107 protein-coding genes and 1 tRNA gene (1 of these 108 running past the window's edge) are annotated in these 113,822 nt (G+C 67.2%); 63 read left to right on the top strand and 45 right to left on the bottom strand.

Annotated elements, in window-relative coordinates:
- Positions 1-1,204, bottom strand: the 5' portion of a protein-coding gene (locus WT24_RS29755; RefSeq protein ID WP_060036798.1) for a glycoside hydrolase family 15 protein. Its footprint begins 626 nt before the window's first position; only the first 1,204 of its 1,830 coding nucleotides appear in the window; the start codon lies at positions 1,202-1,204; the stop codon falls past the left edge of the window.
- Between the two features lie 166 nt (positions 1,205-1,370).
- Here WT24_RS29755 and WT24_RS29750 point away from each other — a divergent pair, with 166 nt between their 5' ends.
- Complete coding sequence (locus tag WT24_RS29750; protein WP_156441883.1) at positions 1,371-2,615, top strand: lactonase family protein; 1,245 nt, start codon at positions 1,371-1,373, stop codon at positions 2,613-2,615.
- 96 nt (positions 2,616-2,711) lie between these two features.
- Here WT24_RS29750 and WT24_RS29745 read toward each other — a convergent pair whose 3' ends face one another.
- Both WT24_RS29745 and WT24_RS29740 read right to left on the bottom strand, forming a co-directional pair.
- Positions 2,712-7,211, bottom strand: coding sequence for a DNA translocase FtsK (locus WT24_RS29745; RefSeq protein WP_060036793.1), 4,500 nt, complete (start codon positions 7,209-7,211; stop codon positions 2,712-2,714).
- A 177-nt stretch (positions 7,212-7,388) separates the two neighbouring features.
- The gene (locus WT24_RS29740) at positions 7,389-7,934 is read right to left on the bottom strand and encodes an META domain-containing protein (protein ID WP_059781278.1); all 546 of its coding nucleotides are present in this window, start codon (positions 7,932-7,934) and stop codon (positions 7,389-7,391) included.
- Between the two features lie 216 nt (positions 7,935-8,150).
- Between WT24_RS29740 and purT the strand changes: the two genes are divergently transcribed.
- The 4 genes from purT to WT24_RS29720 all read left to right on the top strand — a co-directional run bounded on the left by purT (position 8,151) and on the right by WT24_RS29720 (position 11,969).
- A complete protein-coding gene (gene purT, locus WT24_RS29735) occupies positions 8,151-9,365 on the top strand; it encodes a formate-dependent phosphoribosylglycinamide formyltransferase (RefSeq protein ID WP_059791335.1) in 1,215 nt (404 codons plus the stop codon).
- 18 nt (positions 9,366-9,383) lie between these two features.
- Positions 9,384-9,569: a DUF6726 family protein gene (locus tag WT24_RS29730; RefSeq protein ID WP_034208025.1), complete on the top strand. Its 186-nt coding sequence runs from the start codon at positions 9,384-9,386 to the stop codon at positions 9,567-9,569.
- A gap of 93 nt (positions 9,570-9,662) precedes the next feature.
- Positions 9,663-10,043 carry an MliC family protein gene (locus WT24_RS29725; protein WP_059499192.1) on the top strand — a complete coding sequence of 127 codons (381 nt, stop codon included), beginning with the start codon at positions 9,663-9,665 and terminating at the stop codon, positions 10,041-10,043.
- 378 nt (positions 10,044-10,421) lie between these two features.
- Entirely contained in the window at positions 10,422-11,969 is a 1,548-nt protein-coding gene (locus tag WT24_RS29720) for a DEAD/DEAH box helicase (RefSeq protein WP_060036791.1), read from the top strand.
- Positions 11,970-12,230: 261 nt separating this feature from the next.
- Here the strand turns inward: WT24_RS29720 and gluQRS are convergent, their stop codons facing one another.
- Both gluQRS and WT24_RS29710 read right to left on the bottom strand, forming a co-directional pair.
- On the bottom strand, positions 12,231-13,127 hold the full coding sequence (gene gluQRS / locus WT24_RS29715; protein WP_060036789.1) for a tRNA glutamyl-Q(34) synthetase GluQRS: 897 nt from the start codon (positions 13,125-13,127) through the stop codon (positions 12,231-12,233).
- Positions 13,128-13,152: 25 nt separating this feature from the next.
- A complete protein-coding gene (locus WT24_RS29710; RefSeq protein ID WP_059499194.1) occupies positions 13,153-14,010 on the bottom strand; it encodes a sulfurtransferase in 858 nt (285 codons plus the stop codon).
- Between the two features lie 216 nt (positions 14,011-14,226).
- Between WT24_RS29710 and dnaE the strand changes: the two genes are divergently transcribed.
- The 3 genes from dnaE to WT24_RS29695 all read left to right on the top strand — a co-directional run bounded on the left by dnaE (position 14,227) and on the right by WT24_RS29695 (position 20,487).
- Positions 14,227-17,760 (top strand): DNA polymerase III subunit alpha, encoded by a 3,534-nt coding sequence (gene dnaE / locus WT24_RS29705; protein WP_060036787.1) that lies wholly within the window; start codon positions 14,227-14,229, stop codon positions 17,758-17,760.
- A gap of 309 nt (positions 17,761-18,069) precedes the next feature.
- Positions 18,070-19,158: a glycosyltransferase family 9 protein gene (locus WT24_RS29700; RefSeq protein ID WP_060036785.1), complete on the top strand. Its 1,089-nt coding sequence runs from the start codon at positions 18,070-18,072 to the stop codon at positions 19,156-19,158.
- 150 nt (positions 19,159-19,308) lie between these two features.
- The gene (locus WT24_RS29695; RefSeq protein ID WP_060036783.1) at positions 19,309-20,487 is read left to right on the top strand and encodes a glycosyltransferase family 9 protein; all 1,179 of its coding nucleotides are present in this window, start codon (positions 19,309-19,311) and stop codon (positions 20,485-20,487) included.
- Between the two features lie 139 nt (positions 20,488-20,626).
- Here WT24_RS29695 and WT24_RS29690 read toward each other — a convergent pair whose 3' ends face one another.
- The 3 genes from WT24_RS29690 to WT24_RS29680 all read right to left on the bottom strand — a co-directional run bounded on the left by WT24_RS29690 (position 20,627) and on the right by WT24_RS29680 (position 23,759).
- Complete coding sequence (locus tag WT24_RS29690; protein WP_060036781.1) at positions 20,627-21,907, bottom strand: O-antigen ligase; 1,281 nt, start codon at positions 21,905-21,907, stop codon at positions 20,627-20,629.
- A 137-nt stretch (positions 21,908-22,044) separates the two neighbouring features.
- Positions 22,045-22,887 (bottom strand): glycosyltransferase family 2 protein, encoded by an 843-nt coding sequence (locus WT24_RS29685; RefSeq protein WP_060036779.1) that lies wholly within the window; start codon positions 22,885-22,887, stop codon positions 22,045-22,047.
- A 119-nt stretch (positions 22,888-23,006) separates the two neighbouring features.
- Positions 23,007-23,759 (bottom strand): glycosyltransferase family 2 protein, encoded by a 753-nt coding sequence (locus tag WT24_RS29680; protein ID WP_059499200.1) that lies wholly within the window; start codon positions 23,757-23,759, stop codon positions 23,007-23,009.
- Positions 23,760-23,984: 225 nt separating this feature from the next.
- Here WT24_RS29680 and msbA point away from each other — a divergent pair, with 225 nt between their 5' ends.
- Both msbA and WT24_RS29670 read left to right on the top strand, forming a co-directional pair.
- Positions 23,985-25,736 (top strand): lipid A export permease/ATP-binding protein MsbA, encoded by a 1,752-nt coding sequence (msbA, locus tag WT24_RS29675; protein ID WP_059791322.1) that lies wholly within the window; start codon positions 23,985-23,987, stop codon positions 25,734-25,736.
- A gap of 93 nt (positions 25,737-25,829) precedes the next feature.
- Entirely contained in the window at positions 25,830-26,213 is a 384-nt protein-coding gene (locus WT24_RS29670; protein ID WP_059499202.1) for an RcnB family protein, read from the top strand.
- A gap of 108 nt (positions 26,214-26,321) precedes the next feature.
- Here WT24_RS29670 and WT24_RS29665 read toward each other — a convergent pair whose 3' ends face one another.
- The 13 genes from WT24_RS29665 to upp all read right to left on the bottom strand — a co-directional run bounded on the left by WT24_RS29665 (position 26,322) and on the right by upp (position 37,840).
- Positions 26,322-26,888, bottom strand: coding sequence for an aromatic acid exporter family protein (locus WT24_RS29665; protein ID WP_060036777.1), 567 nt, complete (start codon positions 26,886-26,888; stop codon positions 26,322-26,324).
- A 41-nt stretch (positions 26,889-26,929) separates the two neighbouring features.
- Positions 26,930-28,189, bottom strand: a complete 1,260-nt coding sequence (locus WT24_RS29660) for an MFS transporter (protein WP_059499204.1) — start codon at positions 28,187-28,189, stop codon at positions 26,930-26,932.
- Positions 28,186-29,151, bottom strand: coding sequence for a PRC-barrel domain-containing protein (locus WT24_RS29655; protein WP_059499205.1), 966 nt, complete (start codon positions 29,149-29,151; stop codon positions 28,186-28,188). Before WT24_RS29655 ends, WT24_RS29660 begins: the two co-directional genes overlap by 4 nt.
- Before the next feature lie 388 nt (positions 29,152-29,539).
- Positions 29,540-29,875 (bottom strand): YggL family protein, encoded by a 336-nt coding sequence (locus WT24_RS29650; protein WP_034208010.1) that lies wholly within the window; start codon positions 29,873-29,875, stop codon positions 29,540-29,542.
- 124 nt (positions 29,876-29,999) lie between these two features.
- Positions 30,000-31,469, bottom strand: coding sequence for a ribonuclease G (gene rng, locus WT24_RS29645; RefSeq protein ID WP_059499206.1), 1,470 nt, complete (start codon positions 31,467-31,469; stop codon positions 30,000-30,002).
- A gap of 8 nt (positions 31,470-31,477) precedes the next feature.
- Complete coding sequence (locus WT24_RS29640; RefSeq protein WP_060036775.1) at positions 31,478-32,110, bottom strand: nucleoside triphosphate pyrophosphatase; 633 nt, start codon at positions 32,108-32,110, stop codon at positions 31,478-31,480.
- Between the two features lie 51 nt (positions 32,111-32,161).
- Complete coding sequence (rlmH, locus tag WT24_RS29635) at positions 32,162-32,632, bottom strand: 23S rRNA (pseudouridine(1915)-N(3))-methyltransferase RlmH (protein WP_034208007.1); 471 nt, start codon at positions 32,630-32,632, stop codon at positions 32,162-32,164.
- Positions 32,633-32,650: 18 nt separating this feature from the next.
- On the bottom strand, positions 32,651-33,094 hold the full coding sequence (gene rsfS / locus WT24_RS29630; protein WP_059791316.1) for a ribosome silencing factor: 444 nt from the start codon (positions 33,092-33,094) through the stop codon (positions 32,651-32,653).
- Positions 33,095-33,098: 4 nt separating this feature from the next.
- On the bottom strand, positions 33,099-33,842 hold the full coding sequence (locus WT24_RS29625; protein WP_059499208.1) for a nicotinate-nucleotide adenylyltransferase: 744 nt from the start codon (positions 33,840-33,842) through the stop codon (positions 33,099-33,101).
- Entirely contained in the window at positions 33,839-34,762 is a 924-nt protein-coding gene (gene hemF, locus WT24_RS29620) for an oxygen-dependent coproporphyrinogen oxidase (protein WP_059499209.1), read from the bottom strand. Before hemF ends, WT24_RS29625 begins: the two co-directional genes overlap by 4 nt.
- Before the next feature lie 118 nt (positions 34,763-34,880).
- Positions 34,881-36,161: a phosphoribosylamine--glycine ligase gene (gene purD / locus WT24_RS29615; RefSeq protein ID WP_059781304.1), complete on the bottom strand. Its 1,281-nt coding sequence runs from the start codon at positions 36,159-36,161 to the stop codon at positions 34,881-34,883.
- 102 nt (positions 36,162-36,263) lie between these two features.
- Positions 36,264-36,992, bottom strand: a complete 729-nt coding sequence (locus WT24_RS29610; RefSeq protein ID WP_059499211.1) for a YebC/PmpR family DNA-binding transcriptional regulator — start codon at positions 36,990-36,992, stop codon at positions 36,264-36,266.
- A gap of 197 nt (positions 36,993-37,189) precedes the next feature.
- A complete protein-coding gene (gene upp, locus WT24_RS29605) occupies positions 37,190-37,840 on the bottom strand; it encodes a uracil phosphoribosyltransferase (RefSeq protein ID WP_006481871.1) in 651 nt (216 codons plus the stop codon).
- 209 nt (positions 37,841-38,049) lie between these two features.
- Here upp and WT24_RS29600 point away from each other — a divergent pair, with 209 nt between their 5' ends.
- Positions 38,050-38,829 (top strand): SDR family oxidoreductase, encoded by a 780-nt coding sequence (locus WT24_RS29600; protein ID WP_059499212.1) that lies wholly within the window; start codon positions 38,050-38,052, stop codon positions 38,827-38,829.
- A 65-nt stretch (positions 38,830-38,894) separates the two neighbouring features.
- On the top strand, positions 38,895-39,287 hold the full coding sequence (locus tag WT24_RS29595; protein ID WP_034208002.1) for a methylglyoxal synthase: 393 nt from the start codon (positions 38,895-38,897) through the stop codon (positions 39,285-39,287).
- 70 nt (positions 39,288-39,357) lie between these two features.
- On the opposite strand, the gene WT24_RS29590 is transcribed toward WT24_RS29595, so the two are convergent.
- Complete coding sequence (locus WT24_RS29590; protein WP_059791312.1) at positions 39,358-39,765, bottom strand: hypothetical protein; 408 nt, start codon at positions 39,763-39,765, stop codon at positions 39,358-39,360.
- Between the two features lie 273 nt (positions 39,766-40,038).
- Here WT24_RS29590 and WT24_RS29585 point away from each other — a divergent pair, with 273 nt between their 5' ends.
- The 14 genes from WT24_RS29585 to WT24_RS29515 all read left to right on the top strand — a co-directional run bounded on the left by WT24_RS29585 (position 40,039) and on the right by WT24_RS29515 (position 55,905).
- Positions 40,039-41,013, top strand: a complete 975-nt coding sequence (locus WT24_RS29585) for a quinone oxidoreductase (protein ID WP_060036773.1) — start codon at positions 40,039-40,041, stop codon at positions 41,011-41,013.
- Positions 41,014-41,313: 300 nt separating this feature from the next.
- Positions 41,314-41,406 carry a K(+)-transporting ATPase subunit F gene (kdpF, locus tag WT24_RS29575; protein ID WP_060036772.1) on the top strand — a complete coding sequence of 31 codons (93 nt, stop codon included), beginning with the start codon at positions 41,314-41,316 and terminating at the stop codon, positions 41,404-41,406.
- The gene (gene kdpA, locus WT24_RS29570; protein ID WP_060036770.1) at positions 41,403-43,208 is read left to right on the top strand and encodes a potassium-transporting ATPase subunit KdpA; all 1,806 of its coding nucleotides are present in this window, start codon (positions 41,403-41,405) and stop codon (positions 43,206-43,208) included. The genes kdpF and kdpA overlap by 4 nt, the downstream gene beginning before the upstream one ends.
- Positions 43,209-43,262: 54 nt before the next feature.
- Entirely contained in the window at positions 43,263-45,347 is a 2,085-nt protein-coding gene (kdpB, locus tag WT24_RS29565) for a potassium-transporting ATPase subunit KdpB (RefSeq protein WP_059791306.1), read from the top strand.
- 39 nt (positions 45,348-45,386) lie between these two features.
- Entirely contained in the window at positions 45,387-45,968 is a 582-nt protein-coding gene (gene kdpC, locus WT24_RS29560) for a potassium-transporting ATPase subunit KdpC (protein WP_060036768.1), read from the top strand.
- A gap of 151 nt (positions 45,969-46,119) precedes the next feature.
- Positions 46,120-48,975 (top strand): DUF4118 domain-containing protein, encoded by a 2,856-nt coding sequence (locus tag WT24_RS29555; protein ID WP_060036766.1) that lies wholly within the window; start codon positions 46,120-46,122, stop codon positions 48,973-48,975.
- Positions 48,968-49,666 (top strand): two-component system response regulator KdpE, encoded by a 699-nt coding sequence (gene kdpE / locus WT24_RS29550; protein ID WP_060036764.1) that lies wholly within the window; start codon positions 48,968-48,970, stop codon positions 49,664-49,666. The genes WT24_RS29555 and kdpE overlap by 8 nt, the downstream gene beginning before the upstream one ends.
- A gap of 152 nt (positions 49,667-49,818) precedes the next feature.
- A complete protein-coding gene (locus WT24_RS29545; RefSeq protein WP_059791299.1) occupies positions 49,819-50,100 on the top strand; it encodes a DUF333 domain-containing protein in 282 nt (93 codons plus the stop codon).
- Between the two features lie 153 nt (positions 50,101-50,253).
- Positions 50,254-50,574 carry a quaternary ammonium compound efflux SMR transporter SugE gene (gene sugE, locus WT24_RS29540; protein WP_034208737.1) on the top strand — a complete coding sequence of 107 codons (321 nt, stop codon included), beginning with the start codon at positions 50,254-50,256 and terminating at the stop codon, positions 50,572-50,574.
- A gap of 199 nt (positions 50,575-50,773) precedes the next feature.
- Entirely contained in the window at positions 50,774-51,391 is a 618-nt protein-coding gene (locus WT24_RS29535; protein WP_034207994.1) for a DUF4126 domain-containing protein, read from the top strand.
- Positions 51,388-54,003: an ABC transporter permease gene (locus tag WT24_RS29530; protein ID WP_060036762.1), complete on the top strand. Its 2,616-nt coding sequence runs from the start codon at positions 51,388-51,390 to the stop codon at positions 54,001-54,003. Before WT24_RS29535 ends, WT24_RS29530 begins: the two co-directional genes overlap by 4 nt.
- A 41-nt stretch (positions 54,004-54,044) precedes the next feature.
- Complete coding sequence (locus WT24_RS29525) at positions 54,045-54,455, top strand: group II truncated hemoglobin (protein WP_059499221.1); 411 nt, start codon at positions 54,045-54,047, stop codon at positions 54,453-54,455.
- A gap of 104 nt (positions 54,456-54,559) precedes the next feature.
- Positions 54,560-55,291, top strand: a complete 732-nt coding sequence (locus WT24_RS29520) for an alanyl-tRNA editing protein (protein WP_060036760.1) — start codon at positions 54,560-54,562, stop codon at positions 55,289-55,291.
- Entirely contained in the window at positions 55,288-55,905 is a 618-nt protein-coding gene (locus WT24_RS29515; RefSeq protein ID WP_059499223.1) for a DUF924 family protein, read from the top strand. The genes WT24_RS29520 and WT24_RS29515 overlap by 4 nt, the downstream gene beginning before the upstream one ends.
- 140 nt (positions 55,906-56,045) lie before the next feature.
- Here the strand turns inward: WT24_RS29515 and WT24_RS29510 are convergent, their stop codons facing one another.
- From WT24_RS29510 to WT24_RS29460, 11 genes are all read right to left on the bottom strand, one after another.
- Positions 56,046-57,938, bottom strand: a complete 1,893-nt coding sequence (locus WT24_RS29510; RefSeq protein ID WP_060036758.1) for a glycosyltransferase family 39 protein — start codon at positions 57,936-57,938, stop codon at positions 56,046-56,048.
- Between the two features lie 226 nt (positions 57,939-58,164).
- A complete protein-coding gene (locus tag WT24_RS29505; protein ID WP_059499225.1) occupies positions 58,165-58,926 on the bottom strand; it encodes an SDR family oxidoreductase in 762 nt (253 codons plus the stop codon).
- A gap of 20 nt (positions 58,927-58,946) precedes the next feature.
- Positions 58,947-59,528 carry a TIGR00730 family Rossman fold protein gene (locus tag WT24_RS29500; RefSeq protein WP_059499226.1) on the bottom strand — a complete coding sequence of 194 codons (582 nt, stop codon included), beginning with the start codon at positions 59,526-59,528 and terminating at the stop codon, positions 58,947-58,949.
- Positions 59,525-60,283: a TetR/AcrR family transcriptional regulator gene (locus WT24_RS29495; RefSeq protein WP_034207986.1), complete on the bottom strand. Its 759-nt coding sequence runs from the start codon at positions 60,281-60,283 to the stop codon at positions 59,525-59,527. Before WT24_RS29495 ends, WT24_RS29500 begins: the two co-directional genes overlap by 4 nt.
- 200 nt (positions 60,284-60,483) lie before the next feature.
- Positions 60,484-61,020 carry a diacylglycerol kinase gene (locus WT24_RS29490; protein ID WP_060036756.1) on the bottom strand — a complete coding sequence of 179 codons (537 nt, stop codon included), beginning with the start codon at positions 61,018-61,020 and terminating at the stop codon, positions 60,484-60,486.
- Positions 61,017-62,051 carry a glycosyltransferase family 1 protein gene (locus WT24_RS29485; RefSeq protein ID WP_059499228.1) on the bottom strand — a complete coding sequence of 345 codons (1,035 nt, stop codon included), beginning with the start codon at positions 62,049-62,051 and terminating at the stop codon, positions 61,017-61,019. Before WT24_RS29485 ends, WT24_RS29490 begins: the two co-directional genes overlap by 4 nt.
- A 30-nt stretch (positions 62,052-62,081) precedes the next feature.
- Entirely contained in the window at positions 62,082-63,020 is a 939-nt protein-coding gene (locus WT24_RS29480) for a UDP-2,3-diacylglucosamine diphosphatase (RefSeq protein ID WP_059499229.1), read from the bottom strand.
- Positions 63,021-63,243: 223 nt separating this feature from the next.
- Positions 63,244-63,750, bottom strand: a complete 507-nt coding sequence (locus WT24_RS29475; RefSeq protein WP_059499230.1) for an RDD family protein — start codon at positions 63,748-63,750, stop codon at positions 63,244-63,246.
- A 6-nt stretch (positions 63,751-63,756) separates the two neighbouring features.
- A complete protein-coding gene (locus WT24_RS29470) occupies positions 63,757-64,518 on the bottom strand; it encodes a DUF3106 domain-containing protein (protein WP_060036755.1) in 762 nt (253 codons plus the stop codon).
- A 26-nt stretch (positions 64,519-64,544) separates the two neighbouring features.
- Complete coding sequence (locus WT24_RS29465) at positions 64,545-64,979, bottom strand: DUF3619 family protein (RefSeq protein ID WP_059791287.1); 435 nt, start codon at positions 64,977-64,979, stop codon at positions 64,545-64,547.
- Complete coding sequence (locus WT24_RS29460) at positions 64,976-65,539, bottom strand: RNA polymerase sigma factor (protein WP_027784998.1); 564 nt, start codon at positions 65,537-65,539, stop codon at positions 64,976-64,978. The genes WT24_RS29465 and WT24_RS29460 overlap by 4 nt, the downstream gene beginning before the upstream one ends.
- 355 nt (positions 65,540-65,894) lie before the next feature.
- Here WT24_RS29460 and WT24_RS29455 point away from each other — a divergent pair, with 355 nt between their 5' ends.
- The 6 genes from WT24_RS29455 to WT24_RS29430 all read left to right on the top strand — a co-directional run bounded on the left by WT24_RS29455 (position 65,895) and on the right by WT24_RS29430 (position 72,908).
- Positions 65,895-67,658 carry an acetolactate synthase 3 catalytic subunit gene (locus WT24_RS29455; protein ID WP_059499233.1) on the top strand — a complete coding sequence of 588 codons (1,764 nt, stop codon included), beginning with the start codon at positions 65,895-65,897 and terminating at the stop codon, positions 67,656-67,658.
- Between the two features lie 111 nt (positions 67,659-67,769).
- A complete protein-coding gene (ilvN, locus tag WT24_RS29450) occupies positions 67,770-68,261 on the top strand; it encodes an acetolactate synthase small subunit (RefSeq protein ID WP_034207977.1) in 492 nt (163 codons plus the stop codon).
- Between the two features lie 103 nt (positions 68,262-68,364).
- Positions 68,365-69,381, top strand: a complete 1,017-nt coding sequence (gene ilvC / locus WT24_RS29445; protein WP_059791285.1) for a ketol-acid reductoisomerase — start codon at positions 68,365-68,367, stop codon at positions 69,379-69,381.
- A 127-nt stretch (positions 69,382-69,508) separates the two neighbouring features.
- Entirely contained in the window at positions 69,509-70,153 is a 645-nt protein-coding gene (locus tag WT24_RS29440; protein WP_006491035.1) for a phosphatidylserine decarboxylase, read from the top strand.
- A gap of 15 nt (positions 70,154-70,168) precedes the next feature.
- On the top strand, positions 70,169-71,041 hold the full coding sequence (gene pssA, locus WT24_RS29435) for a CDP-diacylglycerol--serine O-phosphatidyltransferase (protein ID WP_059499235.1): 873 nt from the start codon (positions 70,169-70,171) through the stop codon (positions 71,039-71,041).
- 322 nt (positions 71,042-71,363) lie between these two features.
- Positions 71,364-72,908: a 2-isopropylmalate synthase gene (locus WT24_RS29430; RefSeq protein ID WP_034207975.1), complete on the top strand. Its 1,545-nt coding sequence runs from the start codon at positions 71,364-71,366 to the stop codon at positions 72,906-72,908.
- A 71-nt stretch (positions 72,909-72,979) separates the two neighbouring features.
- On the opposite strand, the gene WT24_RS29425 is transcribed toward WT24_RS29430, so the two are convergent.
- The 3 genes from WT24_RS29425 to WT24_RS29415 form a co-directional block, all read right to left on the bottom strand.
- On the bottom strand, positions 72,980-74,530 hold the full coding sequence (locus WT24_RS29425) for a SulP family inorganic anion transporter (RefSeq protein ID WP_059499236.1): 1,551 nt from the start codon (positions 74,528-74,530) through the stop codon (positions 72,980-72,982).
- A 41-nt stretch (positions 74,531-74,571) separates the two neighbouring features.
- Positions 74,572-75,210, bottom strand: a complete 639-nt coding sequence (locus WT24_RS35870) for a carbonic anhydrase (protein ID WP_059499237.1) — start codon at positions 75,208-75,210, stop codon at positions 74,572-74,574.
- Positions 75,211-75,591: 381 nt separating this feature from the next.
- Positions 75,592-76,104 (bottom strand): hypothetical protein, encoded by a 513-nt coding sequence (locus WT24_RS29415; RefSeq protein ID WP_027784990.1) that lies wholly within the window; start codon positions 76,102-76,104, stop codon positions 75,592-75,594.
- A 168-nt stretch (positions 76,105-76,272) separates the two neighbouring features.
- Here WT24_RS29415 and WT24_RS29410 point away from each other — a divergent pair, with 168 nt between their 5' ends.
- From WT24_RS29410 to WT24_RS29275, 28 genes are all read left to right on the top strand, one after another.
- Positions 76,273-77,532 (top strand): branched-chain amino acid ABC transporter substrate-binding protein, encoded by a 1,260-nt coding sequence (locus WT24_RS29410; protein ID WP_060036753.1) that lies wholly within the window; start codon positions 76,273-76,275, stop codon positions 77,530-77,532.
- Between the two features lie 107 nt (positions 77,533-77,639).
- Entirely contained in the window at positions 77,640-77,909 is a 270-nt protein-coding gene (rpsO, locus tag WT24_RS29405) for a 30S ribosomal protein S15 (protein WP_006398792.1), read from the top strand.
- Positions 77,910-78,199: 290 nt separating this feature from the next.
- The gene (gene pnp, locus WT24_RS29400) at positions 78,200-80,347 is read left to right on the top strand and encodes a polyribonucleotide nucleotidyltransferase (protein ID WP_059499239.1); all 2,148 of its coding nucleotides are present in this window, start codon (positions 78,200-78,202) and stop codon (positions 80,345-80,347) included.
- A 148-nt stretch (positions 80,348-80,495) separates the two neighbouring features.
- Complete coding sequence (locus WT24_RS29395) at positions 80,496-81,515, top strand: NAD(P)H-quinone oxidoreductase (RefSeq protein WP_060036751.1); 1,020 nt, start codon at positions 80,496-80,498, stop codon at positions 81,513-81,515.
- A 140-nt stretch (positions 81,516-81,655) separates the two neighbouring features.
- A complete protein-coding gene (gene tpiA / locus WT24_RS29390; RefSeq protein WP_059499241.1) occupies positions 81,656-82,411 on the top strand; it encodes a triose-phosphate isomerase in 756 nt (251 codons plus the stop codon).
- Between the two features lie 72 nt (positions 82,412-82,483).
- Positions 82,484-82,861 (top strand): preprotein translocase subunit SecG, encoded by a 378-nt coding sequence (gene secG, locus WT24_RS29385; protein WP_059499242.1) that lies wholly within the window; start codon positions 82,484-82,486, stop codon positions 82,859-82,861.
- Positions 82,862-82,971: 110 nt separating this feature from the next.
- Positions 82,972-83,056: transfer RNA gene (locus tag WT24_RS29380), tRNA-Leu, on the top strand.
- 153 nt (positions 83,057-83,209) lie between these two features.
- Positions 83,210-83,569 carry an NADH-quinone oxidoreductase subunit A gene (locus WT24_RS29375; RefSeq protein ID WP_006398798.1) on the top strand — a complete coding sequence of 120 codons (360 nt, stop codon included), beginning with the start codon at positions 83,210-83,212 and terminating at the stop codon, positions 83,567-83,569.
- 62 nt (positions 83,570-83,631) lie between these two features.
- The gene (locus WT24_RS29370) at positions 83,632-84,111 is read left to right on the top strand and encodes an NADH-quinone oxidoreductase subunit B family protein (protein ID WP_006398799.1); all 480 of its coding nucleotides are present in this window, start codon (positions 83,632-83,634) and stop codon (positions 84,109-84,111) included.
- 21 nt (positions 84,112-84,132) lie between these two features.
- On the top strand, positions 84,133-84,735 hold the full coding sequence (locus WT24_RS29365) for an NADH-quinone oxidoreductase subunit C (RefSeq protein WP_034207966.1): 603 nt from the start codon (positions 84,133-84,135) through the stop codon (positions 84,733-84,735).
- Positions 84,736-84,744: 9 nt separating this feature from the next.
- Positions 84,745-85,998, top strand: coding sequence for an NADH-quinone oxidoreductase subunit D (locus WT24_RS29360; RefSeq protein ID WP_059499243.1), 1,254 nt, complete (start codon positions 84,745-84,747; stop codon positions 85,996-85,998).
- A 184-nt stretch (positions 85,999-86,182) separates the two neighbouring features.
- On the top strand, positions 86,183-86,668 hold the full coding sequence (gene nuoE, locus WT24_RS29355; protein WP_059499244.1) for an NADH-quinone oxidoreductase subunit NuoE: 486 nt from the start codon (positions 86,183-86,185) through the stop codon (positions 86,666-86,668).
- On the top strand, positions 86,665-87,975 hold the full coding sequence (nuoF, locus tag WT24_RS29350; RefSeq protein ID WP_006478267.1) for an NADH-quinone oxidoreductase subunit NuoF: 1,311 nt from the start codon (positions 86,665-86,667) through the stop codon (positions 87,973-87,975). Before nuoE ends, nuoF begins: the two co-directional genes overlap by 4 nt.
- 82 nt (positions 87,976-88,057) lie before the next feature.
- Positions 88,058-90,388, top strand: a complete 2,331-nt coding sequence (nuoG, locus tag WT24_RS29345; RefSeq protein ID WP_060036749.1) for an NADH-quinone oxidoreductase subunit NuoG — start codon at positions 88,058-88,060, stop codon at positions 90,386-90,388.
- The gene (gene nuoH, locus WT24_RS29340) at positions 90,389-91,456 is read left to right on the top strand and encodes an NADH-quinone oxidoreductase subunit NuoH (RefSeq protein WP_059499246.1); all 1,068 of its coding nucleotides are present in this window, start codon (positions 90,389-90,391) and stop codon (positions 91,454-91,456) included. It begins immediately after the preceding gene.
- Between the two features lie 15 nt (positions 91,457-91,471).
- Positions 91,472-91,960: an NADH-quinone oxidoreductase subunit NuoI gene (nuoI, locus tag WT24_RS29335; RefSeq protein WP_006478270.1), complete on the top strand. Its 489-nt coding sequence runs from the start codon at positions 91,472-91,474 to the stop codon at positions 91,958-91,960.
- 105 nt (positions 91,961-92,065) lie between these two features.
- The gene (locus WT24_RS29330; protein WP_059499247.1) at positions 92,066-92,716 is read left to right on the top strand and encodes an NADH-quinone oxidoreductase subunit J; all 651 of its coding nucleotides are present in this window, start codon (positions 92,066-92,068) and stop codon (positions 92,714-92,716) included.
- An 18-nt stretch (positions 92,717-92,734) separates the two neighbouring features.
- The gene (nuoK, locus tag WT24_RS29325; protein WP_006478272.1) at positions 92,735-93,040 is read left to right on the top strand and encodes an NADH-quinone oxidoreductase subunit NuoK; all 306 of its coding nucleotides are present in this window, start codon (positions 92,735-92,737) and stop codon (positions 93,038-93,040) included.
- 17 nt (positions 93,041-93,057) lie between these two features.
- Positions 93,058-95,112: an NADH-quinone oxidoreductase subunit L gene (nuoL, locus tag WT24_RS29320; protein WP_034207962.1), complete on the top strand. Its 2,055-nt coding sequence runs from the start codon at positions 93,058-93,060 to the stop codon at positions 95,110-95,112.
- Positions 95,113-95,130: 18 nt separating this feature from the next.
- Positions 95,131-96,621 (top strand): NADH-quinone oxidoreductase subunit M, encoded by a 1,491-nt coding sequence (locus WT24_RS29315; protein ID WP_006484881.1) that lies wholly within the window; start codon positions 95,131-95,133, stop codon positions 96,619-96,621.
- A 39-nt stretch (positions 96,622-96,660) separates the two neighbouring features.
- The gene (nuoN, locus tag WT24_RS29310) at positions 96,661-98,115 is read left to right on the top strand and encodes an NADH-quinone oxidoreductase subunit NuoN (RefSeq protein WP_059499249.1); all 1,455 of its coding nucleotides are present in this window, start codon (positions 96,661-96,663) and stop codon (positions 98,113-98,115) included.
- Complete coding sequence (locus WT24_RS29305; RefSeq protein ID WP_006478276.1) at positions 98,115-98,411, top strand: DUF2818 family protein; 297 nt, start codon at positions 98,115-98,117, stop codon at positions 98,409-98,411. Before nuoN ends, WT24_RS29305 begins: the two co-directional genes overlap by 1 nt.
- Before the next feature lie 39 nt (positions 98,412-98,450).
- Complete coding sequence (locus WT24_RS29300) at positions 98,451-99,041, top strand: NUDIX domain-containing protein (protein WP_059791272.1); 591 nt, start codon at positions 98,451-98,453, stop codon at positions 99,039-99,041.
- Between the two features lie 137 nt (positions 99,042-99,178).
- Entirely contained in the window at positions 99,179-99,601 is a 423-nt protein-coding gene (locus WT24_RS29295; protein WP_059499251.1) for a DUF1178 family protein, read from the top strand.
- Between the two features lie 152 nt (positions 99,602-99,753).
- Positions 99,754-100,950, top strand: coding sequence for an acyl-CoA dehydrogenase family protein (locus WT24_RS29290; protein WP_059499252.1), 1,197 nt, complete (start codon positions 99,754-99,756; stop codon positions 100,948-100,950).
- 19 nt (positions 100,951-100,969) lie between these two features.
- On the top strand, positions 100,970-102,103 hold the full coding sequence (locus WT24_RS29285; RefSeq protein ID WP_060036747.1) for an acyl-CoA dehydrogenase family protein: 1,134 nt from the start codon (positions 100,970-100,972) through the stop codon (positions 102,101-102,103).
- 38 nt (positions 102,104-102,141) lie between these two features.
- Entirely contained in the window at positions 102,142-102,603 is a 462-nt protein-coding gene (locus WT24_RS29280; protein WP_060036746.1) for a MaoC family dehydratase, read from the top strand.
- Entirely contained in the window at positions 102,600-103,076 is a 477-nt protein-coding gene (locus WT24_RS29275; RefSeq protein ID WP_059499255.1) for a MaoC family dehydratase, read from the top strand. The genes WT24_RS29280 and WT24_RS29275 overlap by 4 nt, the downstream gene beginning before the upstream one ends.
- A 47-nt stretch (positions 103,077-103,123) precedes the next feature.
- Here WT24_RS29275 and WT24_RS29270 read toward each other — a convergent pair whose 3' ends face one another.
- Both WT24_RS29270 and WT24_RS29265 read right to left on the bottom strand, forming a co-directional pair.
- Positions 103,124-103,816 carry a glutathione binding-like protein gene (locus tag WT24_RS29270; protein WP_060036845.1) on the bottom strand — a complete coding sequence of 231 codons (693 nt, stop codon included), beginning with the start codon at positions 103,814-103,816 and terminating at the stop codon, positions 103,124-103,126.
- Between the two features lie 220 nt (positions 103,817-104,036).
- Positions 104,037-104,828: an oxepin-CoA hydrolase, alternative type gene (locus WT24_RS29265; RefSeq protein ID WP_060036744.1), complete on the bottom strand. Its 792-nt coding sequence runs from the start codon at positions 104,826-104,828 to the stop codon at positions 104,037-104,039.
- A gap of 202 nt (positions 104,829-105,030) precedes the next feature.
- On the opposite strand from WT24_RS29265, the gene WT24_RS29260 reads away from it, so the two are divergent.
- Positions 105,031-105,687, top strand: coding sequence for a glutathione S-transferase (locus WT24_RS29260; RefSeq protein ID WP_060036742.1), 657 nt, complete (start codon positions 105,031-105,033; stop codon positions 105,685-105,687).
- 42 nt (positions 105,688-105,729) lie between these two features.
- Here WT24_RS29260 and WT24_RS29255 read toward each other — a convergent pair whose 3' ends face one another.
- Together WT24_RS29255 and WT24_RS29250 are read right to left on the bottom strand one after the other, a co-directional pair.
- Complete coding sequence (locus tag WT24_RS29255; RefSeq protein WP_059499258.1) at positions 105,730-106,902, bottom strand: pyridoxal phosphate-dependent aminotransferase; 1,173 nt, start codon at positions 106,900-106,902, stop codon at positions 105,730-105,732.
- Between the two features lie 28 nt (positions 106,903-106,930).
- Positions 106,931-107,428 (bottom strand): putative toxin-antitoxin system toxin component, PIN family, encoded by a 498-nt coding sequence (locus WT24_RS29250; RefSeq protein WP_059499259.1) that lies wholly within the window; start codon positions 107,426-107,428, stop codon positions 106,931-106,933.
- 57 nt (positions 107,429-107,485) lie between these two features.
- On the opposite strand from WT24_RS29250, the gene yaaA reads away from it, so the two are divergent.
- A complete protein-coding gene (yaaA, locus tag WT24_RS29245) occupies positions 107,486-108,268 on the top strand; it encodes a peroxide stress protein YaaA (protein ID WP_059499260.1) in 783 nt (260 codons plus the stop codon).
- A gap of 132 nt (positions 108,269-108,400) precedes the next feature.
- Positions 108,401-109,555: a M14-type cytosolic carboxypeptidase gene (locus tag WT24_RS29240; RefSeq protein WP_059499261.1), complete on the top strand. Its 1,155-nt coding sequence runs from the start codon at positions 108,401-108,403 to the stop codon at positions 109,553-109,555.
- An 82-nt stretch (positions 109,556-109,637) separates the two neighbouring features.
- Here WT24_RS29240 and WT24_RS29235 read toward each other — a convergent pair whose 3' ends face one another.
- From WT24_RS29235 to WT24_RS35130, 5 genes are all read right to left on the bottom strand, one after another.
- Positions 109,638-110,294, bottom strand: coding sequence for a BspC domain-containing protein (locus WT24_RS29235; protein ID WP_059825086.1), 657 nt, complete (start codon positions 110,292-110,294; stop codon positions 109,638-109,640).
- 138 nt (positions 110,295-110,432) lie between these two features.
- Positions 110,433-111,107: an energy-coupling factor ABC transporter permease gene (locus WT24_RS29230; protein ID WP_011545801.1), complete on the bottom strand. Its 675-nt coding sequence runs from the start codon at positions 111,105-111,107 to the stop codon at positions 110,433-110,435.
- A gap of 76 nt (positions 111,108-111,183) precedes the next feature.
- Positions 111,184-112,026 (bottom strand): response regulator transcription factor, encoded by an 843-nt coding sequence (locus WT24_RS29225; RefSeq protein ID WP_060036740.1) that lies wholly within the window; start codon positions 112,024-112,026, stop codon positions 111,184-111,186.
- 209 nt (positions 112,027-112,235) lie between these two features.
- On the bottom strand, positions 112,236-113,453 hold the full coding sequence (locus tag WT24_RS29220) for a DUF2863 family protein (RefSeq protein ID WP_060036738.1): 1,218 nt from the start codon (positions 113,451-113,453) through the stop codon (positions 112,236-112,238).
- A gap of 139 nt (positions 113,454-113,592) precedes the next feature.
- Positions 113,593-113,822 (bottom strand): hypothetical protein (locus tag WT24_RS35130; protein WP_218921582.1); only part of this gene is annotated, 230 nt, incomplete at its 5' end.

Genomic DNA, 113,822 nt, shown 5'->3' with positions numbered 1-113,822 from the left:
TGAAATGGCGGCGGCCGCCGCGCGTTTCCCAGATCCCTTCGTCGGGCTCCTGCCAGATCTTCTCGAGGTGGTCGAGCAGCGCGCACTGCACGGACCAGACCGTGTCGTCGGCCTGCAGGCCGCCCACGCGCGCGAGGTGCAGCGCGGCCATCACCTCGCCGAACACGTCGAGCTGGAGCTGGTTCGCGGCGCCGTTGCCGACGCGCACCGGCTTCGAATCCTGGTAGCCGGGCAGCCAGTCGAGCTCCATTTCCGGCAGCCGGCGCTCGCCGGCGATCCCGTACATGATCTGGATCTGCTCGGGCGAGCCGGCCATCACGCGGCCGAGCCACGTGCGCCATGCGCGCGCCTCGTCGTAGTAGCCGCCGCGCATCAGCGCGAGCAGCGTGATCGTCGCGTCGCGCAGCCAGCAGTAGCGGTAGTCCCAGTTGCGGTTGCCGCCGATCTTTTCGGGCAGCGACGTGGTCGGCGCGGCGACGATGCCGCCGGTCGGTTCGTACGCGAGCGCCTTCAGCGTGATCAGCGAGCGGCGCACGGCGGCCGCGTAGCGGCCCTGCACCTGGCAGCGGCCCGACCATTCGAGCCAGTAGTTCTCGGTGCGCGCGAGCATCGACAGCGGGTCGCGCGCCGGCGGCAGCCGCATGTGCGACGCCGCGTAGCCGAGCGAGAACGGCACGCGCTCGTCGGCGCTCACCGTGAATTCCGCGAGCGTATGGAGGTTCTTGCCGGTGAGCGATACCGGCGTGCGCAGCACGACGGTATCGGGGCCGGCGATGGCCTTCATGCCGTCCTCGCGGGTCAGTTGCGTGACCCACGGAATCGAGAAACCGTAGTCGAAGCGCAACACGAGCTCCATGCGCATCTTCATCGTGCCGTGGCGGCCGACGACGATCCGCACCAGTTCGGACCAGCCGTTGCCGGGCGGCATGAAGTCGATCACGGTGACGGCGCCGTCGGCGCTTTCGTAATCGGTTTCGAGAATCAGCGTGTCGCCGCGATAGCGGCGGGTCGTGTGCGTGATCGCGGCGTCGGCGGCCGGAGCAAGCAGCCAGCGGCCGTGCTCGGGCGTGCCGAGCAGCGCCGCGAAGCAGGCGCCCGAATCGAAGCGGGGCCAGCACAGCCAGTCGACGGAGCCGTCTTTTGCGATCAGCGCGGCCGTGTGGCCGTCGCCGACGAGGGCGTAGTCTTCGATCAGGGCGGGCATGGGCAGGCGATCCTTGGGTATTCGAGTTCACAATGCGGACGCCGGCGGCCCGGACTTCACGCCCGGGCGCCGCGCCCCGTATACTCGGCCGGGCGGCGGAGCGCATGAACGGCCGGCGTTTCGTCCTATCTCAACACTTGAAGCGACTCGATGCAAGGAGGATTCAATGCCCAACCGTTTACGCGAGCGTGACGCACGCGCTTCGACACGAGGGTTCCCGCTTAGGTTCGCTCACTGGATGAAAGGTTTCGCGATCGTGCTTTCCCTGTCCGCGACCCACGCATTCGCGCAGCAATCGTCCGCCCCGGCCGACGGCGTCTACAACCTGCTCGTCGGCACCTATACGAGCGGCGGCAGCGACGGGATCTACGTTTACCGCTTCGATACGAAAACGGGCAGCGTCGCGCCGGTGTCGTCGGCGAAGACCGAGAATCCGTCGTATCTGTTGCCGAGCCGCGACGGTCGCACCGTATACGCGGTCAACGAACTGCCCGGCGACAATGGACCGGCGACGCAGCGCGGCGGCATCAGCGCGTTCGGCTTCGACGCGAAGACGGGCGCGCTCACGTTCATCGACCGCGTATCGTCGGAAGGGAACGATCCTTGCTATCTCGCGCTGTCGCCGGACGGCAAGTACCTCGTCACCGCCAACTACTCGGTTGCGGCCGATCCGGGCGGCAGCTTCGCGGTGTTCCCGATCCGCGACAACGCCGCCGTCGGCCCGGCCGTGCTGACGGTCCATCACGAAGGCACGGGGCCCGTGAAGGGCCGCCAGGACGGCGCGCACGTGCATTCGACGGTATTTTCGCCGGACGGCCGCTACCTGTTCGTGCAGGATCTCGGCGCGGACAAGATCTACGGCTACCGCTACACGGTGGACGGCAGCCGCGGGCTGATCAGCCCGACCGACACGCGCTACACGCCGGTGAAGGCCGGCTCGGGCCCGCGTCACATGGTGTTCGGCGCCGACGGCCGGTTCGCGTACGTGACGAGCGAGCTCAACGCGTCGGTCGAGGTGTTCGGCTATCACGACGGCAAGCTGACGCCGGTCGAGACGGTGCCGATGACGGCGCCGGGCTTCAAGGGCAAGGTCGGCGGCGGCGCGATCCACCTGTCCCCGGACGGGCGCTTCCTGTACGTGAGCAACCGCGGCGACGCGAACGACCTCGTGATCTACGCGGTGAACAAGGCGGACGGCCGGCTGAAGTACGTCGGCCGCCAGTCGAGCCTCGGCAAGACGCCGCGCGAGTTCCTGATCGATCCGACCGGCAAGTGGCTGATCGTTGGCAACCAGGACAGCGACACGTTCTACGTGTTCAGTCGCGATGTCGAAACGGGGCAGCTCGGCGCGAATCCGCAGAAGGTCGCGGTCGGCAAGCCGGTCGATTTCAAGCTGGTGCCGGTGCAGTAAACGAGAAAGGCGCTGCTGATGCAGCGCCTTTTTTTGCGGACGGCCGGTTGCGCGGCGCGCCCGTCTCGATGAATCGCGGCCGGCGGGCCGCCGGCGTCAGTCGGCCGCGGCCGGCACGAGTACCTCGCGGCTGCCGTTGATGCCCATCGCCGACACGAGGCCGGCCGCTTCCATCTGCTCGACGAGGCGCGCCGCACGGTTGTAGCCGATGCGCAACTGACGCTGCACCGACGAGATCGACGCGCGCCGCGTGCGCACGACGAACGCGACGGCTTCGTCGTACAGCGGATCGGCTTCCGCGTCCGGCGCATCGCCGAACAGGTCCTGCGTCGCGCCGTCGGTGGCCGGGCCGTCGAGAATCCCTTCCTCGTATTGCGGCTCGCCGAACTGCTTCAGATACTCGACGATCCGGTGCACTTCCTCGTCGGCGACGAACGCGCCGTGCACGCGCTGCGGATAACCGGTGCCCGGCGGCAGGAACAGCATGTCGCCCATCCCGAGCAGCGACTCCGCGCCCATCTGGTCGAGGATCGTGCGCGAATCGATCTTCGACGACACCTGGAACGCGACGCGCGTCGGAATGTTCGCCTTGATGAGGCCGGTGATCACGTCGACCGACGGCCGCTGGGTCGCGAGGATCAGGTGGATGCCGGCTGCGCGCGCCTTCTGCGCGAGGCGGGCGATCAGCTCCTCGATCTTCTTGCCGGCGACCATCATCAGGTCGGCCAGCTCGTCGATCACGACGACGATCAGCGGCAGCTTCGACAGCGGCTCCGGGTCGTCGGGCGTCAGCGAGAACGGGTTGCCGATCTTCTTTTCCTTCGCTTCCGCGTCGCGGATCTTCTGGTTGAAGCCCGCGAGGTTGCGCACGCCGACGGCCGACATCAGCCGGTAACGCTTCTCCATTTCGCCGACGCACCAGTTGAGCGCGTTCGCCGCGAGCTTCATGTCGGTGACGACCGGCGCGAGCAGGTGAGGGATGCCTTCGTAGACCGACAGCTCCAGCATCTTCGGGTCGATCATGATGAGCCGCACGTCTTCCGGCGTCGCCTTGTACAGCAGCGACAGGATCATCGCGTTGATCGCGACCGACTTGCCCGAACCCGTCGTGCCCGCCACGAGCATGTGCGGGGCCTTCGCGAGATCGGTGACGACCGGGTGGCCGGTGATGTCCTTGCCCATCGCGATCGTCAGTTGCGACGGCGAATGCTGGTACGGGCGCGATTCGAGGATCTCCGACAGTCGGATCATCTGGCGCTTCGCGTTCGGCAGTTCGAGGCCCATGCAGGTCTTGCCGGGGATCGTCTCGACGACGCGGATCGACGTGAGGCCGAGGCCGCGCGACAGGTCCTTCATCAGGCCGACGATCTGGCTGCCGCGCACGCCGAGCGCGGGTTCGATCTCGAAGCGCGTGATCACGGGGCCGGCCGATGCGCCGACCACCGTCACCGGCACCTTGAATTCCTGCAGCCGCTGTTCGATCACCTGCGCGGTTTGCGCGAGGTGTTCCTCGGTGATCGTTTCGACGTCGTCGGATGCGGGCTCGAGCAGGTCGAGCGTCGGCAGTTCGACGCTGAACGACGCGGGTGCGTGGAATTCGAACGCGTTCGGGTGCGGCGGGCGGGCGGGGGCGACCGGGGCCGGTTCGGCTGCGTCGATGGCTTCGGCGGCTTCGGTGGCCCGTGCGCCGATCGACGGGGTAGCGGGCAAGGTCGGCGCGCAAACCGCGGCTGCCGGCGTGGGCGAGAGGTTCGCAGCGGGGAGGGGCGCCGCTTGCGGTGTCGCGCTCGGCGTTGCGCCCGCGTCATGCGACATCGACCAGCTCGCCGACGACGCGGCCGGGCCGGGCTGTGTCGTCAACGTCTGGGCTGCGACTGCGGCGGGGACGAACGCGATCGACGGAGCCTGCGTCGCAGCGGTCGCACCTATCGACGTCGGCGATCCGGCGGCCGCGGCAGGCGAGCCCGCGATCGAGTGGATCGGCGTGGCGGCGGCCGTGGTCGTCGACGCGATCGTGCTGAAGGACGGCGACGCCGGTGCGGACGCGGTGGGCGACGCGGGCAGGCCGCTTGCCGGCTGCGGAGCGACTGCGCTCGATGAGCCCGATGTCGCGAAAGTCGTGGTACCGGTCGACGGGGTTGCCGTGTCGACCGGAAGCGTCGATGCCGGCGCGGAAGACGGTGCGGCGACGGGCGCGGACGCGAAAGTCGCGGGTGTCGCGGTGACGGGCGCCGGCGTTGTTGGCGCCTGCGCAGTCGAACCGAACGGCGAACCCGATGCGCCGGTCGCCGATGGCGTCACGGCGGGCGCATCGGTCGATGCGGGCGTCGAAGCGCGGGAAAGCGAACCGTAGGGCAGGTCCGTCACACCGGCCGGCGACGCCGACGCGGCGGAAGTAGCGGGTGGTGCCGACGCGGCCGATTGCGACGGCGACGCGGACGCCGTACCGGTTACGCCGACCGACGAAACTGCGGCGTCGACGGGCGCGATGCTCGACGTGGAGGCGAGTGCGGACGCGTGTGCAGTCAAACCGTCAGCCGTGCCGGTCAGCGGCGACGCAGCGGCGGTCGAAGCCGTCGATGTCGCGGCGAACGGCTGAGCCGCCGGTGATTTCGGCAATTGGGCGGAGACGGTCGACGGGGCCGCGGCGGGCTGCACCGTCGAAGGTGTCCAATACGTGGCGGCGGGCGTCGCGCGTGGAGCGACAGCCGGCAACGACGCGGCAGGTTCCGCCTCGACCGGCTTGGCAGCGTCCGGTGCGGGATGCGATACGGCCGGTGCGGACGTTGCCGCAATCGACGAAGCGGGCAGGGCAGCGAACGAAACGATGCTGTCGGCCGGCGGCTTCACGTCGGCGTGCGCATCGGTAGCCCCTCGATGCAAGTGGACCGGTGCCGCGCGATCGATTGCAGGCGCCGGTCGTGCGTCGTCCTCGTCGTCGACATCGACGGACGCGGTCGGCTTGCCGGCACCGAGGTCGCGAACCGCTGCATTGCCTGCTTGCGCGAACGCCGAATGAGCGGACTCCGATCCCGTGGCGTGCACGGGCGCATCGGCCATCGGGTTTTCGGCCGACACGTCGAGCGCGGAAATCGGCGGGCTGACGACGTCGTCCCAAGGTGCGACGTCGGACGACGGCGCAGCGGCCGCATCGTCCACGCGACGGATTTCGTCGTCGGCGCGATGCGCGAACGCGCGATCGTCGATGCCGGTATCCGGCCGCGTGGACGGTGCGGCGTCGTCGAGCGCCCGGGTGGGCGAATCGACACGCGGGGCCTGCGCGATACCGGATTGCGCAGGCATGAAGGCGTCGAGCACGATCGGCGCGCCGTCGTCGCGAGCAGGCGCGGCATCGCGTGCGGCCGGGACATCGGCGTCCTGGGCTGCGATGTCCTGCGCCGCGGGGACGAACGCGTTCGACGCGGCCGCGGATGCCGGCGCGGCCACGCTGCCTGCCGTCGCGGCGACGCCGGCTACGGCGGCGGCAGCGGTCGCCGCGCGCGTTGCATCGGCCGATTGCGCGCCGCCCAGCGATGCCCATTGCGCGGTGCTGGCCTCGATCGAGCGCAGCGTGTCGTGAACGCTCGGCGCCGGCGTGATCGGCGCGGCCGGCTTCTCGTTCCATGCATAGAGCGGTGCGCGCGCCGGCGCGGGCGGTGCTGGGCGGCGTCGTGCCGCGTCCGACGGGCCGGCTGCCGCCGTGCCCGCGCCCGGCCGCACCGGCGGACGCTGCGGCGGCGTACCGGCCGGGCGCGGCGTGACCGTCGCGCGCGGCGCCGTCTGCGTCAGCGCGGCTGTGGCCGGTCGCGCGGCGGTCGGACGCGGCCGGACGGGTTCGAATCCGACCGGAAGCGGGGCGGGCGCGGGGCGCGGCACTTGCGCGTTCGCCGCGGCGCGCGCGAGGCTGGCGGTGCTGCCGGTAGTCGGCGGCGGCATCGCACTGGCCGGGATCGGCGCGGGCGGCACCGGCGTGCGCGGCGGGGCGGTCGGCTTCAGCCAGCCCGACGGCGCGACGGGCTCCGCGAGCGGGAGGGGCGGCGTCTTGCTGCGCGGCTTCGGGCGCGCCTGCGGATCGGGTTTCCACACCGTCGGGCGCGAATACCGGCCGTTCTGGCGCGGCGCCATCGAGTTGACGGTGTGCGCGGTGGTCGGCTGCACGACGTCGTCGTCGCGATGCAGCGCGCTGCGCGGCAGGTCGGCGATCCCGCGCGCGTCGTCGTCGCCGCCGTCGCGCGACAGCTTGACGCCGAACGACGTGTCGACCCACGCGGCGAACTGCCGCCAGCCGATGCCGGTCAGCCACGGCAAGCCGGCGAAGAACAGCACGACCATCGCGATCGGCGTGCCGATCGGGCCGAGCACGTGGGCGAAGCCTGCCGAGCACGCATGGCCGAGCGCGTTCGTGTCGGGGCCCGATAGCGGGCTCGTCAACGTGCAGCTTGCGACGAACACCGCCGCGAAGCCGAGCCACAGGCGGATCGAGCCGCGGCCGGCGAGCCCGCCGCCGCCGGGCAGCATCGCCTGCACGAGACGCCAGAAGAGAAGGAGAAACCAGACGGCGGAGATGCCGAACCAGCCGAAGACAACCGTGTGCATGCTTTGAAACAGGAGTGGGGAGGGGCGCGCGGGGCGCGACCCGCCGAGTTTAACCGGCCGGCGAACAAGACTCTAACGCGGCGTGATTCCGGTTCACGCCGCGCGACGCACGTGGATGGCACGTGCGCGTGGCGCGCCACACGAAGGCGGTCGGTCGGCCTTCGCGCGCGCCGGACATCAGGGGCTCCGCTGCGTGAACGTCAGCGTTGCGCCGGCTTGGGTCACGATCTGCAATTGCTGTGGCGCGCGCATCTGCACGCCGGTTTTCTCGATGTGGGCGAGCGCGTCGAGGTACGCGGATTCGAGCTGGCCGCCGAGCGTGTTCGGGCAGGCCATTCGCGTGCCGGCGAGCGGGCCGAAGCTCAGCAGGCCGTTCTTGATCGCGTAGGTGCCCATGTAGCGGTTGCAGCCCGAGAACCCGCTCGCGCGGCGGATGCCCGAGTCGGTCGACAGCGCGAGCTTGATCGGCTCGCCGTTGTCGCCGTGCGGGATCGCGCGTGGCGTGCCGTCGGCGTTCACCCAACTGGTGAGCTCCCAGCTCGTGTCGTCGAGCAGCTGGACGGCGGCCGGATTGTACGGATCGGGCGCGGGGGCGGCGGAATCGGGATGGGTCGGCATCGCACAGGCGGCGAGAAGCGTGGCAAGCGTCAGCGCGCAGAGCGGCGCGCGCAACGGGCGAAGCAGGCCGGTGCGTGCGCGTGCGGCCGCGGACAGGTGGGACATGAGCCTCGTTCCTCTTCGGATTCTGATCAAGGCGTAAGAGTAACGCACCCGCCCCGCGGCAGGCGAGCCGACACTTCGCGCGCGAAAACGTTCGCGGCCCGCCCGCGGGCCTCGCGCGACCGGGCGCCGGCGCGGCCAACCCGCCCGAACCGGCCCGGATGCCCGTGTTAACATCGAAGCCGTTTTCGTCCTCCAACAGAACCAGCGGGAAATCACATGCAGATCGGTCAGCGGCTCGGTACGCCGCTTTCACCCTCGGCCACGCGCGTCATGCTGCTCGGCGCCGGCGAACTCGGCAAGGAAGTCATCATCGCGTTGCAGCGTCTCGGCGTCGAAGTCGTCGCGGTCGACCGCTATCGGGACGCGCCGGGCCACCAGGTCGCGCATCGCGCGCACGTGATCGACATGACGGACCCGGCCGCGCTGCGGGCCATCGTCGAAGCCGAACGGCCGCACCTGATCGTCCCCGAGATCGAGGCGATCGCCACCGACGCGCTCGCGGCGATCGAGGCGGCCGGCCTCGCCGAGGTGATCCCGACCGCGCGCGCGACGCAGCTCACGATGAATCGCGAAGGGATCCGCCGGCTCGCGGCCGAGGCGCTCGGCCTGCCGACTTCCCCGTACGCGTTCGCGGATTCGTTCGAGGCCTTCAGCGCGGCCGTCGCGAAGATCGGCATGCCGTGCGTCGTGAAGCCCGTGATGTCGTCGTCGGGCAAGGGGCAGTCGGTCGTGAAGACCGATGCCGACGTGAAGCCCGCGTGGGACTACGCGATGGCGGGCGGGCGCGTGAACCACGGCCGCGTGATCGTCGAGGGCTTCGTCGATTTCGACTACGAGATCACGCAGCTGACCGTGCGCGCGATCGACCCGGCGACGCTCGACACGCGCACCTATTTCTGCGAACCGGTCGGCCATGTGCAGGTTGCGGGCGACTATGTCGAATCGTGGCAGCCGCAGCCGATGAGCGCGGCGGCGCTCGAGAAGTCGCGCGAGATCGCGCACAAGGTGACCGAGGCGCTCGGCGGGCGCGGGCTGTTCGGCGTCGAGCTGTTCGTGCGCGGCGACGACGTATGGTTCTCCGAGGTGAGCCCGCGGCCGCACGATACGGGCCTCGTCACGCTCGCCTCGCAGCGCCAGTCGGAATTCGAGCTGCACGCGCGGGCGATTCTCGGCCTGCCGGTCGATCCGGCGCTCGGCACGCCGGCCGCGTCGGCGGTGATCTACGGCGGGCTCGACGAGCGCGGGATCGCGTTCGAAGGCGTGCGCGACGCGCTCGCAGTGCCGGGCGCGGACCTGCGCCTGTTCGGCAAGCCGGAAAGTTTCGCGAAGCGGCGCATGGGCGTCGCGCTGGCGACCGGCGCGACCGTCGACGAAGCCCGCGAACGCGCGAAGCGCGCTGCCGCGGCCGTCCGGCCCGTGTCGGCGCGCTGACGGAACGAGGAGAGGACGATGGCGTCGCGATGGTTGCGTATCGGAAAGCTGGGCGCCGCGCTGGCGCTCGTCGCGAGTCTCGCCGGCTGCGGCGTCGCGGCCGCGCCGTGCCGGGTGGCGTCGGCAGGACTCAAGATCGTGCCGCTCGTCGGCCATCTCGCCGCGGCGCCGACCGATGCGTGCGCGGACGTGATCGATCCCTGATTCTGGCGATCGGCGCAATTTCCCGCCGATCCTGCAAACAATAACCGCGCGTCCCGCACGGGCGCGTTTCCATCGTCTCGTGAGAGGACCTGCATGATTCGCCCAACCCTCGCCGCGCTTGCGCTCGCCGGCACCGCCGTTTCGGTCGCGCATGCCGCGCAACTGACCGTCGAGGAGATCGACGCCGACGCGCGCCAGCAAACCATCTATCAGTGCGCGAACCACAAGCAGCCGGTGCGCGTGTCGTATTGGCTCGCGGGCAATGGCCAGAGCTTCGCGCTCGTGCCGGTGGACGGCAAGCAGATGCTGTTCGTCGATACGGTGTCGGCGTCGGGCGCACGCTACCAGGCCGGCCGCTATACCTGGTGGACGAAGGGCAAGGAAGCGACGCTGCGCGACGAGATCGCCGACCCGCAGTCGCCGCCGCTGCTGGGCGACTGCGTGCAGGTCGAGAAGAAAAAGAAGAAGGGCTGAGCGGTGGACGCGCGCGCAGCGCATATTCGCCTGCGTGACCTGCCGTCGGATTGACGGCAGGGCGCACGGGCGGGCATGCCCGTGTGGGATTTCAGGATCGAGCCCCTAATATGGTTCACTGGCCGATACGGATAGCCCGATCGGCCAATCGCCCGGTCGCGCGGGGCGGACAGGCACGCCGCGCGAACCGCGGTCGCGGCCGTTCGCGGCGTTGTCACGGACAGACGCCCGCACGGTGCTACAATACGGCCCTTTCCGCCGGCATTCGCGCCGAACGGAGTCCGCACGGCCTGGCGTCCGGCGTTCGCATCGAACCGGTCCCAAGCACCAGAGCGGCGCCGCGCGGCGCGCCGCGGCTCCGTCTATTTCCGAATTGTGATGAGCGCAGGCCCGGCCGGCCTGACGCACGATGTCCCCGCCGCGCCTTTTGAGCGAAACGCCACCATGTCCGATTCTGTCGCCAAGCCCGTCGACGCAACCTTCGACCAATTCGGCCTTGCCGCCGATATCCTGAAAGCCATTGCGGAGCAGGGCTATACGACGCCGACGCCGATTCAGGCTCAGGCCATTCCGGTCGTGCTCGCCGGCCGCGACGTCATGGGCGCCGCGCAAACGGGCACCGGCAAGACCGCGAGCTTCTCGCTGCCGATCATCCAGCGTCTGCTGCCGCAAGCCAATACGAGTGCGTCCCCGGCGCGCCACCCCGTGCGGGCGCTGATCCTCACGCCGACGCGTGAACTCGCCGACCAGGTTGCCGCGAACGTGCACGCGTATGCGAAGCACACGCCGCTGCGCAGCGCGGTGGTGTTCGGCGGCGTCGACATGAACCCGCAATCGGCCGAACTGCGCCGCGGCGTCGAGATCCTGATCGCGACGCCGGGCCGCCTGCTCGACCACGTGCAGCAAAAGACGGCGAACCTCGGCCAGGTGCAAATCCTCGTGCTCGACGAAGCCGACCGGATGCTCGACATGGGCTTCCTGCCCGATCTGCAGCGCATCCTGAACCTGCTGCCGAAGGAGCGTCAGACGCTGCTGTTCTCGGCCACGTTCTCGGGCGAAATCAAGAAGCTCGCATCGACCTACCTGCGCAACCCGCAGACGATCGAAGTCGCGCGCAGCAATTCGACGAACGCGAACGTCACGCAGATCGTCTACGACGTCGCCGAAGGCGACAAGCAGGCGGCCGTCGTGCAATTGCTGCGCGATCGCGGCCTCAAGCAGGTGATCGTGTTCTGCAACAGCAAGATCGGCGCGAGCCGCCTCGCGCGCAACCTCGAGCGCGACGGCGTGGTCGCGTCGGCGATTCACGGCGACAAGACGCAGATCGAGCGGATGCAGGCGCTCGACGCGTTCAAGCGCGGCGAAATCGAGGCGCTGGTCGCGACCGACGTGGCCGCGCGCGGTCTCGACATTGCCGAGCTGCCGGCCGTGATCAATTTCGACCTGCCGTTCAGCGCCGAAGACTACGTGCACCGGATCGGCCGTACCGGTCGTGCGGGGGCGACGGGCGACGCGCTGTCGCTGTGCAGCCCGAACGAGCGCAAGCAACTCGCCGATATCGAGAAGCTGATCAAGCGTCCGCTCGAAGTGCAGACGCTCAAGCTCGACAAGCCCGCGCGCCAGCGTCACGACGAGCGCGGCGGCGAGCGCAGCAGCGAGCGCGGTGGCGAACGGGGCGGCCGGCGCGAGCGCGACGAGCATCGCGGTGCAGCAGGTCGCCGGCCGGGCAGTTCCGAGCGTGGTGGCCATCATCGCCGGCACGAAGCGCCGGTCGACGATTTCTTCCTGAAACCGTACGAGCCGTCGGCGTCGGCGAAGCAGCCGGACGACACGCAGGCCGCGCAGCAGCCCGAGAAGAAAGGGCCGAAGCGTCAGGTCGCCGCGCTGCTCGGCGGGTTCGGAATGCCGCGCAAGCCGTCGGCGTAAGCGGGGCGAAGCGGCAGGGCGGCGCGTGAGCGCTGCCGGACAGGCGGGCACATGCGACGGGCATGTGCCCGTTTTTCATTGGGCGAGGCGATCGGGACGGGGCGTGCGTACGCGGGCGATTGCGTGCCGCGCGGGGGCGGATATTTCGATGCGGTGCCGTAGCGGACGTGGCGCTCAAGCTTCCGTCACGCTTTCATGCGATCCGATTCGCCGCCGACGGATGCCGGAACTCGTCGGATGGGCCGATGTCCTGCCGGCGCTTCAACCGGCGCGCGGCCCGAAGCGACGCGCCCACGCATCGGTGGCGGCCGCGTAGAACGCGTCGATCGTATTGCCCGGCAGCTCGCCATCGTTCGACAGTCCGAGATGCGCGGCCGCGGCCCGCAGCGCCGGCAGCGGATCGTTGCGTTGGAGCGCCGTCGCGCCGGTCTGCTTGCTGAGCTTTTCGCCGTTGGCGTCGACGACGACCGGCACGTGCAGGTACGCGGGAGTCGGCACGCCGACGCAGCGCTGCAGATGGATCTGGCGCGCGGTCGAATCGAGCAGGTCGGCGCCGCGCACGACGTGCGTGATGCCGGCGTCGGCATCGTCGATGACGACCGCGAGCTGATACGCCCATTGGCCGTCCGCGCGTTTGAGCACGAAATCGCCGACTTCGGTCGCGAGGTTCTGCGATTGCGTGCGCTGCCAGCGATCGTCGAACGCGATGAGCGCGTCGTCGCCGTCCGGCACGCGCAGCCGCCATGCGCGAGCGGGTTTGCCGTGCAGGCCGGTGCGGCAGGTGCCCGGATACGCAAGCGTCGTGTGGCGTTCGTGGGTGGCGCGCAGCGAATCGGCGATTTCCTTGCGCGTGCAGCCGCATGGATACACGAGCCCGGCCGCGACGAGCCGCTCGAGCGCGGCCGCGTAGGCCGCGTCGCGCGTACTCTGCCAGACGGGCCGCTCGTCGGGCGTCATGCCGAAATGTGCGAGCGTCGCGAGGATGTCGTCGGCCGCGCCGGGCACCGTGCGCGGGCCGTCGAGATCCTCGATGCGCACGAGCCAGGTGCCGCCGTGCGCGCGTGCGTCGAGCCAGCTCGCGAGCGCGCCGACCAGCGAGCCGAAGTGCAGCGGGCCGGTGGGCGACGGCGCGAAGCGGCCGCGATAGCCGTGGTTCATCGGCGGGGCGCGGTGCGACGCGCGGTTACGCGGCGGCGCTGGCGGCCTGCGCGCAGGCCGGGCACGACTTGCCGGGCACGTAGCTCGGCGATTGTTGCGCTTGCGGTGTGACGACCGCGCGGCACGCGAAGCACGTGACATTCTCGGTGGGCTGGAGCTGCGGGTTCAGCGCGGTGCGGTAGTCGAACACGAAGCAGTCGCCGTGATAGTGCGCGCCGCCGACTTCCTCGAAGTACTTCAGGATCCCGCCTTCGAGCTGGTACACGTTCTCGATGCCGATTTCCTTCATGTGGATCGCGGCCTTCTCGCAGCGGATGCCGCCGGTGCAGAACGACACGACCGTCTTGCCCTCGAGGTCGGCGCGATGCGCGTCGATCACTTCCGGGAATTCGCTGAACTTGTCGATCCGGTAGTCGAGCGCGTTGTCGAACGTGCCGACGTCGACTTCGAACGCGTTGCGCGTGTCGAGCATCACGACCGGGCGGCCCGTATCGTCGTGACCGCGGTCGAGCCACGTCTTCAGCGTGCGGGCGTCGACGAACGGCGCACGGCCGAGTTCCGGCTTGATCGCCGGCTTCTTCATCGTGATGATCTCGCGCTTCAGGCGCACGAGCATGCGGCGGAACGGCTGCGAGTCGGACAGGCTTTCCTTGAACTGCAGCGTCGCGAACTTGCCTTCGAACAGCGGATCGTGGCGGATGTATGCGATGAACGCGTCGGTGGCTTCGCGCGTGCCGGCGATGAACAGGTTGATGCCTTCCGGCGCAAGCAGGATCGTGCCGCGCAGGCCGAGTTCGTTGCAGCGGGCGGTGACGAGCGGGCGCCATTGCTCGTTCGCGTCGAGCGAGACGAAGTGGTAGGCGGCGAGGTTGACGATGGTCATGATGGTCCGACGGGAAAACGGCCGCACGGCGGCCCGCAAAAAAGGGTGCGAAGCCGGGGCGTTGATTCGAAAAACCGTATTATCCCGCAAACGGCGCGGGCATCGGTACCCGGCCGACCGGCCAACCGCGCGACGCGTCGCCGCGTGCATCGGCCGAACGGCCAAAGCGGGCATTTTTTGGGCAGCCTGCGCGGCGAGGCGGCTACAATAGCGCCCATGTCAGATCCTCGCTTCGTCCATCTTCGCGTTCACTCCGAGTTCTCGATCGCCGACGGCATCGTGCGCATTGACGACATCGTCAAGGCAGCCGCCGCGGACGGTCAGGGTGCGCTCGCGCTCACCGATCTCGGCAACGCATTCGGTCTCGTCCGTTTCTACCAGGAAGCCCGCGGCAAGGGCATCAAGCCGATCGCCGGCTGCGACGTCTGGATTGCCAATCCCGACGACCGCGACAAGCCGTCGCGGTTGCTGCTGCTGGTCAAGGACAAGGTCGGTTACCTGAATCTCTGCGAGCTGCTGTCGAAGGCGTGGCTCACGAACCAGTACCGCGGCCGAGCGGAGCTCGACGCGAGCTGGCTCGACGGCGAGCGCGCGCAGGGGCTGCTCGCGCTGTCGGGCGCGCAACAGGGCGATATCGGGCTCGCGCTGGCCGCGGGCAACGAAGACGCCGCGCGCCGCCACGCCGAGCGCTGGGCGCGGGTGTTCCCGGGCGGCTTCTACATCGAACTGCAGCGTTACGGCCAGCCGGGCGCCGAGGCGTACATCCAGCAGGCCGCGACGCTCGCCGCGTCGCTGAAGCTGCCGGTCGTCGCGACGCACCCGACGCAGTTCATGACCGACGACGATTTCACCGCGCACGAGGCGCGCGTGTGCATCTCGGAAGGCGACATCCTCGCGAACCCGCGGCGCCAGAAGCGTTTCACGACCGACCAGTATTTCCGCACGCAGGACGACATGGTCGCGCTGTTCGCCGACCTGCCGTCGGCGATCGCGAACACGGTCGAGATCGCGAAGCGCTGCAACCTGAAGCTTGAACTCGGCAAGCCGAAACTGCCGCTGTTTCCGACGCCGGACGGCATGTCGCTCGACGACTACCTGGTCCAGTTGTCGAAGGAAGGGCTCGAGACCCGTCTCGCGCAGTTGTATCCGGTCGAAGCCGAGCGCGACGCGCAGCGCGACACGTACTACAAGCGCCTCGAATTCGAGTGCGGGACCATCACGAAGATGGGCTTCCCCGGCTACTTCCTGATCGTCGCGGACTTCATCAACTGGGCGAAGAACAACGGCGTGCCGGTCGGCCCGGGCCGTGGCTCGGGCGCCGGCTCGCTGGTCGCGTACGCGCTCGGCATTACCGACCTCGATCCGCTGCGCTACAACCTGCTGTTCGAGCGCTTCCTGAACCCGGAACGCGTGTCGATGCCCGACTTCGACATCGACTTCTGCCAGCACGGCCGCGATCGCGTGATCCAGTACGTGAAGGAGAAATACGGCGCGGACGCCGTGTCGCAGATCGCCACCTTCGGCACGATGGCCGCGAAGGCGGCCGTGCGCGACATCGGCCGCGTGCTCGACCTCGGCTACATGTTCACCGACGGCGTCGCGAAGCTGATCCCGTTCAAGCCCGGCAAGCACGTGACGATTGCCGACGCGATGAAGGAAGAGCCGCAACTGCAGGAGCGCTACGACAACGAGGACGAAGTCCATCAGCTGCTCGACCTCGCACAGCGCGTCGAGGGCCTCACGCGCAACGTCGGGATGCACGCGGGCGGCGTGCTGATCGCGCCCGGCAAGCTGACCGATTTCTGCCCGCTGTACACGCAGGGCGACGACGGCGGCGTGGTCAGCCAGTACGACAAGGACGACGTCGAAGCCGTCGGCCTCGTGAAGTTCGACTTTCTGGGTCTCACGACGTTGACGATCCTCGACTGGGCCGAGCGCTACATCCGCCGCCTCGATCCGTCGAAGGCCGACTGGTCACTCGCGCAGGTGCCGCTCGACGATCCGGCCTCGTTCCAGATCCTGAAGAAGGCCAACACGGTCGCGGTGTTCCAGCTGGAAAGCCGCGGGATGCAGGGCATGCTGAAGGATGCGCAGCCCGACCGCTTCGAGGACATCATCGCGCTCGTGTCGCTGTACCGTCCGGGCCCGATGGACCTGATCCCGAGCTTCTGCGCACGCAAGCACGGGCGCGAGAAGGTCGACTATCCGGATCCGCGCGTCGAACCCGTCCTGAAAGAGACCTACGGCATCATGGTCTATCAGGAGCAGGTGATGCAGATGGCGCAGATCATCGGCGGCTACTCGCTCGGCGGTGCGGACTTGCTGCGTCGCGCGATGGGCAAGAAGAAGCCCGAGGAGATGGCCAAGCACCGCGAGATCTTCGCCGAGGGTGCGGCGAAGAACGGCCTCACGCGCGAGAAGTCCGACGAGATCTTCGACTTGATGGAGAAGTTCGCGGGCTACGGCTTCAACAAGTCGCACGCGGCCGCGTATGCGCTGCTCGCGTATTACACCGCGTGGCTGAAGGCGCACCATCCGGCCGAATTCATGGCGGCCAACATGACGCTCGCGATGGACGACACCGACAAGGTGAAGATCCTGTTCGACGACTGCGTCCTGAACAACCTTACCGTGCTGCCGCCGGACATCAACCAGTCGCATTACCGGTTCGAGCCGGTCGCGGAAGCCGACGGCAAGCGCTCGCGCACGATCCGCTACGGTCTCGGCGCGGTAAAGGGCAGCGGCCAGAACGCGATCGAGGAAATCCTACGTGCGCGCGAGGAAAAGGCGTTCACCGACCTGTTCGACTTCTGCGAGCGGATCGACCGGCGCGTCGTCAACCGCCGCACGGTCGAGGCGCTGATTCGCGCCGGCGCGTTCGATTCGCTGAACCCGAACCGTGCGCAGTTGATCGCGTCGGTGCCGCTCGCGATGGAAGCGGCCGAGCAGGCCGAAGCGAATGCGATGCAGGCCGGCCTGTTCGACATGGGCGCCGAGTCGCCGCATGCGCATGCGCTCGTCGACGAACCCGCGTGGGACGACAAGCGTCGCCTGCAGGAAGAAAAGGCCGCGCTCGGTTTCTACCTGTCCGGCCACCTGTTCGACGCGTATCGCGACGAAGTGCGCCGCTTCGTGCGGCAGAAGGTCGGCGACCTGAAGGAAGGGCGCGACAAGCTCGTCGCCGGCATCATCGCGTCGCTTCGCACGCAGATGACCCAGCGCGGCAAGATGCTGATCGCGTTGCTCGACGACGGCACGGGCCAGTGCGAGATCACGATCTTCAACGAACAGTTCGAGGCGAACAAGGCGCTGTTCAAGGAGGACGAGCTGCTGATCGTGCAGGGGCAGGCGCGCAACGACGCGTTCACCGGCGGCATTCGCTTCACGGCCGATACCGTGATGGATCTCGAACGCGCGCGCAGCCGCTATGCGCAGGCCGTGCGGCTGACGATGAACGGCAACGCCGACGCGCTCGCGCTGCGCCGCGTGCTCGAGCCGCACGTGTCGAAGGACGATCCGGCCGCGGCGAACGGGCTCGAAGCGCCCGCGCCGCGCGGCGGCGGCCGCGATGGCGGTCGGCGTCCGCAGCCGCCGCTGCCGAACGGGCTCGCAGTCCAGATCCACTACAGCAACGCGCGCGCGCAAGGCGAGATGCGCCTGGGCGACGCGTGGCGCGTGAAGCCGAGCGACGTGCTGCTGGCGGAGCTGCGTGCGGCGTTCGACGGCAGCGTCGTCGAAATCACGTACTGACCGCGCCCGCTTCGGCTCGCGTATAGGCGGCCCGTCGCATCGCCATCGTGCGGTGCGGCGGGCCGTTTTTACGTGCGAGGTAATCGGAGTCTTGGGCTGGCCATCCGGACGCTATACAATCCCGCGCTGACCGTCCGAACGCCGCGCCTGCCGCGGGTTCGCACGGCGAGTGGCGCCGCGCCGGTGGCGCGCGAATAAACAGGGGCGGGTCCATACGGGGTGCGGCAACGCGCGGCAGTGTAGCCTCCGAACGGGATGCCGTGGAACGGCCCGTCGCGACGATAAAAAACGGATTGTCACCACATGACTATGGCCGATGGGAACCCGACGCAGCGGATCCTCGTGATCCGGATTGATTTTCTGGGCGACATGCTGTGCACGACGGCGTTTCTCCGCGCGCTGAAGGCGCGTTGGCCGAGCGCGGAGCTGCATGTGGTCGCGAACCGCTACAACGCGGCCGCGCTGGCCGGAAACCCGAACGTGCACACGGTCCATACCTACGTGTACAGCCGTCAGTGCGAGCGCAACGACCGTCCCGGGCGGATGCGCGCCTTCTTCGATCGGTTGCGACTCGTACGCCGTTTGCGCCGTTTGCGGTTCGACCTCGTGATCGTGCCGAACGGTGGCATGCATCGCAGCAGCATGCAGTTCGCGCGCCAGCTTCGCGCGAAGGATTGCCGCTGGCACGATGCCAGGACCGAATTCGACGATCGCAAGCCCGAGCATGTCGCGAAGCGGCCGATGTGCCATGAAGCGTTGTCGGGCTTCCGGCTCGTGCCCGAACTCGGCTGCGCCGATCTCGACCGTCTCGAGCTGTCGGTGCATCCCGATCGCACGCTGCAGGAGGCGTGGCATCGCCTGCTCGGCGCGCGGACGAAGCCGCGCGTCGGGCTGTTCGTGTCGAACAAGGCGGTCGAGCGCCGCTGGCCCGCCGACCGCTGGCGCGACCTCGGCGAGCGGCTCGCACCGGTCGCCGACGTGATCGTGTTTCGCGATCCGGCCATCGGCCCGGCTGTCGAAGACGAGGTATGGCGCGACGTGAATGCACGGCATGTCGCGCCTGCGTCGATCGCCGAACTGGTGGCGGCCGCGAGCCTGCTCGATATGATCGTCTCGGCCGACAGCGCACCTGTCCACCTTGCGTCGGCGCTCGGCGTACCGGTGGCCGCACTGTTCGAGGACCGTCCCGAGAAATACCTGCGCTGGCATCCGCTGGGCGTGCCGCACGTGATTCTGCGCGCGGGCCCGACCGTCGATGCGATCGGCGTCGATGCGGTCGAGCGCGCGGTGCACCACCTGCTGCCGCAGGCCGGCCATCGCGACGACGCTGCGGCCGACGCGGCGCTTGAGCAGCCGGCCGCCGCCACGGCGGCCGCGATCGTCACGACCGCTTCGTAGCGCCGGGGGCGCATCGCGGCCGCGTACCGCACGACGCCCCCGCTGGCGGGGCCGCATCGCGGCTGCCGGCGCGGCCGGTGCGCGATGCCGCGCCGGCTGCTGCAAAATCCTGTACATTGCCAGCCTTGTTCAGCCAGCCAGACGATCGCCGTGGCCCTGTTTTCTTCCGCCCGTCCGCCCAGAACCATCCTCGTTGCCGCGCCGCGCCGTATCGGCGACGTGCTGCTGACGACGCCGCTCGTCCGATCGCTGAAGGCTCGCTGGCCGGACGCGCAGATCGACATGCTGGTGTTTCGCGGCACCGAGGGCGTGCTCGAGCACAATCCGGACGTGCGGCGCGTGATCGTGGTCGCGCAGCGCGCGGGGTTTGGCGAGCGGCTGCGCGACGCGCTGTCGATGTGGCGCCGCTACGATCTCGCGTGCGCGGCGTTGAGTTCCGACCGGCCGCGTTTCTATAGCTGGTTCGCCGGCCGCAAGCGGGTCGGTCTCGTCGACCCGAACCGCGTCACGTGGCTCACGCGGATGATGCTGAACGGGATCGCGATCAATCACCACGAATCCGCGCATACGGTCGTCAGTACGCTCGCACTCGCGCCGGTGATCGGCATCGAGCCGGTGTCCGAGGTCGTCGCACCCGGCATCGGCGACGATCCCGCGCGGCGCGCGCGGTTCGACGCGTGGCTCGCCGAGTCGCCCGCGATCCGCGTCGGCAAGCCGCTGGTCGTGCTGCATCCGTATCCGATGTTCCGTTACAAGCAATGGCGGCTCGACGGCTGGGTCGAAATGATCGGCTGGCTGCGCGAGCAGGGCTTCGCGGTCGCGTTGTCGGGGGGGCCGGCCGACCGCGAGCGCGAGTATGCGGAGCAGATCGCGAACGAGGCGGGCGGCGACCTGCTGAACCTGGTCGGGCGCCTGACATTCGGCGAGAGCGCGGAGCTCGTGCGGCGCGCACGGCTCTTCATCGGGCCCGACACCGGCGCGACGCACGTCGCGGCCGCGACCGGCACCGACACGATTGCACTGTTCGGGCCGTCCGATCCCGTGCGCTGGGGGCCGTGGCCGCAGCACTGGCCCGCGACCGAGAATCCGTGGTCGCTGCGCGGCTCGGGTCGGCACGGGAACGTGTGGCTGCTGCAAGGGGACGGCGATTGCGTGCCGTGCCGGCACGAAGGCTGCGAGCGTCATGTCGACAGCCGCAGCGACTGCCTCGTCCATCTTGGGGCGCAGCGCGTGAAGGCCGCGGCTGCCGAGATGCTCGGGCTGAATCCGCCGGGCCCGGCCGACGTCGTCGTCGACACGTCGCGACTGCGCCGCGCCGGATCCGACTGACGCACGGCAAACGCGCGTTTTTCTTCGTTGGCAGGGGGCTTCGTTTCGCGGAGAACCACGCGGCTCGCCCGCATCGACCGGGGATGTCCGCTGCCGCCGAACCGGTCGGCGTGGGCAGCGGAACGTATGCAGGCGTGCGTTACACGCTGCGGCGGATCGCCGACGTTTCGCGCGGCAGCGCTTCGCTACGCTCGCCGCAACCGAGCAGGATGCCGGCCAGCAGCACGATCAGGTGCCCTTCGGCGAAATCCAGCAACAGCGAATTCGCGAGACTGCCGATCGCGAAGATCGTGAGCCACGCGAGCAGCAGGTGTCGCGAGCGCGGATCGAGCGCACGGCTGCCGCGCGCGATCTGCACGATCAGGTTGATGAACAGCAGCACGCCGAGCGAGCCGAGCTGCACGGCCATCAGCAGGTATTCGTTGTGCGGGTTCGACGTGAGCTGACCTTCGGCCGCCGTCTTGCCGGCCGTGAGCTTCTCGAATTCGGATTCGAGGCCGCCTGCGCCGTAGCCGAGCACCGGGCGCTGGCGATACAGCTCGAATCCCTTCTTGTACCACTCGAGGCGCAGCCCGGTCGACGTGGCCGCGTCGCTCTGTCGGTATTGCTGCACTTCCGTCACGACCTTCGTCAGCCGGCCGTTGTGAACCGTGCAGGCGGCGACCACGAGCGCGGCGCCCGCGAGGACGAGCATGCCGGCGGCGAGCCCTGCGCGCAACGCAGACTGCCGGCGCAGCAACAGCACGAAACGCACGGCGACGACGAGGATCAGCAACAGCGCGATAACCTGCCCCGTGCGTCCTTGCAGCATCACGAATACGTTGACGAGCGACCACGCAGCGATGCCCGCATACGCGGCGCGGGACAGCATCGTGCGGGCTGCCAGCGCGAGATCGGCTGCCTGGTAGAAGAGCAACGCTCCGAACATGCCGGCGGCGATATGGTTCTTGAACACCCACGCGCGCGACAGCGGCAACTGGGTCGCATGCGCCGGCCCGATCGCGGTCAGCCCGAGGTAGTTGGTCGTCGACAGCAGCAGGATCACGCACAGCGTGGCGAACCAGCAGCGCCGCACGATCGGCGCCCAGTTCGAATGACGGAACGCGAGCACGGCGAACGGCAGCAGCAGCAGCTTGTCGTACTTCGCGACCCAGTTCCACGCCTTGTTATGCGGCGCGACCGTATAAGCGACGCTCACGGCCAGCGCGGCCAGGATCAGCAGCGCTGCCAGCGAAGCCGGGTCGGCGACGAACGAGCGCAGGTTGCGCCAGAATTCGGGGGAGATCACGAGCGCGACCGCGAACAGCCCGCAGAACACGTTGGTCAGCGCGGTCGAGACGGGCACCATGCAGAGCGCGGCGACGGCGAATGCACGGGCGGCGGTCAGGCGCCGCGTGGCGGGAGTGGAAAACGAAAGCATCGGAACCTGGCGTATGGACGAATGCGGCGCGCGAACGGCGTGCACCGCGCCGCGTCGCGCCCCCGGCGAGAGACCCGGGACGAACGGCGCAGTATACGCGAAGCAGGACAGGTTTCCGTACGGTTTTTGGGGCTCGATCAGCTGAACGCGCGCTTGATCCGCGAGCGCAGCAGCGCACGCTTCAGGCGGCCTTCCACGGCCGGCGTATCGAGCGCGATTCGGGTGCCGACCGGCTCGCCGCGATGCAGGTAATAGCGATCGAACGTCGCCTGGGTCATGCCCCATTTGTTCAGGAACTGACGGCGGCCGTCGTTCTTGACGATCTTGCCGGTGCTCTTCTGCTGGAAGTGATACACGAGGCTGTCGCCGACGCCGATGAAGATCCGGCAGCCGGCGTCCCAGAATTTCATCGAGAAGTCGTTGTCGCTGCTCATGCCCGGCGACAGCTCGCTGCTGTAGCCGCCGATGCGGTTCCACCAGTCGCGGTGGACGAGCGTCGGCGGCCAGGTCGAGCCGAGCCAGTCCGCGCGCGCCAGCTTCGGCGTCGCGGCGACGAGGCCGGCCGCATCGAATTGCTCGGCGTCGCGGCCGAAATCGCTGACGACCACGCACGGGTTGCGCGTGTCGACCGGCTCGATCATCGTGCCGGACAGCATGAACAAGTCGGTCGGCATCCGTTCGATGCGGCGCACGAGCGCCGTGTCCCAGCCCGGGCAGCAGAACATGTCGTCGTTCATGTAGACGACGTAGTCGCGCACGGCGCGCGCGGCGGCCAGGTTGACCGCATGGCAGATGCCGATGTTGGTCGGCGACGCGGTGTGTTCGATCCCTTCGTTGCGCACCCAGTCGAGCGTGCCGTCCGAGCCGTCGTTCACGTGCACGACGATCTGGTGGTCGTACGCGGAATGCCGGCGCAGGCTATCGACGACGAGCTTGAGGTACGGCAGGTTGTTCCAGGTCGGGATGATGATGGAGAACATGGCGGTCGGATTCGGTGGTCGTCGTGGCGGGCGGCGCGCGGCGCAGCCGTTCGGGCGGGCACGCGCGGTGCGCGCAACCCGGCATTGTAACGCCGGGCCAGCCGCGCGCCGGCGCTCGCCTAGCGGGCCGGTTCGTGGCCGAGCTTCAGGAAGCGGTAATACACGGTTTCCGCGTTGAACACGGCGATCATGAAGCCCGCGCGGCCGTCGAGGAACCCGCGCCGCAGCACGTAGGTGCGCACGAACGCCCAGGCGCCGCGGCCGAGCGCCTTGCCGAAGCCGCCGCGCTGGCCGGCCGCGCGGCGCTGACGCGCGCCGGCCGTCGAATACGCGTCGAGCTTGCGCACGACCGTTTCGAAATCCTCGTACGAGTAGTGCATCAGCTTGCCGGGCAGGCGCTGCGCGGCGGTCTCGAACACGAGGCGTTCGTGCACGAGATCGTCCGAGAACCGCGCGGCGCCGCGCCTGAACAGCCGCGGCACCCAGTCCGGATACCAGCCGCTGTGATGGATCCACTGGCCGCAGAAGCTCGACAGCCGGTCGAGCGCATAGACCTGCGCGGCCGGCGCGCGGATCGCGTCGCGAATCGATTGCGCGAGTTCCGGCGTGACGACTTCGTCGGTATCGAGCGACAGGATCCAGTCGGTACCGAGCGCGTCGAGCGCGCGGTTCTTCTGCGGGCCGAAACCCGGCCAGTCGCGCTCGACGATCACGCGCGCGCCGTGCGCCTGCGCGATCGCGACGGTATCGTCGGTGCTGCCGCCGTCGACGACGACGATCTCGTCGGCGAACGACAGCGCATCGAGACACTGGGCGAGCCGCGCGGATGCGTTGAGGGCGATGAGGGCGACGCCGAGGGAGGGTTCAGCCATGAAATCGTCGGAAAGGCGGAGAAAACGGTGAGCGGCAGTATACCTTCGGGCCGGCCGCGGGCAGCATCGGCGACGGCCGTGCCGGCGAGGGCGGTGCAGCTATAATGTTGAGCCCTTTTCGGCACCCGCCCGACCAGGGCGCACACCCGGGCGGCCGCGCGCCGGGCGCCGCATCGCGGCTCAAGAAGGATTGCCTTGGAAACCCAGAATACTCTTCGCAAACCGATGGACGGCAGCGGCACTTCGCCGGTGACGGTCCTCAAGCGCCTGTGGCCGTACATCCGGCCGCTCATCGGCATCGTCGTGCTCGCCGTGGTGACGATGGGCGTCGTCGCAGCCACCGAAGCCGGTATCCCGGCGCTGCTCAAGCCGCTCCTCGACCACGGCTTCGGCTCGCACGGCAGCGACCGCGCGAAATGGTACGTGCCGATCGCGGTGATCGGCCTCGCGCTCGTGCGCGGCGTATCGCAGTACGCATCGAATTACCTGCTCAACTACGTATCGAACCGCATCCTGCTGCAGCTGCGGCTCGAGATGTTCCGGCGGATGATCCATACCGGCGCGTCGTTCTTCCAGCGCGAAACCGCGAGCACGGTGATCAACGCGATCGTGTTCGAGGTCAACCAGATCCTGTCGGTGCTGACGGGCGTGATGGTCACGCTCGTGCGCGACTCGCTGACGGTGATCTTCCTGCTCGGCTACCTGTTCTACCTGAACTGGCGGCTCACGCTGATCGTCGCGGTGATCCTGCCGGGCATCGGCTGGCTCGTCAGCAAGATCAACCGCCGGCTGCGCCGCCTGAACCGCGAGCACCAGACGCTGACCAACGAACTGTCGTACATCGTCGAGGAGACGGTCGGCGGCTACAAGGTCGTCAAGGTGCACAACGGCGAAGCGTACGAGATGGACCGCTTCACGACGATGAGCAAGCGCCTGCGCGGCTACGCGATGCGCATGACGATCTCGGGCGGCCTCGCGCAACCGCTCACGCAGTTCCTTGCGTCGATCGCGCTCGCGGTCGTGATCACGATCGCGGTCGTGCAGTCGTCGAACGACCAGACGACGGTCGGCGGTTTCGTCGCGTTCGTCACGTCGATGCTGCTGGTGATCTCGCCGCTCAAGCACCTGATCGACGTCAACCAGCCGCTGCAGCGCGGGATGACGGCCGCCGAGCTGATCTTCGGGCTGATCGACGAGCCGGCCGAGCCGCAGGGCGGCGGCCGGCCGCTGCCGCACGCGCGCGGCGAGATCGAATTCCGCGCGGTGTCGTTCGACTACGGCGCGGCCGAACGGCCGACGCTCGAGCGCATCTCGTTCAAGGTCGCGCCGGGCGAAATGATCGCGCTGGCCGGCCCGTCCGGAAGCGGCAAGACGACGCTCGTGAACCTGCTGCCGCGCTTCTTCGACCCGACGGACGGCACGATCCTGGTCGACGGCGTGCCGGTGTCCGACTACGATCTCCACGCGCTGCGCAGCCAGATGGCGATGGTCAGCCAGGACGTCGTGCTGTTCAACGACACGATCGCCGCGAACGTCGCATACGGGCAGACACCCGACCGCGCGCGCGTGCAGGCCGCGCTCGAGGCCGCGAACCTCGCCGATGCGGTCGCCGCGATGCCCGACGGGCTCGATACGCTGGTCGGCGGCAACGGGATGCGCTTGTCCGGCGGCCAGCGCCAGCGGCTCGCGATTGCGCGCGCGATCTACAAGGACGCGCCGATCCTGATTCTCGACGAAGCGACGTCGGCGCTCGATTCGGAGTCGGAGCGCCACGTGCAGGCCGCGCTCGAGCGGCTGATGGAAGGCCGCACGACGCTGGTGATCGCGCACCGGCTGTCGACGATCGAGCGCGCGGACCGCATCCTCGTGCTCGAGGGCGGCAAGATCGTCGAAGAGGGTAGCCACGACGAGCTGCTGCGCCACGGCGGCCTCTACGCGCACCTGCACCGGATCCAGTACCAGCAGCAGGCGGCGTAACGCGCGGTGAGGCGGCCGCGATGCCGTGTGCTAGTCTTCGTCGGGCAGTCCCGGTCGTTTCTTGTTCGACGTGACACCACGGAGGGAAGGACAATGAAGAGGATGCACGGCATGATGCTGGCCGCACTGATCGCGGCAGGTTGCGCTGCTACCGCGGCAATGGCGCAGGACCACGACAATCGCGATGACCGTGGCGGCCACGGGATGCAGCACGGCCGTGGCCCGAAACACGTACCGCCCGGCCACGCGATGCATCGCGAAGACGACGTGCCGCCGCGCTGGGCCGACGGGCCGCGCCGCGACTGGCACAAGGGCGACCGGCTGCCGGCCGAGTTCCGTGATCGCCAGTATGTGGTCGACGACTGGCGCGGCTACCATCTGAGTGCGCCGCCGCGCGGCTACCATTGGGTCGGCGTCGGCGGCGACTACCTGCTCGTGCAGATCGGGTCGGGCATCGTGCTGCGGGTCGGTCCGTAACCCGGTCCGTACCCCAGTACCCGTTACGCAGCGGTTCGATACGCAGAGGTCAGTTACGAAGCGGTCCGATCGCTCATCCGGCTGCCGGGCGCGTTGCCCGGCGCCGCGTCACTTTGCCGCCGCGCGGCGGAACCAGCGCCGCTCGATTCTCGACATCAGCCCGCACACGCCCAGCGCGCACACCGTGCCGAGCGTCACTTCGCCGAGCCGGATCAGCGGAACGTCCCACAGCGGGCCGTTGCCCGGAAACAGCAGCACGATCGTCGCGGTCACGCCGCCGAGCCGTGCGGCGCTGCCGACGTTCAGGCACCAGCAGCAGACGATCGCGACCGCGACCGTGATCGCATACGCGACGAGGCGATCGCCGCCCAACGCCGCACCGGCGAAGCCGAGGATGCCGCCGACCATCGCGCCGATGAACTGGTCGCGCGACAGCGACATCGTGTCCGAGTAGTTGTGTTGTGTGACGGCGATCGCGGTGATCGCCGCCCACACGGCCTGCTCGGTATGCATCGCGCGGCCGATCGCATACGCGAGGCACGCGCCGCAGACGGCCTGCAGCGCCATCAGCGCGCCTTGCGCGAGCCGCTCGCCGAATGACAGCCCCTTGAACAGATCGAAGATCGACTGCTGGATCTGCTGGCGGGCTTCGTTGAGTGTCCTGATCGTATCCATCGTGCGTCGGCCAAGAAGCGGGTAGCGGCGGCGCTCCGCCGTCAATGCGCCTGTTCGGGCGAGGCGGCCGCCGGTTCGGCGGCCGTCGCGTCGCCGTTCTCGACGCGGGTTTCGGGCATCACGAGCCAGACCAGCAGCACCGCGAGCGCGCCGGCGGCCGCGAGCCCGAAGAAGCTGACCGCGTTGCCGAAGTGATCGGCGACGTAGCCGGCCACGGCCGTGCTGAGCGTCGCGCCAATCCCGGCCGCGAGCCCGAACAGCCCGATACAGAGGTTGTAGCGGCCTTTGCCGCCCGCGACGTCGGCCGCGATCAGCGGCAGCATCACGCCGAACACGGCCGCGCTGATGCCGTCGAGCATCTGCACCGGCACGAGCAGGTACGGGCTGCTGACGCCGGCGAACAGCAGCGCGCGCACCGGCAGCGCGGAGAAGCCGAGCAGCAGGATCGGCCGGCGCCCCCAGCGCTGCGCGGAGCGGCCGACCCACGGCGACAGCATCGCGACGATCGCCTGCGGCACGATGATGCACGCGGCGATCACGAGCTGCACGTTCTCGCCCATCCCGGCCGTGACTTCGCCGGCCGCGAGGTTCAGCATCGCGGCGTTCGACAGGTGGAACAGCACGACGCAGGCCGCGAAGATCAGCATCCGGCGGTCGCGCAGCAGTTCGAGCAGCGTTTCGCGTTCCTCGCCTTCGTCGGCGTCGTCGTGCTTCGACGATTGCGGAATCACCTCGTGCGTCGGCTGGATCATCGCGAGCGCGAACAGCGCGGGCAGCGCCAGCACGGCGGTCAGCCAGAACACCGCGCGCGCGGAGAAATATTCGCCGGTCAGCCCCATCAGGCCCGCCGCGACCGCACTGCCGATCGACGCCCAGCGCGCGTTGCGGCCGAGCCGGTCGCCGAGATCGGCGCGGCCGACGAGCGAGAACGAGATCGCGGCCATTGCCGGCACCAGCATGCAGCTCGCGAAGCCGTGGAACACCTCGGCGGCGATCACCGGCACGATCGTCGGGCTCGACGCGAGCAGGACCGCGGACAGGATGATGGCCGCGATCGCCCACGCGGCCGCGCCTTTCTTGTTCTTCAGCGCGTCGACGGCCGCGCCGCCCGGTACCTGGCTGACCATCGCGCTGATCGTGCCGATCGACAGCACCATGCCGATTTCGCCCTGCGTCCACTTGTGCGACGCGAGATAGGACGCGATGAACGGACCGAACCCGGTTTGAACGTTTGCAACGAAAAAGTTGAGCCAGTCGAGGGAGCGCAGACTGCGAGCGCTGACGGAATGCTTGATCGTCATCGGGTGGCACTCGCAGACGAAGCCGGCGCGGCCGGGGCGACAGGCGGGAAGACGGCGACGATCGGCTTGTCGGCCGCGTACGGCGGCGATGCCTTGATCTGGGCGTCGTTCAGGTCGAGCTGCGGGTGCAGCGCCTTGTCGCGCGTGACGAAGCGCAGCGCGCCCCAGCTCGCGGCGATCGAACGGCGGTCGGTATTGACGAGCCCGCCGAGGTCGAGCACGACGGCCTGGGGCTGGGCGCCGCGGTCGATCAGCACGTCGACGATGCGGCCGATCTTCGTGCCGTTCGGGCGTTCGACATCGCTGTCGAGCATCGGCAGTCGCGTCGCCGGCGACGCCGCGGCCGAGCCCGACAGCGGCGCCGCCTTCGGCCGCGCGGCCGGCGGCAGATCGCCCGACGGCACGTCGAGCACGATCGGCTCCTGTTTGCCGCCCGGCGTGAAGCGGAACACGTTCCACGGGAAGATGACCTTGCGGTCGCCGATCCCCATGAAGCCCTGCAGGTTGACGATCATCTCGCGCGGCTTGCCGCTCGCGTCGACCACCATGTCGACCGCGCGGCCGACCACCTTGCCGTTGCGGCGCGCGACCTCGCTGTCGAGCAGCGCATGGATCTGGGTGCGGTCGAGCGCGCGCGTCGCGACGAGCGGCGCGGGCGGCGGCGGGGGCGGGGTCGGCGATTCGGGGCGCTGCACGGGCTTCGGCCGCGTCACCTCGCGGTGCGGCTTCTTCGGCGCTTCCGGTTCCTCCGGTTGCGTCGGCGCAGGCACGGGCGGCATCGTCAGCGGCTCGCCGGCGGTCTCCTCGACGGGCTCGACGAGCGCCTCGCTGATCGGCGCGGGCGGATTCTGGACCGGCAGCAGCCCGCAGCCGGACAGCAACGCGGCGACGGCGAGAATCAGGAAGACCGTCGAGGACGGCAACGACTTGCGGGATGCGGGAAACGGGAGTCCGCCGCTCATTGACACTCACTCCATGGGTCGGGGGCGGCACGAGGGCACGCGGCTGGCGATGGATGGCGGGTGCGGGCGGCGCACCACGCGAGGTGAGAGTTTAACGTGTCTTGCTTTCAGGACCGATTTCGATGGCCGGTTGCAAGCGGATCGTGCGGAAAAGGAAGGGATCGGAGGCGGGTGGCGGTCCGGCTGCGGCGCGCGGGCCACGACGACGTGGGGCTGGCGCCGCCGCCATTGCCCTGGCTCAACGAGCCTGAGCCGCCATACGCGGACGGCAACATCGGCCCGGCGACGCGGGGGCCGTCACGATCGTTCGGAAGAAGCGGCGCCGGCCTGGCTCGCCGTGATTGGGGGCAGGCTCGGGCGCCGTTTGAAGCAGCGTGAAACCGGGCAATCAGGCGTCCGGATACCACGCGTCGGTGAATTCGCTGACCTTGACGTCGGTCAGCTCCGGACGGGCGGCCAGCCATCCGCGCACGAGTTCGCGGTCGGCGTCGGTCGTCGTGCCGCGCGGCGCGCCGGAGATCACGTACGCGCCGATGCCTTCATCCGCGGACGCGACGGTCAGCAGCCCGTTCGCTTCGACGAAGTCGATGAACGCATCGATCAACTGGCCGCGCTCGAGGTCGGTCATGTCGTTGCGGTAATGCGCGGTGGCGTTGAACGCGAGTTCCTGGAATTCGCCGATGTGGAGTTTCTTGCGCTGGCGGCGGTTGTGGCGTTGGCTCATGGTGTGGGGTGAATGCGAAAAGGATCGATGAAAGGGCGGCGGCGGTGCTGGCGCGGCATGCGCGAACGGCCCGGCCGCCGCATCGGGACGCCGCGCGGCGCTGCCGGCGGCGGATGGCGCAACGTTACATCAGCACGATGTCGTACTGCTCCTGGCTCAGGTTCGACTCGACCTGCAGCGACACCGGCTTGCCGATGAAGTCGATCAGCATCGCGAGATGCTGCGACTCCTCGTCGAGGAACAGGTCGATCACCTGCTGCGCGGCGATCACGCGAAACTCGCGCGGGTTGAACTGCCGCGATTCGCGCAGGATCTCGCGCAGGATGTCGTAGCACACGGTGCGCGACGTCTTCACCTGGCCCTTGCCCTGGCAGGTCGGGCACGGTTCGCACAGCACGTGCGCGAGCGACTCGCGCGTGCGCTTGCGCGTCATCTCGACGAGCCCGAGCTGCGAGAAGCCGTTGACCGTCACGCGCGTGCGGTCGCGCGACAGCGCCTTCTTCAGCTCGGACAGCACCGCGTCGCGATGCTCGGCGTTCTCCATGTCGATGAAGTCGATGATGATGATCCCGCCGAGGTTGCGCAGCCGCAACTGCCGCGCGATCGTGTGCGCGGCCTCGAGGTTGGTCTTGAAGATCGTGTCGTCGAAGTTGCGCGCGCCGACGTAGCCGCCGGTGTTCACGTCGATCGTCGTCATCGCCTCGGTCTGGTCGATCATCAGATAGCCGCCCGACTTCAGGTCGACGCGGCGCGACAGCGCGCGCTGGATCTCCGTCTCGATGTTGTACAGGTCGAACAGCGGCCGCTCGCCCGTGTAGTGATGCAGCTTCGGGCTCACGGCCGGCGTGAACTCGCCCGCGAATTCCGCGAGGCGCTGGTACGTCTCGCGCGAATCGACCTGGATGCGCGTCGTGTCGTCGTTCGCGAAATCGCGCAGCACGCGCTGCGCGAGATCGAGATCCTGGTACAGCAGGCTCGTCGCCGGCAGCCGCTGCGCTTGCGCGACGATCGTCGCCCAGGTCTTGCGCAGGTAGGCGACGTCGCCGGCCAGCTCGTCGGAGGTGGCGTCCTCGGCGATCGTTCGCACGATGTAGCCGCCTTTCTCGTCCGGCGGGATCACGGCCGTCAGGCGCGCGCGCACGGCCTCGCGCTCGGCCTCGCTCTCGATCTTCTGCGAGATGCCGATATGCGGCTCCTGCGGCAGGTAGACGAGCGTGCGGCCCGCGATGCTGACCTGCGTCGACAGCCGCGCGCCTTTCGTGCCGATCGGATCCTTGATCACCTGCACCATCAGCGTCTGCCCCTCGAACACGATCTTCTCGATCGGCTGGTGCGGCGCGCCCGACTGCGGTTCGCCCGCGAGGCGCGGATGCCAGATGTCGGCGACGTGCAGGAACGCCGCGCGCTCGAGGCCGATGTCGATGAACGCCGACTGCATGCCGGGCAGCACGCGCACGACCTTGCCGAGATAGATGTTGCCGACCCGCCCGCGCGACAGCGTGCGCTCGACGTGAAGCTCCTGCACCGCACCTTGCTGAACGAGTGCGACGCGCGTTTCCTGCGGCGTGAGGTTGATCAGGATTTCTTCGTTCATGGTGCGGTTCAGAAGGCGACGCGTGCGGTACGCAGCAGCGCGGCAGTCTCAAAAAGGGGCAGACCCATGATACCTGAATGGGATCCGTCGATTCGCTCGATGAATTCGGCCGCGCGGCCCTGGATCGCGTACGCGCCGGCCTTGCCGAACGGCTCGCCGGTTTCGACGTAGCGCGCGTACGCGTCGCGCGACGCGGCCGCGAAGCGCACCGACGAGCGCGACAGCGCGGGCGGCAGCAGTTCGCCGCCGGCGTCGATCACGGCGACGGCGGTCAGCACCGCGTGTTCGCGGCCGGCGAGGCGGGTGAGCATCGCGAGCGCATCGTCGGCGTCGGCCGGCTTGCCGAGGATGGCGCCGTCGATCGTCACCGTGGTATCGGCCACCAGCACCGGCGCGGCCGGCTTGCCGCTCGCGACGAGGCGCGCATGCGCGGCCTCGGCCTTCGCGACGGTCACGCGCCGCACGTATGCGTCGGCGGCTTCGCCGGGCAGTTCGGCCTCGAGCGCCTCGGCGTCCTCGTCGGGACGCGGCAGCAGCAACTCGAAACGAACGCCGATCTGCTGCAGCAGCTCCTGGCGGCGCGGGCTTTGCGAAGCGAGGTAAAGGATCGGGAAAAGCGCGGGGGACGTGCTGGACGGCATGGTGTCGTTATCTCGTTGAGCGCGCGCGGCGCGCGTCTCGAGGACGACGCGTCATGCGCGGTGGTAGGGGTGATTCTGCGTGATGCTCCACGCCCGGTAAAGCTGTTCGGCGAGCAGCACGCGCACCATTCCGTGCGGCAGCGTCATGCTCGAGATGCGCAGCAGCACGTCGGCGCGCGCTTTCAGGTCCGGATCGAGCCCGTCGGCGCCGCCGATCACGAACGCGACGTCGCGGCCGTCCTGCTGCCAGCCGGGCAGCGCCTGCGCGAGCTGCATCGTGGTCCAGTCGCGGCCGCGCTCGTCGAGCGCGACGATGCGCGCGCCCTTCGGCAGCGCGGCCTCGATCTTCTGCCGCTCGGCCGCCATCACGCTTTCGGCGCTGCGGCCGCCCGAACGCAGTTCAGGCTTGATTTCGCGCAACTCGATGCGCAGCTCGGGCGGCATCCGCTTCGTGTATTCGTCGAAGCCGGATGCGATCCAGCCCGGCATCTTGTGGCCGACCGCGAGGATGAAAAGCTTCATCGGGAAACGCGTGACGGCTTAGCGGCGCCGGGCGGCCGTCTTGCGCGCCGGGCGTGCGGGCGCTTCTTCCTCTTCGTCGTCGTCTTCGCTCGCCGTGGCGAAGCCGTTGCCCTTGCCGCCGCCGAGCTTCATCCGCACGGGCTTGTCGCCCCAGATTTCCTCGAGGTTGTAGTACTGGCGCAGCGCCGGTTGCAGGATGTGCACGACCGCGTCGCCGCAGTCGACCAGCACCCATTCGCCGGTGTCCTCGCCTTCGGAGCTGACGACGTCGCCGCCGGCTTCCTTGACCTTGTCGCGCACGTTCGACGCGAGGGCCTTGGTCTGGCGGTTGGAGGTGCCCGAGGCGACGACCACGCGGTCGAACAGTTCGGTCAGGTGGCTGGTGTTGAACACCTTGATGTCTTGCGCCTTGACGTCTTCGAGGGCGTCGACGATCACGCGCTGCAGTTTGCGAATATCCATGGATTCAGGAATGGTAGAGGCGATGTTGAAGAATATAGGCCCATACGGCGGCCGGCACATGTTCGGCCGACGCGTCGGGCATTTGCGCATGGCGTGCAATGCATTCGCGCAGGTGCGCGCGGATGTCGGTCGCGGCGATGTCGAACGAAAGGGTCGTATCGATCAGCAGGCGGCCCGCCGGCGTGGCCTTGAGCACGTCGGCGCCGGCCTGCCGCGCGGCGATTTCGCGCGCGACGTCCGGCGGCGCCGCGTCGAGCTCGAAGCCCGGGCGCGTCGACACGCCGATGTGCGCGTAGTCGAACAGCGTGCGCCAGTCGCGCCACGTATCGAGGCGCACGAGTTGGTCGGCGCCGATCAGCAGCGCCAGCGACGCATCCGGGCCGATCCGCTCGCGCCAGCGCGCGAGCGTCTCGACCGTGTAGGTCGGGCCGGCGTGCTCGATCTCATCGGTGGCGACGGTCACGGTCACGCCCGGCATCGACAGCGTGCCGGCGGCCGCGCGTGTCATCGCGAGCCGGTGCTCGGCGGCCGATACGTCGCGCTTCTGATACGGCTGCCCGGCGGGCAGCAACACGAGTTCGGTCAGGTCGAGCAGCCCGGCGAACCGGCGCGCGAGCGCGAGATGGCCGTCGTGGATCGGGTCGAAAGTACCGCCCAGCAAGCCGATACGACGCGGCAGCGGGGCGGGGCGGGCGGTGGTGTCCAGAAACGCGTCCTCTCGTTGGGGCAGCGGGGCGCGCGGGCTCAAACCCAGTCGCGCGGCACGAGGAAGTCGCTATACAGGCGCGCTTCCGGCGAACCCGGCTCGGGCTGCCAGTTGTAGCGCCAGTTCGCGACCGGCGGCATCGACATCAGGATCGACTCGGTCCGGCCGCCGCTTTGCAGGCCGAACAGCGTGCCGCGGTCGAACACGAGGTTGAATTCGACGTAGCGGCCGCGGCGGTATGCCTGGAAGTCGCGCTCGCGCTCGCCGTACGGCAGCCCGGCGCGGCGCTCGACGATCGGCAGATAAGCGTGCAGGAACGCATCGCCGACGCTTTGCATCATGTCAAACGAGCGTTCGAAACCGGGTTCCGAGAAATCGTCGAAGAAGATCCCGCCGATGCCGCGCATCTCGTTGCGGTGCTTCAGGAAGAAATATTCGTCGCACCATTGCTTGAAGCGCGGGTAGAGCTCGACGCCGAACGGGTCGAGCGCGTCCTTGCAGGTCTGGTGGAAATGCCGCGCGTCGTCCTCGAAACCGTAAACCGGTGTCAGATCCATGCCGCCGCCGAACCAGAACACGGGCGCCTCGCCCGGTTTCGTCGCGATCAGCATCCGCACGTTCATGTGCACGGTCGGGCAGTACGGATTGCGCGGGTGCAGCACGAGCGACACGCCGAGCGCCTCGAAGCCGCGGCCCGCGAGCTGCGGGCGCGCCGCGCTCGCCGACGGCGGCAGCGCGTCGCCCGCGACGTCGGAAAAGCCGATTCCCGCGCGTTCGAACACGCGGCCGCCTTCGAGAATCCGCGTGCAACCGCCGCCGCGCAGGCGTTCGGCCGGCCCGCGCTGCCACGTGTCGGTCGCGAGCGGCGTGCCGTCGAGCGCGCCGAGCGCGTCGGCGATACGTGTCTGCAGGCCCTGGAGGTACGTGCGCACACGCGCCACGTCGTAGGTCGAATCGGTCATGTCTGGACTGGCTGCCCCCGCGCTGAGCGAGGGCCGTAAAAAAAGCGTCTGCCGGGCATTCTATCGAACCCCGGCAGACGGGCCGCCGCCGCGAGGGCGCGGGGCGGCGATGGCGACGTCACGCGCTCTTGCGGTTGAGCGCGCGAAAGCCGATGTCGCGGCGGTACTGCATGCCTTCGAAATTGATCTGGTTGATCGTGTCGTACGCATGCTGCTGCGCTTCGCGCACCGAATCGGCGAGGCCGACCACGCACAGCACGCGGCCGCCGGACGTCACGAGCTTGTCGCCGTCGGCGAGCGTCGTGCCTGCATGGAACGTCACCGCTTGTTCGGTCTCGGCCGGGATCCCGTTGATGCGGTCGCCCTTGCGCGGCGCGTCCGGGTAACCGTGCGCGGCCAACACGACGCCGAGCGCGGTGCGGCGATCCCAGTCGAGCTCGACCGTGTCGAGCGTGCCCGCGATCGCCTGTTCGACGACCTTCGAGAAATCGCTCTTCAGGCGCGCCATGATCGGCTGCGTTTCCGGATCGCCCATCCGGCAGTTGAACTCGAGGGTGCGCGGATTGCCGTCCTTGTCGATCATCAGGCCCGCGTACAGGAAGCCGGTGAAGCGGATGCCGTCCTTCTCCATCCCGCGCACGGTCGGCATGATGATTTCGCGCATCACGCGTGCGTGCATCTGCGGCGTGACGATCGGCGCGGGCGAATACGCGCCCATGCCGCCGGTGTTCGGGCCGCGATCCTCGTCGAGCAGGCGCTTGTGGTCCTGGCTGGATGCCAGCGCCAGCGCGTGCTTGCCGTCGACCATCACGATAAAGCTCGCTTCCTCGCCGTCGAGGAATTCCTCGATCACGACGCGCGCGCCGGCGTCTCCCAGCTTGTTGCCCGACAGCATCATGTCGACGGCGGCGTGCGCCTCTTCGAGCGTCATCGCGACGACGACGCCCTTGCCGGCCGCGAGGCCGTCGGCCTTCACGACGATCGGCGCACCCTTCGCGTCGATGTACGCGTGGGCAGCCGCCGCGTCGGCGAAGGTTTCGTAATCGGCGGTCGGGATGCCGTGGCGCTTCATGAACGCCTTCGCGAAATCCTTCGAGCTTTCGAGCTGCGCGGCTTCGCGGGTCGGGCCGAATACCTTCAGGCCGCGTGCGCGGAACAGGTTGACGATGCCGGCCGCGAGCGGGGCTTCCGGCCCGACGAGCGTGAATGCGACACCTTCGCGTTCCGCGAAATCGGCGAGTTCGTCGAGCGACGTGATATCGACGTTCTTCAGACGCTCGTCCTGCGCCGTGCCGCCATTGCCGGGCGCGACGTAGACCATCTGGACGCGCGGCGACTGCGCGAGCTTCCACGCCAGCGCATGTTCGCGGCCGCCGGAACCGACGACGAGTAGTTTCATGGGATTCCCCGCAGACTAGAAAACAGGGCGGCCGGCACGCTCAGGCGCGCCGGCCGCGGAATCGGTCGGGCCGCCGCCGCGACAGGTGCGGCGGCCGGCATTTCATTCCTCGACGATGACGGCGTTCGTATACACGTCCTGCACGTCGTCGAGGTTCTCGAGCGCGTCCAGGAGCTTTTGCATCTTTACCGCATCGTCGCCGGCGAATTCGACTTCGTTCTGCGGCTTCATCGTCACTTCGGCGAGTTCGGCCTTGAAGCCTGCGGCTTCGAGCGCATCCTTCACCGCCGAGAACGCCTGCCAGTCGCACAGCACTTCGATCGAGCCGTCGTCGTTCGTGTTCACGTCGTTCGCGCCGGCTTCGAGCGCGGCTTCCATCAGCGCGTCTTCCGACGTGCCGGGCGCGAACAGGAACTGGCCGACGTGATCGAACATGAACGCGACCGAGCCGTCGGTGCCCATGTTGCCGCCGAACTTCGAGAACGCGTGACGGACTTCCGCAACCGTGCGGGTGCGATTGTCGGTCAGCGTGTCGACGATGATCGCCGCGCCGCTGATGCCGTAGCCTTCGTAACGGATCTCTTCGTAGTTCGCGCCGTCCGCGCCGCCGACGCCGCGGTCGATCGCGCGCTTGACGTTGTCCTTCGGCATGTTCGCGTCGGCTGCCTTGTCGACCGCGAGACGCAGGCGCGGGTTCGAGTTGACGTCGCCGCCGCCGAGGCGCGCCGCGACCTGGATTTCCTTGATCAGGCGGGTCCAGATCTTGCCGCGCTTCGCGTCGGCCGCAGCTTTCTTATGCTTGATGTTGGCCCATTTCGAATGACCAGCCATACCTTTCTCCGTGCCCGGGCGCGCAGCGCGGGCGATTGTTGCAATGTGTCGTTGAATCGGCGGCCGTGTCGGCGGGCATGAAGCCGCGGGGCCGCGCGTGTCGAGTGGATCGTGATTTTATCACGCGGCGACCGCCGGTTCGGGGCCGCCGCGCATGGCCGAACGACCAGGGCGGCCGTTGCGGCCGCTCGTTTCGGTCAGTTCTTGGTGCCGAACAGGCGGTCGCCGGCGTCGCCCAGGCCCGGCACGATGTACGCGTGCTCGTTCAGGTGCGAATCGAGCGACGCGACGAACAGCTTCACGTCGGGGTGCGCGTCCTGGAACACCTGCACGCCCTCGGGCGCGGCGACCAGCGCGACGAACATGATGTTCGCGGCCGGCACGTTGCGGCGCTTGAGCACGTCGACCGCGTGCACGGCCGAATAGCCGGTCGCGACCATCGGGTCGCACAGGATGAAGATGCGGTCTTCCAGATCCGGCAGGCGCACCAGGTATTCGACCGGACGGTGGTCGTCGGCGCGGTACACGCCGATGTGGCCGACGCGTGCGGACGGCACCAGATCGAGCAGGCCGTCCGACATCCCGATGCCCGCGCGCAGTACGGGCACGATCGCGAGCTTCTTGCCCGCGATCACCGGCGCGTCGACCGCCACCAGCGGGGTTTCGACCCGCTTGGTCGTGATCGGCAGGTTGCGGGTGATCTCGTAGCCCATCAGCAGCGTGATCTCGCGCAGCAACTCGCGAAACGTGCGCGTGGACGTGTCCTTGTCGCGCATGTGCGTGAGCTTGTGCTGGATCAGCGGGTGATCGGTGATGAAGAGGTTCGGGAAACGGCTGTCCTGTTTCATGACGGGGTGCCTTGGCGGCGAAAGGGGATCGGGGGCGGCGGCGGGCACGGGCCGGCCGTCGCCGATGGCCGCAATTTTACCAAGGCGCGCCGCGCGATCCGGATATTATCGACGTCTCACGACAATCCGCGTGCCGCGCACGCCCGTTCGCCTGCCCGCCGGCGGCAACGCGGGGCCGCGCCGGCACGCGCACCACCAGGGAAGCGACGATGGATCTCGGCATCGAAGGAAAGACCGCGCTCGTGTGCGCGGCCAGCAAGGGCCTCGGGCGCGGCTGCGCGGAAGCGCTGGCCGCGGAGGGCGTGAACCTCGTGATCGTCGCGCGCACGCGCGACACGCTGGAGGAAACCGCGGAAGAGATCCGCGCCGGCGCGAACGTGTCGGTTACGGCGGTCGCCTGCGACATCACGACGCCGGACGGCCGCGCGGCCGCGCTCGCCGCGTGCCCGCAGCCGGACATTCTCGTGACGAATGCCGGCGGCCCGCCGCCCGGCGATTTCCGCGATTTCTCCCACGACGACTGGATCCGTGCGCTCGAGTCGAACATGCTGACGCCGATCGAGCTGATCCGGGCGACCGTCGACGGGATGATCGGCCGCGGTTTCGGCCGGATCGTCAACATCACGAGTTCGGCCGTGAAGGCGCCAATCGACGTGCTGGCGCTGTCGAACGGCGCGCGCTCGGGGCTGACCGGCTTCGTCGCGGGGCTGTCACGCAAGGTCGCGGGGCAGGGCGTGACGATCAACAACCTGCTGCCGGGGCTGTTCGACACCGACCGGATCGCGACGACGCTCGCCGCATCGGCGAAGGCGCAGGGCGTGACGGTCGACGAGATGCGTGCGCGGCGCACGAAGGACATCCCGGCCGGGCGCCTCGGCACGCGCGCCGAATTCGGCGCGGCCTGCGCGTTCCTGTGCAGCGTGCACGCCGGCTACATCACCGGGCAGAACTGGCTGCTCGACGGCGGCGCGTATCCGGGCACGTTCTGATCCGCGCTTTTCGATTCACGACGACGACACAACGAACGAACAACCGAACGACGAAGGAAACGGAGATGAGCAAACCCCGCATCGCATTGATTGCGCACGACGCGAAAAAAGACGAGATCGTCGCGCTCGCGGGCCAGTATCGCGAGACGCTCGCGCAATGCCGGCTGGTCGCGACGGGCACGACGGGCGGCCGTATCGCCGCCGCGCACGGGCTCGACGTCGAGCGCAAGCTGTCGGGGCCGCTCGGCGGCGACCTGCAGATCGGCGCGGAACTGGCCGACGGCCGCGTCGACATCGTCGTGTTCCTGCGCGACCCGATGACCGCGCAGCCGCACGACCCCGACATCACAGCGCTCGTGCGCGCCTGCGACGTGCACGACGTGCCGGTCGCGACCAACGTCGCGACCGCGCGGATGCTGCTCGACGATCTGGCGCGGAACATGCAGGACGTTTGCTAGGCGCGGACCGCGGCCGATTGCCAAGGTGAGTCCCTTTGCACGACTTTGGGGGCGATCTGCCGCTGGCGGATTAGTTGACCGTCTGGATCAGGAGGGTGGCCTGCCCGCTGTTGTCGGCGCAGGCGTCGTCGGTGATGAAGCTCCAGAGGGTGAGGGCCGTCGCGCTGCCGCCCACATCGACGACGGTCGGCTGCTTCGTCACCACCGTACCCCATCGCGCACTACCCATGCCGCCCACCACATGCACGGTATCGATCAGGCAACCGCTCCCGCCCGAGCAGCTCAAGGTATTCGCGGAAAGCGACATGACGTATCGGCCCGGGGCGAGTTGGAACGCGGCGGAATTGCCGTACGACGGGCCTGGCGTGATCGCATTTTGAATGCAGTTTTGCTTCGCATCGATCGTGATCGAGGTAGCGGCTTGCGCGGTGTAGGAGGCAAGGGCAAGCAAAATGGATGCGACGACGGGGATGCGCATGACTGGAATCCTTGGTTTGAGTAGAGGTTTGAGGGCGCGTCTGCATATCGGCACGGCCTGGCCGATCTCTAGCTTAACGGCATGCAGGAACCCGTCTTTAGGCTTTCATGTACGTTCGTAAGGCCGAACCGTTGAGTCGACCCCGGTGACGAATCGAAGCGAGCCGCCTTGTGTTTCCCTGATGTGAGCAGGGAATTTGCCAACGCGCGACAATCATGTGCTCCGTCGTCTGACGGCCGAATCTCCCTGAACTTTCAACCGAGGAGCAAAACGATGCCGAAAGCAATCCGATACGACCAGCCGGGCGGCCCGGACGTGATGAAGTGGGTCGATGTCGACGTCGACGCGCCGAAGTCCGGCGAGGTGCGCATCCGCCAGCACGCGGTCGGGCTCAACTACATCGACGTGTATTTCCGCACGGGCCTGTATCCGCAGCCGCTGCCGGCGGGCCTCGGGATGGAGGCGGCCGGCGAAGTGACGGCCGTCGGCGACGGCGTGAGCGCGCTGAAGGTCGGCGATCGTGTCGCCTACGTCGCGCAGCCGCCGGGCGCGTACGCGCAGGAGCGCGTGCTGCCGGCCGAGAAACTCGTGAAGCTGCCCGACGGTATCGGGTACGACGACGCGGCGTCCGTGATGCTGCAGGGCCTGACCGCGCACTATCTGCTGCGTCGCACGTACCCGGTGAAGGCCGGCGACACGATCCTGATCCATGCGGCGGCCGGCGGCGTCGGGCTGCTCGTGTGCCAATGGGCGAAGGCGCTCGGCGCGACCGTGATCGGCACGGTCGGCTCCGACGAAAAGGCCGAACTCGCGAAGGCGCACGGCTGCGATCACCCGATCGTCTACACGCGCGAAAACTTCACGCAGCGCGTGAAGGAGATCACCCACGGCGCGGGCGTGCCGGTCGTCTACGATTCGATCGGCAAGGACACCTATGTCGGCTCGCTCGACAGCCTCGCGCCGCTCGGCTACTTCGTCAGCTTCGGCAACGCGTCCGGCCCGCTGCCGCCGATCGACTCGAAGGAATTTTCGTCGCGCGGCTCGCTGTTCTTCACGCGGCCGACGCTGTTCTCGTACATCGCGAAGCGCGCCGATCTCGAAGCCGCGGCCGCCGAGCTGTTCGACGTGATCCTGTCGGGCAAGGTGAAGACGAGCATCAACCAGCGCTATCCGCTCGCGGAAGTCGGCCGCGCGCATGCGGATCTGGAAGCGCGCAAGACCACCGGCTCGACGGTCCTCGTTCCCTGACCGTTCCTTGCGTGCCGGCGCCATGCCGGCATGCGCCTTCGCGGGCGGCGCTGCGGCGCCGCCCGTCCTGCCTCCGTTCTTCTCCCGCCTCGCGTTTACACGTTTTTTATATCCGCCGCGATACCTTTGACCCGCCCTTTACGCGCGTTCCCATAACGTTCCAGTCGTCTGATTTCGACGACGGAGAACACAAAAAATGGATGGGGTATTCATCGGCGCCCTGGTGCTTTTCACCGTGCTGATCCTCGGTTTGGTTGCCGGTTGCGAGAAGCTCGCGCAATACGGTCGCGGGGGGCGGGCATGACCTGGATGCTTTGGCTGGCGGGCGTGTCCACCGCGCTGCTGTTCGCGTATCTCGTCTTTGCGCTGCTGCGCGCGGAGGACATCGAATGAACGCGAACAACCTGTTGCAGACGCTGCTGTTCATCGTCGTGCTGCTGGCGGCGGCCGTGCCGGTCGCGCGCTATCTGACGGCGGTGATGGACGGCAGCGCGCGCGTCGTGCGTGTGTTCGGGCCGCTCGAACGTGTGCTGTATCGCGTCGCCGGCGTCGACGCCGGCACCGAGATGAACTGGAAGCAATACGCGGTCGCGACGATCGCGTTCAACGCGCTCGGCGTGCTGTTCCTCTACGGGTTGCTGCGCCTGCAGGGCTTCCTGCCCGGCAACCCGCAGCAGTTCGGCGCGATGACGGCCGACGGCGCGTTCAACACGGCCGTCAGCTTCGTCGCCAACACGAACTGGCAGGACTACACGCCCGAGCAGACCGTCAGCTACCTGACGCAGATGCTCGGCCTGACGGTGCAGAACTTCCTGTCGGCGGCGACCGGCATCGTCGTCGTGATCGCGCTGATCCGCGGCTTCGCGCGCCACACCGCGCAGACCATCGGCAACTTCTGGGTCGACCTGACGCGCGTGACGCTGTACGTGCTCGTGCCGATGGCGGCGCTCGTCGCCGCGCTGCTGATGAGCCAGGGCGTGCTGCAGAACATGAAGGCATACCAGGACGTGCCGGTGTTGCAGGCGAGCACCTATGCGGCGCCGAAGCTCGACGCGCACGGCAACCCGGTGAAGGACGACAAGGGCAACGCGGTCACGGTGCCGACCCCGTTGACGAAGCAGACGCTCGCGATGGGCCCGGTCGCGTCGCAGGAAGCGATCAAGATGCTCGGCACCAACGGCGGCGGCTTCTTCAACGCGAACTCCGCGCACCCGTACGAGAACCCGACGCCGTTCTCGAACTTCGTCGAGATCTTCGCGATCCTGATCATTCCGGCCGCGCTGTGCCTCGTGTTCGGCCGCATGATCGGCGACCGCCGGCAGGGCATCGCGGTGCTCGCGGCGATGACGGTCGCGTTCGCGGTCGCGACCGGCGTCGAGGTGAGCGCCGAGCAGGCCGGCAACCCGACGCTCGCCGCGCTGCACGTCGACCAGTCGGCGAGCGCGCTGCAGCCGGGCGGCAACATGGAAGGCAAGGAAACGCGCTTCGGGATCGCGCAAACCGGCATCTTCACGGTCGCGACGACGGCCGCGTCGTGCGGCGCGGTCGATGCGATGCACGATTCGCTGACGCCGGTCGGCGGCCTCGTGCCGATGCTGCTGATGCAGCTCGGCGAAGTGATCTACGGCGGGGTCGGCTCCGGCCTCTACGGGATGCTCGTGTTCGCGCTGCTCGCGGTGTTCGTCGCGGGCCTGATGATCGGCCGCACGCCGGAATACGTGGGCAAGAAGATCGAGTCGTACGAGATGAAGATGGTGTCGATCGTCGTGCTGCTCACGCCGCTGCTCGTGCTGCTCGGTACGTCGATCGCGGTGTTGGCGGACGCGGGCAAGGCCGGCATCGCGAACCCCGGCCCGCACGGCTTCTCGGAAATCCTCTATGCGTTCAGCTCGGCCGCGAACAACAACGGCAGCGCGTTTGCGGGCCTGACGGTCGGCACGCCGTTCTACAACTGGATGACCGCGATCGCGATGTGGTTCGGCCGCTTCGGCACGATCGTGCCGGTGCTGGCGATCGCCGGCTCGCTCGCCGCGAAGAAACGCATCGCGGTGACGAGCGGCACGCTGCCGACCCACGGCCCGCTGTTCGTCGTGCTGCTGCTCGGCACCGTGCTGCTGGTGGGTGCGCTGACCTACGTGCCGGCGCTCGCGCTGGGCCCGGGCGTCGAGCACCTGATGATGTGGCTGGGCGCGTGACGCGCGCCCGCATGGCGACACATTGAAAAGACTGAAGAGCTTGAAGAGATCGCAATGACTCAACATTCCGCAACACGGTCCATGTTCGATCCGGCGCTGCTGCGCCCGGCGATCGCGGATTCGTTCAAGAAACTCACGCCGCGCACGCAGTTGCGCAACCCGGTGATGTTCTGCGTGTACGTCGGCAGCATCCTGACCACGATCCTGTGGATCGCGGCGCTCGCCGGCCAGGCCGAGGCGCCCGCCGGCTTCATCCTCGCGGTCGCGCTGTGGCTGTGGTTCACGGTGCTGTTCGCGAACTTCGCCGAAGCGCTCGCGGAAGGACGCTCGAAGGCGCAGGCCGCGTCGCTGCGCAGCGCGAAGAAGGACGTGATGGCGAAGAAGCTCAACGAGCCGCATCCGAAGTCGCCGATCCGCATCACGACCGCGTCCGACCTGCGTAAAGGTGACGTCGTGCTCGTCGAGACCGGCGACGTGATCCCGGCCGACGGCGAGGTGCTCGACGGCGTCGCGTCGGTCGACGAATCGGCGATCACTGGCGAATCCGCGCCGGTGATCCGCGAATCGGGCGGCGACTTCTCGTCGGTGACGGGCGGCACGCGCGTGCTGTCGGACTGGATCGTCGTCAAGGTCACCGCGAATCCCGGCGAGGCGTTTCTCGACCGCATGATCGCGATGGTCGAAGGCGCGAAGCGCAAGAAGACACCGAACGAAGTCGCGCTGACGATCCTGCTCGTCGCGCTGACGATCGTGATGCTGCTCGCGACCGCGACGCTGCTGCCGTTCTCGATGTTCTCGGTCGAAGCGATGAAGGCCGGCCACGTGGTGACGATCACCGCGCTCGTCGCGCTGCTCGTGTGCCTGATCCCGACGACGATCGGCGGCCTGCTGTCCGCGATCGGTGTGGCCGGGATGAGCCGGATGATGCAGGCGAACGTGATCGCGACGTCGGGGCGCGCGGTGGAGGCGGCCGGCGACGTCGACGTGCTGCTGCTCGACAAGACCGGCACGATCACGCTCGGCAACCGCCAGGCGTCGACGTTCGTGCCGGCGCCCGGCGTGGCCGAGGAAGCGCTGGCCGATGCCGCGCAACTGTCGTCGCTCGCCGACGAAACGCCGGAAGGCCGCAGCATCGTCGTGCTCGCGAAGGCGCGCTTCGACATTCGCCAGCGCGACATGGCGCAACTGCACGCGACGTTCCTCGGCTTTTCCGCGCAGACGCGGATGAGCGGCGTCGATCTGCCGGGCCGCGAAATCCGCAAGGGCGCGGCCGATGCGATTCGCCGCTACGTCGAGACGCACGGCAGCCGCTTTCCGGAAGAGGTGCGCCGTGCGGTGGACGACGTCGCGCGCCGCGGCAGCACGCCGCTCGTCGTGGCAGACCTGCAGGAAGGGGCGGCGCGCGTGCTCGGCGTGATCGAGCTGAAGGACATCGTGAAGGGCGGCATCAAGGAGCGCTTCGCGGAGCTGCGCAAGATGGGCATCAAGACCGTGATGGTGACGGGCGACAACCGGTTGACGGCCGCGGCGATCGCGGCGGAAGCGGGCGTCGACGATTTCCTCGCGGAAGCGACGCCGGAAACCAAGCTCGCGACGATCCGCGAGCACCAGGCGGCCGGGCGCCTCGTCGCGATGACGGGCGACGGCACCAACGACGCGCCGGCGCTCGCGCAGGCGGACGTCGCGGTCGCGATGAACACCGGCACGCAGGCGGCGAAGGAAGCCGGCAACATGGTCGACCTCGACTCGAACCCGACGAAGCTGATCGAGATCGTCGAGATCGGCAAGCAGATGCTGATGACGCGCGGGTCGCTGACCACGTTCTCGATCGCGAACGACATCGCGAAGTACTTCGCGATCATTCCGGCCGCGTTCGTGACGACGTACCCGCAACTGCGCGTGCTCGACATCATGCACCTGAGCTCGCCGGCGTCCGCGATCCTGTCGGCGGTGATCTTCAACGCATTGATCATCGTCGCGCTGATTCCGCTCGCGCTGAAGGGCGTGACCTACCGGCCGCTCGGCGCCGCGTCGCTGCTGCGCCGCAACCTGCTGGTCTACGGCCTCGGCGGCGTGCTGCTGCCGTTCCCGTTCATCAAGCTGATCGACATGACGCTCGCCGCGCTCGGCTGGGCCTGAGCCGGCCGCACCTAGCCGGCCGCACCCGAAGGAACCATCATGAAATCGTTGATTCGCCCGCTCGTCGTACTGTTCGTCATCCTGACCGCCGTGACGGGGCTCGCTTACCCGGCCGCGATGACCGTGTTCGGTCAGGCCGTGTTCCCGTCGCAGGCCAACGGCAGCCTGATCGAGCAGGACGGCAAGGTCGTCGGCTCCGCGCTGATCGGCCAGCCGTTCGATGCGCCGAAGTATTTCTGGGGCCGGCTGTCGGCCACTGCGCCGATGCCGTACAACGCAGCCGGCTCCGGCGGCTCGAACCTTGGCCCGCTGAACCCGTCGCTCGCCGATCAGGTGAAGGCGCGCCTCGCCGCGCTGCGCGACGCCGGCACCGACCTGTCGAAGCCGGTGCCGGTCGATCTCGTGACGGCGTCGGCGAGCGGCCTCGATCCGGAGATCACGCCGGCCGCCGCCGCGTACCAGGTCGAGCGCGTCGCGAAGGCGCGCAACCTGGCGCCGGACGCGGTCGCGCAACTCGTCGCCGCGAACACGACGGGCCGCCAGTTCGGCGTGCTCGGCGAGCCGCGCGTGAACGTGCTGAAGCTGAACCTCGCGCTCGACGCGGCGCAGGCCGCGCACTGACCGATCGCGCGTACCGGCCGGCATCCGGCGCGCCTGAACCGCGCCGGATGCGCTTTTGCCGACGGCGCGCGCGCCGTCTTTGCCTTTTGCGGTGATTTGGAACCACAATGCTCGTACCCGCGCGCATCCGGGCGCTCCGCTTTCCTCACGCATGAACCGTCCCGATCCCGACCAACTTCTCGACAAGCTGCAGCGAGACGAAGAAAAGCAGCGGCGCGGCCAGCTCAAGATCTTCTTCGGCGCGTCCGCCGGCGTCGGCAAGACCTACGCGATGCTGCAGGCCGCGCGGCAGCGCCGGCAGGAGGACGTCGACGTCGTCGTCGGCATCGTCGAGACCCACGGCCGCGGCGAGACCGCCGCGCTGCTCGACGGCCTCGACGTGCTGCCGCCCGCCCGCATCGACCATCGCGGCCGCACGTTCGCCGAATTCGATCTGGACGGCGCGCTCGCGCGTGCGCCGCAACTGATCCTCGTCGACGAGCTCGCGCATTCGAACGTGCAGGGCGCACGGCACCTGAAGCGCTGGCAGGACGTCTACGAGCTGCTCGACGCGGGCATCGACGTGTATACGACCGTCAACGTCCAGCACCTCGAAAGCCTGAATGACGTGGTCGGCGCGATCACCGGCATCCGCGTGTGGGAGACCGTGCCCGATCGCGTGTTCGACGCGGCCGACGAAGTCACGCTCGTCGACCTGCCGGCCGAGGAGTTGCTCGAGCGCATGCGCGACGGCAAGGTCTATCTCGCGCAGCAGGCCGAGCGCGCGGTGCGCAACTTCTTCCGCAAGGGCAACCTGATCGCGCTGCGCGAGCTGGCGCTGCGGCGCACGGCCGATCGCGTCGACGCGCAGATGCGCGAGTACCGCGCCGATCGTTCGATCCAGCGCATCTGGCAGGCGCGCGAGCGGCTGCTCGTGTGCGTCGGCCCGGGCGCCGAAGCGCCGACGCTCGTGCGCGCGGCGGCGCGCCTGGCCGCGAGCCTGAAGGCCGACTGGATCGCCGTGTACGTCGAGACGCCGCGCCTGCAGCGGCTGCCCGACGCGCGGCGGCAGCGCACGCTCGACGCGCTGAAGCTCGCGGCCGAGCTCGGCGCGGAGACGGCCACGCTCGCCGGCGCCGACGCGGTCGCCGCGCTGATCGGCTATGCGAAGGTGCGCAACGTATCGAAGCTGGTCGCGGGCGGCTCGCCGAAGGTCGGGCTCGCGCGCCGCTTCGCGCGGCCGTTCGGCGAGCAATTGGCGGAACGCGCGGGCGACGTCGACCTGATGCTGATTCGTGCGTCCGCGAGCGACGAGGCGCGCGCCGCGCCGCTCGACGCGCGGGCGCGCGACTGGCGCGATGCGTTCGCGCAGTTCGGCACGCATCGTTCGCCGCCGCGCCATTACGCGTATGCGGCCGCGATCTGCGCGGCGATCACCGTCGTCGCGAGCGTCGTGTCCGGGCGGCTCGACCTCACGAATCTCGTGATGCTGTACCTGCTCGGCGTGGTGTTTTCGGCCGTACGGCTCGGGCGCGGCCCGGGCGTGCTGCAGTCGTTCCTGTCGGTGGCGGCGTTCGATTTCTTCTTCGTGCCGCCGCGCATGTCGTTCTCGGTCAGCGACACGCAATACCTGCTGACTTTCTTCGGGATGCTGCTGACCTCGCTCGTGATCAGCCACCTGACGTCGACGCTCACGCGCCAGGCGATCGTCGCGCAGCGCCGCGAGCGACGCACCGGCGCGATCTACGCGATGGCGCGCGAGCTTGGCGCGGCGCTGACGACCGAGCAGATCGTCGAGATCGGCAGCCGCCACGTGGGCGAGGTGTTCCGCGCACGCGTCGCGTTCCTGCTGCCCGACAGCGCGGACCAGGTACGGCAGAAGATCGAGGAGCCCGATGCGGCCGTCACGCTGGCGGGCGCGGAGCTCGACCGCGACGTCGGCCAGTGGGTGTACGACCAGCAGAAGCCGGCCGGGCGCGGCACCGATACGCTGCCGGCGACGGCCGCGCTGTATCTGCCGCTGAAGGCGCCGATGCGCACGCGCGGCGTGCTCGCGGTCGCATCGCGCGAGCCGCGCGAACTCGAGGTGCCCGAGCAGCAGCGGATGCTCGACGCATTCGCCGCGCAGATCGCGCTCGCGCTCGAGCGCGTGCATTACGTCGAGATCGCGCGCGACGCGCTCGTCAACATGGAGTCCGAGCGGCTGCGCAACTCGCTGCTGTCGGCGATCTCGCACGACCTGCGCACGCCGCTCACGACGATCGTCGGCTTTTCGTCGATGCTCGCGAACGGGCGCGCGGCCGCCGAGGCGGGCGACGCCGCGGCGGCCGCGCGGCTCGCGCAGCGCGAGGGCGAACTCGTCGACGCGATTCACGACGAGGCGCTGCGCATGACGGGCATCGTCACGAACCTGCTCGACATGGCGCGGCTGCAGGCCGGCAGCCTGCAGCTCAAGCGCCAGTGGTCGCTGCTCGAGGAAACCGTCGGCGCCGCGCTCGCCGCATGCCGGCGGGTGCTCGCGCGTCATCCCGTGCGCGTCGCGCTGCCGGCCGACCTGCCGTTGCTGCAGATGGACGCGGTGCTGATGGAGCGGCTGTTCACCAACCTGTTCGAGAACGCGGCGAAGTACACGCCGCCCGATACGTCGCTCGACATCGGCGCGGAGCGCGTGACCGACGACGGGAACCCGTTCGGGAACCCGTTCGTGCGCGTGCACGTCGACGATCACGGCCCCGGCTTGCCGGCCGGCATGGAGGCGCGGATCTTCGAGAAGTTCACGCGCGGCGAGAAGGAGTCGGCCACGCCCGGCATCGGGCTCGGGCTCGCGATCTGCCGCGCGATCGTCGAGGCGCACGGCGGTAAAATCGGCGCGCTCAACCGCGTCGCGCCCGACGGCCGCGTGACGGGTGCGCGCTTCTGGTTCACGCTGCCGGTCGACACGCCGCCGGCCGCGCCCGCCGTGCCCGACGACGAATCCGACCTGCCGGGCGCATCGCCCCCATCCGAGTCATTGCCAGACCATGAGTGAACCCAGCCTGACCGTCGTCCTGATCGAGGACGAAAAGCAGATCCGCCGCTTCGTGCGCGCCGCGCTCGAGGAGGAGGGCATCGCGGTGTTCGAGGCCGAGACGGGCAAGCAGGGGTTGATCGACGCGGCGACGCGCAAGCCCGACCTCGTGATCGTCGACCTCGGCCTGCCCGACACCGACGGCCTCGACGTGATCCGCGAGATGCGCGGCTGGTCCGAGGTGCCGGTGATCGTGCTGTCCGCCCGCACGCAGGAGGAGGAGAAAGTCGCGGCGCTGGACGCGGGCGCCGACGATTACCTGACCAAGCCGTTCGGCGTGTCCGAACTGCGTGCGCGGATTCGCGCGCAACTGCGCCGGCGCAACCAGGGCGGCGCGAACGCGTCGCCGAAGGTGGCCTTCGGCACCGTGACCGTCGATCTCGCGCTGCGCCAGGTGTGGCGCGATGACGCGATCGTGCACCTGACGCCGCTCGAGTACCGGCTGCTCGCGACGCTCGTGCGTCACGCGGGGCGCGTGCTCACGCACCGCCAGTTGCTGCGCGACGTGTGGGGACCATCGCACGTCGAGAGCCATCATTACCTGCGTATCTACATGGCGCACCTGCGCCAGAAGCTCGAGGCCGATCCCGCGCAGCCCGAGCACATCGTCACCGAGACGGGCGTCGGCTATCGGCTCGTCGGCGCGGTGTGACGGGCGATGCGCGGCGGGGCACGCGGCCGAGGTGCCGCGCACCGGCAGGGTTGCGCCGGCGCGACAGTTTCGCGACCGCGGCCGCCCTTGCACACCGGCTGCGCAATCCCCGCTATCCTGACCGTTCCCCGAACGAAAACGAGGAGCGTGCAATGTCCGTCCGTCTGGTCGTCAGCTGTGCGCTGGCGCTGGCTGCGCCCGGCGCGTTCGCCCAGCCGCTGCCGCCCGGGCAGCAGCCGCCCGCGCAGGCGGCGCTGGCCAATCCCGCATCGGTCAACTGCGAGAAGCTCGGCGGTCGCCACGTGATCCGCAGCCTGCCGCGCGGACAGGTCGGCATGTGCATGTTCAAGGATGGCCGCGTGTGCGAGGAGTGGGCGCTGTACCGGGACGACCGCTGCGTCGGCGGCGTCGCGCCCAAGCGCGTGGCGAACTGACCGCGTCCGGCCGGTCGCGCCCCGCATCGGCCGCCGCCGCGGCCCACAGCCGGCAGGTCCGTCAGCCTCTTGTTATACTCGGCGCCGCCCGGGGACGACCCCGGGTCATTCGCTTCAACGGGGACGGCCCCATCCGATATGGAGTACGTCGAGATGGCGTGGGTATGGTTGTTGATCGCCGGTTTGCTGGAAGTGGCCTGGGCGGCCGGCTTGAAATCGTCGGACGGCTTCACGAAGCTCGGTCCGTCGCTGTTTACGATCGTGACGGCGCTGGCCAGCTTCGGGCTGCTCGCGGTCGCGATGCGCCAGTTGCCGCTCGGCACCGCGTACGCGGTGTGGACGGGCATCGGCGCGGTCGGCGCGTTCGTGTTCGGCATCGTGATGATGGGCGAGGCGCTGACCGTCGCGCGTGTCGCGAGCGCGGCGCTGATCGTCGCGGGGCTGGTCGGCCTGAAGCTGTCGTCGGCCGCCTGACGACGGTGTCCCGGGCGCGGCCCCGCCGCGGAATTGCGCCGGCCGCCCGTCCGGCCTGTCTATAATGGAACGCATTCGGGCCTGAATACCGTCGTGCTGCTCGCGGTACGCGGTGCCGGTCGCCACGCGCCGCGCGGCCGGTCTGTCCGACCCGATCCGGTCAATCGGCAAAACGCACGGAAAGTGCAAGGAGAGGGCCATGATCGAAGCCATTTCGCTCGGCGCGGGACTCGCGTGGGCGAGCGGCCTGCGCCTGTACCTGACGGTGCTGATCGCCGGCGTGCTGGCGCGGTTCGGCTGGCTCCACCTGCCCGACACGCTGGCCGTGCTGACATCGCCGTGGGTCATCGGCGCCGCGGCCGTGCTCGCCGTGACCGAATTCCTTGCCGACAAGATCCCCGCGTTCGACTCGCTGTGGGATGCCGTGCACACCTTCATCCGCATTCCGGCCGGCGCCGTGCTCGCGGCCGGCGCGCTCGGCCATGCCGATCCGACCATGCTGGCGGTCGCGGGGCTCGCCGGCGGCTCGCTTGCCGGCGCCGCGCACGTGGCGAAGGCCGGCACGCGCGCGCTGATCAACCTGTCTCCCGAACCGATTTCAAACTGGGTCGCGTCATCGACCGAGGACGGTCTCGTGGTCGGCGGGCTGGTCCTCGCGTTCTTCGTTCCGCTCGCATTCCTCGTGCTGCTCGCCGCGTTCGTCGCGGCGTCGGCATGGGCGCTGCCGCGCCTGTGGCGCGGCGTGTCGGGCGGTTTTCGCGGGATGGCGAATCACATGGTGTCGCGGCTCAACTCGATCGGAGGAAAACGCGATTGAAGGGGCCGCAACACGCGGTGCAGCCGCCGGCCGGGCAACCCGGCCATGACGGGCGCGCGCATGCGGGCCGCTTCGGCCTGCGCGACCTGATCCGCCAGGCTGCCCGGATGACCGCGCGCGACTGGCGCGCGGGCGAACTGACGCTGCTGGTCCTCGCGCTGGTGCTCGCGGTCGCGGCGCTGACGAGCGTCGGCTTTCTCGCCGACCGGCTGCGCCAGGGGCTCGAGCGCGACGCGCGCCAGATGCTCGGCGCCGATTTCGTCGTGCGCGCCGATCGCCCCGTCGATCCGTCGTTCGACCGGCAGGCCCGCGCGCTCGGCCTGCGTACCGCGACGACGGCCATCTTCCCGAGCATGATCGCGTCCGCCGCGGGCGGGCAGGCCGCCGACGCGGCGCCGTCGCGCCTCGCGGCCGTGAAGGCCGTGTCGCCCGGCTATCCGCTGCGCGGCGCGGTCGAGATCCTGCCGGCCGGCGCGACCGTCGCGCGGAAGGCGACCGCGATTCCCGCGCCCGGCACCGTATGGGCCGACCCGGCGCTGCTCGACGCGCTGCACCTCAAGGCGGGCGATACGGTGCGGGTCGGGCTGCGCACGTTTACGGTCGCCGCCGCGATTGCCCGCGAGCTCGATCGCGGCTTTTCGTTCGTCAATTTTTCCCCGCGGCTGATGATGCGCGCGGACGAACTCGCCGCGACCGGGCTCACGGGCTACGGCAGCCGCGTCACGTACCGGCTGCTGGTCGCCGGCGACGCACCGGCCGTCGCGCGCTTCGAAGCGTATGCACACGCGCGCGTCGACGGCGGGAAACTGCGCGGCGTCGGGCTCGAGTCGTTGCAGGAAGGGCAGCCGCAGGTGCGGCAGACACTGGATCGCGCACGCCATTTCCTGACGCTCGTCGCCTTGCTGACCGCGCTGCTCGCGGCGGTCGCGATTGCGATGGCCGCGCAGCGCTACATGCGGTGCCATCTCGACGGCTGCGCGACGATGCGCTGCCTCGGCGTGAGCCGCCGCACGCTCGGCGCGCTGTTCGCGCTCGAATTCGCCGGCGTCGGCATCGTGTCGGGCGCCGCGGGCGCGGTGCTCGGCTATGGCGGCCACTGGGCGTTGCTGGCCGCGCTCGGCAGCCTGATCGACGTCGTGCTGCCGCCGCCGACGCTGTGGCCGGCGCTGATCGGCATGGGCGCCGCGCTCGTGCTGCTGCTCGGTTTCGCGCTGCCGCCGCTCGTGCCGCTCACGCGCGTGCCGCCGGTGCGCGTGCTGCGGCGCGAGTGGGGCGATGCATCGCGCACCGCGTGGGCCGCGTATGCGATCGGTGTCGTGCTGTTCGCGGGGCTGCTGATCGCGGCTGCCGGCAACCTGAAACTCGGCCTGATCGTCGCGGGCGGCTTCGCCGGCGCGCTGGTCGGGTTCGCGCTGATCGCCCGGCTCGTGCTGTTCGCGGCCGCGCGCGCGGTGCGCGATGCGCGCGTGGCCGCGGGCGTCGGCTGGCGATACGCGCTGGCGTCGCTGCACCGGCGCGGCACGGCCAGCGCGCTGCAGATCACCGCGCTCGCGCTCGGCCTGATGTGCCTGCTGCTGATCGCGATCACGCGCAACGACCTCGTGGCGGGCTGGCGGCAGTCGACGCCGCCCGACGCGCCAAACCAGTTCCTGATCGACATCCAGCCAGACCAGCGCGCCGATGTCGCCGCCTATCTGGCCGCGCACGGCGTGCGTGACGCCGTACCGGCGCCGATGGTGCGCGGCCGCCTCGTCGCGATCAACGGCAAGCCGGTGAATCCGGACGCGTACCCGTCCGAAGAGGCCCGCCGGCTCGTCGATCGCGAATTCAACTTGTCGTATACGACCGAGCTGCCGTCCGACAACCGGATCGTCGAAGGCGACTGGTTCGGTACTGCGGCCACGCCGCAGATCTCGATCGAAGCCGGCCTGGCCAAGACGCTGAACGTGAAGCCGGGCGACACGCTGCGCTTCGACGTGACGGGGCTGACGGTCGATGCGCCCGTCACGAGCGTGCGCAAGCTCGACTGGGGCTCGTTCCGCGTCAACTTCTTCGTGCTGATGCCGCCGCCGGTGCTGAAGGATTTTCCGGCCGTCTATCTGACGAGCTTCCATCTGCCGGCATCGGACGCCGCGCTGCTCGATCCGCTGATCGCGCGCTACCCGAACCTGACCGCGATCGACGTCGCGCCGATCCTCGCGCAGTTGCAGCGGATGATGCTGCAGGTGGTCGGGGCGGTGCAGTTCCTGTTTGCGTTCACGCTCGCGGCCGGCGTGCTCGTGCTGTATACGGCGCTCGCCGGCTCGCGCGACGAGCGCGTGCGCGAGGCCGCGCTGCTGCGCGCGCTCGGCGCGTCGCGCGCGCAGGTCAATGCGGTGCAGCGCGCGGAATTCATCGTGGTCGGCGCGCTGGCCGGCGCGCTCGCGTCGGCGGGCGCGATCGCGGTCGGCTGGGTGCTCGCGTCGCGCGTGTTCGACTTCCAGCTCGCCGTCGATCCGTGGCTCGTGCCGGCCGGCATCGCGGCCGGCGTCGTCTGCGCCGGTGCGGCCGGCTGGCTGAGCCTGCATAATGTGTTGCGGCGCCCCGCGCTGCAGTCGCTGCGCGACGCCTGAGCGTCGCCGCAGCCCGAAGATCCCGTTTTCCGACAATCCGTATGACCGATGTGAATGACGATGCGCCGTCGCAGCCGACGGCGTTCGAACTCGTGGGCGGCGAAGCCCGCGTGCGCGAAATGGTGGACCGCTTCTACGACCTGATGGACCTCGAACCCGAGTTCGCGCAGATTCGTGCGCTGCATCCGCAGTCGCTCGACGGGTCGCGCGACAAGCTGTTCTGGTTCCTGTGCGGCTGGCTCGGCGGCCCCGACCACTACATCAGCCGGTTCGGCCATCCCCGGCTGCGCGCGCGGCACCTGCCGTTCCCGATCGCGTCGGTCGAGCGCGACCAGTGGCTGCGCTGCATGGCGTGGGCGATGGAGGATGTCGGGTTGCCGGAGCCGCTGCGCGAGCGGCTCATGCATTCGTTCTACGACACGGCCGACTGGATGCGCAACCGGCCCGGTTGATCGACCGGTACGCCGCTGCCCGCGTGCGGGACGATCTGCGTCTGGGCGCCCGTGCAGCCCGGCGCGACACTGGCCGTTTCCCCCATCGATACGAGGTTCCCTCGATGACGACACAAGCGCTGTTTCGCGAAGACGCGTACCTCACGCAATGCGAGGCGATCGTCCAGGCCGTCGGCGACGATGGCATCCGGCTCGATCGCACGGTGTTCTATCCGCTCGGCGGCGGCCAGGCCGGCGACGCCGGCACGCTGACGCTGCCCGACGGCAGCACGATCGCGATTGCCGATACGCGCAAGGCGAAGTTCGACGGCGCGACGCCCGACGACGCCGTGCACGTGCCCGCGCCGGGCCAGGAGGCGCGCGTGGCGACGCTTGCTCCCGGCACGCGCGTGGTTGCCGCGATCGACTGGCTGCGCCGCTACCGGCACATGCGCCTGCACACGGCCGCGCACCTGATGTGCGCGGTGCTGCCGTACGCAGTCGACGGCTGCAGCGTGACGGCCGACTACGTGCGGCTCGATTTCGCGACGTCCGACGCGATCGACCGCGACGACGTCGAGCGGCGCCTCGCGAGCCTCGTCGGCGGCGCGCATCCGGTCACGACCGAATGGATCACCGACGACGAGATGGCCGAGCGGCCCGAACTCGTGCGCACGATGAGCGTGAAGCCGCCGATGGGCCTCGGCCGCGTGCGGCTGCTGCGCATCGAAAACGTCGACCTGCAGCCGTGCAGCGGCACGCATGTGCGCAACACGTCCGAAATCGGCGGGCTGCGGGTCGCGAAACTGGAAAAGAAGAGCGCGCGCACACGGCGCCTCGTACTGGAGTTTGCATGACGATCGATACCGGGAAAGCGGGCGCGGCGGCGCTCGATCCACAGGCACGAGAGATTCTCGATTTCTGGTTCGGTGAGCCGGGCTCGGCCGAATTCGGGCACGAACGCAAGATCTGGTTCAACGGCGGTGCGGCGTTCGACGACGTGCTGCGCACGCGTTACGGCGCGCTGCTCGACGCCGCGTGCGACGGCGCCTGCGATCACTGGGCCGGTTCGCCGGAGGGCGCGCTGGCGTTGATCGTCGTACTCGACCAGTTCTCGCGCAACATCCATCGCGGCACGCCGCGCGCGTTTGCCGCCGATCCGAAGGCGCTCGCGCTCGCCCGTCGCGTCGTCGCGGCCGGCTGGGACGCGCAGTTGCCGAGCGGACATCATCGGGCGTTCGCGTATCTGCCGTTCGAGCACGACGAATCGGTCGAGAGCCAGCGCGAGGCCGTGCGCCTGTGCGCGGGCATCCGCGACGAGGCCGGGTGCGAGGGTTATCACCGCTTCGCGTTGCTGCATGCGGCGGTCGTCGAGCGCTTCGGCCGCTTTCCGCACCGGAACGCGATTCTCGGTCGCGCGTCGACCGACGAGGAAACGGCGTTTCTGCGGGAGCCCGGTTCGTCGTTCTGACGATCGGGTGTGACGACGGAAGGGGCGGCGAGTCCGTGACGCTGGCGGATTCGTGCCGCCGGCCGGCATCGCGCAAAGCGCGCGGCCTGTGCCGAAGGGGAAAGTAACGGCGGCAGGACGGCGTATCGCGCCGCCCGGTGTCACTGCAGGTGCTGTTCGGGCGTGCGTACGTAGACGCGCAGCAGTTCCGCGTTGTCGCCCGGGCGGGCGCCGGTCCAGAACAGCTTCCATTCGTTGCCGGGCGCCGGATCGACGGCCCGTACGCCCTGCACGATCATCCACGTGCAGCGCGTCGTCTTCGCGTCGTCGATCGGCGTGTGCTGGATGCCGGAGAAGTAGTACAACATCGGCGCTTCCGATTCGCCGAGCCCGTGCAGGCTCGCCATGCAGTCGCCGTCGTTCCATTCGAGCGCGAGATGCGCGTTCAGGTCGTCGAACACCGAGCGATAGCTCTTCGCGACGTCGAGCCACGGCAGCAGCAGCGTATAGATCAGCCCCCACGCGACGAGCGCGCCGGCGCCCCACGACAGCGCGCCGCGCCACAGGCCCGTCGTGCGCAGCAACGGCAGCAGCGTCAGCCAGCCGACCGTCAGCGCGAGCGCGCCGGTCACGAGCGCGGGCTGGATCGGCATCGTCCAGTCGAGCGGCAGCCAGCGGCCGAGTAGCGCGAGATCGGCATGCGACGCAGCCGGATCGGCCATCACCGCCCAGATCGCCCATGCGAGCACGACGACCGTGCCGAACAGGATGCGGCTCAGGTAATCCCACGCGAGATGCAGCCGGCGCGGCAGGCGGTCGATCGCCTGCGCGGCGACCAGCGCGAGCGGGGCGAAGAACGGCAGGATGTAGAGCTGGCGCGACGTCGCGGACACCTGCAGCACCACGAGCCCGATGCCGGCGAACAGCACGGGCAGCGCGATGCGCGGCGCGCGCCAGTCGCGCCATGCGCCGCGGGCGAGCGCGACGATCGCGAGCGGCGCGACCGGGAAGCCGACGAGCAGGAACGCACGCAGGATGAAGAACGGCTTGTCGTTTTCGGCGCCCAGTTCGGGAACGGAGAAGCCGAAGAAGCGGCCGACGTTGTTGTCCCAGAACCACGTCATGAACAGCGTTTCCGAGCGCAGGAACAGGGCGGTCGGCCAGATCAGCGCGAACGGCGCGAACACGAGTGCGGCAGTGCCGAGCGCGCGTGCGAACGAGCGGGTGCGGCAGGCCGGATAGAGCGCCAGCGTGCAGGAAAGCGTGGCCGCGAATACGAGCGGCACGAACAGCCCCTTCGCCATCAATGCGACGCCGACGCCCGCGCCGAAGATCGGCGCGGCCCAGCGGCTCGCCGGATGCGCCGGCAGCCCGTGCCGCATCTGCTGCGCACGTGCGACGTGCTGCATCACGAGTTCGAGCAGCCCGCAGAACCCCATTGCCGTGCCGGCAAACAGCGCGACGTCCGTCATCATGTCGTGCACGTGCTTGATGACGACGAGCGTGCCCGCGCTCAGCACGACCGGGCCGAGCACGCGCAGGTCGAACCAGTCGTCCGCCCGGCTGGCCACGCGGGCCGCGCGCGCGATGAAGCCGAACGCGAGCGCGGCGAACAGCGCGCTCGCGAGGCGCGCCGCGTCGTGCAGCGGCATCACGCGCTGCAGCAGCCACGCGAGGCTGGTCGCGACCCACGCGTAAAGCGGCGGCTTTTCCATGAACGGCAGGCCGGCATTGGTCGGCACGACGAAGTCGCCGGTCTCGAGCATGTGCTGGATGATGCCGAACGTATAGGTTTCGTCCTGTTTCCACGGATCGTGCCCGAGCACGCCGGGCAGCGTGTACGCACACACCAGTGCGACGACGAACAGCCATGTGCGCCAGCCGAGCAGCAGCGAGCGCTCGCGTGGGGTGTGGGTGACGGCGATCGACGCGGCGACGGGCGTGCCGGCGACGTCCAGCGTCGCGATGACGTCGGTATCGGCGGTCGAGCGGGTGTGCGCAGCCGGGGCGGGCACGGGCGTGCGTCGCCGGCTGGGCGCTGCGGTTCCAGGCATGGAAAAGATCTCGGGTCGAGCGAGCCGGTCCGGCGACATGGGCAGGACCGATAAGGGGCTATATCCGGGTAACGGACAGCGTGTTCAAGACACCCGTCCGAATGCCCGCTAGTAAAACACGGAATTGTTACGGACGTTTACTGAAACTGTCACGGAATTGTGGAGATTTGTGGCGCTGTGACCACGGGGCGGTTTCGACCGCCGTATTGTTGCGCCGCACGTCAGCTTAGCGGCCGCCGCCGACGTCGAGCAGGGCGCCTGTCGTGTAGGACGCCGTATCGCCGAGCAGCCACACGATCGCCTCGGCGATCTCCTGCGCTTCGCCCGCGCGACCGAGCGGTGTCTGCGCGCCGAGACGGGCCGCACGGTCCGGCTGGCCGCCGCTTGCATGAATGTCGGTCTCGATCAGGCCGGGGCGCACCGCGTTCACGCGCACGCCGTGCGGGCCGAGTTCCTTTGCCAGGCCGATCGTCAGCGAATCGACCGCGCCTTTCGAGCCCGCGTAGTCGACGTACTCGTTCGGCGAGCCGAGCCGCGACGCGATCGACGACACGTTGACGATCGCGCCGCCGCGGCCGCCGCGGTCGGTGGACAGCCGGCGCGCGGCTTCGCGCGCACACAGGTAGGCGCCGAGCACGTTGGTATCGAACATCCGCCGCAGCCGGTCGACCGGCATGTCGGCGAGCGGCATCGACGGCGCGACGATGCCTGCATTGTTGACCAGTGCGTCGAGCCGCCCGAATTCGGCGGCAACGGTGTCGAACATCGCGACGACGTCCGCCTCGTTCGCGACATCGCCCGCGACGATGCACGCGCGGCCGCCCGCGTCGCGCACGGCCTGCGCGGTCCGTTCGGCCGCCGCCGCGTCGCGCGCGTAGTTGATGCCGACGTCCCAGCCGCGTTCGGCCGCGAGCACGGCGGTCGCGCGGCCGATGCCACGGCTCGCGCCGGTGATGAGGACGGCCTTGCGGTCGGACGGTGCGGTCATCGTGCGGGTTCCGGTGAGGGTTACTTCGCTGCGTCGGGTGCCCACTTGTCGCGGGCGGGCGGCTGGTAGCGGCGCAGCCGCTCGATCAGCCCGGCGGGTTCCGATTCGACGCACAGCGCGTCGAAGTAGGCCGGCCGCATGAAGCCTTCGTCGACCGTATGGCGCAACAGCGCGATCAGCGGATCGTAGAACGCATCGATGTTGTAGAGCGCGACGGGCTTGCGGTGATAGCCGAGCTGCGCCCACGTGTAGACCTCGAAGAGCTCCTCGAGCGTGCCGGCGCCGCCGGGCATCGCGACGAACGCATCGGAGAGGTCGGCCATCATCTTCTTGCGATGGTGCATGTCGGGCACCACGTGCAGTTCCGACAGCCCCGTATGGCCGACTTCCTTGTCGACGAGCAGCTCGGGGATCACGCCGACCGCACGGCCGCCGGCCGCCATCACTTCGTCGGCGATCACACCCATCAGGCCGACGCGGCCGCCGCCGTACACGAGCGTGAGGCCCTCGTCGACCAGCGCGCGGCCGAATGCGCGCGCGGCATCGGCATAGACGGGCCGCACGCCGGACGACGAGCCGCAGTAAACGCAGACCGCCTTCATTGCTTGGCGTCCTTGGCGGCGGCTTGACCGGTGGCGACGGGCCCGCCGGCCGGGCGCGGCGAACCGTCGCGCGGCGGCAGGTAGTCGGAGAACTGGCGCTTGGGCAGCTTGCCGGAGACCAGGTCGTCGAACAGCTGGCGCGAGCGGCCGCGCAGGTACGGGGCCATGATCGAGATCACGTGCATGCTCACCTGGTGCAGCTCTTCGCGGATCGCGTCCTGGTCGTTGTATTTGCGCGGATGCATCACGTACTGGTACGACAGCCAGTACGTCGAGATCACCGCCATGTTGGTCGCGATGACTTCGATCTCGGCGGGCGTCGCGACCATTTCGGCGTCGGAGACGAGCAGCTCGCACATGTCGTGCGCGAAGCGCACCTTGTGGCTGATGATCTGCTTGAAGTGCGTCTCGAGCGTGCGGTTGCGTGCGAGCAGGTCGTTGAGGTCGCGATACAGGAACCGGTAGGTCCACATGAAATCGGCCATGTACTGCAGGTACGACCAGGTTTCGTCGATCGTCGGACGGTGATCTTCGGGGAAGCGCAGCCGCCGTTCGATCTGCTGCTCGAACTGCGCGAAGATGCTGTTGATGATGTCGTCCTTGTTGCGGAAATGGTAGTACAGGTTGCCTGGACTGATTTCCATTTCCTCGGCGATCGTCGTGGTGGTGACGTTCGGCTCGCCGATCTCGTTGAAGAGTTTCAACGACAACTCGAGAATCCGTTCGCGGGTGCGGCGGGGAGGTTTCGCTTCCATGTCGTCCGGCCCTGTGTGTGCCGGACTGGCGGGCGCTGCAATCGATGCTGCGTGATTCGTCCGGCGCGGGTTGCTGTTCTATGTCTAGCGGACGATTATAAACCGGGGTTTCGCCACATCGGGGCATTTCGTGATCGCGGCCCCGCGCGGCGCATGGTGCGGCGCCGCATGCGGGTGGCCGGGGCAGGCGCCCGGCAGGGCTAGAAGCCGAGCCAGCGTGCGGCGACCGGGCCGAGCACGAAGCCCCAGGTCGTCACGCACGCGAACAGCGCGACCGTCACGGCCGCGCTGCCGAGGTCCTTCGCGCGCTTCGAGAGTTCGTGGCGCTCGAGCGAGATGCGGTCGATCGCGGCTTCGACGCTCGAGTTCAGCAGCTCGACGATCAGCACCAGCAGCACCGAGGCGATCAGCAGCGCGCGCGACGCGGCCGGCACCGGCGCGAAGGCGCCGATCGGCAGCATCAGCGCGGCGAGCGTGAGCTCCTGGCGAAACGCGCTTTCCTCGCGGATCGCGACGCGAAAGCCGTTCAGCGAATGCTTGAGCGCGAACCACGCACGCGTGATGCCGCGGTGGCGCTTGTACGGGTTCGGCGGCAGCGGTGTCAGCCGATCGTCGGGGCCGAGCGGCTCGTGCGGATGCGCGTCCGTTTCGGCGTGCGGCTCTTCCTCGTCGAACGGCCGGTGCCGTTGCGGCGTTGCGTTAAAGGGCGGGGTCTTGTCGTTCAGGTCTCGTTTCAAACGGCGGCACCTTCGGCGGGCGAGTACGCGGTCTTCGGCAGCGGCTTCAGATGCGACGCGAACTGCTCGGATGCCGCGCGCCACGAGAAGCGTTCCGCCCACGCGCGCGCAGTCGTGCGTTCGATCTTCAGCGCCTCGAGGCAGGCTTCCTGCAGGTCCTCGTGCATCGCGCCGGCGTCGCCTCCGCTGAGCACGTCGATCGGGCCCGTGACGGGATACGCGGCCACCGGCGTGCCGCAGGCGAGCGCCTCGAGCAGCACGAGGCCGAACGTGTCGGTGCGACTCGGGAACACGAACACGTCGGCCGCAGCATACACCTTCGCGAGTTCGGCCTGCGACAGCACGCCGAGATAGTTCGCCTCCGGGTAGCGCGACTTCAGCTCCGCGAGCGCGGGGCCTTCGCCCGCGACCCATTTCGAGCCGGGCAGATCGAGGCGCAGGAACGCCTCGACGTTCTTCTCGATCGCGACGCGGCCCACGTACAGGAAGATCGGCCGCGCGGTGTTGAGCACCTTCGACTCCATCGGATGGAAGATGTCGAGATCGACGCCGCGCGTCCACAGCACCACGTTCGTGAAGCCGTATTTCTCGAGATCCTGCTTGACGACCGGCGTCGGCGCCATCACCGCGAGCGACGGGCCGTGGAACCAGTGCAGGAAGCGGTAGGTCGCGGCGAGCGGAATACCGAAGCGCGCCTGCACGTATTCCGGAAAGCGCGTGTGGTAGGCGGTCGTGTACGGCAGCTTGCGGGCGCGTGCATAGCGCCGGGCGGCCAGTCCGAGCGGGCCTTCGGTCGCGATGTGCAGCGCGTCGGGCGCGAACGCATCGATCCGCGCGCGCAGCTTGCGGTACGGCAGGATCGACAGGCGGATCTCGGGGTAGGTCGGGCAGGGCACCGTGCGGAATTCCAGCGGCGTCAGCAGTTCGACGCGGTGGCCGAGCGCCGTGAGTTCGCGCGACGTGCTTTTCAGCGTGCGCACGACGCCGTTGACCTGCGGTTCCCACGCATCGGTGACGATCATGATCTTCATCGCGGCATCTGTCCTGTAAGTAAGGTTGTGTCAGGCAGCGGCCTTGGCCTTGCGCGACGTGGTCTCCGACGGCGCGGAGCGCATCACCGTCCAGTAGACGATCTTCAGTTCGCCTTCCATCGTTTCGACGAGCGCGGACAGGCTTTCGACCCAGTCGCCGTCGTTGCAGTACAGCACGCCGTCGATGTCGCGGATCTCGGCCTTGTGGATATGGCCGCACACGACGCCGTCGCAGCCGCGGCGGCGGGCCTCGTCGGTCATCACGGTCTCGAACTGCGAGATGAAGTTGACCGCGTTCTTCACCTGGTGCTTCAGGTACTGCGACAGCGACCAGTACTGGAAGCCCAGCCGGCTGCGGATCCGGTTGAACCAGCGGTTCAGCACGAGGATCAGCGTGTAGAGCGTGTCGCCGAGGTACGCGAGCCATTTCGCGTGCTGGATCACGCCGTCGAACAGGTCGCCGTGCACGATCCACAAACGTTTGCCTGCGAGCGTCGTGTGGAATGCCTCGCCGCGCACCTGGATGTCGCCGAACGCGAGATCGCAGAACTGCCGCGCGCCTTCGTCGTGGTTGCCGGGGATGTAGACCACCTGCGTGCCCTTGCGCGCCTTGCGCAGGATCTTCTGCACGACGTCGTTGTGCGCCTGCGGCCAGTACCAGCCTTTCTTCAGCTGCCAGCCGTCGATGATGTCGCCGACGAGGTACAGGTATTCCGAGTCGTTGTGACGCAGGAAGTCCAGCAGGTAGGGTGCCTGGCAGCCGCTCGAGCCGAGGTGGATGTCGGACAGCCAGATGGTGCGGTAGCGATGGGCGGACGGTTCAGGGTCCTCGTGCTGCGTGGTGTGCGCGACGGGCGGCTTTTGCGACACCACGCCGTCGGTTGCCCCCGAGCCGGACAGGAACGCAGTGGCGGCGCGAGCGCCGATGGGGTGACGAAACAGTGAGGTCGCGGACGTTTTCTGGCCCATGCATGACTCGCGCCGGTTGACATTACCGGCATTCCGCCATGCGGGCGTGACTGTGCCGTGACAGTCACGAGACGTTCTTATTACGGCCGTTGAAGGGTGTTTAGCAGTGAATGGACAGGCGTTGCGTAACCTGCCGCACCGAACGATCGTCGCTTGTCCGGCACGGCCGTCCGGCTCGACGAGCGCACCGGACGAGCGGATTTCATCTGACGAATGCGGTGCGTCAGCGCGGTATCGCGACGACGCGCGTGCGCGCGATCCGGTCGTGCAGGAACTGGCGATCGGCGTGCAACCGGGCGGCGCCGGCCCACACGACGATCCATGCGGCGGTGAGCGCGAGCGTGACGGGCACCGACAGTCCGAGGAGCGGGTGCAGCGCGAGCGGCGGCAGGAACCACAGCCAGCCGAGCACGTAGCGGACGAGCGCGTGGCCAGCGCTCAGCGGCCGGCCGCTCGACGATTCGAGCCGTAGCCGCCAGGTCTTCATCGGCAGCGTCTGGCCGCCGTGCGTCCAGAACCACACGAAATACGCGCCGACGACGAGCGCGATCCACGCGGCAAGCAGGTTGTGATGGACGAGGCCGTTGCGTTGCCGTGTCGCGAGGCTGAACGCGAGCCCGGCGAAGAACACGACGCCGAACAACAGTACGCCTTCGTAGAGCAGCGCGGCGAGGCGCCGCCGTACGGACGGCGCGACGGCCGGGGTTTCGGGGGCGCGGGCGCTCGCCACGGCCGCTCAGGAGCCCTTGAACAGCGAGGGCGCGTCGGCGGGCGACACCGGCGCCACGGCGGCCGGTGCGGATGCGGTGCCGGAGGTCGACGACGCGGGCGCCGGCTGCGCGGCGGCACCGGCCGACGCGGGCGCCGCGGCGGCCGCCGCGCCGCTCGCCGGGTGTTCGTGCGCGTTGACGAGGCGGCGCACGTCACGGTCGGCGACCGTCGGCGGCGCGCTGACGACACTCGGCTTGCGACGGCGCTCGGCGGCGGCAAGCCGTTCCTTCTGCTCCTCGGGGAGTTGCTGGTAGGCCTTCCACGCGCGCTCGCGCGCCTGAGCGGACAGCTCCTTCGCACTCTGGTAGTTCTCGCGCGCGACGCGGCGCTGCTCGGGCGTCATCTTCGCCCATTCGGTCATCCGCTCCTGCAGGCGTTTCTGGTCATCCGGCGACAACTTCGCGAAACGCGATGCGATCTTCAGCCATTTGCGCTTGCGGGCGTCGCTGAAGCCGTCCCACTGGTCGGCGAACGGAGCGAGGGCTGCGTGCTGCGCCGGCGTGAGGCGCGCCCACGACAGCGGGCCCGCGGCGGCCGGCAGCGGCAGGGGCAGCGGGGGGAGTTCGGTGGTCAGGCCGGTTGCGGTCGACGCGGGCGCGGCGGGGCTGGTGGTCGCGACGGGAGCCGTCGCGGGGGCCGGGTGAAATCGGGGATACGTGGCGACGTAGGAAACGGCGATCGCGATCACGCATCCGAAAAATACGGCCAGGCCGCGCTTCTGACTCACCCGTACGATCCCCTCGTTATTGTCTGTTAGTGAGCGCGCGAAAGATACGCGTTGAACCCGTGGTCGAGATACGCGTTGAGCGGCAGGTCGTCGCTGAGCATCGCCGCGTCGATGTCGGCGAGTTCGGCGGTGCGCTGCATGTCTTCCCAGTACGCGATGCCGACGAGCCCCGCGAGCAGCAATGCGAGCGGCCATGCGCGCAGCAGCCGGCGCGCGAACGACAGGCGGCCGGCCGGCGGGCGGTTCGCGGGCGTCGGGCCATAGGCGCCGGCCGCGCCGGCGAAGGCCGGCACGAACACCGGCGCACTCGCGGCTTCGGGCTTCTTGCGCGCGAGCGCGGCCCGGCGGGCGACGGCCAGCCGGTCGGTGGTCGCGGCAGGCAGGGCGGCGGCGCGCTCGTCCAGCGCGCGGCGCACCTTCAGCGCGAATTCGTGTTCTCGGTTTGCGGGAGCGGAGCTCATAGCGTGATTCCTTTGGCCTTGAGCGCTTGCGCCAATGTGTGGGTGGCTCGCGAGCAGTGCGTCTTGACGCTGCCCTCGGAGCACCCCATCGCGGCGGCAGTCTCGGCGACATCCATATCTTCCCAATAACGCATCAGGAACGCTTCCCGTTGACGCGTCGGAAGTTTCTGGATTTCCTCGTCGATCAGGGCCAGAACCTGCTCTCTTTCGAGGCGGTGCTCGCTGCTCTCGACGCCGGCGTTGTCGTCCGCGGATTCGAGCGTTTCGAGCGGGTCGAAGTCGTCGTCGTCGGTGTTGTTCAGCGACGAGAAGAGCGTCACCCACGTGTTGCGGACCTTCTGTCGGCGGAACCAGTCGTGGATCGCGTTCTGCAGGATCCGCTGAAAAAGCAGCGGCAGCTCGGCCGCCGGCCGGTCGCCGTACTTTTCAGCGAGCTTGATCATCGCGTCCTGCACGATGTCGAGCGATGCATCGTCGTCACGCACGGCGTACGCGGCCTGCTTGAACGCGCGCCTTTCGACGCCCGCCAGAAAGTCGGCGAGTTCCTTGTCTGATGCCATTCCGTGAAGGTATGCGCTGCGGCCCGCTGCGTGGTGTAAAAGGTCGAAAAATTTCGTAAAACCCGCGGATGCTATCAAATTTTCGCGCGGCTTGGCACCGGTTCGGGCGCCGCACGTTGCGCGCGAACCGCGCCGGCGGGGCGTCGGGCGGCGCGCATGATGCGCTGCGGGATATTTTGCTTGACGGCTCAATCGCTACCCGCTATCGTCGGCGATTCGCAACATGAAGTGATGGTCTCATTTGAGGCTGGCCCAAGAAGCCCGCCCTTCAAACTAGACGCGCCGCTTGAACCCGAGCCACAAGCCCGGCAGAGAGCACCCGATCAATTTTTTGCCGAAAATTCGAAAGGTCAACATGAACATGCCCAGCGCGGAATTCTCCACGTCGGAACCCCTTTCCCCTCCCGATAGCGACTCCATCGGCGGTACCGTGCTCATGAAGGCACTGGCCGACGAAAACGTCGAATTCATCTGGGGCTATCCCGGCGGCTCGGTTCTCTACATTTACGACGAGCTGTACAAGCAGGACAAGATTCAGCACGTGCTGGTGCGCCACGAACAGGCGGCCGTGCACGCAGCCGATGCGTATGCGCGCTCCACCGGCAATGTCGGCGTCTGCCTCGTGACGTCGGGCCCCGGTGTCACCAACGCGGTGACCGGCATCGCAACGGCGTACATGGATTCGATCCCGATGGTCGTGATCAGCGGCCAGGTGCCGACGGCCGCGATCGGTCAGGACGCATTCCAGGAATGCGACACCGTCGGCATCACGCGTCCCTGCGTGAAGCACAACTTCCTCGTGAAGGACGTGCGCGACCTCGCGGAAACCGTCAAGAAGGCGTTCTACATCGCCCGCACCGGCCGTCCGGGCCCGGTGCTGATCGACATCCCGAAGGACATCTCGAAGACGCCGTGTCAGTACGAGCCGATCAAGAGCGTGTCGCTGCGTTCGTACAACCCCGTCACGAAGGGCCATTCGGGCCAGATCCGCAAGGCCGTGTCGCTGTTGCTGACGGCGAAGCGCCCGTACATCTACACGGGTGGCGGCATCATCCTCGCCGACGCGTCGCGTGAACTGAACCAGTTCGCGGACCTGCTCGGCTACCCGGTCACGAACACGCTGATGGGCCTCGGCGGCTATCGCGCGTCGGACAGGAAATTCCTCGGCATGCTCGGCATGCACGGCACCTACGAAGCGAACATGGCGATGCAGCACTGCGACGTGCTGATCGCGATCGGCGCGCGCTTCGACGACCGCGTGATCGGCGATCCGGCCCACTTCGCGTCGCGTCCGCGCAAGATCATCCATATCGACATCGACCCGTCGTCGATCTCGAAGCGCGTGAAGGTCGACATCCCGATCGTCGGCGACGTGAAGGAAGTGCTGAAGGAGCTGATCGAGCAACTGCAGACGGCCGAACACGGCCCCGACACCGAAGCGCTCGCGCAATGGTGGAAGGACATCGAGAGCTGGCGCGCGAAGGACTGCCTGAAGTACGACCGCGAAAGCGAGATCATCAAGCCGCAATACGTGGTCGAGAAGGCGTGGGAGCTGACGGACGGCAACGCGTTCGTGTGCTCGGACGTCGGCCAGCACCAGATGTGGGCCGCGCAGTTCTACCGTTTCAACAAGCCGCGTCGCTGGATCAATTCCGGCGGCCTCGGCACGATGGGCTTCGGCCTGCCGGCGGCGATGGGCGTCAAGATGGCCCATCCGGACGACGACGTGCTGTGCATCACGGGTGAAGGCTCGATCCAGATGTGCATCCAGGAACTGTCGACCTGCCTGCAGTACGACACGCCCGTGAAGATCATTTCGCTGAACAACCGCTACCTCGGCATGGTCCGCCAGTGGCAGCAGATCGAATACAGCAAGCGCTATTCGCATTCGTACATGGATGCGCTGCCCGATTTCGTGAAGCTCGCCGAAGCGTACGGCCATGTCGGCATGCGGATCGAAAAGACTTCGGATGTGGAGCCGGCGCTGAAGGAAGCGCTGCGCCTGAAGGACCGCACCGTGTTTCTCGACTTCCAGACCGATCCGACCGAAAACGTCTGGCCGATGGTACAGGCCGGCAAGGGCATCACCGAGATGCTGCTCGGATCGGAAGATCTGTAACGGCGCGACGCGCGCAGCGCGCGATGCGGCCGCCTTCACGAAGGGCGGCGCGGCACGCGACGGCGCGCGGCGCGAGTGAATCGACACGGACACATTCTGGAAGAAGCGAACATGAGACACATCATTTCCGTCCTGCTGGAAAACGAACCGGGCGCGCTGTCGCGCGTGGTCGGTCTCTTTTCCGCACGCGGCTACAACATCGAAACCTTGACGGTGGCGCCGACCGAAGACCAATCGCTGTCGCGGCTGACCATCGTTTCCATTGGCTCGGACGACGTGATCGAACAGATCACGAAGCATCTGAACCGCCTGATCGAGGTGGTGAAAGTGGTGGACCTGACCGACGGTGCACACATCGAACGCGAGCTGATGCTGATCAAGGTACGTGCAGTGGGCAAGGAGCGCGAAGAAATGAAGCGGATGTCGGACATTTTCCGCGGCCGCATCATCGACGTGACCGAGAAGACCTACACGATCGAATTGACGGGCGCGAGCGACAAGCTCGACGCATTCATCCAGGGGCTGGACGCCACCGCGATCCTCGAGACCGTGCGGACCGGCAGCTCCGGCATCGGACGCGGCGAGCGCATCCTGAAGGTGTGATGCCGATATTGCAAGAAGGCACGCCGGGTGCGCCGTCATGTCCCGGCCCGCAGTACCCCATCCGAACGAATTGTTGAATTTTTGAATTAGCGAAGGAACCATCATGAACGTTTTCTACGACAAAGACGCCGACCTCTCCCTCATCAAGGGCAAGCAAGTCACGATCATCGGCTACGGCTCGCAAGGCCATGCGCACGCACTGAACCTGAAGGACAGCGGCGTGAACGTGACGGTCGGCCTTCGCAAGGGCGGCGCGTCGTGGAGCAAGGCCGAAAACGCCGGTCTCGCAGTGAAGGAAGTCGCGGAAGCGGTGAAGGGCGCGGACGTCGTGATGATGCTGCTGCCGGACGAGCAGATCGCCGACGTGTACGCGAAGGAAGTGCACGCGAACATCAAGCAGGGCGCGGCGCTGGCATTCGCGCACGGCTTCAACGTCCACTACGGCCAGGTGATCCCGCGCGCCGACCTCGACGTGATCATGATCGCGCCGAAGGCCCCGGGCCACACCGTGCGCGGCACGTATGCACAAGGCGGCGGCGTGCCGCACCTGATCGCGGTTGCGCAGAACAAGTCGGGCGCGGCACGCGACATCGCGCTGTCGTATGCGGCGGCGAACGGCGGCGGCCGTGCCGGCATCATCGAGACGAACTTCCGTGAAGAAACCGAAACCGACCTGTTCGGCGAGCAGGCCGTGCTGTGCGGCGGTACCGTCGAGCTGATCAAGGCGGGTTTCGAGACGCTGGTCGAAGCCGGCTACGCGCCGGAAATGGCGTACTTCGAGTGCCTGCACGAACTGAAGCTGATCGTCGACCTGATCTACGAAGGCGGCATCGCGAACATGAACTACTCGATCTCGAACAACGCCGAGTACGGCGAGTACGTGACCGGCCCGCGCGTCGTCACGGAAGAGACGAAGAAGGCGATGAAGCAGTGCCTGACCGACATCCAGACGGGCGAGTACGCGAAGAGCTTCATTCTCGAAAACAAGGCAGGCGCGCCGACGCTGCAGTCGCGCCGCCGCCTGACGGCCGAGCACCAGATCGAGCAGGTCGGCGCGAAGCTGCGTGCGATGATGCCGTGGATCGCGAAGAACAAGCTCGTCGACCAGACGAAGAACTAAGCACCACGTGCTGTTCCGGCCCTTCGAACGAAGGGCCGGCATCAAAAAGCCGTCCGAAGGCAGCAGTGCCCCGGGCGGCTTTTGTTATGCTACGGGCTTTGCAATTCACCGAACACAGAACGAATCCATGAACTATCCTCATCCGATCATCGCGCGCGAAGGCTGGCCGTTCATCGCGATTGCAGCCGTCATCGCGCTGTTGATCCATGCCGTCGGGGGCTTCGGCTTCGCGTGGCCGTTCTGGCTGCTGCTCGTCTTCGTCGTCCAGTTCTTCCGCGATCCGCAGCGCCCGATCCCGGCGCAGCCGAACGCGGTGCTGTGCCCGGCAGACGGCCGCATCGTCGCGGTCGAGACCGCGCAGGATCCGTACGCGAACCGCGAAGCGCTGAAGATCAGCGTGTTCATGAATGTCTTCAATGTCCATTCGCAGCGTTCGCCGGTCGATGGCGCGATCAGCAAGGTCGAGTATTTCCCGGGCGCGTTCCTGAACGCGGCGATCGACAAGGCGTCGACCGAGAACGAGCGCAACGCGGTCGTGATCCAGACGGCGAGCGGCAAGACCGTCACGTCCGTGCAGATCGCCGGCCTGATCGCGCGCCGGATCCTCTGCTACGTCCGTGCCGGCGAGCCGCTGTCGCGCGGCCAGCGCTACGGTTTCATCCGCTTCGGTTCGCGCGTCGACGTGTACCTGCCGCTCGGCAGCCGCGCGAAGGTGTCGATCGGCGAGAAGGTCTACGCGTCGTCGACGATCCTCGCCGAGCTCGAGCAGTAACGGGCGGGGCGCACGATGGCCGCATTCAAACCGCGTCGGCCGCGCAATGGCTCCAGCCAGACGCCACGCCCGTTCCGCCGCAACAAGGTGATGGCGCCCGATCAGGCGCCGCTCGAAAGCCGCCGCGCCGCGCGCCAGCGGTTCCTGAAGACGCGCGGCATCTATCTGCTGCCGAACGCATTCACGACCGCCGCGCTGTTCTGCGGCTTCTTCGCGGTCGTGCAGGCGATGAACGTGCGCTTCGAGATCGCCGCGATCGCGATTTTCGTCGCGATGGTGCTCGACGGGATGGACGGGCGCGTGGCGCGCATGACGCATACGCAGAGCGCGTTCGGCGAGCAGTTCGACAGCCTGTCGGACATGGTGTCGTTCGGCGTGGCGCCCGCGCTCGTGATGTACGAGTGGGTACTGAAGGATCTCGGCCGCTGGGGCTGGCTCGCCGCGTTCGTCTATTGCTCGGGCGCTGCGCTGCGTCTCGCGCGCTTCAACACGAACATCGGCGTGGTCGACAAGCGCTTTTTCCAGGGGCTGCCGAGCCCGGCCGCCGCCGCGCTGATCGCGGGCTTCGTGTGGCTCGCGACCGACAACCGCGTGCCGATGAAGCTCGGCTGGCTGCCGTGGGTCGCCTTCGTGCTGACGATCTACGCGGGCGTGACGATGGTGTCGAACGCGCCGTTCTACAGCGGCAAGGCGCTCGACGTACGGCACCGCGTGCCGTTCGCGGCGATCCTGCTCGTCGTCGTCGCGTTCGTGCTCGTGTCGTCCGATCCGCCGCTGATGCTGTTCTGCCTGTTCGTGCTGTACGGGTTGTCCGGCTATGTGTTCTGGGCCTACACGGCCGTCCGCGGGCGCGCGAATCCGGCGCGCTCATCGCAGCGCGATCACTGACGCCGACGCTGCGATTTGCCCGGAAGCGGCGGCCTCGGGGCCGCCGTTTTCATTTGGCCCTTTTTCGAGCCCGGCCACGTCGATTCCCGGGTGCCGTCCGATTGCGCGGCCAACGGAATGTCGCTATAGTCTTCGGCATGACTGCTTTTTCCCACCTCTCCCTCCTTCTAGCCGGTGCGCCGCTACGCGCGCTAGCTTTGGCGCGCCTGCCGCGCTGACCGTTCTCGCCCTCCGTCTCAAGCCTCGTCTGTTGTTGAACGTCGCCAGCGGTGGCGCGATCTCGTTACGTTTGACTTCCGTATAAAAGAGCCCTGGAGCCCCCATGACAGACAAGCTGATCATTTTCGATACGACGTTGCGTGACGGCGAGCAATCGCCCGGTGCGTCGATGACGAAGGAAGAGAAAATCCGCATCGCGAAGCACCTCGAGCGGATGAAGGTCGACGTGATCGAGGCCGGCTTCGCCGCCAGCTCGAACGGCGATTTCGATGCGATCCACACGATCGCCGGTCTCGTGAAGGACAGCACGATCTGCTCGCTGGCGCGGGCCAACGACAAGGACATCCAGCGCGCGGCCGACGCACTGAAGCCGGCCAACAGCTTCCGGATCCACACGTTCATCGCGACGTCGCCGCTGCACATGGAAAAGAAGCTGCGGATGACGCCCGATCAGGTGTTCGAGCAGGCGCGCCTCGCGGTGCGTTTCGCGCGCAAGTTCACCGACAACGTCGAGTTCTCGCCGGAAGACGGCAGCCGTTCGGACATGGATTTCCTGTGCCGCGTGCTGGAAGCCGTGATCGCCGAAGGCGCGACGACGATCAACATCGCCGACACGGTCGGCTACGGTGTGCCGGAGCTCTACGGCAACCTCGTGAAGACGCTGCGCGAGCGCATTCCGAACTCGGACAAGGCGATCTTCTCGGTGCACTGCCATAACGACCTCGGGATGGCGGTCGCGAACTCGCTCGCCGGCGTGAAGATCGGCGGCGCGCGTCAGGTCGAGTGCACGATCAACGGTCTCGGCGAGCGCGCGGGCAACACGTCGCTCGAAGAAATCGTGATGGCGGTGAAGACGCGCAAGGACTACTTCGGTCTCGACGTCGGCATCGACACGTCGCAGATCGTGCCGACGTCGAAGCTCGTGTCGCAGATCACCGGCTTCGTCGTGCAGCCGAACAAGGCGGTGGTCGGCGCGAATGCATTCGCGCACGCGTCGGGCATTCACCAGGACGGCGTGCTCAAGGCGCGCGACACGTACGAGATCATGCGCGCGGAAGACGTGGGCTGGACCGCGAACAAGATCGTGCTCGGCAAGCTGTCGGGCCGCAACGCGTTCAAGCAGCGCCTGCAGGAGCTTGGCGTATCGCTCGACAGCGAAGCCGAATTGAATGCCGCGTTCATGCGCTTCAAGGATCTGGCCGACCGCAAGGCGGAGATCTTCGACGAGGACATCATCGCGATCGTGTCCGAGGAATCGGCGCTCGCGCAGGAGCAGGAGCACTTCAAGTTCGTGTCGCTGTCGCAGCGTTCGGAAACGGGCGAGCAGCCGCAGGCGAAGGTCGTGTTCGCGGTCGAAGGCAAGGAAGTGACCGGCGAGGCGCGCGGCAACGGTCCGGTCGATGCGACGTTCAATGCGATCGAGGGCGAAGTCGGCAGCGGGTCCGAACTGCTGCTGTACTCGGTGAACGCGATCACGACCGGCACGCAGGCGCAGGGCGAAGTGACCGTCCGTCTGTCGAAGAGCGGGCGGATCGTCAACGGCGTCGGTACCGATCCGGATATCGTCGCCGCGTCCGCGAAGGCATATATTTCGGCGCTGAACAAGCTGCATTCGAAGGACGACAAGGTCAACCCGCAGCGCTCGTAAGCGCCGCGCGTGACGCGCCCCCGAAACGCCCCGTGCGGCCCTGTGCCGCCGGGGCGTTTTTTATCGGCCGCTCATTCGGCAGCCGGCGCACGGAACAGCCAGCGGCGCGCAGCCGCGCGTGGCGCGGGATGGCGCCGGCGGAACTCGACCGCGATCCCGCGCCGCGGCGCATCGGCGACGAACGCATCCAGCAGTTCAAGCACGTCGTGATCGATGTAATCGGCGCGCGTCGCGTCGATGATCACCGCCGCCCGGTCCGGAATGTGCCGCAGGTGGTGCTTGACCTGCACCTTGCCGAGAAACGACACGTCCTTGCGGAACGACAGCAGGAAGTGGTCGTCGTGCTGCGCGAGCGTGACGGGGCTCTTCAGGTTCGCGACGGCGACGGCCAGCACGCTGCACGCGAGGCCGAGCGCGATGCCGAACAGCAGGTCGACCGTCAGCACGCCGGCGATCGTCGCGGCGAACGGCACGAACGCGGCCGGCCCCTGTTTCATCACCGAGCGGAACAGCGCCGGCTTCGCCAGCTTGAAGCCCGTATGGATCAGGATCGCGGCCAGGCTCGCGAGCGGGATCAGGTTGATCAGCCCGGTGAGTGCGAACACGCTGGCGAGCAGCAGCACTCCGTGGATGATCGCCGACATCCGGCTTTGCGCGCCCGCGTTGACGTTCACCGAGCTGCGCACGATCACCGACGTGATCGGCAGGCCGCCGACCGCACCCGCGACGAGGTTGCCGACGCCCTGGGCCTTCAGTTCGCGATCGGGTTGCACCGGCCGGCGCTTGGGGTCGAGCTGCTCGACCGCCTCGAGGCTCAGCAGCGTCTCGAGGCTGGCGACGACCGCAAGCGTGATCGCGACGCGCCATACGTCCGGATTGACGAGCTGCGCGAAGTTCTGGCCGAGCTCCGCGTGCTTGAGCGATGCGGCGAAGGCGGCGAACGATCCGAGTTCGGGCAGCGTGACGCGATGGGCGGCGCCCGGCGCGACCGCGGGCGCGACGACACCCAGCACGAGCGTCGCGCCGATGCCGAGCACGACCACCGCGAGCGGCGCGGGCACCGAGCGCACCAGCGCGAAGCGGCGCAGCGCGGGGGTGTCCCACGCCACGAGCAGCGCGAGCGAAACGAGCGCGATGGCCGTGGCGGCCCATGCGACGGGCAGGCCCGGCCAGTTCGCAAACGATTGCGCGGCCTGGCCGCCAATGCCGAATGCGAACGGAATCTGCTTCACGATCAGCAGCAGGCCGATCGCGGCGAGCATGCCCTTGATGACGGGCGACGGCACATAGGCGGCGAAGCGGCCCGCGCGCAGCATGCCGAAGCCGAACTGGAGCACGCCGGACAGCAGCACCGCGAGCAGGAACGCGGAGAAGCTGCCGAGTTGCGCGATCCCTTCGACGACGATCACGACGAGGCCGGCGGCCGGCCCGCTGACGGACAGCGACGAGCCGCTCAGCAGCGCGACGACGATGCCGCCGACGATGCCCGACACGAGCCCGGCGAACGGCTCGACGCCTGAGGCGTTGGCGATGCCCAGACAGAGCGGCAGCGCGACGAGGAAAACGACGATGCCGGCGACGATGTCGCGCGGCAGGGTGGATAGGCGCTCGTTCAGTTTCATGGTTGGGGGTGGTTTCGTTGGCATGGAGGGCGGGGCGCGGATCAGCCGAGCGCGGCGGCTGCGGCAGGCTCGGCTTCGGCTTCGGCCGGCGGCGCCGTGTAGCCGGAATCGAGCTCCTTCAGGCGCCCGTCGGCGAGCGAAAAGATCCAGCCGTGCACGAGCGGCGGCCGTTCGCGGCCGCGTACGATCGGCGACGCGCGCAGCAGCCGCACCTGTTCGAGCACGTTCAGCTCGGCGAGGCGGTCGGCGGCGGCCAGGTCGTCGAGCCCGTCGAGCGCGTCGCGATGACGCCGCGCGAGCGCGCAGAGCGGCGCGATGCGGCGCGCGACGTGCGGCAGGTCGGCGGGCGGCGGCAGCAGCGACGCGCGGACCCCGCCGCACCCGTAATGGCCGCATACGATCACGTGATCGACCTTCAGCACTCGCACCGCGTACTCGAGCACGCTGGCGGAATTGTCGTCGTCGGGGTGGAACAGGTTCGCGATGTTGCGATGGACGAACAGCTCGCCGGGTGCGCAGTGCGTGATGGTTTCGGCCGGCACGCGGCTGTCGGCGCAGCCGATCCACAGCACGCGCGGGTTCTGGCCGCGCGCGAGCGCGTCGAAGAAGCCGGGCGTGTGTTCGCGCGTCTCGCGGGCCCAGGCAATGTTGGCAACCAGCATGCTCTTGGGGCGATTCATGAGGACTCCTTTCAGATAAAGGCAAATAAATACCGAACGAAATGGCGCAATGGCATTCTTTCTAAATTGAAAGGTTTGGTTTCGGTGATATTAGGGGTATGCCCTAGCAGTCCGGGTGAGTTGAAACAAATTGTTTCAAATTGATTGGGCGTAGTGCATTGCATGCACCAGCCCGACGCATGACATGCACTGCCCATGCCTGTTTACGCGCCACGGCCCGCATGACGGGGTGTTCAGCGTATTGCCATCGCAATGTCATCGATCGGAAAAGTTTTCCGTCTTATTCGTTAAATCAAATAAGGCGACGGAAAAAATGAAATGGCCATTCAGCAATAATTCGTGAATGGCCATTGCGATAATTGCGCGTAAATGTGCAATCGGTCAGAACAGGTTGCGGCGATCGGGGTCGTGCAGCGGGTCCGGCGTTTTCTGCGTGGTGCGCAGGATGCCCTGCGGATCGAAGTAGAAGCTGTACATCATGTACCAGACGTTGTCCTCCAGATACCGGTACGTCCAGACCTCGCGCTTCATCAGCGGGAAGTAGGAGGTCTCGACCGGGCGTCCGAAATTGACGAGGACGTCGGTCTTCGTCCACTTGCCGATTTCCGCGCGATAGAACTCGCTCGGCTGCAGCACCTGACGCACGTTGACGATCCGGTGGGCTGCATCGACGTCGGCCGCGACCGTGATCTCGCCCATCGGCTGAGTCGGCCACATCAGACGCTTGCCGCCGCCGGGCAGGTCGTAGATCTCGCGCGGCGGCCCCATGCGCGCGACGATCGCCGATTCGTCCTGGCCGGCCTGGTATTGCTGCCACGGTTGCGCGCAACCGGCCAGCAGCGCGGCGGCGCAGGCGGCCAGCACCGGCAGGCGCGCAGGAATGCGAATGCGCATCGGATTTCTCCAGAACACGGAAACAAGCCCCGTTTTATCACGGACGGCGCGCGATCGCGCATCGCGCGGAAAAAAATCGGTGCGGATCGCGCACCGCCGCGCTTGCGGGCGGCGGGTGCGGGAGCCTATGATCCGCGCTTCTCGGGCAGATTGAAGGGCAGGTGGCCGATGCAGGGGTGGAAGCGATGCGCGCTCGCGTGGAGCGCGGGGTGGATGCTGATGTCGTCCGCATTTGCCGGTGGCGAGCCGGTGCGGATCGCGCTGATCGAAGGGATGTCGGGCCCGTTCGCGAACGCGGGCGCCGCGGTCGAGCGCAACCTGCGCTTCGGCGTCGAGCAGGTCAATGCGGCGGGCGGCGTGAAGCTGCGCGACGGCGCGCACCGGCTCGAACTCGTGGTGCTCGACAGCAAGGGCAGCCCGGAGGAGGCGCTCGTGCAATTGCGCGCGGCCGCCGACCGCCGTATCGGCTTCGTCGCGCAGGGCAACAGCTCGGCCGTCGCGGCCGCGCTCGTCGCGGCGCTCGACAAGCTGAATGCGCGCGATCCGGACCGCCGGATGCTGTTCCTGAACTATTCGGCCGACGATCCGGCGCTGACGGGCGCGCGCTGCAGTTTCTGGCATTTCCGCTTCGACGCGCATGCCGGCATGCGGATGGCCGCGCTCGCGGACGTGATGGCGCGCGATCGCGCGCTGCGCAAGGTCTATCTGTTGAACCAGGACTACAGCTTCGGCCACGACGTCAGCGCCCTCGCGCGGCAGGCGCTGGCCGCGCGACGCCCGGACGTGACGATCGCCGGCGACGAATTTCACCCGATCGGCCGGATCAAGGATTTCTCGCCGTATATCGCGAAGATCCGCGCGAGCGGCGCGGACGCCGTCGTGACCGGCAACTGGGGCAACGACCTCACGTTGCTCGTGAAGGCGGCGCGCGAACAGGGGCTCGACGCGAAGTTCTATACGTTCTACGGCAACAGCCTCGGCGCGCCGGCGGCCCTGGGCGACGCGGGCGTAGGCCATGTCGTGGCCGTTGCGGACTGGCACCCGAACGCGGGCGGCGTCAGCTCCGACGCGTTCTACCGCGCGTTCCGGGCCCGTTTCCCGGCCGCGCAGGACGACTATCCGGTGCGGCGGATGAGCCAGATGATCGAAATGCTGGCCGCCGCGATGACCCGCGCGGGTTCGGCCGACCCGGTCGCAGTTGCGCGTGCGCTCGAGGGCCTGTCGTTCGACGACGGCTTTCACGCGTCGCGGATGCGCGCGCAGGATCACCAACTGATCCAACCCCTTTACGTGATGGAAATGGACAAGGCCGGTACGCCGGGCGTGCGCTTCGACAACGAAGGGTCGGGCTACGGCTTCCGGACGGTGCTCGCGGTGCCGGCGCCGCGTACGGAGATGCCGTCGACGTGCTCGATGACGCGCCCGTGACAGGAGGCGGTAAGAACGGCACCGAGTTGTGCTACAATGCGCGCCGGTTGTAAATCACGGCACGGCCATTCTTCCGTGTCCGCCTGTTCAGTTAGAAAGGAAATCACATGTCTGTTGCAGATATCAAGAAGTCGGAAGTCGTTGCTCAGTTCGCCCGCGGTACCAACGACACGGGGTCGCCCGAAGTCCAGGTCGCACTGCTGACCGCACGTATCGTCGAACTGACGGGTCACTTCAAGACCCATGCGAAGGATCACCACAGCCGCCGCGGCCTGCTGCGCATGGTGAGCCGCCGCCGCAAGCTGCTCGACTACCTCAAGGGCAAGGATGCCGACCGTTACCGCGCACTGATCGAGAAGCTGGGTCTGCGTAAGTAATCGAGGCGATTGCCGCCAGCAAGATGCCTGTGTCAGTCCGCTGATACAGGCATTTTGTTTTTGCGCGGTGCGTAGCGTCACACGCATCGCAGGCTGTCCGGCACGTTCGTGCGGGGCCGCCGCCACGACCGATACCGGGGCGGGATTTGTGTCATTCCAGCGCGTCGCTGCATGAGCGCCGCGCTGGAATGGCATAAAAAACACACCTTGCTCCGGGTGATTCGGTCGGGACGCCGCCGCGCGGGATCGCCGGCGCGGCGAACGAAATGCATGAATACAAAGGAGCAACCATGTCCATGTTCAACAAGGTCGTGAAGGAATTCCAATGGGGCCAGCACAAGGTGCGCCTCGAAACCGGTGAAGTCGCCCGCCAGGCGAGCGGTGCCGTGATCGTCGACGTCGAAGACACCGTCGTGCTGGCAACCGTCGTCGGCGCGAAGTCGGCGAAGCCGGGCCAGGATTTCTTCCCGTTGACCGTCGACTATCTCGAGAAGACCTACTCGGCCGGCAAGATCCCGGGCGGCTTCTTCCGCCGCGAAGGCCGTCCGTCGGAACACGAGACGCTGACGTCGCGCCTGATCGACCGTCCGCTGCGCCCGCTGTTCCCGGAAGGCTTCTACAACGAAGTCCAGGTCGTGATCCACGTGCTGTCCGTGAACCCGGAAATCCCGGCGGACATCCCCGCGCTGATCGGCGCATCGGCTGCGCTCGCCGTGTCGGGCCTGCCGTTCAACGGCCCGGTCGGCGCCGCGCGCGTGGCGTACATCGACAACGCGTACGTGCTGAACCCGACGCGTGAGCAACTCAAGGCATCGCGCCTCGACCTCGTCGTCGCGGGTACGGAGCGCGCCGTGCTGATGGTCGAATCGGAAGCCGATCAACTGTCGGAAGACGTGATGCTGGGCGCCGTGGTGTTCGGCCACGAGCAGATGCAGGTCGCGATCGACGCGATCCACGACCTGGTCCGCGACGGCGGCAAGCCCGAGTGGGACTGGCAGCCGGCGCCGAAGAACGAGGCGCTGATCGCACGCGTGACCGAGCTGGCGCAGAACGATCTGCTCGCCGCTTACCAGCTCCGCGACAAGCAGGCGCGTTCGGCGAAGCTGAAGGAAGTCTACGCGGCGACGTCGGCGAAGCTCGAGGAAGAGGCGCTGGCGGCCGGTACGGTCGCGGCCGACAAGGCCACGGTCGGCAACGTGCTGTTCGACATCGAAGCGAAGATCGTCCGCTCGCAGATCCTGAACGGCGAGCCGCGCATCGACGGCCGCGACACGCGCACCGTGCGCCCGATCGAGATCCGCACCGGCGTGCTGCCGCGTACCCACGGCTCGGCGCTGTTCACGCGCGGCGAGACGCAGGCGCTGGTCGTCGCGACGCTCGGCACCAAGGGTGACGAGCAGATCATCGACGCGCTCGAAGGCGAATACCGCGAGCGCTTCATGCTTCACTACAACATGCCCCCGTTCGCGACCGGCGAAACGGGCCGCGTCGGCTCGCCGAAGCGCCGCGAAATCGGCCACGGCCGCCTCGCGAAGCGCGCGCTGGTCAAGTGCCTGCCGAGCGCCGACGAATTCGGCTACTCGATCCGCGTCGTGTCGGAAATCACCGAGTCGAACGGTTCGTCGTCGATGGCGTCGGTGTGCGGCGGCTGCCTCGCGCTGATGGACGCCGGCGTGCCGATGAAGGCGCACGTCGCGGGTATCGCGATGGGCCTGATCCTCGAAGGCAACAAGTTCGCGGTGCTGACCGACATCCTCGGCGACGAAGATCACCTCGGCGACATGGACTTCAAGGTGGCCGGCACGGAGCAGGGCGTGACGGCGCTGCAGATGGACATCAAGATCCAGGGCATCACGAAGGAAATCATGCAGGTCGCGCTCGCGCAGGCGAAGGAAGGCCGCATGCACATCCTCGGCAAGATGACCTCGGCGGTGTCGGGTGCGAACACGCAACTGTCGGAATTCGCGCCGCGCATGATCACGATCAAGATCAACCCGGAAAAGATTCGCGACGTGATCGGCAAGGGCGGTTCGGTGATCCGCGCGCTGACGGAAGAAACGGGCACGACCATCGACATCTCGGACGACGGCGTCGTGACGATCGCGAGCACGAGCAGTGACGGCATGGCCGAAGCGAAGAAGCGCATCGAGCAAATCACGGCTGAAATCGAAGTCGGCCAGGTGTACGAAGGCACGGTGCTCAAGCTGCTCGATTTCGGCGCGATCGTGAACCTGCTGCCGGGCAAGGACGGCCTGCTGCACATCTCGGAAATCGTCAACGAGCGCGTGAAGGACATCAACGACTACCTGAAGGAAGGCCAGCAGGTGAAGGTCAAGGTGATCCAGACGGACGAGAAGGGTCGCGTGCGTCTGTCGGCCAAGGCGCTGCTGAATGAAGCAGCGGCGGCAGCGCAGTCGGATACGCCGCCGCAGCAGTAAGCGGACAGGCGGACCAACGGCCGGCAGTGCGAAAGCGTGCCGGCCGTTTTTTCTGTAGCATCGTTGTGCGGCGCAGCAGCGCCGGCCAGGCGCCCGCGCCGTGCGCATGGGCGTGCCATCCGATTCCGATCCTGGAGCGACTCTCACCATGAAAGCCATCGAAATCACCGAATTCGGCGCCCCCGACGTGCTGAAGCTCGCGGAACGTCCGCGGCCCGAACCGAAGCGCGGCGAGGTGTTGATCAAGGTGGCGGCTTCCGGCGTGAACCGGCCCGACGTGTTCCAGCGCAAGGGCGCCTATGCGCCGCCGCCGGGTGCGTCGGATCTGCCGGGCCTCGAGGTCGCGGGCGAGATCGTCGGCGGCGATTTGTCCGATGCGGCGCTGAATCCGTTCGGCCTGAAGCTCGGCGATCGCGTGTGCGCGCTGCTCGCGGGCGGCGGCTATGCCGAATACGCGGTCGCGCCGCTGCCGCAGTGCCTGCCGGTGCCCGACGGCCTCACCGATATCGAGGCCGCATCGTTGCCCGAAACCTTCTTCACCGTGTGGAGCAACGTGTTCGACCGTGCGCAGCTCGGCGCGGGCGAGGGCGGCGAACAGGAGACGCTGCTCGTGCAGGGCGGCTCGAGCGGCATCGGCGTCACGGCGATCCAGATTGCGCATGCGCTCGGCTTTCGCGTGTTCGCGACGGCAGGCACCGCCGACAAGTGCCGTGCGTGCGAGGCGCTCGGCGCCGAGCGCGCGATCAACTACAAGACGGAAGACTTCGTCGAAGTCGTGAAGTCGCTGACGCACGATCGCGGCGTCGACGTGATCCTCGACATGGTGGCGGGCTCGTACGTGCCGCGCGAGCTGTCCGCGCTCGCGGACGGCGGCCGTCTCGTGCTGATCGCGCTGCTCGGCGGCGCGAAGGCCGAGGTCAACCTGAACGAGATCCTGCGGCGCCGGTTGACGGTGACGGGCTCGACGTTGCGCCCGCGCCCGGTCGAGTTCAAGGCGCGCATCGCCGCGCAGCTGAAGGCGCGCGTGTGGCCGCTGCTGGCCGACGGTCGCATCAAGCCCGTGATCTATCGTGTGCTACCGGCCGGCGAGGCTGCGCAGGCGCATGCGCTGATGGAGAGCGGCGAGCACATCGGCAAGATCGTGCTTGATTGGGGTGCGAACGCATGACGGCCCGCGCGGCGGGCTTGACATACGCGGTTTGACCGGTTCAAGCCGCGCGCAGTAAAATCGCGGGTTTGCTTCGCCAGATCCAACCTGACGGCCGGGTTCCGGCACGTTAATGACAAGATAGTGACGAGACAGACACGATGTCGAAACAACGAACAAAGCGAGTGATCGGCAACTGGAAGATGCATGGCCGGCTGGCCGGCAACCAGGCGCTGCTGAGCGAAGTGGTGCAGGGTGCGGGCGCGGTGGCGGCTGAAACGTCGATCGGCGTGTGCGTGCCGTTCCCGTATCTCGCGCAGGTTCAGGCGCAGCTCGGCGGCGGCCGTGTCGCGTTCGGTGCGCAGGACGTGTCCGCGCACGAGCAAGGCGCGTTCACCGGCGAGGTGGCGGCTGCGATGGTGGCGGAGTTCGGCGCGCAATATGCGATCGTCGGCCATTCGGAGCGTCGCGCGTATCACGGCGAAAGCAGCGAGACGGTCGCGGCGAAGACGCAACGCGCGCTCGCGGCCGGCCTCACGCCCGTCGTGTGTGTCGGCGAGACGCTCGACGAGCGCGAGTCGGGTGCGACCGAGCAGGTCGTCGGTGCGCAACTCGACGCGGTGCTGGCCGTGCTGACGGCTGACGAAGCCGCCCGCATCGTCGTCGCGTACGAGCCGGTCTGGGCGATCGGCACGGGCAAGAGCGCGACGTCGGCGCAGGCACAGGACGTGCACGCGTTCCTGCGTGCGCGTCTCGCGGCAAAGGGTGCGGAGGGCGTGTCCGTGCTGTACGGCGGCAGCGTGAAGCCGGACAACGCGGAAGAGCTGTTCGCGCAGCCGGACATCGACGGCGGCCTGATCGGCGGCGCGTCGCTGAAGGCGGAAGATTTTCTGGCGATCTGCCGGGCTGCGCGTTGAGCGGTCCGAGATCGAATTGAACCATGACGGCGGCCGGTCGGTCCGGTCGCTTGATCCAATCGGGTGGGTGTGATGCTGTTATTCAAGACGCTGATTATTGTGGTGCAGGTGCTGTCTGCACTCGGTGTGATTGGGCTCGTGCTGCTGCAGCACGGCAAGGGCGCCGACATGGGCGCCGCATTCGGCAGCGGCGCGTCGGGCAGCCTGTTCGGTGCGACGGGCTCGGCGAACTTCCTGTCGCGCACGACGGCCATTCTCGCGGCGATTTTCTTCGTCGCGACGCTCGCGCTGACGTACCTCGGTTCGTACAAGTCGACGCCGTCGGCGGGCGTGCTCGGCACGGCGGTGACCGCGCCGGCATCGGCTCCGGCAGCATCGACGCCGGCCGTCGCGGCGTCTGCCGCCGCCGGTTCGGCTGCAAGCGCGCCGGGCCAGGATGTCCCGAAATAAAAAGTTAATTTTTTTGCGGTTGTGCGTTGAACAAATCCGGAACTCGGGTTAGAATTTAATTCTTGAAGCGATTCGCGGGAACAAGCAGCACAACCCGAGTTGCATGCAGTGCCGACGTGGTGAAATTGGTAGACACGCTATCTTGAGGGGGTAGTGGCGAAAGCTGTGCGAGTTCGAGTCTCGCCGTCGGCACCAAAGTTACTCAATGCCAGCCGCTTCTAGTGGCTGGCATTTTTCATTTCTGGGGTGTGCTTGCGGTTGTCTTGCGATCGCCTGCACTCCGAAATGATTCCTTCCGCCGGAAGTGGTATTCTCCGGACGCTCAGAACCAACCGATAGAGGATTGCCTTGAACCTCGCAGCCTATTACCCCGTCTTGTTGTTCCTCCTCGTGGGCACTGGTTTAGGTATAGCGCTGGTCAGCATCGGCAAGCTCCTTGGTCCCAACAAGCCGGACGTCGAGAAGAACGCACCGTACGAGTGCGGCTTCGAAGCCTTTGAAGACGCCCGGATGAAATTCGACGTACGGTATTACCTCGTCGCCATCCTGTTCATCATCTTCGATCTCGAAACCGCATTCCTGTTTCCGTGGGGCGTCGCGCTCCGGGACATCGGCTGGCCGGGTTTCATCGCAATGATGATTTTTCTGCTCGAATTCCTGCTGGGCTTTGCCTATATCTGGAAGAAAGGCGGCCTCGACTGGGAGTGATGGGTTAATCGCCGGTTTGCATGGGCGGCCACGCTCGGTCGCTCGTCTGGAGTGGAAAGCAAATGAGTATCGAAGGGGTCTTGAAGGAAGGGTTTGTCACCACGACGGCTGACAAGCTGATCAACTGGACGCGTACCGGCTCGCTGTGGCCGATGACGTTCGGGCTCGCGTGTTGCGCCGTCGAGATGATGCATGCGGGCGCGGCCCGTTACGATCTGGACCGGTTCGGCGTCGTGTTCCGTCCGAGTCCGCGTCAGTCGGACGTGATGATCGTCGCCGGCACGCTGTGCAACAAGATGGCGCCTGCGCTGCGCCGCGTGTACGACCAGATGGCCGAGCCGCGCTGGGTGATCTCGATGGGGTCGTGTGCGAACGGCGGTGGTTACTACCACTACTCGTACTCGGTGGTCCGCGGCTGCGACCGGATCGTGCCGGTCGACGTCTACGTGCCGGGCTGTCCGCCCACGGCCGAGGCGCTGGTCTACGGCGTGATCCAGCTTCAGGCGAAGATCCGCCGCACCAATACCATCGCCCGTCAATAAAGCCCCGAGCGTCCCCTCAATATGGCAAGCAAAATCGAGACCCTCAAGGCCAACCTCGAAGCCGCGCTCGGCGCGCGCGTGGTGAGCCTCACCGAAGCGATCGGTGAACTGACGCTCGTCGTGAAGGCGAGCGATTACCTCGAAGTCGCAAAGACGCTGCGCGACGATCCGAAGCTCCGTTTCGAGCAACTGATCGACCTCTGCGGCGTCGACTACCAGACCTTCGGCGATGGCGCCTACGACGGCCCGCGCTTCGCGGCCGTGTCGCACCTGCTGTCGGTCACGAACAACTGGCGCCTGCGCCTGCGCGTATTCGCGCCGGACGACGATCTGCCGATCGTGGCGTCGCTGGTCGACATCTGGACCTCGGCGAACTGGTACGAGCGAGAAGCGTTCGACCTGTACGGCATCGTGTTCGAAGGCCACCCCGACCTGCGCCGCATCCTCACCGACTACGGCTTCATCGGTCACCCGTTCCGCAAGGACTTCCCGGTGTCGGGCTACGTCGAAATGCGTTACGACCCGGAAGAGAAGCGGGTTGTGTACCAGCCGGTGACGATCGAGCCGCGCGAAATCACGCCGCGCGTGATCCGCGAGGATCGCTATGGCGGTCTGAAACATTAAGGGGGCGTCATGGCAGAAATCAAGAACTACACGCTCAACTTCGGCCCGCAGCACCCGGCAGCGCACGGCGTGCTGCGCCTCGTGCTCGAGCTCGACGGCGAAGTCATCCAGCGTGCCGATCCGCACATCGGCCTGCTGCACCGCGCGACGGAAAAGCTCGCGGAATCCAAGACCTTCATCCAGTCCGTGCCGTACATGGACCGTCTCGACTACGTGTCGATGATGGTCAACGAGCATGGCTACGTGCTCGCGATCGAAAAGCTGCTCGGCATCGACGTGCCGGAGCGCGCGCAGTACATCCGCGTGCTGTTCGACGAAATCACGCGCGTGCTGAACCACCTGATGTGGATCGGTGCGCACGCGCTCGACGTCGGCGCGATGGCCGTGTTCCTGTACGCGTTCCGCGAACGCGAGGACCTGATGGACGTGTACGAAGCGGTGTCCGGCGCCCGGATGCACGCGGCCTACTATCGTCCGGGCGGCGTCTATCGCGATCTGCCTGACGCAATGCCGCAATACAAGGCGTCGAAGATTCGCAACGAGAAGGCGCTCGCGAAGATGAACGAAGCGCGCAGCGGCTCGGTGCTCGACTTCATCGACGATTTCTTCACGCGCTTCCCGAAGTGCGTCGACGAATACGAAACGCTGCTGACCGACAACCGGATCTGGAAACAGCGTCTGGTCGGGATCGGCGTCGTGAGCCCGGAGCGTGCGTTGCAGATGGGCCTGACCGGCCCGATGCTGCGCGGCTCGGGTATCGCATGGGATCTGCGCAAGAAGCAACCGTACGAAGTGTACGATCGCATCGATTTCGACGTGCCGGTCGGCGTGAACGGCGATTGCTACGACCGCTATCTGGTGCGCGTCGAGGAAATGCGCCAGTCGGTCCGCATCGCGAAACAGTGTATTGAGTGGCTCCGCAAGAATCCGGGCCCGGTGATGACGGACAATCACAAGGTTGCCCCGCCGTCGCGCGTCGGCATGAAGACCAACATGGAAGACTTGATTCACCACTTCAAGCTCTTCACCGAAGGTTTCCATGTGCCGGAAGGCGAAGCGTACGCGGCGGTCGAGCATCCGAAGGGTGAGTTCGGCATCTACCTCGTGTCCGACGGCGCCAACAAGCCGTATCGCCTCAAGATTCGCGCGCCGGGTTTCGCGCACCTGGCGTCGCTCGACGAAATGGCGCGCGGTCACATGATCGCCGACGCCGTCACGATCATCGGTACGCAGGACATCGTGTTCGGCGAAATCGATCGCTAATGGTTGCGCCGCCCGCGAGTGCGGGCGGCGAGCAGTCAGTCACATGCGAAGTCACATGCGGTATGCGCCGAACCGGCGCGGCTTCGCAAGCTGTCAACAGAGTGAGCGCCAGGTCTGCCGTCCATGCACCCCGATGTGCGGCAGGTTGTTCGTTCGGTAGGAATTGAAAGAGTCGTGTCTGAAAATGATCTCAGCTGAAGGCCTGAAGGAAATCGATCGCGCGTTGACGAAGTATCCCGCCGATCAGAAACAGTCCGCCGTGATGTCGGCGTTGGCCGTTGCTCAGGAAGAGCATGGCTGGCTGTCGCCCGAACTGATGCAGTTCGTCGCGGACTATCTCGGCATGCCGGCCGTTGCCGTGCAGGAAGTCGCGACGTTCTACACGATGTACGAGCTCAAGCCGGTCGGCAAGCACAAGATCACGCTCTGCACGAACCTGCCGTGCCAGCTCGGCCCGCACGGCGGCGCGGAAGCGGCTGCCGACTACCTGAAACAGAAGCTGGGCATCGACTTCGGCGAGACCACGCCCGACGGCAAGTTCACGCTGAAGGAAGGCGAATGCATGGGCTCGTGCGGCGATGCGCCGGTGCTGCTGGTGAACAATCACAGAATGTGCAGCTTCATGAGCCGCGAGAAGATCGACCAGCTGCTTGAGGAGCTCTCGAAATGACGTCCCTCCACGACCGTCACATCAAACCGCTGATCCTCGCTGGTCTGAACGGCGAGAACTGGCATCTCGAAGACTACGTTGCGCGCGGTGGCTACAAGCAGCTGCGCCGCATTCTCGAAGAAAAGATCCCGCCCGAGCAGGTGATCGCCGACGTGAAGGCGTCGGGCCTGCGCGGCCGCGGCGGTGCGGGCTTCCCGACCGGCCTGAAGTGGAGCTTCATGCCGCGCCAGTTCCCGGGGCAGAAGTACCTCGTCTGCAACTCGGACGAAGGCGAGCCTGGCACGTTCAAGGATCGCGACATCCTGCGCTGGAACCCGCACGCGCTGATCGAAGGCATGGCCATCGGCGCGTACGCGATGGGCATCACCGTCGGCTACAACTATATCCACGGCGAAATCTTCGAAGTGTATCGACGCTTCGAAGCCGCGCTCGATGAAGCGCGCGCGGCCGGGTTCCTCGGCGACAACATCATGGGCTCGGAATTCTCGTTCCAGCTGCACGCGCACCACGGTTACGGCGCGTACATCTGCGGCGAAGAGACGGCGCTGCTCGAGTCGCTCGAAGGCAAGAAGGGCCAGCCGCGCTTCAAGCCGCCGTTCCCGGCGAGCTTCGGCGTGTACGGCAAGCCGACCACGATCAACAACACCGAGACGTTCGCGGCGGTGCCGTTCCTGCTGTCCATCGGGCCGCAGAATTATCTCGAGATCGGCAAGCCGAACAACGGCGGCACGAAGATTTTCTCGGTGTCGGGCGACGTCGAGCGTCCGGGCAACTACGAGGTGCCGCTCGGCACGCCGTTCGCGACGCTGATGGAGCTCGCCGGCGGGATGCGCGGCGGCAAGAAGATCAAGGCCGTGATTCCGGGCGGGTCGTCGGCGCCGGTGATCCCGGGCGACATCATGATGCAGACGGATCTCGACTACGATTCGATCGCGAAGGCGGGCTCGATGCTCGGCTCCGGCGCGGTGATCGTGATGGACGAGACGCGCTGCATGGTGCGCTCGCTGCTGCGCCTGTCGTACTTCTACTACGAGGAATCGTGCGGCCAGTGCACGCCGTGCCGTGAAGGCACCGGCTGGCTGTATCGCGTCGTGAACCGTATCGAGCACGGCGAAGGGCGCCAGGAAGATCTGGACCTGCTGAATTCGGTGGCCGAGAACATCATGGGCCGCACGATCTGTGCGCTCGGCGATGCGGCAGCGATGCCGGTACGCGGGATGCTCAAGCACTACTGGGACGAATTCGCGTACCACGTCGAGCACAAGCACTGCATGGTCGGCGGCCACGCGCACGCGGCGGCAGCCTGAAGCGCACCCGGTTGCGGAATTTGAGCGCACGGTCGGGCCAAGGCGCGAACGGGCGGAAATAGGTTAAGGACCATTCACCATCATGGTTGAACTTGAAATAGACGGCAAGAAGGTCGAGGTGCCCGAAGGCAGCATGGTGATCCAGGCTGCGCACAAGGCGGATACGTACATTCCTCACTTCTGCTATCACAAGAAACTGTCGGTAGCGGCCAACTGCCGGATGTGCCTCGTCGAAGTCGAGAAGATGCCGAAGGCCGTGCCTGCCTGCGCGACCCCCGTGTCGGCCGGCATGATCGTCCGCACGCAGTCCGACAAGGCTGTGAAGGCGCAGCAGTCGGTGATGGAATTTCTCCTCATCAATCACCCGCTCGATTGTCCGATCTGCGATCAGGGCGGCGAATGTCAGCTGCAGGATCTGGCGGTCGGCTACGGCAAGTCGTCGTCGCGCTACTCGGAAGAAAAGCGCGTGGTGTTCCACAAGAACGTGGGCCCGCTGATCTCGATGGAAGAAATGTCGCGCTGCATCCACTGCACGCGCTGCGTCCGCTTCGGCCAGGAAATCGCCGGCGTGATGGAGTTCGGCATGCTGGGCCGCGGCGAGCATTCGGAAATCACGACGTTCGTCGGCAAGACGGTCGACTCCGAAATGTCGGGCAACATGATCGATCTGTGCCCGGTCGGCGCGCTGACCAGCAAGCCGTTCCGCTACAGCGCCCGTACGTGGGAACTGTCGCGCCGCAAGTCGGTGAGCCCGCACGATTCCGTCGGCGCGAACCTCGTCGTGCAGGTGAAGAACAACCGCGTGATGCGCGTGCTGCCGTTCGAGAACGAAGCCATCAACGAATGCTGGATCTCGGACAAGGACCGCTTCTCGTATGAAGGCCTCAACAGCGAAGAGCGTCTGACGAAGCCGATGCTGAAGCAGGGCGGCCAGTGGATCGAAACCGACTGGCAGACCGCGCTCGAATATGTCGCGAAGGGCCTGAAGGGCATCGCCGCGGATCACGGCGCCAACGCACTGGCGATGCTCGCGAGCGCGCACAGCACCGCGGAAGAGCTGTTCCTCGTGAAGCAGCTCGCCAACGAACTGAAGACGCCGAACGTCGACTTCCGTCTGCGTCAGCAGGATTTTTCGGCGCCGGTCCAGGGCGCGCCGTGGCTCGGCATGCCGATCGCCGACCTGTCGAACGTGGACGCCGCGTTCGTCGTCGGTTCGTTCCTGCGCCGCGACCACCCGCTGTTCGCGTCGCGCCTGCGTCAGGCTGCGAAGAACGGCGCGAAGCTGCACTTCCTGCACGCGACCGGTGACGATTCGCTGATCCCGACCGCGCAACGCATCGTCGCCGCGCCGTCCGCCTGGATCGACGAGCTGGCCGGCATCGCCGCGGCCGTCGCGCAACTGCGCGGCGTCGCGCTGCCCGACGCGCTCGCAGGCGTCGCCGCATCGCCGGCCGCGCAAGCCGTCGCGCAGTCGCTCGCGAACGGCGAACGCCGCGCGGTGCTGCTCGGCAACGTTGCGGTCCGTCATCCGCAATTCGCGAAGCTGCACGCCGTCGCCCAGTGGATCGCCGACAACACCGGCGCCACGTTCGGCTTCCTGACGGAAGCGGCGAACACGGTCGGCGCGCACGTCGTCGGCGCACTGCCTGGCGAAGGCGGCCTGAACGCACGCGAAGCGTTCGCGCAGCCGCGCAAGGGCTACGTGCTGCTGAACGTCGAACCGGAATTCGACACCGCCGATCCGGCACAGGCACTGGCCGCGCTGAACCAGGCGGAGATGGTCGTCGTGATGTCGCCGTTCAAGCACGGCCTCGACTACGCCGACGTGCTGCTGCCGGTCGCGCCGTTCACGGAAACGGCCGGTACGTTCATCAACGCGGAAGGTACCGTGCAGAGCTTCAACGGCGTCGTGCGCCCGCTCGGCGACACGCGTCCGGGCTGGAAGGTGCTGCGCGTGCTCGGCAGCCTGCTCGGCCTGCCGAACTTCGAATACGAGACCGCGGAAGAAGTGCGTGTCGCCGCGCTCGGCGACGCCGGCGTCGCGGGCCGTCTGTCGAACCGCACGTCGGTCGCGCCGGCTCGTGCCGCGGCGAATGCCGCGAACGGCGGGTTCGAGCGCCTGGCCGACGTGCCGATCTATCACGCCGACGCGCTCGTGCGCCGCGCAGGTGCGCTGCACCTGACGGCCGCCGCGAAGGCGGCGAATGCCGCAGCCCTGCCGGCCGCGCTGTTCGACAAGCTGGGCTTGAAGGAAGGCGACGCCGTGCGCGTGCGCCAGGGCGAGCGTGCGGTGCAGTTGCCGGCCGTGCGCGACGCGAATCTTGCGGAGACGGTCGTTCGCGTGTCGGCGGCGACGCCTGCCGGCGCAGCGCTCGGCAGCCTGTCCGGTGAACTGGTGGTGGAGAAGGCGTAAATGAGCTTGTTCGATACGATCAACGCGGGCGGGGCCGAGCTTCTCGGCTTCGCGTGGCCGACGGTGTGGGCAGTCGTGCGCATCCTCGTCGTCTCCGTCGTCATCCTGCTGTGCGTCGCGTACCTGATTCTGTGGGAGCGCAAGCTGATCGGTTGGATGCACGTGCGTCTCGGCCCGAACCGCGTCGGCCCCGGCGGCTTGCTGCAGCCGATCGCCGACGTGCTGAAGCTGCTGCTGAAGGAAGTCATTCAGCCGAGCGCCGCCAGCCGCTGGCTGTACCTGATCGCGCCGGTGATGACCGTCGTGCCGGCGTTCGCCGTATGGGCCGTGATTCCGTTCCAGGCCGAAGCCGTGCTCGCGAACGTGAACGCGGGCCTGCTGTACGCGATGGCGATCTCGTCGATCGGCGTGTACGCGGTGATTCTCGCCGGCTGGGCGTCGAACTCGAAGTACGCGTTCCTCGGCGCGATGCGCGCCGCGGCACAGATGGTGTCGTACGAAATCTCGATGGGCTTCGCGCTGGTGCTCGTGCTGATGACCGCCGGCAGCCTGAACCTGTCGGAAATCGTCGGTTCGCAACAGCACGGCTTCTTCGCCGGCCACGGCGTGAACTTCCTGTCGTGGAACTGGCTGCCGCTCCTGCCGGCGTTCGTCGTCTACTTCATCTCGGGTATCGCCGAAACGAACCGTCACCCGTTCGACGTGGTGGAAGGGGAGTCGGAGATCGTCGCGGGTCACATGATCGATTACTCGGGCATGGCGTTCGCGCTGTTCTTCCTCGCCGAGTACATCAACATGATCGTGATCTCGGCGCTGGCGGCGACGCTGTTCCTCGGCGGCTGGGACGCACCGTTCGAATTCCTGTCGTTCATTCCGGGCATCTTCTGGCTGGTGCTGAAGGTCTTTGCGCTGCTGTCGGTGTTCATCTGGGTGCGCGCGACGTTCCCGCGCTTCCGTTACGACCAGATCATGCGTCTGGGCTGGAAGGTGTTCCTGCCCGTCACGGTGGTCTGGGTGGTCGTGGTCGGCTTCTGGATGATGTCGCCGCTGAACATCTGGGTGAAGTAAAGATCGGACGAAATCATGACGGCTATCCAACACTTCTTTAAGACTTTCTTCCTGACCGAGCTGCTGAAGGGGCTCGCGCTGACCGGTCGTTACACGTTCAAGCGCAAGTTCACCGTGCAGTTCCCGGAAGAGAAGACCCCGATTTCGCCGCGTTTTCGCGGGCTGCACGCACTGCGCCGCTACGAGAACGGCGAAGAGCGCTGCATCGCGTGCAAGCTGTGCGAGGCCGTGTGCCCCGCGCTGGCGATCACGATCGAATCGGAAACGCGCGCGGACAACACGCGCCGCACGACGCGCTACGACATCGACCTGACGAAGTGCATCTTCTGCGGTTTCTGCGAAGAGAGCTGCCCGGTCGATTCGATCGTCGAGACGCAGATTCTCGAGTACCACGGCGAAAAGCGCGGCGACCTGTATTTCACGAAGGAAATGCTGCTCGCGGTGGGCGATCGCTACGAGAAGGACATCGCCGCGGCGAAGGCTGCCGACGCGCCGTATCGTTGATTGTGTTTGCAGTGCCGGCCCGGCATGAACGGGCCGAGCCGCCGCGACGGGTGCGGGCGTCCCGCAAGCCGCGCCTGACTATGGCCTAACGATGAACCGGTAATCATGGAATTCACGACCGTACTGTTCTACATCTTCGCGCTGCTCCTGGTGGTATCAGGGCTGAAGGTGATCACTTCGCGCAACCCGGTGGCGTCTGCGCTTTTCCTTGTGCTGGCGTTCTTCAACGCCGCCGCGATCTGGATGCTGCTGGAGGCGGAATTCCTCGCGATCCTGCTGGTTCTGGTCTACGTGGGCGCGGTGATGGTGCTGTTCCTGTTCGTCGTGATGATGCTGGACATCAACATCGACTACCTGCGCCGCGACTTCAAGCGCTTCGTGCCGATGGCAACCGTGGTCGGCGCGATCATCGTGATCGAAACCGCGCTGATCCTGTGGCGCGGTTACGGCGACACGCACACCGTGCATGCGATGGCGACGGGCGAGATGGCCAACTGGTCGAATACGCGCCTGATCGGCAAGGTGATCTACACCGACTACATCTTCGCGTTCGAAATCGCCGGCCTCGTGCTGCTGGTCGCGATCATCGCCGCGATCGGGCTGACCGAGCGCAAGGGCAAGGACAGCAAGCGCCAGCGCGTGTCGGATCAGGTCAAGGTGCGCCGCGACGACCGTGTGCGCCTCGTGAAGATGGAAGCGGACAAGCCGCAGCCGGAAACGGCGCAAAGCGAAGCCGGTTCGGGCACCAACGGCTAAGCGGAGGAAAAGAAAACCATGCTGACTCTTGCTCACTACCTTGTGCTCGGCGCGATCCTGTTCGCGATCGCGATCGTCGGGATCTTCCTGAACCGCCGCAACGTCATCATCATCCTGATGTCGATCGAACTGATGCTGCTGGCGGTGAACACCAACTTCGTCGCGTTCTCGCATTACCTCGGCGACGTGCACGGCCAGATCTTCGTGTTCTTCGTGCTGACCGTCGCCGCAGCGGAAGCCGCGATCGGTCTCGCGATTCTGGTGACCCTGTTCCGTAAGCTCGACACGATCAATGTCGAGGATCTCGATCAGCTCAAAGGTTAATTTCAGGCAACGCTGTTATGTCAACGACACTCAATGAAAACCTGCTGCTGGCGATTCCGCTCGCTCCGCTGGCCGGCTCGCTGATCGCGGGGCTGTTCGGGAACGCAGTCGGGCGCAAGGGCGCACATCGGATCACGATCCTCGGCGTATTGATCGCGTTCCTCCTGTCGGCGAAAGTCTTCTTCGACGTGATGGGCGGCGCAAGCTTCAACGCGACCGTCTACGAATGGATGAACGTCGGCTCGCTGAAGCTCGAAGTCGGCTTCCTCGTCGATTCGCTGACCGCGATGATGATGGTCGTCGTGACCTTCGTCTCGCTGATGGTGCACGTGTACACGATCGGCTACATGGCGGAAGAAGATGGCTACCAGCGCTTCTTCTCGTACATCTCGCTGTTCACGTTCTCGATGCTGATGCTCGTGATGAGCAACAACTTCCTGCAGCTGTTCTTCGGCTGGGAAGCGGTGGGTCTGGTGTCGTACCTGCTGATCGGCTTCTACTTCACGCGTGAGAGCGCGATCTACGCGAACATGAAGGCGTTCCTCGTGAACCGCGTGGGCGACTTCGGCTTCCTGCTCGGCATCGGCCTGCTGCTCGCGTTCGCCGGCTCGATGAACTATGGCGAAGTGTTCGCGAAGCGCGCGGAGCTCGCGAGCCTGCACTTCCCGGGCACCGACTGGGGCCTGCTGACCGTTGCCTGTATCTGCCTGTTCATCGGCGCGATGGGCAAGTCGGCGCAATTCCCGCTGCACGTGTGGCTGCCGGACTCGATGGAAGGCCCGACCCCGATCTCGGCGCTGATTCACGCGGCGACGATGGTGACGGCCGGCATCTTCATGGTGTCGCGTATGTCGCCGCTGTTCGAACTGTCGGACACCGCGCTGTCGTTCATCACGGTGATCGGCGCGATCACGGCGCTCTTCATGGGCTTCCTCGGCATCGTCCAGAACGACATCAAGCGCGTGGTCGCGTACTCGACGCTGTCGCAGCTCGGCTACATGACCGTCGCGCTCGGCGTGTCCGCTTACCCGGTCGCCGTGTTCCACCTGATGACGCACGCGTTCTTCAAGGCGCTGCTGTTCCTCGGCGCCGGCTCGGTCATCATGGGCATGCACCACGACCAGGACATGCGCAACATGGGCGGCCTGCGCAAGTACATGCCGATCACGTGGATCACGTCGCTCATCGGGTCGCTCGCGCTGATCGGTACGCCGTTCTTCTCGGGCTTCTACTCGAAGGACTCGATCATCGATGCGGTGAAGCTGTCGCACCTGCCGGGTTCGGGCTTCGCGTACTTCGCGGTCGTCGCGAGCGTGTTCGTCACGGCGCTGTACTCGTTCCGCATGTACTTCCTGGTGTTCCACGGCGAAGAGCGCTTCCGCAATCCGAAGCATCCGGAATCGCCGATGGGCATGGCGGCCGCGCACGGCCACGACGATCACGGCCATGGCCACGGTCATGACGACCACGCGCACGAGCCGCACGAGACCCCGTGGGTCGTGTGGGTACCGCTGGTCCTGCTGGCGATCCCGTCGGTGATCATCGGTGCGATCGCGATCAGCCCGATGCTGTTCGGCGACTTCTTCCAGCACGGCGTCGCATTCGACAAGGTGATCTTCATCGGCGAAAACCATCCGGCGCTGGCCGAGATGGCCGAAGAGTTCCACGGCTGGGTCGGCATGGGCCTGCACTCGGTGTCGGGTCTGCCGGTGTGGCTGGCGCTCGCCGGTGTCGTCGTCGCGTGGTTCCTGTATCTGAAGCGTCCGGAACTGCCGGCGTCGATCCGCCGTGCATTCGGCCCGATCTACACGCTGCTGGACAACAAGTACTACATGGACAAGATCAACGAAGTGGTGTTCGCCCGCGGTTCGGTGGCGATCGGCCGCGGCCTGTGGAAGGAGGGTGACGTCGTGGTGATCGACGGCCTCGTCAACGGCAGCGCCCGGTTCATCGGCTGGTTTGCCGGCGTGATCCGCTTCCTCCAATCCGGTTACATCTATCACTACGCGTTCGCCATGATCATCGGCATGCTGGGGCTCCTGACCCTGTTTGTAACGCTCGGCGGCAAATAAGGCGGGGGGACAACACTAATGCACGCTTTTCCGATTCTCAGTACCGCGATCTGGCTGCCGATCGTTTTCGGCCTCCTCGTGCTTGCGGTGGGTAACGACAAAAATCCGGGGACGGCCCGCTGGGTCGCGCTGATCGGTGCGCTGCTCGGCCTCGCGGTCACGATCCCGCTGATCACCGGCTTCGACTCGAGTACGGCTGCGCTGCAGTTCGTCGAGAAGTCGACCTGGATCGAACGCTTCGATATCGCGTATCACCTCGGCGTCGACGGCATTTCGATGTGGTTCGTCGTGCTGACCGCGCTGATCACGGTGATCGTCGTGATCGCCGCATGGGAAGTGATCACCGAGAACGTCGCGCAGTACCTCGCGGCGTTCCTGATCCTGTCCGGGATCATGATCGGCGTGTTCTCGGCGGCCGACGGCCTGCTGTTCTACGTGTTCTTCGAGGCGACCCTGATCCCGATGTACATCATCATCGGCGTGTGGGGCGGCCCGAATCGCGTGTATGCGGCGTTCAAGTTCTTCCTGTACACGCTGGCCGGTTCGCTGCTGATGCTGGTCGCGCTGATTTACCTGTACACGGAAACGCACTCGTTCGACCTCGCGACGTGGCAGAACGCGAAGATCGCGATGACGCCGCAGATCCTGCTGTTCATTGCGTTCTTCCTCGCGTTCGCGGTGAAGGTGCCGATGTGGCCGGTGCACACGTGGTTGCCGGACGCGCACGTGGAAGCGCCGACGGGCGGCTCGGTCGTGCTGGCGGCGATCATGCTGAAGCTCGGCGCATACGGTTTCCTGCGTTTCTCGCTGCCGATCACGCCTGACGCGAGCCATTTCCTGGCGCCCGTCGTGATCACGCTGTCGCTGATCGCGGTGATCTACATCGGCCTCGTCGCGATGGTGCAGGCCGACATGAAGAAGCTGGTCGCGTATTCGTCGATCGCGCACATGGGCTTCGTCACGCTGGGCTTCTTCATCTTCAACCAGCTCGGCGTCGAAGGCGCGATCATCCAGATGATCTCGCACGGCTTCGTGTCGGGCGCGATGTTCCTCTGCATCGGCGTGCTGTACGACCGCGTGCACTCGCGCCAGATCGCCGATTACGGCGGCGTCGTCAACGTGATGCCGAAGTTCGCGGCATTCGCGATGCTGTTCTCGATGGCCAACTGCGGCCTGCCGGGTACGTCGGGTTTCGTCGGCGAGTTCATGGTGATTCTCGCGGCCGTCCAGTACAACTTCTGGATCGCATTCGGCGCGGCATTCACGCTGATCCTCGGTGCAGCCTACACGCTGTGGATGTACAAGCGCGTGTATTTCGGCGCGGTGGCGAACGATCACGTCGCCAAGCTGAAGGACATCGGCCGTCGCGAATTCCTGATGCTGGCCGTGCTCGCCGCGTTCACGCTGCTGATGGGCCTGTATCCGAAGCCTTTCACCGACGTGATGCACGTTTCCGTGGAAAACCTCCTCTCCCACGTCGCGCAGTCGAAGCTGCCGCTGGCCCAGTAATCGCGAGCGGAGGAACTCAAGATCATGCAAAACGCCTCTATGAATGTCCTGTTGCCTGACGCGCTGGTGCTGGCCGCCATCGTCGTCGCATGGCTGAACGACACCTTTACCGGTGCTTCCGGCCGCCGCCTGACCTATCTGATCGCGGTCGTCTCGTCGGTCGTCGCCGGCGTGTGGTTCGCGGTCCAGGCGCTCGACCCGCAGCAGTACTACTTCTTCTCAAAGATGGTCGTCGTCGACTCGTTCGCGAGCATGATGAAGGCTGTCGTGTCGTTCGGGTTCGCGGTCTCGCTCGTCTATTCGCGCAAGTACCTCGAAGACCGCGACATGTTCCGCGGCGACGTGTTCCTGCTCGGCATGTTCTCGCTGCTCGGTCAGCTGGTCATGGTGTCGGGCAACAACTTCCTGACGCTGTATCTCGGCCTCGAACTGATGTCGCTGTCGCTGTATGCGGTGATCGCGCTGCGTCGCGATGCAGCGCAGTCGAGCGAAGCCGCGATGAAGTACTACGTGCTGGGCGCGCTCGCGTCGGGCTTCGTGCTGTACGGCATCTCGATGCTCTACGGCGCCACTGGCTCGCTCGAACTCGGCGAAGTGTACAAGGCGGTCGGCGGCAACACCGACGCGGCCGTGCTGATGTTCGGCGTGATCTTCATCGTCGCCGGTATCGCGTTCAAGCTCGGCGCCGTGCCGTTCCACATGTGGGTGCCGGACGTCTACCAGGGCGCACCGACCGCGATGACGCTGTTCGTCGGCGGCGGCCCGAAGGTTGCCGCGTTCGCGTGGGGCCTGCGCTTCCTGGTGATGGGCCTGCTGCCGCTCGCGCAGAACTGGCAGACCGCGCTCGTGATCCTTGCCGCGCTGTCGCTGATCGTCGGCAACATCACCGGTATCGTCCAGCGCAACATCAAGCGGATGCTCGCGTACTCGGCGATCTCGAACATGGGCTTCGTGCTGCTCGGCCTGCTCGCGGGCATCGTGAAGGGCGACGCGGCGGCGCCGGCGAACGCGTACAGCTCGGCGATGTTCTACGCGATCGTCTACCTGATCACGACGCTCGGCTCGTTCGGTGTGGTGATGCTGCTCGCTCGCCGCGATTTCGAAGCCGAAACGATCGACGACTTCAAGGGCCTCAACAAGCGCAGCCCGGTGTTCGCGTTCGTGATGATGGTCATGATGTTCTCGCTGGCCGGCATCCCGCCGACCGTCGGCTTCTACGCGAAGCTCGCCGTGCTCGAGGCGACCGTCAACGCGGGCCTCACGTGGCTGGCCGTGCTGGCCGTGATCACGTCGCTGTTCGGCGCGTTCTACTACCTGCGCATCGTCAAGGTGATTTACTTCGATGCGCCGCAGGATTCGACGCCGATCTCGGGCGATTTCTGCAAGCGCACGATCCTCGTGCTGAACGGCGTGGCGGTCGTCGTGCTCGGCCTGATCCCGAGCCCGCTGCTGACCGCCTGCCTGCAGGCAATCCGTCACACGCTGCCGCTGTAATGTCGGCAGCCGGCTGGTTCATCGTGCTGTTGGCGCTCGTCTGCGCCAACCTGCCGTTCCTGAACCAACGCCTCTTCGCCGTCGTGCCGTTCGGCGCGACGAAGAAGAATGCGTGGGTGCGGATCGGCGAGCTGATCGTGCTGTACTTCGTCGTCGGCGCGCTCGGCTTCTGGCTCGAGTCGCGTGCCGGCAACCGCTTCGAACAGGGCTGGCAGTTTTACGCGATCACGTTCAGTCTTTTCGTCGTGTTCGCGTTTCCCGGCTTCACGTTCCAGTATCTCGTCAAACGACGCTGACGGCTTCGGCCGTCCGTCGTGCTCATTCAGGAGCCGCCGATGGCCGAACTACCCAATCACGACGCCGCACTGACCGAAACCTGCCTCGAGAGCGAGGCGATCTTCGACGGCGCGTTCCTCAAGCTCAAGCGCGACACCGTCCGTCTGCCGGACGGCAAGAAAGCCACGCGCGAATACGTGCAGCACCCGGGTGCGGTGATGGTGATCCCGCTGTTCGACGACGGCCGCGTGCTGATGGAAAGCCAGTTCCGCTATCCGATCGGCAAGGTGATGGCCGAATTCCCGGCCGGCAAGCTCGACCCGAACGAAGGCGCGCTCGCGTGCGCGATGCGCGAGCTGCGCGAGGAAACGGGCTACACGGCGCGCGAATACGTGTTCCTGGCCCGCATTCATCCGATCATTTCCTATTCGACCGAATTCATCGACCTGTATCTCGCGCGCGGGCTGACGGCCGGCGAACGCAAGCTCGACGACGGCGAATTCCTCGAAACCTTCACGGCGACGCCGGCCGACCTGCAGGAATGGGTGCGCACGGGCCAGATCACCGACGTGAAGACGATCATCGGCGCGATGTGGCTCGACAAGGTGCTGTCCGGCACGTGGCCGCTCGGGCCGGTCGTCACGCCCTGAGCACGGGCGTCGGCGGCGGCCGGGGCGCCGCGTTACAATTCCGTGACGCGGCGCGCTCGTGCCGCGCGATCCGGATTTAGCACGATCGTTCACAAAACCGCTTTTTGCGCTACACTCGCCACACGCCCTGATTCAGCATGAAGGTCCTCGATTTACAGTGTCCGCACGGTCATCGGTTCGAAGGCTGGTTCGCTTCCGCCGATGAATTCGAAGCGCAGTTGTCCCGCAAGCTGGTCGAATGCCCGGTGTGCGGAACGACGGAGATCAACCGGATGCCGTCGGCGCCGCGCCTGAACCTGTCGGGCGCGACGCAGGCGCAGCCGGTCGATCCGCGTGCGCTGCAGGCGCAGGTGATGCGCGCGCTGCGCGAGGTGCTGGAGAAGACCGAGAACGTGGGCGAGCGCTTCGCCGAGGAAGCGCGGCGCATCCATTACAACGAGGCGCCGGCACGCAGCATTCGCGGCGTCACGACGCCGGAGGATGCGCAGTCCTTGGTCGAAGAAGGCATCGACGTGATGCCGCTGCCGATTCCAGCCGCGCTGAAAGAACCGCTGCAATAACGTACGCAGTGTGTCCTTGCCGGGCCGGACGGTCGCGGCGAGCCTTGCATGGGATCAGAGTAAGCGCTGAAGCGCCGATGCTGATCGACCGCGAAGCATGGGACCGGAGTAAGTGCTGAAGCACTCACTCCGGTCGACAGGAGACACTGCGCATGGATCTGGATTATTCCCCCGCCGACGACGCATTCCGCGCCGACGTCCGCGCCTGGCTCGAGGCCAACCTGCCTCACGCGCTGCGCGCCAAGGTACTCGATCACAAACGACTCGACCGCGAAGACTTCGCGAGCTGGCACCGGATTCTCGGCCAGCGCGGCTGGTCCGCGCCCGCCTGGCCGGTCGAATATGGCGGCCCGGGCTGGAACGCGACGCAGCGACACATCTGGGACGAGGAGTGCGCGCGGATCGGTGCGCCGACCGTGTTGCCGTTCGGGGTGTCGATGGTCGCGCCGGTCCTGATGAAATACGGCAGCGAAGCACAGAAGCGCCGCTATCTGCCGCGTATTCTCGACGGCTCGGACTGGTGGTGCCAGGGGTATTCGGAGCCGGGTTCCGGGTCCGACCTCGCGTCGCTGCGCACGCGCGCCGAGCGCCACGGCGATCACTACGTCGTCAACGGCCAGAAGACCTGGACCACGCTCGGCCAGTACGCCGACATGATGTTCTGCCTCGTGCGCACCGATCCGGCTGCGAAGAAGCAGGAGGGCATCTCGTTCCTGCTGATCGACATGAAGACGCCCGGCATCACGGTGCGCCCGATCGTGATGCTCGACGAGGATCACGAGGTCAACGAGGTGTTCTTCGAGGACGTGAAGGTGCCGGTCGAGAACCTCGTCGGCGACGAGAACCGCGGCTGGACCTACGCGAAATATCTGCTCGGCCACGAGCGCACCGGCATCGCGCGCGTCGGCGCGTCGAAGCGGGAGCTCGCGTTCCTGAAGCGCGTCGCATCGAATCAGCGCAAGAACGGCAAGCCGTTGCTCGCCGATCCCGTGTTCGCCGCGAAGGTCGCGGCGCTCGAAGTCGAGTTGATGGCGCTGGAAGTGACGGTGCTGCGCGTCGTCAGCCGCGAGACGAGCGGCAAGGGGCCCGGTCCCGAGGCGTCGATGCTGAAGATCAAGGGCACCGAGGTGCAGCAGGCGCTCACCGAGCTGATGGTCGAAGCGATCGGCCCGCTGGCCGCCCCGTTCGACGTGCCGTTCCTTGACGGCGAGCGCGAACACAGCATCGCGGGCGACGACGATGCGGCGCCGCTCGCCGCGTACTACTTCAATTACCGGAAGACGTCGATCTACGGCGGTTCGAACGAGATCCAGAAGAACATCATCGCGCAGATGATTCTGGGGCTGTGATCAGGGAACGGAGACAACCATGGATTTCAGCTTTACCGATGAGCAGCAGCAGTTCGCCGACGCGCTGCGCCGGTATCTCGGCGAGCAATACGGCTTCGAAGCGCGCCAGGCGATCGTGCGCAGCGATGCCGGTGTGTCGGATGCGCAGTGGAGCGCATTCACCGAGCTGGGATTGACCGCGTTGCCCGTGCCGGAGGCACAGGGTGGCTTCGGCGGCGGCCCGGTCGACATGCTGGTCGTGATGCAGGAGCTCGGCCGCGCGCTCGTGATCGAGCCGTACTGGGCGACGGCGGTCGGCGTCGAAGCACTGCGGATCGCCGGCTCGGGCGCAGGCGCCGACGCCGCGCTGCTGGAGGCGATCGCGCAGGGGCAAAAGCGCGTGGCGGTCGCGTTCCACGAACCGCGGGCGCGCTATGACCTGTACGAACTCGACACGCACGCGCGCGAGCAGGGCGGCACGTACCGGCTGACCGGTACCAAGTCGGTGGTTCAGCACGGCGCCCAGGCGCATGCGTGGATCGTGCCGGCGCGGGTCGACGGCGGCGGCATCGGCCTCTTCGTCGTCGAACGCGATGAGGCCAACGCGAAGGTGGTCGACTACCGGACCATCGACGGCCAGCGTGCCGCGACGATCGCGTTCGACGACACGCCGGCCCGACTGCTGACGGGCGGTGCGCGCGACGCGGCGGCACTCGAGCAGATCGCCGATTACGCGACTTTCCTGCTGTGCGCGGAAGCGGTCGGCGCGCTCGACGAACTGAATCGCGCGACGGTCGAATACACGAAGACGCGCGAGCAGTTCGGCGTGCCGATCGCGCGTTTTCAGGCGCTGCAGCACCGGATGGTCGACATGCTGATTCATGCCGAGCAGGCGCGTTCGCTGACCTATCTCGCGGCGGTGCGCTACGCGAACGGCGATGCCGATGCGCGGCGCAAGGCCGTGTCGGCCGCGAAGGCGCGGGTCGGCGCGGCCGCGCGCTTCGTCGGCCAGCAGGCCGTCCAGTTGCACGGCGGTATGGGCGTGACCAACGAAGTGGCCGCCGCGCACTTGTTCAAACGGCTGTCGATCATCGAGACGACGCTCGGCGATACCGATCATCACCTCGCCCGCATCGCGGCGCTGCCCGATTTTGCGCAGACCGACGTAGCATGACGGCGACGCGCGAGCGCGCCAGACAAGGAGACTTATCCGTGGGCATCAGTTACGAAGACCTGGTGGTGGGCAGTACGACCGAAGTGGGCCGCTACACGTTCGAGCCCGACGACATCAAGACGTTCGCGAAGCGCTACGATCCGCAGCCGTTCCATGTCGACGAGGAAGCGGGGAAGGCATCGCATTTCGGCGGCCTCGTCGCGAGCGGCTGGCATACGTGCTCGGTGTTCATGAGCCTGCTGGTCCGCAAGCTCGGATCGGATTCGACCAGCATGGGTTCGCCGGGCATCGATTCGATCCGCTGGCTGAAGCCGGTCCGCGCCGGCGATACGATCACGATGTACCAGAAGGTGCACGACAAGCGCGTGTCGGAGAGCAAGCCCGATCGCGGCATCGTGTCGACCGAATGGGTCGGCGTGAACGAAGCCGGCGAGACGGTGATCACCGTCCAGACCAAGGTGATTTTCGGGCTGCGCCATCGGGGGGGCGCGAACCCATGACCGACGTGACCTTGCCGCTGATCGCATCGGCGCAGGCGTTGCGGGCGCGGGTCGGTGCGGAGCCGCTCGCGAGCGGCTGGAGCGAGATCGATCAGGCGCGCGTCGACGGTTTTGCCGACGCGACCGGCGATCATCAGTGGATTCACGTCGACCCCGAGCGCGCGCGACGCGAGTCGCCGTTCGGCGGGCCGATCGCGCACGGGTTCCTGACGCTGTCGCTGATTCCCGCGTTGATGACCGACGCAATGCGCTTCGAGCAAAAGATGGGCGTGAACTACGGGCTGAACCGCGTGCGGTTCTTGAAGCCGGTGCCGGTCGGGGCGCGCGTGCGTGCGCTGTTCGCGGTGAAGGAAACCGCCGACGCCGCGCGCGGCGGCATCCAGGTGACGTGGTCGGTGTCGATGCAGGTCGAGCGCCCCGACGCGCCGCTGCCGGTATGCGCGGCGGAGTTCATCACGCTGCATTACTTCTGACGCACGGAGCGGCATGCGCGAATGCCGCTCCGCTCGTCATGCGCTCGTCAGCGTTTCGCGTATTGCGTTGCGCCGAACAGCACTTCGCGCGCCTTGTCGTCCTGCAGCGCCTTGCGCAACGACGCGAGCACCTCGACGCCGCGCTGCACGGCCGGTCGCGCGGCGATCGCCTCGTGCCAGCGCTTCACGTTCGGCAACTCGTCGAGCACGATGCCCTGGTTCTGCCACGAGCGCGTCCACGGGAACGTCGCAATGTCCGCGATCGTGTACGCATCGCCCGCGAGATACTCGGATTCGCCGAGGCGCTTTTCCATCACGTTGTACAGGCGCTTCGCTTCGTTCGTGTAGCGGTTGACCGCATATTCGATCTTCTCCGGCGCATACAGGCGGAAGTGGTGCGCCTGCCCGAGCATCGGACCGACACCGCCCATCTGGAACATCAGCCACTCGAGCGTCGCATAGCGCGCGGCCGGATCGGTCGGCAGAAACTTGCCGGTCTTTTCCGCGAGGTAGATCAGGATCGCGCCCGATTCGAACAGCGAGATCGGTTGGCCGCCGGGGCCGTCCGGATCGACGATCGCGGGGATCTTGTTGTTCGGGCTGATCTTCAGGAACTCGGGCTCGAACTGGTCGCCCGCGCCGATATCGACCGGATGCGCGCGATACGCGAGGCCCGTTTCCTCGAGCATGATGTGCACCTTGTGACCGTTCGGGGTCGCCCAGCTATAGACGTCGATCATCGTCAACTCCTGTGTGGCATGCGCGAAAACGGCGCCGGCGGCGCCGCGACAGGCGGTCATTAGAGCATGGATCGACACGGGCTGCTGGCGATGCAAACGCGTGTGCCGACGGGCATGCGCAGCCTGCCCGGAGAGCGCCGCGACGTCGCGCGCGGCGGCGACGGGCCGCATCGGATGGACGTGGCGGCGTTGGCGTCGGTTCGAAGGCCGACGCGGCGGATCAGAGCTTGTAGCGTGGCTGGCGCTTCTCGAGAAAGGCAGTGATGCCTTCGAGGCCGTCCGCATGATGCAGCGACGCGACGAAATGATCGCGCTCGGTGCCGAGGTGCGCATCCAGCGGTTGCGCGGTCGCGTCGTCGAGCAGCGACTTGATGCGCGTGAGCGCATTCGGCGAAATGCCGGCGAGCGCATCGGCCCATGCCAGTGCGTCGCCAAGTGCCGAGCCGGGCGCGGCGAGCCGGTTGACGACGCCGAGCGCATGCAGCCGTTCGGCGGCGACTGGCTTGCCTTCGAACAGGATCTCGGCCGCGATCGCACGCGGCAACGCGCGGGCGAGAAACCACGAGCCGCCGCCGTCGGGCGTCAGACCGACGCGCGCATACGACATCACGAATTTCGCGTCGTGTGCCGAGACGATCAGGTCGCACGCGAGCGCCAACGAGAAGCCCGCGCCGGCCGCGGCGCCTTCGACGGCTGCGATCACCGGCTTCGTCGATGCGCGGATCGCCGTGACCCATGCCGCGAGCTGATCGATGCTGTCGGCCTGGAAGGACGGATCCTTCGAGCGATTCTCGAGCAGCCGGTTCAGGTTCCCGCCTGCGCAGAAGAAACGATCGGCACCCGTCAGCACGACGGCGCGAATCGCCGGATCGCGCTCGGCGGTGGCGAGCGCTTCGATGCCGGCCGCGTACATGTCGGGATGCAGCGCGTTGCGCGCGCCGGGATTGGACAGCGTGAGGACGAGCGTCGATTCGCTCTCGGGCGGACGCGAGGCCAGCAGTTCAGCACTCATGCGAGCGTGTCTCCATCGGGTGGCGCGGCGGCGGCGGCGCGTGTGTCGCGCGGACGGGCGGAACTGACGCCGCAGCGGAGGTAATGTTGTCGTGACGAACGCACGACTTGCTTTAGACTAGCACGAACGTGCTTTTCAGCGCGATGAATCCCGATGCGGCCGGCGTCGATGCGGCCGCACTTCAGCAAGGAAGGAGACGCCAATGCTACAGCTGTGCGGTATTCCGTTGTCCAACTACTACAACAAGGTGAAGTTCGTCCTGCTCGAGCACGACATTCCGTTCGAGGAGGCGGCGTGTGGTTTGCCGATCAGCGATCCGGCCCGGCTTGCCGATTCGCCGCTCGGCAAGATTCCGTTCCTGAAGACCGAAGAGGGGGCGCTGTTCGAGTCGCAGGTGATCGTCGAATACCTGGCGGCGCGCTATCCCGAAAAAGGCATTTTCCCCGCGAGCCCGTTCGCGGCGGCGAAGGTGCGTGAACTGGTCGAGACGCTCGAGCTGTATCTCGAATGGACGGCGCGCGAGGTGTACACGGAAGCGTTTTTCGGCGGGAAGGTGAGCGACGGGATGAAGGCGCACGTCGAGAAGCGGCTGCCGCGCGCGATCGATGCATTCAGGCAGATGACGCGGTTTTCGCCGTATGCGCTCGGCGAATCGTTCGGCCTCGCGGACATTGCCGCGTGGGTTCATCTGCCGGTCATCGGGATGGCGACGAAGGCCATATTCGGCCGCGACTTCCTGCTCGAGGCAGGCATCGACTGGAAGGCGCACGCGAAGACGGTGGGTGAACGCCCGGCCGCGCAACGCGTGGCAACTGAGCGCAAGGCGTATGTCGAAGCGGCGAACGTCGCACGTTCGTAAGCGCGGTTCCCGAAGGGCGGCGCGCGGCCGCCCGTGCGGCGCTTACAGGCGAGCCAGCCGATCGAGCGCGGACGCGAGCGTGCTTTCCTGCTTCGCGAAGCAGAAGCGGACGACGCCCGACTCGTGCGGCTCGTGATAGAACGCCGACACCGGAATGGCGGCCACGCCGATCTCCGACGTGAGCCATTTCGAGAATTCCGCTTCGGGCAGGTCGCTGATCGCCGAGTAATCGACGCACTGGAAGTACGTGCCCGTGCACGGCAGCAGCTTGAAGCGCGTGCGCTCGAGGCCGGCCCGGAAGAAGTCGCGCTTCTGTTGATAGAAGCCCGCGAGCGACAGGTACGGCGCCGGGTCGCGCAGATAGTCGGCGAGCCCGATCTGCATCGGCGTGTTCACCGTGAACACGTTGAACTGGTGGACCTTGCGGAATTCCGCGGTCAGCGCGGCAGGCGCCGCGACGTAACCGACCTTCCAGCCCGTCACGTGGTAGGTCTTGCCGAAGCTCGACACGATGAAGCTGCGCGCGGCGAGTTCCGGGTAGCGCGCGACGCTCTCGTGGCGCGCACCGTCGTAGACCATGTGTTCGTAGACTTCGTCGGACAGGATCAGCACGTTGGTGCCGCGCACGATGTCCTCGAGCTTGCGCATGTCCGCCTCGCGCCACACGGTGCCCGTCGGGTTGTGCGGCGTGTTGATCAGGATCATCCGCGTTTTCGGCGTGATCGCTGCCGCGAGGCGATCGAACGGGATCGCGTAGTCGGGCGCTTCCAGCGTGACGAACACGGGCTTGCCGCCGGCGAGCTCGATCGACGGCAGGTAGCTGTCGTAGGTCGGCTCGACGACGATCACCTCGTCGCCCGGATGCACCGCGCACAGGATCGCCGTCAGCAGCGCCTGCGTCGCGCCGGCCGTCACGGTGATTTCGGTGGCCGGATCGTAGCGCCGGCCGTACACCTGCGCGATCTTGTCGGCGATCGCGTCGCGCAGCGGCGCGACGCCGGCCATCGGCGGATACTGGTTGTGCCCGTTGCGCATCGCGGTTGCGACCGCATCGACGATGCGCGGATCGCAATCGAAATCAGGAAAACCCTGGCCGAGGTTCACCGCACCTTTTTCGGCGGCAAGCGCGCTCATGACCGTGAAGATCGTCGTGCCGACGTTCGGCAGGCGCGAGGGGAAAACGGGCGTCGTTGGCATATCTGAAGGAGCGTTCATCGATACGGTCGGATTCGGATGGATTGCGTCAGGCGGGCGTCGCCGTGGCGGGCGGCGCGGCGTCGAGTGCGCAGGCTTCCACGAACGGCGCGGGTTGCGCGATCCTGAAACCGAAGTCGCGTGCGGTGCGCTTCGCGAGCTTCAGCAGCGCGCGGTCTTTCGACACGAGCCACTCGGCCTGCGCGGCGCGGGCGAGTTCGAGAAATTTCTGATCGTCGCGGTCCTTGCACTTCGGCAACGGCGGCGCGTCGGCGTCGACGGGCGGCGGTTCGACGAGGCTCGCGAGCCGGGCGACCGTGGCGAGCGCGTCGGCCTTGTCGATCGCACGCGACTGGAACTGCGGATAGTCGAGCACGTATTCGAGCTCGGTCAGGCAGCGGCCGTCGATCACGGCGGCAAGCATGCCGTGCTCCAGCGCGGCACGGATCGGGCGCGTAGCGGGGTCGTCGAATACGAGGATGTCGATCCAGACGTTCGAGTCGAGCACGACGCGGTGTGCGGCATGCGGGGCGAGAGAGCGGGCCATTCGTTACAATCGGAGGTTTTCGTCTGACCGCAAGGCACGGCGTGCCAGCGAGCCTCTATGATAATCGTTCTCTCTCCCGCCAAATCCCTCGACTACGATACGCCCCCGCACGTCCAGTCTTACACGAAGCCTGCATTCGTCGACGACGCATCGGAGCTGATCGACGGCCTGCGCAAGCTGTCGCCGCAGGACATCGCGACGCTGATGGATATCTCCGATCCGCTCGCGCACCTGAACTTCCAGCGCTACGCCGACTGGTCGCCGACGTTCACGCCGGCCAACGCCAAGCAGGCCGTGCTGGCGTTCAATGGCGACGTCTACGAGGGTTTCGACGCGAAATCGCTGTCGTCCGCCGATCTCGACTATGCGCAGCAGCACGTGCGCGTGTTGTCGGGCCTGTACGGGCTGCTGCGTCCGCTCGATCTGCTGCAGCCATACCGGCTCGAGATGGGCACGCGGTTCGCGAACGCGCGCGGCAAGGATCTGTATGCGTTCTGGGGCGACCGCATCACGCGGGCGCTGAACGAGCAACTCGAGACGCGCAGCGGCGCCGCGCGCGTGTTGATCAACTGCGCGTCGACCGAATACTTCAAGTCGGTCAAGCCGAAGCTGCTGGCCGCACCGGTCATCACGCCGGTATTCGAGGACTGGAAGGGCGGCCGCTACAAGATCATCAGCTTCCATGCGAAACGCGCGCGCGGCCTGATGGCGCGTTTTGTCGTCGAGAACCGTATCGCCGACCCGAAGGCGCTGAAGGCATTCGCGACCGAAGGCTATGCGTTCGATGCGGCCGCATCGAACGATTCGACTTACGTATATCGCCGGCGCGTCGGCGAGTGACCCTGCGGGCCGTTCACGAGACGGCCTGCGCATGCATGAGACTGGATGGGCGGGATACCGTCTGCTTCGGGCTTCGCATGGGACCGGAGGTAAGCGCTGAAGCGCTAACTCCGGTCGACAAAGGAGAGATAGATGGCCCTTTCGATTACCAGTAATTTCGACGCAGGCGCAATCGACGTCGTGTCGTGCGACCGCCCCGATGCAATCCGGCTGCGCGTGCGCGGCGACAATCGTTCGGAATTCGCGCAATGGTTTTACTACCGCTTGACGGGAGCGCGCGGCGAGCGATGCGTGATGACGTTCGAGAACGCAGCCGAATGCGCGTATCCGTCCGGCTGGCGCAACTACCACGCGGTGGCGAGCTACGACCGGGTCGACTGGTTCCGCGTGCCGACGACGTTCGACGGCAAGACGATGACCATCGACCATACGCCGGAGTTCGACAGCATCTACTACGCGTATTTCGAACCGTACTCGGAAGAGCGTCACGCGGCGTTTCTCGGCGCGGTCCAGCAGTTGCCGCAGGCGAGCGTCGTCGAGCTCGGCCGCACGGTCGAAGGCCGTCCGATGTCGCTGCTGACGCTCGGCACGCCGGAAACCGATGGTGCGCCGAAGAAGAAGGTGTGGATCATCGCGCGCCAGCATCCGGGCGAGTCGATGGCCGAGTGGTTCGTCGAAGGCCTGGTCAAGCGGCTGGCCGGCTGGGGCGACTGGGCCGGCGATCCGGTGGCGCGCAAACTCTACGATCGCGCGACGTTCTACATCGTCCCGAACATGAACCCGGACGGCAGTGTGCACGGTAACCTGCGCACCAATGCGGCCGGCGCGAACCTGAACCGCGAGTGGATGGCGCCCGATGCCGAGCGCAGTCCCGAGGTGCTGGCCGTGCGCGACGCGATCCATGCGATCGGCTGCGACATGTTCTTCGATATTCACGGCGATGAGGATCTTCCGTACGTGTTCGTCGCCGGCTCGGAGATGCTGCCGAGCTTTACCGAGCAGCAGGGCAAGGAGCAGGCTGCGTTCATCGACGCGTTCAAGGTCGCAAGCCCCGATTTCCAGACCGAGCATGGCTACGCGGCGAGCAAGTACAAGGAAGATGCGTTGAAGCTCGCGTCGAAGTACATTGGCCACCAGTTCGGCTGTCTGTCGCTGACGCTCGAAATGCCGTTCAAGGACAACGCGAACCTCCCCGACGAGCGCGTCGGCTGGAACGGGGAGCGCAGCGCGGCGCTCGGTGCGGCGATGCTGGCCGCGATCCTGGTGCACGTCGACACGTTCGCGTAAGCGCAGCCGTCGTTGCATGAAAAAACCGACGCATCTCGCGATGCGCCGGCTTTTCTGCTGCTGTCGTTGCCGCTCCGCCGTATCAGGACTTCTTCGCGGTTTTTTTCTTCACGGCTTTGTGCTGGCCGCTTGATTTCTTCGTTGCGACGGCCTTCTTGCTGCCGGTGCGGCCCGATGCCTTCGCCTTGGCTTTGCCGCGGTGCGACTTGCCCTTGAACTTCTTCGTCGAAGACGACGAACGCTCGACGCGCGGCTTCAGCGGCGGAACCGGATCGTTCCAGCTGAACGCGAGCATTTGCTGGCCGACATAGCCGCAACGGAATTTCAGCGGCGTCGGATCGCTGCCGTCGCTGTGGATGCCGAGCCCGTCGACGGTGACGATATTGTCGACTTTCACGCGCTGCTTGCCTTGGTCGAACGAGTCGTTCCACGGCGTGATCGTCGCGTTGCCGCTGTCGAATGCATTCGGCGCGAAGTCGACTCGGTCGAAGGCCGTCGACGTGCTGGCGATGAAGCTGCCGTGCGCCGCACAATCGGCGGCGAGCGGATCGGCATGCATCTCGTTGACGAATTTGTTGATCAGTTCGGAGCGCTGGTCGAGCAGGTCGGCGAATACCGGAGCGGGAAGCGCAAGCGACAGGCCCGCGATACAGGCTGCCAGCTTGCCGAGCGCCCGGAAAATCCGGAGCGAGGCAGGTGAGCTGTCCATCTGGTTATTGGTGAGGAGCGAAGGAGACATCGGGCACGTATAGATGCCCGATGAAGAACAGGAGTTCAATCTTAGCGTAAAAAAGTTGTGCGGCAGTAGGCGACGTATTCGGCGCGCGCCGCGGAAGCCCGTCGGTATGCGGGTGCGCCGAGCCGATCCGAAGGAAATTCAGGCGCGCGGGCCGCCGAGGCGGTAGCGCCGGACGTCGAAGGTCGTGACCCACGCAGGGCGATAGACGGCGATGAGTGCCGTTGCCATGCCGGTGAACCATGCTTCGCCGAGCGCGAGCAGCGCGGTGTTCAGCAGATAGCCGGCCGGAATCACGACGGGCACGCCGTCCGCGAGCGCGAGCTGGACACCGGCTGCTGCGGCGGCGACCGCGACGATCGCGATGGCCGGCGACAGGAAGCCCTGCCCGGTGATGAACGACGCGAGGTTGTGCGGCAACCACGCGAGCGCGGCGCGTTGCAGCAACGCCGACACGCCGACAGGCAACGCACCGTAGATCAGATAGGTCAAGCCGATGCCTTGCCACGGTGCATCGAAGATGACCGCGGCAATCGCCGTGACGGCGCCCATGGCGACCAATGCGAGTGTCCAGTCGAACAGCGTGACGAGCAGCGTTGCGCCAAGCAGATGCATGACGATGCCATCTTCGAGCCATGCGTTCGAGGCCCACAGGACCGTGATCGCAGTGACGAGCGCAAGCCACACGTGCTGAAGCGTGGCGTCTTGCAGACGGACGAAGGGACGATTCCAGATCGCGAGCGCGAGCAGGGCCACGGCGGCGATCCAGCCACCGATGCCAACCCAGAGCGGAAGCGGTGTGAAAAGAAAACCCATGCGTCCATATTACTCGTTGAGCATCAAAGGTGGGAGCCTGCACATGCCCGACCGTCGCAATATCGAGACTGTTTGCCTAACGTCCGCGCCGGAACCGTGCCGGCGGCTCGGCGGCGAGCGGCAGATTCTGCGTGCCGGCATTCGCGATGGGCAACGGGTACGGATGGTCGTGCCGTTGCGTACGCAGCGGAGCCGGGCCGTGTTCGCCGACGGCCGGCTTGCGGGCGCGGTTGCGGTTCGCCAGCAGCACCTCGAGATGGGGCGACAGCCAGCCGTTGTAGATCGCGACCGCGGCGGCGCGGTTTGCGGCGCCGAACTGCTGGAAGATGCTCGCGAGGTGGATTTTCACAGTGCCTTCGCTGATGCCGAGCGTACGCGCGATCATCTTGTTCGTGCTGCCCATGTGGACGAACCGCATGATCTGCGCTTGGCGCGGCGACAGGAGGCCGCTCGGCGGGCGCCGGGGCAGCGAGCCGGCGAGCGTCTGGAAATGGGCGTCGTGGCGCGCCGTCGCCGTCGCCGTGGACGGCAGGAGGCTGAGGGCGATCGGCGGAATGTAGTATCCGCCCAGCAGGACGATCTCGAGCGCTCGCACGATCAGGTGCGGCCGCGTGGAGTGCGGGATCACGCCCGCGACGCCGTAATTGAAGAAGCGTTGGATGGCGTCGGGCGAGATGTCGTCGACCAGAACGGCGACCGGTGTCGGCGAGCACGCGTTGCCGAGTGCCTGAAGCTCGCTGAGCCGGCCCACGTCCAGCCAGTCGATCGCGACGAGGTCGAAACGCTGGGTGCGCAGCAGCCGGCGCGCCTGGAAACCGTCAGGCGCATCGTTGATGCTGGCGTGCCGGTCGATCTGCCGCAACAGGGTCTTCAGTCCGTCACGCCGTTCGGCGTCTGAGTTAAGTACCAAGAACCGCATATTCAACCTCCGTAAAGTGAGTCATTCACTGCTGTCGGGTATTAGCTGGCCCCGATAATGACAAAGACCTTACACGATGTCTGCTTGGCTGAAAGGCTTAGGAAAAGTTCGAAATTTTGGACGACCGGCATCGGATAAGAAAAAAGCCGCTTCGGTGGGCACCGGAAGCGGCTTTAAGCAGGGCAGGCCATCGAGGCCTGCGGGGTGGGTCAGTGGAAGTGCGGCTGGGCGGGCGACGCGTCTTCCGGCATTTCCGCATGGACGATTTCGCCGAGCGGATCGGCGTAAAGTGGCACGCCGCAGTCGTCGCAGTATTCGGGTTCGAAGCGACCCGCGTGCCGGCGGATGTCGGTTACGCCGCATTCTTTCAGCAGGCTCACGATTTCCTCGAGCGGCCCTTCGATCGGGGCTTCGCCTTCGAGCGTCGCGTTGTCGATCGATACGTCGCCGTTTTCACGGCCGTAGAGCGGCCACACGACGCCGTAGATCACGTCGTTGCTGGCACGCCGCGTGAAGCCGACGCGATACTCGTCGATACGACGTTCGCCGAAGCCGGCGACCACCGCGCGCAACTCCTGCGGCGCCGCACCAAGTGTGTCGAATAGATAACGAATGGCCGTTCGGACGGTGTGCGGACGCACGCGTTCGTCCGCATCGCGACAGGCCGAGTAGTACGCGTCCGGAAGCAGGCATTCGAACTCGCAGCCGGGCAACGCGATCGACAGGTTCGGGCCGCCTTGAGCCGTCCATTGTTCGAGGCACTGGCCGCGCTCGATCCGGCTGCCGTTTTCTTCCTCCTGCCAGCGGAACAGCGGCGAGCCGGCCGGCGCGGCGACGACCGCCAGCAGGAAGCGCGGATCGGCCAGGATCGGTGAGGTTTCCGGCAGATCGCCGAAGCTCAGCTTCGGGGGCTGCTGGCCGATCGCCGCATGGGCGAGTTGCTGAGCGAGCCGATAGGTTTCCACGTGATGCCGCGGCAACTGGTCGATGCTGTAGAGGAACGGTGCGAGCCCGACGAGGGTGCCGTTCGCGAGCACATGCGCCTGCAGGTGCGTTCGCAGCGCGTCGGCAACGTCGCTCTTGAGCGGGCCCGACGGAATCATGTAGCGCGTCCAGGCGAGAACCGGGACGGCGACCAGCAGCGCATCGTAGGGTTGGCCGTCGTGTTCGATCATCATCGACTCGCTGTGCGTCTCGGCCATGTCGGCGAGCGCGCCGTAGGCGTCGGGATGATTTTGCTGAAGATGGTCGAGCGCGGCGTCGAGCGTGGTCTGATTGCCGTTGCGGACAATCTTGGCGAGCAGCGCATCGAGCTTCGCTTCCCAGAAGCGATCCTCGATGCGGCTGCCCGACGCGAAGAGCGCAAGTGACAGACCGACCAGTTTGTCGGCATCGGGGGGGAGGCGTTTGGCGATTCGCTGGCGCATATTAAAGACGTATATAGAAAGAGGCGAAGAACCTCACATTCTAGTCCGTTCTTTGCACCATAAGCGGCATTGTGCCCAGGCATGGCCGGACGGCCGAATTCCGGCGTTTGTAAAAAAAGTTGCTTCAAACCCCTTGCGCTCACGGTGTGGGCTGAATAGAATCACGCCTCTTTCGCGCTAACGGAAACGCGGCGCGGGAGGAAGGGAAGCGGTGCTGTTGAGGTTCGGAAGTAGCGAGCCCGACGGCGCAGGAAGATGACCCCGCAGTCGCAACGATGTCGTGCAGAAAGTAGTTGACGCGCTGCGAAACACGGTTCATAATCTCGCTTCTCTGCTGCTGAAAACGCAGCGCTGCTGAGGGGTTCAGGA

Origin of the sequence: Burkholderia sp. MSMB1078WGS, from assembly GCF_001528895.1 — a bacterium.
Lineage (GTDB): Bacteria > Pseudomonadota > Gammaproteobacteria > Burkholderiales > Burkholderiaceae > Burkholderia.
This window is presented reverse-complemented; position numbering and strand designations above follow the sequence as displayed.

Bases quoted from the DNA above. Each gene is read 5' to 3' on its own strand.
- WT24_RS29750 (WP_156441883.1), top strand. From the start codon at position 1,371: ATGCCCAACCGTTTACGCGAGCGTGACGCACGCGCTTCGACACGAGGG.
- WT24_RS29745 (WP_060036793.1), bottom strand. From the start codon at position 7,211: ATGCACACGGTTGTCTTCGGCTGGTTCGGCATCTCCGCCGTCTGGTTT.
- WT24_RS29740 (WP_059781278.1), bottom strand. From the start codon at position 7,934: ATGTCCCACCTGTCCGCGGCCGCACGCGCACGCACCGGCCTGCTTCGC.
- purT (WP_059791335.1), top strand. From the start codon at position 8,151: ATGCAGATCGGTCAGCGGCTCGGTACGCCGCTTTCACCCTCGGCCACG.
- WT24_RS29730 (WP_034208025.1), top strand. From the start codon at position 9,384: ATGGCGTCGCGATGGTTGCGTATCGGAAAGCTGGGCGCCGCGCTGGCG.
- WT24_RS29725 (WP_059499192.1), top strand. From the start codon at position 9,663: ATGATTCGCCCAACCCTCGCCGCGCTTGCGCTCGCCGGCACCGCCGTT.
- WT24_RS29720 (WP_060036791.1), top strand. From the start codon at position 10,422: ATGAGCGCAGGCCCGGCCGGCCTGACGCACGATGTCCCCGCCGCGCCT.
- gluQRS (WP_060036789.1), bottom strand. From the start codon at position 13,127: ATGAACCACGGCTATCGCGGCCGCTTCGCGCCGTCGCCCACCGGCCCG.
- WT24_RS29710 (WP_059499194.1), bottom strand. From the start codon at position 14,010: ATGACCATCGTCAACCTCGCCGCCTACCACTTCGTCTCGCTCGACGCG.
- dnaE (WP_060036787.1), top strand. From the start codon at position 14,227: ATGTCAGATCCTCGCTTCGTCCATCTTCGCGTTCACTCCGAGTTCTCG.
- WT24_RS29700 (WP_060036785.1), top strand. From the start codon at position 18,070: ATGGCCGATGGGAACCCGACGCAGCGGATCCTCGTGATCCGGATTGAT.
- WT24_RS29690 (WP_060036781.1), bottom strand. From the start codon at position 21,907: ATGCTTTCGTTTTCCACTCCCGCCACGCGGCGCCTGACCGCCGCCCGT.
- WT24_RS29685 (WP_060036779.1), bottom strand. From the start codon at position 22,887: ATGTTCTCCATCATCATCCCGACCTGGAACAACCTGCCGTACCTCAAG.
- WT24_RS29680 (WP_059499200.1), bottom strand. From the start codon at position 23,759: ATGGCTGAACCCTCCCTCGGCGTCGCCCTCATCGCCCTCAACGCATCC.
- msbA (WP_059791322.1), top strand. From the start codon at position 23,985: ATGGACGGCAGCGGCACTTCGCCGGTGACGGTCCTCAAGCGCCTGTGG.
- WT24_RS29670 (WP_059499202.1), top strand. From the start codon at position 25,830: ATGAAGAGGATGCACGGCATGATGCTGGCCGCACTGATCGCGGCAGGT.
- WT24_RS29665 (WP_060036777.1), bottom strand. From the start codon at position 26,888: ATGGATACGATCAGGACACTCAACGAAGCCCGCCAGCAGATCCAGCAG.
- WT24_RS29660 (WP_059499204.1), bottom strand. From the start codon at position 28,189: ATGACGATCAAGCATTCCGTCAGCGCTCGCAGTCTGCGCTCCCTCGAC.
- WT24_RS29655 (WP_059499205.1), bottom strand. From the start codon at position 29,151: ATGAGCGGCGGACTCCCGTTTCCCGCATCCCGCAAGTCGTTGCCGTCC.
- WT24_RS29650 (WP_034208010.1), bottom strand. From the start codon at position 29,875: ATGAGCCAACGCCACAACCGCCGCCAGCGCAAGAAACTCCACATCGGC.
- rng (WP_059499206.1), bottom strand. From the start codon at position 31,469: ATGAACGAAGAAATCCTGATCAACCTCACGCCGCAGGAAACGCGCGTC.
- WT24_RS29640 (WP_060036775.1), bottom strand. From the start codon at position 32,110: ATGCCGTCCAGCACGTCCCCCGCGCTTTTCCCGATCCTTTACCTCGCT.
- rlmH (WP_034208007.1), bottom strand. From the start codon at position 32,632: ATGAAGCTTTTCATCCTCGCGGTCGGCCACAAGATGCCGGGCTGGATC.
- rsfS (WP_059791316.1), bottom strand. From the start codon at position 33,094: ATGGATATTCGCAAACTGCAGCGCGTGATCGTCGACGCCCTCGAAGAC.
- hemF (WP_059499209.1), bottom strand. From the start codon at position 34,762: ATGACCGATTCGACCTACGACGTGGCGCGTGTGCGCACGTACCTCCAG.
- purD (WP_059781304.1), bottom strand. From the start codon at position 36,161: ATGAAACTACTCGTCGTCGGTTCCGGCGGCCGCGAACATGCGCTGGCG.
- WT24_RS29610 (WP_059499211.1), bottom strand. From the start codon at position 36,992: ATGGCTGGTCATTCGAAATGGGCCAACATCAAGCATAAGAAAGCTGCG.
- upp (WP_006481871.1), bottom strand. From the start codon at position 37,840: ATGAAACAGGACAGCCGTTTCCCGAACCTCTTCATCACCGATCACCCG.
- WT24_RS29600 (WP_059499212.1), top strand. From the start codon at position 38,050: ATGGATCTCGGCATCGAAGGAAAGACCGCGCTCGTGTGCGCGGCCAGC.
- WT24_RS29595 (WP_034208002.1), top strand. From the start codon at position 38,895: ATGAGCAAACCCCGCATCGCATTGATTGCGCACGACGCGAAAAAAGAC.
- WT24_RS29590 (WP_059791312.1), bottom strand. From the start codon at position 39,765: ATGCGCATCCCCGTCGTCGCATCCATTTTGCTTGCCCTTGCCTCCTAC.
- WT24_RS29585 (WP_060036773.1), top strand. From the start codon at position 40,039: ATGCCGAAAGCAATCCGATACGACCAGCCGGGCGGCCCGGACGTGATG.
- kdpF (WP_060036772.1), top strand. From the start codon at position 41,314: ATGACCTGGATGCTTTGGCTGGCGGGCGTGTCCACCGCGCTGCTGTTC.
- kdpA (WP_060036770.1), top strand. From the start codon at position 41,403: ATGAACGCGAACAACCTGTTGCAGACGCTGCTGTTCATCGTCGTGCTG.
- kdpB (WP_059791306.1), top strand. From the start codon at position 43,263: ATGACTCAACATTCCGCAACACGGTCCATGTTCGATCCGGCGCTGCTG.
- kdpC (WP_060036768.1), top strand. From the start codon at position 45,387: ATGAAATCGTTGATTCGCCCGCTCGTCGTACTGTTCGTCATCCTGACC.
- WT24_RS29555 (WP_060036766.1), top strand. From the start codon at position 46,120: ATGAACCGTCCCGATCCCGACCAACTTCTCGACAAGCTGCAGCGAGAC.
- kdpE (WP_060036764.1), top strand. From the start codon at position 48,968: ATGAGTGAACCCAGCCTGACCGTCGTCCTGATCGAGGACGAAAAGCAG.
- WT24_RS29545 (WP_059791299.1), top strand. From the start codon at position 49,819: ATGTCCGTCCGTCTGGTCGTCAGCTGTGCGCTGGCGCTGGCTGCGCCC.
- sugE (WP_034208737.1), top strand. From the start codon at position 50,254: ATGGCGTGGGTATGGTTGTTGATCGCCGGTTTGCTGGAAGTGGCCTGG.
- WT24_RS29535 (WP_034207994.1), top strand. From the start codon at position 50,774: ATGATCGAAGCCATTTCGCTCGGCGCGGGACTCGCGTGGGCGAGCGGC.
- WT24_RS29525 (WP_059499221.1), top strand. From the start codon at position 54,045: ATGACCGATGTGAATGACGATGCGCCGTCGCAGCCGACGGCGTTCGAA.
- WT24_RS29520 (WP_060036760.1), top strand. From the start codon at position 54,560: ATGACGACACAAGCGCTGTTTCGCGAAGACGCGTACCTCACGCAATGC.
- WT24_RS29515 (WP_059499223.1), top strand. From the start codon at position 55,288: ATGACGATCGATACCGGGAAAGCGGGCGCGGCGGCGCTCGATCCACAG.
- WT24_RS29510 (WP_060036758.1), bottom strand. From the start codon at position 57,938: ATGCCTGGAACCGCAGCGCCCAGCCGGCGACGCACGCCCGTGCCCGCC.
- WT24_RS29505 (WP_059499225.1), bottom strand. From the start codon at position 58,926: ATGACCGCACCGTCCGACCGCAAGGCCGTCCTCATCACCGGCGCGAGC.
- WT24_RS29500 (WP_059499226.1), bottom strand. From the start codon at position 59,528: ATGAAGGCGGTCTGCGTTTACTGCGGCTCGTCGTCCGGCGTGCGGCCC.
- WT24_RS29495 (WP_034207986.1), bottom strand. From the start codon at position 60,283: ATGGAAGCGAAACCTCCCCGCCGCACCCGCGAACGGATTCTCGAGTTG.
- WT24_RS29485 (WP_059499228.1), bottom strand. From the start codon at position 62,051: ATGAAGATCATGATCGTCACCGATGCGTGGGAACCGCAGGTCAACGGC.
- WT24_RS29480 (WP_059499229.1), bottom strand. From the start codon at position 63,020: ATGGGCCAGAAAACGTCCGCGACCTCACTGTTTCGTCACCCCATCGGC.
- WT24_RS29465 (WP_059791287.1), bottom strand. From the start codon at position 64,979: ATGAGCTCCGCTCCCGCAAACCGAGAACACGAATTCGCGCTGAAGGTG.
- WT24_RS29460 (WP_027784998.1), bottom strand. From the start codon at position 65,539: ATGGCATCAGACAAGGAACTCGCCGACTTTCTGGCGGGCGTCGAAAGG.
- WT24_RS29455 (WP_059499233.1), top strand. From the start codon at position 65,895: ATGAACATGCCCAGCGCGGAATTCTCCACGTCGGAACCCCTTTCCCCT.
- ilvN (WP_034207977.1), top strand. From the start codon at position 67,770: ATGAGACACATCATTTCCGTCCTGCTGGAAAACGAACCGGGCGCGCTG.
- ilvC (WP_059791285.1), top strand. From the start codon at position 68,365: ATGAACGTTTTCTACGACAAAGACGCCGACCTCTCCCTCATCAAGGGC.
- WT24_RS29440 (WP_006491035.1), top strand. From the start codon at position 69,509: ATGAACTATCCTCATCCGATCATCGCGCGCGAAGGCTGGCCGTTCATC.
- pssA (WP_059499235.1), top strand. From the start codon at position 70,169: ATGGCCGCATTCAAACCGCGTCGGCCGCGCAATGGCTCCAGCCAGACG.
- WT24_RS29430 (WP_034207975.1), top strand. From the start codon at position 71,364: ATGACAGACAAGCTGATCATTTTCGATACGACGTTGCGTGACGGCGAG.
- WT24_RS29425 (WP_059499236.1), bottom strand. From the start codon at position 74,530: ATGAAACTGAACGAGCGCCTATCCACCCTGCCGCGCGACATCGTCGCC.
- WT24_RS35870 (WP_059499237.1), bottom strand. From the start codon at position 75,210: ATGAATCGCCCCAAGAGCATGCTGGTTGCCAACATTGCCTGGGCCCGC.
- WT24_RS29415 (WP_027784990.1), bottom strand. From the start codon at position 76,104: ATGCGCATTCGCATTCCTGCGCGCCTGCCGGTGCTGGCCGCCTGCGCC.
- WT24_RS29410 (WP_060036753.1), top strand. From the start codon at position 76,273: ATGCAGGGGTGGAAGCGATGCGCGCTCGCGTGGAGCGCGGGGTGGATG.
- rpsO (WP_006398792.1), top strand. From the start codon at position 77,640: ATGTCTGTTGCAGATATCAAGAAGTCGGAAGTCGTTGCTCAGTTCGCC.
- pnp (WP_059499239.1), top strand. From the start codon at position 78,200: ATGTCCATGTTCAACAAGGTCGTGAAGGAATTCCAATGGGGCCAGCAC.
- WT24_RS29395 (WP_060036751.1), top strand. From the start codon at position 80,496: ATGAAAGCCATCGAAATCACCGAATTCGGCGCCCCCGACGTGCTGAAG.
- tpiA (WP_059499241.1), top strand. From the start codon at position 81,656: ATGTCGAAACAACGAACAAAGCGAGTGATCGGCAACTGGAAGATGCAT.
- secG (WP_059499242.1), top strand. From the start codon at position 82,484: ATGCTGTTATTCAAGACGCTGATTATTGTGGTGCAGGTGCTGTCTGCA.
- WT24_RS29370 (WP_006398799.1), top strand. From the start codon at position 83,632: ATGAGTATCGAAGGGGTCTTGAAGGAAGGGTTTGTCACCACGACGGCT.
- WT24_RS29365 (WP_034207966.1), top strand. From the start codon at position 84,133: ATGGCAAGCAAAATCGAGACCCTCAAGGCCAACCTCGAAGCCGCGCTC.
- WT24_RS29360 (WP_059499243.1), top strand. From the start codon at position 84,745: ATGGCAGAAATCAAGAACTACACGCTCAACTTCGGCCCGCAGCACCCG.
- nuoE (WP_059499244.1), top strand. From the start codon at position 86,183: ATGATCTCAGCTGAAGGCCTGAAGGAAATCGATCGCGCGTTGACGAAG.
- nuoF (WP_006478267.1), top strand. From the start codon at position 86,665: ATGACGTCCCTCCACGACCGTCACATCAAACCGCTGATCCTCGCTGGT.
- nuoG (WP_060036749.1), top strand. From the start codon at position 88,058: ATGGTTGAACTTGAAATAGACGGCAAGAAGGTCGAGGTGCCCGAAGGC.
- nuoH (WP_059499246.1), top strand. From the start codon at position 90,389: ATGAGCTTGTTCGATACGATCAACGCGGGCGGGGCCGAGCTTCTCGGC.
- nuoI (WP_006478270.1), top strand. From the start codon at position 91,472: ATGACGGCTATCCAACACTTCTTTAAGACTTTCTTCCTGACCGAGCTG.
- WT24_RS29330 (WP_059499247.1), top strand. From the start codon at position 92,066: ATGGAATTCACGACCGTACTGTTCTACATCTTCGCGCTGCTCCTGGTG.
- nuoK (WP_006478272.1), top strand. From the start codon at position 92,735: ATGCTGACTCTTGCTCACTACCTTGTGCTCGGCGCGATCCTGTTCGCG.
- nuoL (WP_034207962.1), top strand. From the start codon at position 93,058: ATGTCAACGACACTCAATGAAAACCTGCTGCTGGCGATTCCGCTCGCT.
- WT24_RS29315 (WP_006484881.1), top strand. From the start codon at position 95,131: ATGCACGCTTTTCCGATTCTCAGTACCGCGATCTGGCTGCCGATCGTT.
- nuoN (WP_059499249.1), top strand. From the start codon at position 96,661: ATGAATGTCCTGTTGCCTGACGCGCTGGTGCTGGCCGCCATCGTCGTC.
- WT24_RS29305 (WP_006478276.1), top strand. From the start codon at position 98,115: ATGTCGGCAGCCGGCTGGTTCATCGTGCTGTTGGCGCTCGTCTGCGCC.
- WT24_RS29300 (WP_059791272.1), top strand. From the start codon at position 98,451: ATGGCCGAACTACCCAATCACGACGCCGCACTGACCGAAACCTGCCTC.
- WT24_RS29295 (WP_059499251.1), top strand. From the start codon at position 99,179: ATGAAGGTCCTCGATTTACAGTGTCCGCACGGTCATCGGTTCGAAGGC.
- WT24_RS29290 (WP_059499252.1), top strand. From the start codon at position 99,754: ATGGATCTGGATTATTCCCCCGCCGACGACGCATTCCGCGCCGACGTC.
- WT24_RS29285 (WP_060036747.1), top strand. From the start codon at position 100,970: ATGGATTTCAGCTTTACCGATGAGCAGCAGCAGTTCGCCGACGCGCTG.
- WT24_RS29275 (WP_059499255.1), top strand. From the start codon at position 102,600: ATGACCGACGTGACCTTGCCGCTGATCGCATCGGCGCAGGCGTTGCGG.
- WT24_RS29270 (WP_060036845.1), bottom strand. From the start codon at position 103,816: ATGATCGACGTCTATAGCTGGGCGACCCCGAACGGTCACAAGGTGCAC.
- WT24_RS29265 (WP_060036744.1), bottom strand. From the start codon at position 104,828: ATGAGTGCTGAACTGCTGGCCTCGCGTCCGCCCGAGAGCGAATCGACG.
- WT24_RS29260 (WP_060036742.1), top strand. From the start codon at position 105,031: ATGCTACAGCTGTGCGGTATTCCGTTGTCCAACTACTACAACAAGGTG.
- WT24_RS29255 (WP_059499258.1), bottom strand. From the start codon at position 106,902: ATGAACGCTCCTTCAGATATGCCAACGACGCCCGTTTTCCCCTCGCGC.
- WT24_RS29250 (WP_059499259.1), bottom strand. From the start codon at position 107,428: ATGGCCCGCTCTCTCGCCCCGCATGCCGCACACCGCGTCGTGCTCGAC.
- yaaA (WP_059499260.1), top strand. From the start codon at position 107,486: ATGATAATCGTTCTCTCTCCCGCCAAATCCCTCGACTACGATACGCCC.
- WT24_RS29240 (WP_059499261.1), top strand. From the start codon at position 108,401: ATGGCCCTTTCGATTACCAGTAATTTCGACGCAGGCGCAATCGACGTC.
- WT24_RS29235 (WP_059825086.1), bottom strand. From the start codon at position 110,294: ATGTCTCCTTCGCTCCTCACCAATAACCAGATGGACAGCTCACCTGCC.
- WT24_RS29230 (WP_011545801.1), bottom strand. From the start codon at position 111,107: ATGGGTTTTCTTTTCACACCGCTTCCGCTCTGGGTTGGCATCGGTGGC.
- WT24_RS29225 (WP_060036740.1), bottom strand. From the start codon at position 112,026: ATGCGGTTCTTGGTACTTAACTCAGACGCCGAACGGCGTGACGGACTG.
- WT24_RS29220 (WP_060036738.1), bottom strand. From the start codon at position 113,453: ATGCGCCAGCGAATCGCCAAACGCCTCCCCCCCGATGCCGACAAACTG.